This is a genomic window from Nitrosococcus halophilus Nc 4, assembly GCF_000024725.1.
In the GTDB taxonomy this organism is placed as follows: Bacteria; Pseudomonadota; Gammaproteobacteria; order Nitrosococcales; family Nitrosococcaceae; genus Nitrosococcus; species Nitrosococcus halophilus.
Genome location: NC_013960.1, coordinates 1,655,024 through 1,770,366, shown reverse-complemented (window position 1 = coordinate 1,770,366; position 115,343 = coordinate 1,655,024). Strand labels below are relative to the sequence as shown.

General features: G+C 52.4%; 104 protein-coding genes and 2 pseudogenes (2 of these 106 running past the window's edge). 48 read left to right on the top strand and 58 right to left on the bottom strand.

Annotation, left to right across the window (positions count from 1 at the left end; all coding sequences use genetic code 11):
• From NHAL_RS08435 to NHAL_RS08395, 8 genes are all read right to left on the bottom strand, one after another.
• Positions 1–142 carry the 5' portion of a DUF4160 domain-containing protein gene (locus tag NHAL_RS08435; RefSeq protein WP_338040071.1) on the bottom strand. Its footprint begins 86 nt before the window's first position, so 142 of the gene's 228 nt are visible here — the first part of the coding sequence; the start codon lies at positions 140–142; its stop codon lies beyond the left edge, outside the window.
• A gap of 46 nt (positions 143–188) precedes the next feature.
• Positions 189–907 (bottom strand): IS1 family transposase gene (locus NHAL_RS20320; protein WP_420804776.1). Its coding sequence is split into 2 segments (ribosomal slippage): positions 189–637 and positions 637–907, totalling 720 coding nucleotides; the frame shifts between segments, so codons are not numbered across the junction.
• 195 nt (positions 908–1,102) lie between these two features.
• Entirely contained in the window at positions 1,103–1,459 is a 357-nt protein-coding gene (locus NHAL_RS08420) for a DUF5615 family PIN-like protein (protein WP_013032749.1), read from the bottom strand.
• Entirely contained in the window at positions 1,449–1,697 is a 249-nt protein-coding gene (locus NHAL_RS08415; protein WP_013032748.1) for a DUF433 domain-containing protein, read from the bottom strand. The genes NHAL_RS08420 and NHAL_RS08415 overlap by 11 nt, the downstream gene beginning before the upstream one ends.
• 170 nt (positions 1,698–1,867) lie before the next feature.
• The gene (locus tag NHAL_RS08410) at positions 1,868–2,665 is read right to left on the bottom strand and encodes an ABC transporter permease (protein ID WP_203434376.1); all 798 of its coding nucleotides are present in this window, start codon (positions 2,663–2,665) and stop codon (positions 1,868–1,870) included.
• The gene (locus NHAL_RS08405; protein WP_238985479.1) at positions 2,662–3,309 is read right to left on the bottom strand and encodes an ABC transporter ATP-binding protein; all 648 of its coding nucleotides are present in this window, start codon (positions 3,307–3,309) and stop codon (positions 2,662–2,664) included. Before NHAL_RS08405 ends, NHAL_RS08410 begins: the two co-directional genes overlap by 4 nt.
• A 199-nt stretch (positions 3,310–3,508) precedes the next feature.
• Entirely contained in the window at positions 3,509–4,321 is an 813-nt protein-coding gene (locus NHAL_RS08400) for a hypothetical protein (RefSeq protein WP_013032745.1), read from the bottom strand.
• A gap of 351 nt (positions 4,322–4,672) precedes the next feature.
• Complete coding sequence (locus NHAL_RS08395; RefSeq protein WP_013032744.1) at positions 4,673–5,041, bottom strand: HMA2 domain-containing protein; 369 nt, start codon at positions 5,039–5,041, stop codon at positions 4,673–4,675.
• Between the two features lie 122 nt (positions 5,042–5,163).
• On the opposite strand from NHAL_RS08395, the gene NHAL_RS08390 reads away from it, so the two are divergent.
• Entirely contained in the window at positions 5,164–5,817 is a 654-nt protein-coding gene (locus NHAL_RS08390) for an alpha/beta hydrolase family protein (RefSeq protein WP_013032743.1), read from the top strand.
• A 97-nt stretch (positions 5,818–5,914) separates the two neighbouring features.
• Here the strand turns inward: NHAL_RS08390 and NHAL_RS08385 are convergent, their stop codons facing one another.
• Together NHAL_RS08385 and hemP are read right to left on the bottom strand one after the other, a co-directional pair.
• Entirely contained in the window at positions 5,915–8,233 is a 2,319-nt protein-coding gene (locus NHAL_RS08385; protein ID WP_013032742.1) for a TonB-dependent receptor, read from the bottom strand.
• A gap of 215 nt (positions 8,234–8,448) precedes the next feature.
• Positions 8,449–8,631 carry a hemin uptake protein HemP gene (gene hemP, locus NHAL_RS08380; RefSeq protein WP_049780716.1) on the bottom strand — a complete coding sequence of 61 codons (183 nt, stop codon included), beginning with the start codon at positions 8,629–8,631 and terminating at the stop codon, positions 8,449–8,451.
• Positions 8,632–8,849: 218 nt separating this feature from the next.
• Here hemP and NHAL_RS08375 point away from each other — a divergent pair, with 218 nt between their 5' ends.
• Together NHAL_RS08375 and NHAL_RS08370 are read left to right on the top strand one after the other, a co-directional pair.
• A complete protein-coding gene (locus tag NHAL_RS08375; protein WP_013032740.1) occupies positions 8,850–9,284 on the top strand; it encodes a phosphate-starvation-inducible PsiE family protein in 435 nt (144 codons plus the stop codon).
• A gap of 244 nt (positions 9,285–9,528) precedes the next feature.
• Complete coding sequence (locus tag NHAL_RS08370) at positions 9,529–12,012, top strand: caspase family protein (RefSeq protein WP_157862522.1); 2,484 nt, start codon at positions 9,529–9,531, stop codon at positions 12,010–12,012.
• A gap of 252 nt (positions 12,013–12,264) precedes the next feature.
• Here the strand turns inward: NHAL_RS08370 and NHAL_RS08365 are convergent, their stop codons facing one another.
• From NHAL_RS08365 to NHAL_RS08320, 10 genes are all read right to left on the bottom strand, one after another.
• Positions 12,265–12,687, bottom strand: coding sequence for a hypothetical protein (locus tag NHAL_RS08365; protein ID WP_157862521.1), 423 nt, complete (start codon positions 12,685–12,687; stop codon positions 12,265–12,267).
• The gene (locus tag NHAL_RS19770) at positions 12,668–13,522 is read right to left on the bottom strand and encodes a head GIN domain-containing protein (RefSeq protein ID WP_013032737.1); all 855 of its coding nucleotides are present in this window, start codon (positions 13,520–13,522) and stop codon (positions 12,668–12,670) included. The genes NHAL_RS08365 and NHAL_RS19770 overlap by 20 nt, the downstream gene beginning before the upstream one ends.
• Positions 13,523–13,533: 11 nt before the next feature.
• A complete protein-coding gene (locus NHAL_RS08355) occupies positions 13,534–14,064 on the bottom strand; it encodes an OmpA family protein (RefSeq protein ID WP_162010826.1) in 531 nt (176 codons plus the stop codon).
• A gap of 184 nt (positions 14,065–14,248) precedes the next feature.
• Complete coding sequence (locus tag NHAL_RS08350) at positions 14,249–14,548, bottom strand: hypothetical protein (RefSeq protein ID WP_013032735.1); 300 nt, start codon at positions 14,546–14,548, stop codon at positions 14,249–14,251.
• Positions 14,549–14,561: 13 nt separating this feature from the next.
• Complete coding sequence (locus tag NHAL_RS08345) at positions 14,562–15,947, bottom strand: DUF4384 domain-containing protein (RefSeq protein WP_203434375.1); 1,386 nt, start codon at positions 15,945–15,947, stop codon at positions 14,562–14,564.
• A 473-nt stretch (positions 15,948–16,420) separates the two neighbouring features.
• Positions 16,421–16,759 (bottom strand): hypothetical protein, encoded by a 339-nt coding sequence (locus tag NHAL_RS08340; protein ID WP_013032733.1) that lies wholly within the window; start codon positions 16,757–16,759, stop codon positions 16,421–16,423.
• Positions 16,760–16,828: 69 nt separating this feature from the next.
• Positions 16,829–17,143 carry a hemagglutinin gene (locus NHAL_RS08335; protein WP_013032732.1) on the bottom strand — a complete coding sequence of 105 codons (315 nt, stop codon included), beginning with the start codon at positions 17,141–17,143 and terminating at the stop codon, positions 16,829–16,831.
• A gap of 831 nt (positions 17,144–17,974) precedes the next feature.
• A complete protein-coding gene (locus NHAL_RS08330; RefSeq protein ID WP_013032731.1) occupies positions 17,975–18,766 on the bottom strand; it encodes a DUF928 domain-containing protein in 792 nt (263 codons plus the stop codon).
• 15 nt (positions 18,767–18,781) lie between these two features.
• Positions 18,782–20,749, bottom strand: a complete 1,968-nt coding sequence (locus NHAL_RS08325; protein WP_013032730.1) for a CHASE2 domain-containing protein — start codon at positions 20,747–20,749, stop codon at positions 18,782–18,784.
• 36 nt (positions 20,750–20,785) lie between these two features.
• On the bottom strand, positions 20,786–21,919 hold the full coding sequence (locus NHAL_RS08320) for an AI-2E family transporter (RefSeq protein WP_013032729.1): 1,134 nt from the start codon (positions 21,917–21,919) through the stop codon (positions 20,786–20,788).
• 288 nt (positions 21,920–22,207) lie between these two features.
• Here NHAL_RS08320 and NHAL_RS19765 point away from each other — a divergent pair, with 288 nt between their 5' ends.
• From NHAL_RS19765 to NHAL_RS22230, 4 genes are read left to right on the top strand one after another with little or no spacing between them, the layout of a single operon-like run.
• A complete protein-coding gene (locus tag NHAL_RS19765) occupies positions 22,208–22,534 on the top strand; it encodes a hypothetical protein (protein WP_157862520.1) in 327 nt (108 codons plus the stop codon).
• Entirely contained in the window at positions 22,482–23,120 is a 639-nt protein-coding gene (locus NHAL_RS08315) for a helicase-associated domain-containing protein (RefSeq protein WP_083761380.1), read from the top strand. Before NHAL_RS19765 ends, NHAL_RS08315 begins: the two co-directional genes overlap by 53 nt.
• Positions 23,117–23,641 (top strand): DEAD/DEAH box helicase family protein, encoded by a 525-nt coding sequence (locus NHAL_RS08310; RefSeq protein ID WP_049780617.1) that lies wholly within the window; start codon positions 23,117–23,119, stop codon positions 23,639–23,641. The genes NHAL_RS08315 and NHAL_RS08310 overlap by 4 nt, the downstream gene beginning before the upstream one ends.
• Positions 23,642–23,661: 20 nt before the next feature.
• Positions 23,662–23,796 (top strand): P-loop NTPase family protein, encoded by a 135-nt coding sequence (locus NHAL_RS22230; RefSeq protein WP_275261090.1) that lies wholly within the window; start codon positions 23,662–23,664, stop codon positions 23,794–23,796.
• Positions 23,797–23,806: 10 nt separating this feature from the next.
• Here NHAL_RS22230 and NHAL_RS08305 read toward each other — a convergent pair whose 3' ends face one another.
• Positions 23,807–24,379, bottom strand: coding sequence for a carboxymuconolactone decarboxylase family protein (locus tag NHAL_RS08305; RefSeq protein ID WP_013032727.1), 573 nt, complete (start codon positions 24,377–24,379; stop codon positions 23,807–23,809).
• 112 nt (positions 24,380–24,491) lie between these two features.
• Between NHAL_RS08305 and NHAL_RS08300 the strand changes: the two genes are divergently transcribed.
• Positions 24,492–24,917: a cupredoxin domain-containing protein gene (locus NHAL_RS08300; RefSeq protein ID WP_013032726.1), complete on the top strand. Its 426-nt coding sequence runs from the start codon at positions 24,492–24,494 to the stop codon at positions 24,915–24,917.
• 28 nt (positions 24,918–24,945) lie between these two features.
• On the opposite strand, the gene glgP is transcribed toward NHAL_RS08300, so the two are convergent.
• Complete coding sequence (gene glgP, locus NHAL_RS08295; RefSeq protein WP_013032725.1) at positions 24,946–26,640, bottom strand: alpha-glucan family phosphorylase; 1,695 nt, start codon at positions 26,638–26,640, stop codon at positions 24,946–24,948.
• A gap of 136 nt (positions 26,641–26,776) precedes the next feature.
• Here glgP and NHAL_RS08290 point away from each other — a divergent pair, with 136 nt between their 5' ends.
• The 5 genes from NHAL_RS08290 to NHAL_RS08265 all read left to right on the top strand — a co-directional run bounded on the left by NHAL_RS08290 (position 26,777) and on the right by NHAL_RS08265 (position 35,264).
• Complete coding sequence (locus NHAL_RS08290) at positions 26,777–27,367, top strand: hypothetical protein (protein ID WP_013032724.1); 591 nt, start codon at positions 26,777–26,779, stop codon at positions 27,365–27,367.
• A 480-nt stretch (positions 27,368–27,847) separates the two neighbouring features.
• Complete coding sequence (locus NHAL_RS08285; protein ID WP_013032723.1) at positions 27,848–28,915, top strand: calcium/sodium antiporter; 1,068 nt, start codon at positions 27,848–27,850, stop codon at positions 28,913–28,915.
• 84 nt (positions 28,916–28,999) lie between these two features.
• Positions 29,000–31,510 (top strand): copper-transporting P-type ATPase, encoded by a 2,511-nt coding sequence (locus tag NHAL_RS08280; protein ID WP_013032722.1) that lies wholly within the window; start codon positions 29,000–29,002, stop codon positions 31,508–31,510.
• A gap of 926 nt (positions 31,511–32,436) precedes the next feature.
• Positions 32,437–33,720, top strand: a complete 1,284-nt coding sequence (iscB, locus tag NHAL_RS08270) for an RNA-guided endonuclease IscB (RefSeq protein ID WP_013032720.1) — start codon at positions 32,437–32,439, stop codon at positions 33,718–33,720.
• 383 nt (positions 33,721–34,103) lie between these two features.
• Positions 34,104–35,264, top strand: a complete 1,161-nt coding sequence (locus NHAL_RS08265; RefSeq protein ID WP_013032718.1) for a PAS domain-containing sensor histidine kinase — start codon at positions 34,104–34,106, stop codon at positions 35,262–35,264.
• Between the two features lie 36 nt (positions 35,265–35,300).
• Here NHAL_RS08265 and NHAL_RS08260 read toward each other — a convergent pair whose 3' ends face one another.
• The 11 genes from NHAL_RS08260 to NHAL_RS08210 form a co-directional block, all read right to left on the bottom strand.
• Positions 35,301–36,284, bottom strand: coding sequence for a radical SAM protein (locus NHAL_RS08260; RefSeq protein ID WP_013032717.1), 984 nt, complete (start codon positions 36,282–36,284; stop codon positions 35,301–35,303).
• Positions 36,285–36,598: 314 nt separating this feature from the next.
• Complete coding sequence (locus tag NHAL_RS08255; protein WP_013032716.1) at positions 36,599–36,838, bottom strand: SHOCT domain-containing protein; 240 nt, start codon at positions 36,836–36,838, stop codon at positions 36,599–36,601.
• 317 nt (positions 36,839–37,155) lie between these two features.
• Positions 37,156–37,356, bottom strand: coding sequence for an SAP domain-containing protein (locus NHAL_RS08250; protein ID WP_203434374.1), 201 nt, complete (start codon positions 37,354–37,356; stop codon positions 37,156–37,158).
• Between the two features lie 78 nt (positions 37,357–37,434).
• Positions 37,435–38,178, bottom strand: a complete 744-nt coding sequence (locus tag NHAL_RS08245) for an SLOG cluster 4 domain-containing protein (protein WP_013032714.1) — start codon at positions 38,176–38,178, stop codon at positions 37,435–37,437.
• Positions 38,179–38,244: 66 nt separating this feature from the next.
• On the bottom strand, positions 38,245–38,631 hold the full coding sequence (locus NHAL_RS08240; protein ID WP_013032713.1) for a hypothetical protein: 387 nt from the start codon (positions 38,629–38,631) through the stop codon (positions 38,245–38,247).
• Positions 38,632–38,704: 73 nt separating this feature from the next.
• On the bottom strand, positions 38,705–39,922 hold the full coding sequence (locus NHAL_RS08235; RefSeq protein ID WP_013032712.1) for a glycosyltransferase: 1,218 nt from the start codon (positions 39,920–39,922) through the stop codon (positions 38,705–38,707).
• A 35-nt stretch (positions 39,923–39,957) separates the two neighbouring features.
• Complete coding sequence (locus NHAL_RS08230; RefSeq protein WP_013032711.1) at positions 39,958–42,744, bottom strand: copper-translocating P-type ATPase; 2,787 nt, start codon at positions 42,742–42,744, stop codon at positions 39,958–39,960.
• A 93-nt stretch (positions 42,745–42,837) separates the two neighbouring features.
• Positions 42,838–43,188 carry a DUF3147 family protein gene (locus NHAL_RS08225; RefSeq protein ID WP_041354774.1) on the bottom strand — a complete coding sequence of 117 codons (351 nt, stop codon included), beginning with the start codon at positions 43,186–43,188 and terminating at the stop codon, positions 42,838–42,840.
• A gap of 208 nt (positions 43,189–43,396) precedes the next feature.
• Entirely contained in the window at positions 43,397–44,572 is a 1,176-nt protein-coding gene (locus NHAL_RS08220) for a YncE family protein (protein WP_162010825.1), read from the bottom strand.
• 320 nt (positions 44,573–44,892) lie between these two features.
• Positions 44,893–45,396, bottom strand: coding sequence for a hypothetical protein (locus tag NHAL_RS08215; RefSeq protein WP_013032707.1), 504 nt, complete (start codon positions 45,394–45,396; stop codon positions 44,893–44,895).
• 212 nt (positions 45,397–45,608) lie between these two features.
• The gene (locus NHAL_RS08210) at positions 45,609–45,899 is read right to left on the bottom strand and encodes a multicopper oxidase domain-containing protein (RefSeq protein WP_013032706.1); all 291 of its coding nucleotides are present in this window, start codon (positions 45,897–45,899) and stop codon (positions 45,609–45,611) included.
• A gap of 550 nt (positions 45,900–46,449) precedes the next feature.
• Between NHAL_RS08210 and NHAL_RS08205 the strand changes: the two genes are divergently transcribed.
• A complete protein-coding gene (locus tag NHAL_RS08205; RefSeq protein WP_013032705.1) occupies positions 46,450–46,962 on the top strand; it encodes a hypothetical protein in 513 nt (170 codons plus the stop codon).
• Positions 46,963–47,070: 108 nt separating this feature from the next.
• On the opposite strand, the pseudogene NHAL_RS08200 reads toward NHAL_RS08205, so the two are convergent.
• The 7 genes and pseudogenes from NHAL_RS08200 to NHAL_RS08165 form a co-directional block, all read right to left on the bottom strand.
• Positions 47,071–50,260: pseudogene (locus tag NHAL_RS08200) on the bottom strand (efflux RND transporter permease subunit).
• 8 nt (positions 50,261–50,268) lie between these two features.
• Positions 50,269–51,654, bottom strand: coding sequence for an efflux RND transporter periplasmic adaptor subunit (locus NHAL_RS08195; RefSeq protein WP_013032703.1), 1,386 nt, complete (start codon positions 51,652–51,654; stop codon positions 50,269–50,271).
• Positions 51,651–53,117, bottom strand: a complete 1,467-nt coding sequence (locus NHAL_RS08190; protein WP_013032702.1) for a TolC family protein — start codon at positions 53,115–53,117, stop codon at positions 51,651–51,653. Before NHAL_RS08190 ends, NHAL_RS08195 begins: the two co-directional genes overlap by 4 nt.
• Before the next feature lie 1,095 nt (positions 53,118–54,212).
• The gene (locus NHAL_RS08180; protein ID WP_013032700.1) at positions 54,213–54,962 is read right to left on the bottom strand and encodes a cation diffusion facilitator family transporter; all 750 of its coding nucleotides are present in this window, start codon (positions 54,960–54,962) and stop codon (positions 54,213–54,215) included.
• 230 nt (positions 54,963–55,192) lie between these two features.
• A complete protein-coding gene (locus NHAL_RS08175; RefSeq protein ID WP_013032699.1) occupies positions 55,193–58,336 on the bottom strand; it encodes an efflux RND transporter permease subunit in 3,144 nt (1,047 codons plus the stop codon).
• A 16-nt stretch (positions 58,337–58,352) separates the two neighbouring features.
• On the bottom strand, positions 58,353–59,582 hold the full coding sequence (locus NHAL_RS08170; protein ID WP_041354770.1) for an efflux RND transporter periplasmic adaptor subunit: 1,230 nt from the start codon (positions 59,580–59,582) through the stop codon (positions 58,353–58,355).
• A 125-nt stretch (positions 59,583–59,707) separates the two neighbouring features.
• Entirely contained in the window at positions 59,708–60,157 is a 450-nt protein-coding gene (locus NHAL_RS08165; protein ID WP_013032697.1) for a hypothetical protein, read from the bottom strand.
• A gap of 112 nt (positions 60,158–60,269) precedes the next feature.
• On the opposite strand from NHAL_RS08165, the gene NHAL_RS08160 reads away from it, so the two are divergent.
• A complete protein-coding gene (locus NHAL_RS08160) occupies positions 60,270–60,593 on the top strand; it encodes a YnfA family protein (RefSeq protein ID WP_013032696.1) in 324 nt (107 codons plus the stop codon).
• A gap of 150 nt (positions 60,594–60,743) precedes the next feature.
• Here the strand turns inward: NHAL_RS08160 and NHAL_RS08155 are convergent, their stop codons facing one another.
• The gene (locus tag NHAL_RS08155) at positions 60,744–61,232 is read right to left on the bottom strand and encodes a MerR family transcriptional regulator (RefSeq protein WP_013032695.1); all 489 of its coding nucleotides are present in this window, start codon (positions 61,230–61,232) and stop codon (positions 60,744–60,746) included.
• Between the two features lie 77 nt (positions 61,233–61,309).
• Here NHAL_RS08155 and NHAL_RS08150 point away from each other — a divergent pair, with 77 nt between their 5' ends.
• The 9 genes from NHAL_RS08150 (at position 61,310) to NHAL_RS08110 (ending at position 71,655) form a co-directional block, all read left to right on the top strand.
• Entirely contained in the window at positions 61,310–61,714 is a 405-nt protein-coding gene (locus tag NHAL_RS08150; RefSeq protein WP_013032694.1) for a mercuric transporter MerT family protein, read from the top strand.
• Positions 61,715–61,726: 12 nt separating this feature from the next.
• A complete protein-coding gene (gene merP, locus NHAL_RS08145) occupies positions 61,727–62,026 on the top strand; it encodes a mercury resistance system periplasmic binding protein MerP (RefSeq protein ID WP_013032693.1) in 300 nt (99 codons plus the stop codon).
• The gene (merF, locus tag NHAL_RS08140; RefSeq protein ID WP_013032692.1) at positions 62,019–62,270 is read left to right on the top strand and encodes a mercury resistance system transport protein MerF; all 252 of its coding nucleotides are present in this window, start codon (positions 62,019–62,021) and stop codon (positions 62,268–62,270) included. The genes merP and merF overlap by 8 nt, the downstream gene beginning before the upstream one ends.
• Complete coding sequence (gene merA / locus NHAL_RS08135; RefSeq protein WP_013032691.1) at positions 62,267–63,760, top strand: mercury(II) reductase; 1,494 nt, start codon at positions 62,267–62,269, stop codon at positions 63,758–63,760. The genes merF and merA overlap by 4 nt, the downstream gene beginning before the upstream one ends.
• Before the next feature lie 352 nt (positions 63,761–64,112).
• Positions 64,113–64,553, top strand: a complete 441-nt coding sequence (locus tag NHAL_RS08130) for a hypothetical protein (RefSeq protein ID WP_013032690.1) — start codon at positions 64,113–64,115, stop codon at positions 64,551–64,553.
• An 89-nt stretch (positions 64,554–64,642) separates the two neighbouring features.
• Entirely contained in the window at positions 64,643–65,977 is a 1,335-nt protein-coding gene (locus NHAL_RS08125) for a TolC family protein (RefSeq protein WP_013032689.1), read from the top strand.
• Positions 65,974–67,500, top strand: coding sequence for an efflux RND transporter periplasmic adaptor subunit (locus tag NHAL_RS08120; RefSeq protein WP_013032688.1), 1,527 nt, complete (start codon positions 65,974–65,976; stop codon positions 67,498–67,500). The genes NHAL_RS08125 and NHAL_RS08120 overlap by 4 nt, the downstream gene beginning before the upstream one ends.
• Positions 67,494–70,808, top strand: coding sequence for an efflux RND transporter permease subunit (locus NHAL_RS08115; RefSeq protein WP_013032687.1), 3,315 nt, complete (start codon positions 67,494–67,496; stop codon positions 70,806–70,808). The genes NHAL_RS08120 and NHAL_RS08115 overlap by 7 nt, the downstream gene beginning before the upstream one ends.
• Positions 70,795–71,655 (top strand): sterol desaturase family protein, encoded by an 861-nt coding sequence (locus NHAL_RS08110; protein ID WP_013032686.1) that lies wholly within the window; start codon positions 70,795–70,797, stop codon positions 71,653–71,655. Before NHAL_RS08115 ends, NHAL_RS08110 begins: the two co-directional genes overlap by 14 nt.
• 369 nt (positions 71,656–72,024) lie before the next feature.
• On the opposite strand, the gene NHAL_RS08105 is transcribed toward NHAL_RS08110, so the two are convergent.
• A complete protein-coding gene (locus NHAL_RS08105) occupies positions 72,025–72,528 on the bottom strand; it encodes an REP-associated tyrosine transposase (protein ID WP_013032682.1) in 504 nt (167 codons plus the stop codon).
• A gap of 317 nt (positions 72,529–72,845) precedes the next feature.
• Between NHAL_RS08105 and NHAL_RS08100 the strand changes: the two genes are divergently transcribed.
• Positions 72,846–73,373, top strand: a complete 528-nt coding sequence (locus NHAL_RS08100; protein ID WP_162010824.1) for a hypothetical protein — start codon at positions 72,846–72,848, stop codon at positions 73,371–73,373.
• Positions 73,374–73,636: 263 nt separating this feature from the next.
• Here the strand turns inward: NHAL_RS08100 and NHAL_RS08095 are convergent, their stop codons facing one another.
• From NHAL_RS08095 to NHAL_RS08065, 8 genes are all read right to left on the bottom strand, one after another.
• The gene (locus tag NHAL_RS08095) at positions 73,637–74,098 is read right to left on the bottom strand and encodes a hypothetical protein (protein ID WP_013032681.1); all 462 of its coding nucleotides are present in this window, start codon (positions 74,096–74,098) and stop codon (positions 73,637–73,639) included.
• Positions 74,099–74,135: 37 nt separating this feature from the next.
• A complete protein-coding gene (locus NHAL_RS22580) occupies positions 74,136–75,557 on the bottom strand; it encodes a heavy metal translocating P-type ATPase (protein WP_476703503.1) in 1,422 nt (473 codons plus the stop codon).
• A 27-nt stretch (positions 75,558–75,584) separates the two neighbouring features.
• A complete protein-coding gene (locus tag NHAL_RS22575) occupies positions 75,585–76,724 on the bottom strand; it encodes an HAD-IC family P-type ATPase (protein ID WP_203434372.1) in 1,140 nt (379 codons plus the stop codon).
• 46 nt (positions 76,725–76,770) lie between these two features.
• Positions 76,771–77,745 carry an NHL repeat-containing protein gene (locus tag NHAL_RS08085; RefSeq protein WP_013032680.1) on the bottom strand — a complete coding sequence of 325 codons (975 nt, stop codon included), beginning with the start codon at positions 77,743–77,745 and terminating at the stop codon, positions 76,771–76,773.
• A 19-nt stretch (positions 77,746–77,764) separates the two neighbouring features.
• Positions 77,765–78,670, bottom strand: a complete 906-nt coding sequence (locus NHAL_RS08080; protein ID WP_013032679.1) for a transporter — start codon at positions 78,668–78,670, stop codon at positions 77,765–77,767.
• A gap of 31 nt (positions 78,671–78,701) precedes the next feature.
• Positions 78,702–78,998 carry a heavy-metal-associated domain-containing protein gene (locus tag NHAL_RS08075; protein ID WP_013032678.1) on the bottom strand — a complete coding sequence of 99 codons (297 nt, stop codon included), beginning with the start codon at positions 78,996–78,998 and terminating at the stop codon, positions 78,702–78,704.
• 245 nt (positions 78,999–79,243) lie between these two features.
• Positions 79,244–79,684 carry a heavy metal-responsive transcriptional regulator gene (locus NHAL_RS08070; protein ID WP_013032677.1) on the bottom strand — a complete coding sequence of 147 codons (441 nt, stop codon included), beginning with the start codon at positions 79,682–79,684 and terminating at the stop codon, positions 79,244–79,246.
• A gap of 120 nt (positions 79,685–79,804) precedes the next feature.
• Positions 79,805–80,062, bottom strand: coding sequence for a hypothetical protein (locus NHAL_RS08065; protein ID WP_041354765.1), 258 nt, complete (start codon positions 80,060–80,062; stop codon positions 79,805–79,807).
• Between the two features lie 517 nt (positions 80,063–80,579).
• On the opposite strand from NHAL_RS08065, the gene NHAL_RS08060 reads away from it, so the two are divergent.
• From NHAL_RS08060 to NHAL_RS08010, 10 genes are all read left to right on the top strand, one after another.
• On the top strand, positions 80,580–81,095 hold the full coding sequence (locus NHAL_RS08060; RefSeq protein ID WP_041354763.1) for a sirohydrochlorin chelatase: 516 nt from the start codon (positions 80,580–80,582) through the stop codon (positions 81,093–81,095).
• A 77-nt stretch (positions 81,096–81,172) separates the two neighbouring features.
• Positions 81,173–81,667, top strand: a complete 495-nt coding sequence (locus NHAL_RS08055; protein WP_013032675.1) for a hypothetical protein — start codon at positions 81,173–81,175, stop codon at positions 81,665–81,667.
• Positions 81,668–81,905: 238 nt separating this feature from the next.
• Complete coding sequence (locus NHAL_RS08050) at positions 81,906–83,225, top strand: ferredoxin reductase family protein (RefSeq protein WP_013032674.1); 1,320 nt, start codon at positions 81,906–81,908, stop codon at positions 83,223–83,225.
• 8 nt (positions 83,226–83,233) lie between these two features.
• Positions 83,234–83,947, top strand: a complete 714-nt coding sequence (locus NHAL_RS21865; RefSeq protein WP_013032673.1) for a c-type cytochrome — start codon at positions 83,234–83,236, stop codon at positions 83,945–83,947.
• 749 nt (positions 83,948–84,696) lie between these two features.
• Positions 84,697–85,635 (top strand): DmsE family decaheme c-type cytochrome, encoded by a 939-nt coding sequence (locus tag NHAL_RS08035; RefSeq protein WP_013032672.1) that lies wholly within the window; start codon positions 84,697–84,699, stop codon positions 85,633–85,635.
• 53 nt (positions 85,636–85,688) lie between these two features.
• Positions 85,689–87,956: an MtrB/PioB family decaheme-associated outer membrane protein gene (locus NHAL_RS08030; RefSeq protein WP_013032671.1), complete on the top strand. Its 2,268-nt coding sequence runs from the start codon at positions 85,689–85,691 to the stop codon at positions 87,954–87,956.
• 22 nt (positions 87,957–87,978) lie between these two features.
• Complete coding sequence (locus NHAL_RS08025) at positions 87,979–88,479, top strand: hypothetical protein (RefSeq protein WP_013032670.1); 501 nt, start codon at positions 87,979–87,981, stop codon at positions 88,477–88,479.
• 123 nt (positions 88,480–88,602) lie between these two features.
• Positions 88,603–90,000 carry a TolC family protein gene (locus NHAL_RS08020; protein ID WP_013032669.1) on the top strand — a complete coding sequence of 466 codons (1,398 nt, stop codon included), beginning with the start codon at positions 88,603–88,605 and terminating at the stop codon, positions 89,998–90,000.
• A gap of 2 nt (positions 90,001–90,002) precedes the next feature.
• Positions 90,003–91,286: an efflux RND transporter periplasmic adaptor subunit gene (locus NHAL_RS08015; RefSeq protein ID WP_013032668.1), complete on the top strand. Its 1,284-nt coding sequence runs from the start codon at positions 90,003–90,005 to the stop codon at positions 91,284–91,286.
• 29 nt (positions 91,287–91,315) lie between these two features.
• Positions 91,316–94,585, top strand: a complete 3,270-nt coding sequence (locus tag NHAL_RS08010) for an efflux RND transporter permease subunit (protein ID WP_013032667.1) — start codon at positions 91,316–91,318, stop codon at positions 94,583–94,585.
• Here NHAL_RS08010 and NHAL_RS08005 read toward each other — a convergent pair.
• Genes NHAL_RS08005 through NHAL_RS07995 form a run of 3 tightly spaced genes read right to left on the bottom strand, consistent with a single transcriptional unit; the run spans position 94,480 to position 96,791 of the window.
• The gene (locus tag NHAL_RS08005) at positions 94,480–95,115 is read right to left on the bottom strand and encodes a DUF599 domain-containing protein (RefSeq protein WP_013032666.1); all 636 of its coding nucleotides are present in this window, start codon (positions 95,113–95,115) and stop codon (positions 94,480–94,482) included. The genes NHAL_RS08010 and NHAL_RS08005 overlap by 106 nt on opposite strands.
• Positions 95,116–95,140: 25 nt before the next feature.
• Positions 95,141–96,217 carry a magnesium/cobalt transporter CorA gene (gene corA, locus NHAL_RS08000; RefSeq protein WP_013032665.1) on the bottom strand — a complete coding sequence of 359 codons (1,077 nt, stop codon included), beginning with the start codon at positions 96,215–96,217 and terminating at the stop codon, positions 95,141–95,143.
• A gap of 7 nt (positions 96,218–96,224) precedes the next feature.
• On the bottom strand, positions 96,225–96,791 hold the full coding sequence (locus NHAL_RS07995) for an HPF/RaiA family ribosome-associated protein (protein ID WP_013032664.1): 567 nt from the start codon (positions 96,789–96,791) through the stop codon (positions 96,225–96,227).
• Between the two features lie 258 nt (positions 96,792–97,049).
• Here NHAL_RS07995 and NHAL_RS07990 point away from each other — a divergent pair, with 258 nt between their 5' ends.
• Both NHAL_RS07990 and NHAL_RS22440 read left to right on the top strand, forming a co-directional pair.
• Positions 97,050–97,841: a transposase gene (locus NHAL_RS07990; RefSeq protein ID WP_203434371.1), complete on the top strand. Its 792-nt coding sequence runs from the start codon at positions 97,050–97,052 to the stop codon at positions 97,839–97,841.
• A 43-nt stretch (positions 97,842–97,884) separates the two neighbouring features.
• Positions 97,885–98,154 (top strand): zinc ribbon domain-containing protein, encoded by a 270-nt coding sequence (locus NHAL_RS22440; protein ID WP_203434396.1) that lies wholly within the window; start codon positions 97,885–97,887, stop codon positions 98,152–98,154.
• Here NHAL_RS22440 and NHAL_RS07985 read toward each other — a convergent pair.
• Entirely contained in the window at positions 98,135–98,581 is a 447-nt protein-coding gene (locus tag NHAL_RS07985) for a bis(5'-nucleosyl)-tetraphosphatase (protein WP_041354755.1), read from the bottom strand. The two genes, NHAL_RS22440 and NHAL_RS07985, sit on opposite strands and share 20 nt — an antisense overlap.
• Before the next feature lie 99 nt (positions 98,582–98,680).
• Here NHAL_RS07985 and NHAL_RS07980 point away from each other — a divergent pair, with 99 nt between their 5' ends.
• A complete protein-coding gene (locus NHAL_RS07980; protein WP_041355547.1) occupies positions 98,681–99,277 on the top strand; it encodes an RNA ligase partner protein in 597 nt (198 codons plus the stop codon).
• Positions 99,278–99,298: 21 nt separating this feature from the next.
• Here the strand turns inward: NHAL_RS07980 and NHAL_RS07975 are convergent, their stop codons facing one another.
• Positions 99,299–100,414 carry an RNA ligase gene (locus tag NHAL_RS07975; RefSeq protein WP_041354752.1) on the bottom strand — a complete coding sequence of 372 codons (1,116 nt, stop codon included), beginning with the start codon at positions 100,412–100,414 and terminating at the stop codon, positions 99,299–99,301.
• A 111-nt stretch (positions 100,415–100,525) separates the two neighbouring features.
• On the opposite strand from NHAL_RS07975, the gene NHAL_RS07970 reads away from it, so the two are divergent.
• On the top strand, positions 100,526–101,188 hold the full coding sequence (locus NHAL_RS07970; protein WP_013032660.1) for a DUF2959 domain-containing protein: 663 nt from the start codon (positions 100,526–100,528) through the stop codon (positions 101,186–101,188).
• Here the strand turns inward: NHAL_RS07970 and NHAL_RS19760 are convergent.
• Genes NHAL_RS19760 through NHAL_RS07955 form a run of 3 tightly spaced genes read right to left on the bottom strand, consistent with a single transcriptional unit; the run spans position 101,185 to position 105,690 of the window.
• Positions 101,185–101,961: a hypothetical protein gene (locus NHAL_RS19760; protein ID WP_049780613.1), complete on the bottom strand. Its 777-nt coding sequence runs from the start codon at positions 101,959–101,961 to the stop codon at positions 101,185–101,187. The genes NHAL_RS07970 and NHAL_RS19760 overlap by 4 nt on opposite strands.
• Positions 101,951–104,383, bottom strand: a complete 2,433-nt coding sequence (locus NHAL_RS07960; RefSeq protein WP_013032658.1) for a Lon protease family protein — start codon at positions 104,381–104,383, stop codon at positions 101,951–101,953. The genes NHAL_RS19760 and NHAL_RS07960 overlap by 11 nt, the downstream gene beginning before the upstream one ends.
• Positions 104,380–105,690 (bottom strand): glutaredoxin family protein, encoded by a 1,311-nt coding sequence (locus tag NHAL_RS07955; RefSeq protein WP_013032657.1) that lies wholly within the window; start codon positions 105,688–105,690, stop codon positions 104,380–104,382. Before NHAL_RS07955 ends, NHAL_RS07960 begins: the two co-directional genes overlap by 4 nt.
• Before the next feature lie 658 nt (positions 105,691–106,348).
• Here NHAL_RS07955 and NHAL_RS07950 point away from each other — a divergent pair.
• From NHAL_RS07950 to NHAL_RS07915, 9 genes and pseudogenes are all read left to right on the top strand, one after another.
• Positions 106,349–107,692, top strand: coding sequence for a sigma-54 dependent transcriptional regulator (locus NHAL_RS07950; protein ID WP_013032656.1), 1,344 nt, complete (start codon positions 106,349–106,351; stop codon positions 107,690–107,692).
• A gap of 204 nt (positions 107,693–107,896) precedes the next feature.
• Complete coding sequence (locus NHAL_RS07945; protein ID WP_238985477.1) at positions 107,897–110,047, top strand: VTT domain-containing protein; 2,151 nt, start codon at positions 107,897–107,899, stop codon at positions 110,045–110,047.
• 89 nt (positions 110,048–110,136) lie between these two features.
• Entirely contained in the window at positions 110,137–111,402 is a 1,266-nt protein-coding gene (locus NHAL_RS07940) for a hypothetical protein (protein WP_013032654.1), read from the top strand.
• Between the two features lie 9 nt (positions 111,403–111,411).
• Positions 111,412–111,666, top strand: coding sequence for a hypothetical protein (locus NHAL_RS21860; protein WP_238985476.1), 255 nt, complete (start codon positions 111,412–111,414; stop codon positions 111,664–111,666).
• A 23-nt stretch (positions 111,667–111,689) separates the two neighbouring features.
• Positions 111,690–112,244: a mechanosensitive ion channel domain-containing protein gene (locus NHAL_RS07935; RefSeq protein WP_238985475.1), complete on the top strand. Its 555-nt coding sequence runs from the start codon at positions 111,690–111,692 to the stop codon at positions 112,242–112,244.
• Positions 112,245–112,319: 75 nt separating this feature from the next.
• Positions 112,320–113,291, top strand: coding sequence for a patatin-like phospholipase family protein (locus NHAL_RS07930; RefSeq protein ID WP_013032653.1), 972 nt, complete (start codon positions 112,320–112,322; stop codon positions 113,289–113,291).
• 136 nt (positions 113,292–113,427) lie between these two features.
• Positions 113,428–114,633, top strand: coding sequence for a PqqD family peptide modification chaperone (locus NHAL_RS07925; RefSeq protein WP_157862517.1), 1,206 nt, complete (start codon positions 113,428–113,430; stop codon positions 114,631–114,633).
• Between the two features lies 1 nt (position 114,634).
• Positions 114,635–114,985 carry a nucleotidyltransferase family protein gene (locus NHAL_RS22435; RefSeq protein ID WP_013032651.1) on the top strand — a complete coding sequence of 117 codons (351 nt, stop codon included), beginning with the start codon at positions 114,635–114,637 and terminating at the stop codon, positions 114,983–114,985.
• A gap of 61 nt (positions 114,986–115,046) precedes the next feature.
• Positions 115,047–115,343 (top strand): annotated as a pseudogene (locus tag NHAL_RS07915) (IS1 family transposase) (it continues 531 nt past the right edge of the window).

Sequence of the window (115,343 nt, the reverse complement as noted above, 5' to 3'; positions counted from 1 at the left end):
CCCATTCGAGAACGAGCGCCAGCGCACGTCTCGGCAATGTTCCTCGCATCACCGCTAAAGTTCGAATATCGATTAACGCTTCATATTCCCCATAAAGCGCATGAAAGTGAGGCGGCGCATGATCAGCCCAGAACATCTGAATTAGGATTCCATAAAATGCGCTGGTAGTCCTGCATTATGAGTGATAATCAGGATCGGGTTGTTGGGCAAAGGGTCGCATTATAATGGTGGACAAAATACCAAATAGCGCCGACATGGTTTTCTAATTTCTTGGAGAAAGAGAGTGCTTTTCTGACTAAACGCGAAACACGCTGTCTGAGCGTACAATTAAAGCGTTCAATGTGGCTTGTTTGTCCCGTTTCTTTGCCCACGCTGCGATGGCGTGGCCCTGGGAAGATAGCCTCATAGGCTTCCCAAAAATCGGTGTAACTTACGGCCCGCTGCCGATAAACGGCGGGTAAGGACTGCCATAATCCTTGTGCCCCTGTTTGACTCCGATCGCCGATATAAACCCCCACAACTTCTTGGGTGTCCCTATCGAACGCTAACCACACCCATTGTTTATTGCCCTTTCTGGCGACAAACGACCAAAGCTCATCGCACTCAAGGGTTAAACGAGCTCTGGACTTTTTTTTATCTCCACTCGCCGCGGTGTATGCGCATATTTATCGTTCACATAATATTGCAACCAGCGCTCTGAAACGCCCGTGACTCGGACAATCCCTGCCAGCGGAATTCTCTCTAAGAGCAATTTATCAATCAGCTCTTTCGTCTCTTGAGTAATGGAGCAATTCTTGGGGTCCTCCACGAATTGCCGACCGCAGACTTTGCATAAAAATTTGGGTGTCCCGACCCCATTACTCCCATTTTTGACAATATGAGTACCACCGCATCGGGGACAGTTCATGGCTATCTCCTTGAGAAATCTATACATACATAATATAAATATAGCGCATAATCACTCAATATGCAGCACTACCAATGCGCTTATTGTCGGCATATCTATTTCTTACTGCTACTTACAGCGCTCTGCAATCAAATAAAACAATTATTGTCGCGAGACCAAATACCAATGATCAATCTTTTTAGCGATGATCTGGCGTTAAAATCGAACACCCTCTATCCGATCTGGATATACAGTCAGCAACCGGTGAGTAGTATTGAGCACGAGCACTTGGGGCCAGATTTGTTGCAATAGTGAATGGAAATCACGTATCCGTAGATTACCAATCCGAAGGTGTATAACCCGGGGAGGTGGTTCGCTCACCATCGCCCGAGCAGAAAAATCAGCATCCTTCGTAACAAGGGTCAATCCCTCCGCTTTGGCATATTCCCAAATTTCTGAATCGGGCCAGGTATCGTCGAGATCGAAGACATGCCTGTATTCCGGCCCTTGCCACAGTGCAAACCGGTAAAGAAGATTCGCGTCGATGAGAAAACCCGCCATATCAGGCGACATGGGAAACGGTAAATTCCTTCTCGGCCAGAATCGCTGCAAAGCGAAGACAGGCATGAATATCCTCACAATCCAGGCTGGGATACTGGTTTAGAATTTCTTCCTCAGAGTCGCCTGCCGCTAGAAACTCTAAAATAGTCTGCACGGTGATACGTTTACCCCGAATGGTAGGTTTACCATTGCATATATCCGGATCAATCGTGATTCGGCCATCCAACAGTTCGATACGTTCAGTACCCATGATGTTCTCCAGTGGTTGGGCAAAATTTAAAGGATTCGACAAACTTTACAGGTTTTTCTCCTGCTAATCGTGAAAAAAGCCCTTAATTCGGCACAGAAAAAAATATGGAAATACTGGATTTGATTTCTTTGTGCGCTTCGCGCCTTTATAGTGCCGTCCGTTTTGATGCTCTAAGGCTGCCTCAGCCGCTCTAGCCTCAATCTATGCCGAGCGTCCGTTAACCAATAGACAGCCCCCAACACAGCGCTTATCGACCCAAACGCCGTGCCACCGGCAATCAGAAACATGATCAACATTTGGTATTTCACCGCCTCCATGGGCTCGGCGCCGGCCAAAATCTGGCCGGTCATCATCCCCGGCAAGGACACCAAGCCCGTGGCCGCCATAGTGTTGATGATCGGCATCAAGGCACTGCGCAGGGCATTCCGGGTCACGGGAAGAGTCGCCTGCCAGCGGGTGGCCCCCAGGGTCAGTTGGGCCTCAACGGCACTGCGATCCCGCACCAGCCCAGTCAAAAGGCTGTGTAGACCCAAGCTGATCCCGGTCATGGTATTGCCAAGAATCATCCCTAATAAGGGCAGCGCGTAGCGGGGGTCATACCAAGGATCAGGCCGGACCTGAGTGGTCAAGGCAAAAATAGTGACCAAGCTTGCCGCCAGCAGCATACATCCCGTCCCCAGGCCATAGGACCAAAATCCTGTCATCCGGCGTTCCTGGCGGGCCATGATCTCCCGGCCTGCGAAGAGGATCATGATTAAGGCAGCAAACCCTGTCCATCCAGGAGAAGACAGGGCGAAGAGTGTCTTCAACACGAGCCCAATGAGGGCCAACTGCACGATCATGCGAAGAGTCGCAATCAGGAGTTGCCGCTCTAACCCAAGTCCCAGGAAAAAGGACAAAGCGCCATTGAGGATCACCAACACCGAGGCAATGGCCAGATCGAAAGTACCGAGAGAAAGATAATTCAAAGCCATTCCTCATGGACATGACCGTTTTCCAAGAACAAACATCGCTGGGCGACCCGGCGAGCCTGGGCTGGATCATGAGTCACCCAAAGAAGGCCGGTGCCCCTGTTTAAACGTTCCTTGAGGATTTGTTCAACATTGTAGGTGCTTTTATTATCCAGTCCAGAGGTGGGCTCATCCAACAGCAACACCCGTGGATCCAAAACCAGCGCCCGAGCCAACGCCAGACGCTGGCGCTCACCCGTGGATAAGCGTTCCAAGGTCCGGTCCCGAATCGCCGCGGGCAAGTCCAGGGCCTCTACCCAGGGAATCGCTTCCTCCCAAACAGGAAAATGATCGGCCACATAATTGCTCCACCAACCCGGTTCGGAAGGTAAATAAACCACCTGCCGCCGCCATTGGGTCGCTGGTATAGAGTCCCAAGATTTACCGTCAAGGCTGATCTCCCCCTCATGGGGATCTAAATCGGCAAGGGCACGCAACAGCAGACTCTTGCCGGAACCAGAGGAGCCCTGCACGGCCATGCACTCTCCATCGGCTAAAGTGAAAGAGACCGGAGAAAGGCCCGTCCGGCGTAAATGATGAACGGTTAGCATGATAAGAAATTTAGGGTTCTGGTAAGTCAGTATTCCTGCCTCATTTTTCAAGGAAATGCTATATGCTACACTCGGTGGCGTTGAGCGCGGCACGCCCGCAGAGGGCGGGCCAGGGATGGCCTGCAACAAACCCACCATTACCAGAAACAAGAGAGCAGCAAATATGGCCCAATCCCATTGGCTAGGGCTTTAAATAGCCTGAGCATTTCCCCTTAGCACATGACTAAAGGGATAAAGCCATATAACTAGCTCACTGCCCCACCCTCGGATCGCCTTGCAAGTAATAGCCCGTTACCTTTTGAAAAGCCTCCGAAGTCTTTTCCCCGGGCCAACCATCCGGCTTGATATAGATACCAGGGAAAGTATTGAGAAATTCTTGCAGTTCTCGGGCATAAGGCAATGGACCTTGGCTAGAATATCTTACCCAGGATAGTCCCTGCCTCATGTGGCGGGCAACCGATTGCTTCAGCGGAGGCAGCGGTAATTCGACCAGCGCTTTTTCGGCCATCCGGCGCAGCAGAGTCGCCGTACCGCACTGCTTGGATACCGCCGCGTCGGACCAGCGGCCATCTGCGGTGTATTTACCGCCCTTGTAGTGGCTAGAATAACCCCAAAGATAGGGGCTCAAAACATGGGGATGATAAAGCCGATAACCCCAACCATTATAACCTTCCAGCTTGTAAAGCAGCCCCGCCACGCTCCAATCTTGCCACCTATGAAGCCTCTTCAATTTCAACGCATCGATAGCGCTTTCCTCCCAGCTAAAGGGGGGTAAGCCCTTAGGAGGCCTGTTTTGGGGCACATGAACTGTGCGTGCGGAGAGCGGATCCCCATTGTGCAAGTGGCAAGAGAAATCCTGGGAAGATTCCATATTGTGAATGACGGTAATGAAATACCAGGGAATATTCAGCGCCTCAGCAACAGCGAAATAGCGTTCGCGATGATTGCCCAGCTTAGTGATGAGAGCCTCCACCTCGCCGCTCTTGCCGCTATCGATGACGCAGCTATCGAATAGTGTCTGGTATTCCGACCTAAGCCCTTTGGTCAGCGAAACGCTTGGCATGAGCCCCCTTCTTTGGCTAACTGATACCCATTGGAAGAGAAATAACCTCGCTAGATGTTTCCGACTCGGCTATCGGCATTTCCTCCATCACCATGGAGTCCTCGGCCTGTCTTACTTCCAGGGTATCGCGAGGCCGGAGACTCTCTGGGAGAAGATTTCTAAATAGCTCATGCAGATCCTTGCACTATAAATTCACACTTTCTCGATTTGATTTTTCTTTTAGGTGGGACCTATTTGCTCATTAACCCTCTTTAAATAAAAGCGTAATAGGTTAGGATTATTTGTAAAGAGCGGGATTATTGAGGAGGGCACAAGCATATAGCAGGTCTCAACTCTGAGCCCCCTTCCTCCCTATCTCGACTTAAGAGCAGCTAACAAGGAAACCACGGAACGCTCCAGGGCCTTGGCAATAAAGACATCAAATACGGCCTTGCCAAACATTTCACCAGCTTTGACTGCCGCAGCGGAGCGATCACGGCTGGGTAGGGCACTCTCCAAGCACCCGACTTCCTCAAACATCTCCAAGAGGGTATCAGCGGCTAATTCTTGAGCGTGGTAGAGAACGGTAATACTGCGGGCATGGGGGTTGATTTTAACGGATTGGACACCCGGCAAACCGGCGATCCGTCCCTTGAGGACTTCAGCTTGGGTGGGATAATGTTTAATAAAGGGTGAACGGACCCGTAACCTACCCGGTAAACTATGGATATAGTATGCCACTTTACTTACCCCTTTTTGCTTATCTAATAAAAACGATAATTATTATTATTTAATTTACTTTAATGTTTTTTTCCAAGCAATAGGCTAATAACCTTTTTTAAAGAGAAATTTGAGTCCTTCCCATGGAAACATCAAAATTACTCTGGACAGGCCCCAAGGAAGCTGCCTGGACCCTCCTATTGGCCCATGGTGCCGGTGTGGGCATGGACTCCCCTTTTATGGTGGCCTTCGCCGAGGATCTGGCGGCCCAAGGCAAAAGTATCGGTGGCCTACGGGTGGCGCGCTTTGAATTTCCTTATATGCAGGCACGGCACCAAGGCAAGAAAAAACCGCCAGACCGGGAACCGGTATTGCTAGAGACCTGGCGGTGTATGATCACATCCATGGTGGATGGGGGCTGTCCGCGGCAGCGGCTTCTCATTGGTGGCAAATCCCTAGGGGGGCGCATGGCCAGCCTAATTGCCGATGAACAAGGGGTGGCTGGGCTTATCTGTCTCGGTTATCCCTTTCATCCGCCAGGAAAACCCCAGCAGTTAAGGACGCCCCATCTCCAAGCCCTGAAAACCCCTACCCTGATCTGCCAAGGGACCCGGGATCCCTTTGGAAAAGCCACGGAAGTGACCCATTATGGGCTATCCGAAGCCATTCAGATCTACTGGGTGGATGACGGTGACCACAGTTTTAAACCCCGTAAAGCCTCAGGGCGCACGGAAACAGAAAATTGGGAAGCGGCAATGGCAGCCATCATCGATTTTATCGCCAAACGCTCCTCCTGATGGGCCGAGCGCTCCGTGGCAAAATAGCGCCCGTCCCGGAATGCACCAACACCCGTCAATTATCGGGGCCTTCCATTCGCCAGGCAAGACATGGGCATTACCACCTCAAGGTGTAAGACACCCGCGCGGTCGCACCACGGGCGGCGATATTACTCGTGTTCCGCCCGTTACGTAGCAACTGGCCAAATACGGTCTGATATTGGTTGTTCAGCAGGTTCTCAATACCAATTCGCAAAGTGCCGGGACCCGCATCGAAGCTACTATACAAATCAACGACGGTATAGTCCTCCACCTCTCGACCACCGAAACCAACCCCATCTTCTGCGGCATCATCACGGTTGCCGGAATAGAGCACCTGCAGCCGAGCGTTCCACCAGTAGAAGGGGCTGTACTCTGCATAGCCAGTCAACTTCAAGGGTGAGATGCGGAAACCGTTCAGAGCGATATCTTCACCCGTAGCCGGATCCTCCCGCTCCCCTTCCTGCCAGGTAAAAGTGCCACCGATTTTTAGCCGATCGCTAAAGGCATAATCCAAACTGCCCTCAGCGCCATAGATATGCTCGGGTGTACGCTCCTGCACCAGCGAGAAATTCTCGACGAACACCCGACCCAAATCAGACTCGCTGTAGAACCCTGCGGCAGAGACTCTCAGGCCACCAAAGCGCCCCCGCACCCCTACCTCAAAGTTGTCTGTGATCCGGGGTTCTAGGTTGGAATCGCTGACATCGAAGCCTTCAGGCGCAAAGCGCAGCTGCAGGCCAATATCTGGAAGTTCAAAGGATTGGGAAAAGTTGAAATAAAGATCGAGAGGAGAGACAGGAGTATAAACCACACCCGCGTTAAAGGTGGTTTCGGAATAATGAATCTCACCGCCTTCGATCTCATTGCGCTGTCCCAGGGTAACAAAACCATCAAAGCTGACGTCTACCCATTCATGGCGAATCCCCCCCCGCAGGATCACCTGGTCCAGCGGTATTACTTCGAGTTGGCCGAAAACCCCATAGGACTCCGTTGTCGTCTCCGGCACGAAAGTTCGCTCCTTGTCGGTCACCTCGAAAACCCTGCCCCCCGAGGCATCAAAGACGTCACCATTGAAAATGGTGGCCGGCTGTTCCGTCTCTTCATGATTGAGGTCAGCACCCCAGAGCAGGAAGGCATCCACACCTTCCAACGGCGAGAAAGGCGTGTCGATGGTCAGACGTCCCCCGCTAACTTGCGAATCCAGAAAAGTCTGCGCTAAAGCATTCCAGCCGCTGAATGGGCGCCCATCAAAAGGAAAAAAGCGACTGTGGTAATCACGATAGTAGGCTTGGGCTTGAATCTTACTCCCTAAGAGATCCTTTTTGGTATAGCCCAAATTAAGGAAAAGATTTTCATTCGCCGTCTGCTCGTCGAGCTGTAGCCCTTTCACTGCCCGTGCCTTCACGCTCCCCGGTGGAAAATCATTTACTGCCGGATCGGAAATAAAATCCGTATCCTGTTCCTGGTCGAAATAACTAGCGGTCAGTTCAAGCCGTTGATCGGCACCAAATTCATAACCGAGTTTGCCTAGTACATCCAACGTGCCCGTGTCCGAAAGGTCGCCCTGGCTAGGTTCTGGCGGAATACGGTCACCTTCCGCATCGAAGAAGCCCTGCGTCTGTTCGCCACTAAAGGAAAAGGTGTAATCCACCGGTCCCGTTTTGCCCAAGACCTTTTGTGTCAATCGGCCGCTGAGGGCTTCATCATCAAGCTCGGTCAAGCTGCTACTGCCACCCAAAACGGTTTCAAACTCCACACCCTCCGTTCGTCGCCCCTGCAAGGTGTTGATATGAATGATGCCGCCAGCTGCACCGCCGCCATAAACGGAGCTACCACCATTAACGACTTCGATGCTTTCGATCGCCGACGCTTTAATATTAAACAGGTCTCGGGAGATATTCCGGTTGGTATTCATGGGAACACCATCAATCAGTACCAGGACGTCGCGGCCGCGCAAGGTCTGATTAAAGTTGGTAAAGGTCTGGCTTGCAGGCGCCATCCCCGGTACCATTCTACCCAGAATTTCTGCGACGCTCTGGGTCGTTTCCTGCTGCTTCTCAATTTCCTCCCGCGTGATCCGAGTGACGTTGCGGGAGAGGGTATCGAGGGCACCCCCTTGACGTACCGCCCTTACTTCAATACCGGGTAGCTTAAGATTATCCTCCCCTGTTTCAGCGGCCATCGTCTGTCCCTGCACACCCAACAGTATGCCTAGAACGCCTAAGGTGAAGGAGCAATGGACAAGCCACCGCACCGTAGCGTATGACTGAAGACTAGTTCTCCCCCTGGTGGCCGAGAATGCATTACCTTCACGGATGGTTTTGTAAGAGAGCGGTGAGATAGCCGCCAAACCCAAAAAACATTCCCCGCTGTACCAACCTTGAATCCGCCACATTGCTCAATTTTCCCTCCGACCAAAAAATTTCTGGGGTAAAAAACCATGGCTGGCTGTCTTTTGATGGAGGACATCAGAGAACAAAAGATGGCTGGCTAGGTATCCTAATCTCTATTTTTTCTTTTAACTGAAGGAACTCCGCCCTAACGGGAACGTAGCTCTGCTGAAATTGATGGGTGAAAGAGTATTTTGGAACCGCTAGCTACGGTTTTAAATTATTTAGTCAGTATTAACTTTCCCTTACTGGTGATGCGCAAGCGGTATTCTTCCCCCTCATGTTCGATAATCACTTCGCGGTTGTGGGTAAACAAAGTGGTGCTATGTAAGCGCAGACGGGCCTTGTCCCCTGGAGAGGGGGAAACACTTGCCCCTTTTTTTTCAGGCAAAGAAGTATTCACTTTATTAACGCCATCCCTCATTATTCCAACCTGCATAATTCTCGAATGCGAATTATTATCATAATAAATACTATCTGTGTCAATTTTTATCATTAGTTTTTTACATAGAAAAACATCGCCCCTCAAAAAACTAATTTTTTTCTTATACTTATAAATTCAACAGCTATTCTTGATGCTTGCAGAACCTATGGCAACAACACTCGAGTTAGAGAAAATCCATGAGAGATTTCCTGAAAGTATTTGAGCAGATCATTGTCCTTGCTCTCATTGTGATGATGGCTTTTGTTCTACTCATGACGACCATTGACCTGGGCTGGCTCATCGTAAAAGACCTTATCGCGCCGCCTGTACTGCTGCTCGATGTGGATCAGTTGCTGGATATCTTCGGCTTTTTTCTACTGGTACTGATCGGGATTGAACTTCTGGAAACCATTAAGGTGTATTTCGATGAAAAAGTTCTCCATGTGCAGGTGGTGTTAGAGGTGGCGATGATCGCCATCGCCCGTAAGATCATCATCTTAGACGTGAAGGAATTATCTAGCTTGACCCTAATTGGGATTGCCGCCATCGTGATTGCGCTTGCAGTAGCTTTCTACCTGATTAAACGGATATTTCCACTCCATTCCAGGTCCCCCCCTAAAAGAAAGGAGTAATAAAGTGCCTCCCACTGATTTATAGCGGTTCCCATTTAGATGGAACCGCTATAGGATCTGCCCTGAATTAATGATTTGATTTTTCTATGGTAGAGTCCCATAAAACAAAATCACAAACAAAGCAACTCAATTAGACGATGGTGTTGTACCCAATATTCTTCGGTGAAATTAATCCCCACCTTCAAATTCAAGATCAGCAAAGAAGAGCCGTTCTTTAAAGCAATCCGCTGCTCCAGAGCGGAAAGTGACAAAACATATGCGTGTGGACAAGGGGAGTTTTTTGTACACCGGCAACAATAACCTGGCTGTAGTAATTCGAGTTTTGGCGCTGGTAACCCTATGGTTGCTGTTGAATTCTTGTGCTTCTAAGCGCCCCCTCGAAGCTGAACAATTGAATGCCCCATCTGGCATCAACGAAGTCGACCAAATGCAGGTGGTCGACTGTTTGCTGCCTCCCCAAGTCAGGAGATTGGGAACCCGTTTCACCTATATGACAGCCCGGCGTCCCCTTCGCACCACCGCCAAAGATTGCGCCGTGAGAGGCGGCGAATATGTCGCTTATGACCGCGCTAACTATGCCACTGCCCTCAAGGTCTGGCTGCCCCAGGCAAAACAGGGTGATCCTGAGGCCCAAACCTATGTGGGGGAAATTTTTGAAAAAGGCTTGGGACTGCCACCAGATTACCAAGCAGCCGCCAAATGGTATCGCCTAGCAGCCCAACAGGGCTATGAGCCAGCACAAATCAATTTAGGTTTCTTATATGAGAAAGGTCTGGGAGTCAAACAGAACCTCGTTGAAGCCCTGAACTGGTACCGTAAAGCATCAGGGCTAGAGGAAAAGCAGATCGCTTTTGCATCCTCCGTGGAAGGGATCAGCCAGCAACTGGAACAGCTCAGAAAAGACGCGACCCATTACAAACGAGAAGCCGATTCTCTTAGACTGAAACTCCAAAAGGCACGGCACAAACTTGAGCAAACACAAACAGAACTACAGCGCCGCCAGAGTGGAGTCAACCGTAGCCAACAGGAGCTGAACACCCTACAGGAACAACTCGCTCAGAAGAAAGCGGCACTGGCAGATAGCGGTAGATCCAGCGAAATTTTGCGCCTCGAGGCCCAATTGCGGGAGCAGAAGGCGAAACTCTACCGTAAGCAGCAACTCATCGTCCGGTTGGAAGAGACCGCAGTACAACAGCGGCAGACTTTGAAACACCTGAAACAAGGAGCGGCCCGCTTTGCCACAGACACTACCGAGGAAATCAAGACGCTCAAAGCGGAACTAGGCCACCGCAATGAGGACATAACCGCACTGCGCCAACAACTGACGGCAACTCAGGAACAGTTGCAGAAAGCAAGAACCGATCTAGAACAGCAGGATAAAAAATCAAGCGCCAAACTGGCCCAGTTTAAGCAACAGCAGCTACTTGAGCTGGAGCGAATAAATCAAAAGCAGTCGGAAAGTCTGGAGCAACAGAAAGCTCGGATCAAAGAACTTGAAACCCTGTTAGCAACCGAAAGTAGAGAGAAGGCACTTGCCCAAGGACAAGGAGCCAGCAAAAAACTGGCTGCGGTTGCACCCACCATCGAAGTCATTGAACCGCCACTCGTTATTAGCCGGGGGACTCCCGCCGCCCATACCCGCTCTGGACTTGAAGCTCGGCCAGTAGTGGGTAAAATCGTGGCACCCGGGGGACTGCTGTCACTCACTGTCAACGAGCAGGAACAAAGGGTGGATGATCAGGGCTTGTTCAAGGCTAACGTGCCCCTCCGGGGAGAGAAAACCCTGGTCAGCATCGTTGCTGTGGACCGTAATGGCAAGCGGTCGGCGATCGAATTCACATTGGTACCAGAACGTTCGCCAGCCAGCGACCTGGTCGCGCTGCCACTACCTCAAGACGACACTCCACCTAAACATTTGTTACCTCCATCCCTGTTTGGGGAGTATTACGCCCTAGTTATCGGCAACAATAAGTACCAGCATCTTCCTCACTTGGATACAGCCATGCGCGACGCTGAGGTTCTCGGCGATATCCTGAAAAATAAATATGGGTTCAAAACCCAGGTGCTGCTAAACGCCACCCGTTACGAAATCATGAAGGCACTCAATGACTATCGGAAGAACCTATCGGAAGATGACAACTTGCTGATTTACTATGCAGGCCATGGAACTTTGGATAAAGTAAACGATCGTGGCCATTGGCTACCGGTTGACGCCGAACCTGACAGCAACGCAAACTGGATTTCCGTACAGAACGTAACGGACCTATTAAAGATTATGGCAAGCCGACATCTTCTTGTGATCTCGGACTCTTGCTACTCTGGTGCTTTGACCCGCAGCTCCGTGGCACGTTTAGAAGCAGGAATGACCGCGGAAAAACGAGCCGAATGGGTAAAACAACTGCTGAAGAAACGCTCTCGGGAAGCATTGAGTTCAGGAGGACTCCAACCGGTCCTTGATGGGGGTGGCGGTGGCCACTCAATCTTTGCTAGGGCGCTGATTAACACCTTGCAACGTAACTCTGAAATCCTAGAAGGACAGCGGCTTTACCGCCAGGTCTCGGCACTCGTCACCGATGCAGCTCAGGCTCAGGATTTCGACCAAGTTCCCGAATTTGCCCCCATTCGACACGCGGGCCACTCCGGTGGACAATTTTTCTTCGTGCCTGTCTCTTTTGAATCACAAGCAGCCGTTTGGGATTCGATGCTTAGCCAAGTTTGGGCGAACTGACGCCTACAGGGATATTGTCATTGCGTTCGTAGGTAACAGGCTTTATGAATATAGCGGTTCCCATATCGCTGCTTGTTAATTCTCCTAAAATAAAATATTTAGCCGCAAATTAATGCCTATGAACGCAAATATTTCAATAGCTTAGAGACAGGCAAAAGTTGGCCTGCCAGAAAATCATTTAAGGCAAATTTTTATAAGCGTTTATTCGCGTGCATTGGCGGCTAAAAACCAAATCTAGGTTATTCAACGTCTCTATTTTCCTTTGGTCTCTCTCAGACGGTAAATGACACCCGCGGTATCGCGTACTAAAAATCTTTTCGATCCCACAATTTCCCCCACGACGTATATTTGCCGACTAGCATTTTGATACAGATAGCCGGCCACCTCCCCTCTGCCGAGAATCTGGAGCTGACCATAAACATAGCGAGAATCCCCATAACCCGCCACCTCCACCCAATATCCCCTTTGTGTTTTTTTTTCCTGCTCTATGGAATAGGGTTGAGGAGAAAGTTTCTTTGACTCTTTAGCAGGCGCTGATTCTTCCATTGATACTGTGGCAGGAATCAATCCCGCTTTAAGTCGACTAGATTCAAGCGGCGAAAAAGCAAAAGACGGCCCCATTACTCCCCCTAATAGCCCTGCTAATAATATCCCTTTACTCGGCTGCTTCCACATCACCCGCACCCGAGATATTTTTTTCCACCCGTGCAGGGCGACCATAGTAGAGAACATCACCCGCGCCGGTAACATTAACCTTCAGTGATTTTTCTGCATAAACGATCACATCGGCCGCCCCTTCTGCGAAAACCTTGGCATGAGTCGCATGCAGGTCCCTCAAATCCAACGTTCCACTGCCTTCTACGATAACCTCCAACAGATCTACCTGGCCCTGGGCGCTTACATCACCGCTACCCGCCACCCGTATCACCAACGAAGGGACATGGAGATCTCTCAACACCGCATCTGCCGCAGATAGAATATCGATGCGGTTTAAACCTGGGCTCCTCGCCTCCACTTGTACCGGGCCCTCGGTTTGGAAGGAACGCCGCGACGCAACGTTTAATATATCCCCGCCCACATCGGTCTCGATGATTGGATGAAGGTTAGAATCAGCATCAAGGGTTGCACTACAATTGTCGCCGGGCTGGTAAACAAGATCCACTCCTGCCTGTACTGTAATTTGGTCAAAGCATGGTAAGGGGCGGTGAACTACCGAGCGCTGGTGATTGCCCCTTACCACACTTCCGCCTCCATAGACATTACCGTCAATCACAATTTTTCCGGTGACAGCTTCTGCCTTTACTGGCTCCACACCAAAAAAACCTAGCGCTATCCCTGCCAAGACTCCATAGTATTTAAGTACCCCAGCGAAAGTTTTGTGGGGTTGGTTTTCCTGGCCTCTATCCCAGCCGGCACACTTTTCTTTATGCGCACAGCGCACCCTAGTTGTCGACTTGTAGAAGCAGCCGATTGTGTTCTTCTCAAAATTTTTGCCGAGGTACTTGGTCATCGTTGATGGCCTTAATTTGCTGACTCCTCTAACCGATGGAGTTCCACCCGACGGTTGAGACCGTTGTTAGGGTTCAGATCAGGCAGAGGCTCTCGTTCCCCTCGTCCTACAACCATCAAACGCTCAGGATCGACCCTAAAACTGGACACTAGATAATTTTTAACGGATTTGGCTCGCTCTTGGGAAAGCCAGTTATTATAATTCTCCGAACCCTGGGCATCGGTATGACCTTCGATGATGATACGCTCCTCTTTAAACTGCTCCATATTTAACAAACGCCCCACTTCATCTAAATATGGCCGGGTCTCGTCCAAAATTTCAAATGAATTCAAGGCAAATTGGATCGGCAATGCAATACCCACGGATTTTTTCTTTTCCTCTACTGGCTGAGGGGTTGCCGACGGTGCAGGTGTCATCACAAGCGAACGGGTTTTAAATTGCGGCTTTGGAGATACCTTCTCTTTTTCAGGGAAAAGGAGTGCTCCCATTTCATCTGCTGAAGGGGGCTTAGTAAACAGTTTGACCTCTTCGGCGGCTGCCATTCTCAAACTCAAAGCGGCCATGACTATAAGGGGAAATACGCCCCAGAATGCCAATTTAAAAAACATTTTTTTAGTCATTACTTTTCTCCTCGTATAGCCATTTGATATTTTAAGTTCAAATTTGCACTAAATACTCCATAGCAAATACTTTTGAAGATAATAGAAATTAAACACAGTAGAGTTTTTATTTAGGACCCCACCGTATTACTAAGCCTTCAGTGTTAAAAAAAACCACTTGGGTACGATACTCCCACGACTCGCCCCATTCCCATTTTCGGGTCCCCTGACAGGTATTACAAGGCTCCCCCCACGCAGCGCGCACTTGTTCCTTGGTCATTCCTTTCGCAATCATACCAGCGCGAATCACTTCTACCATTTGAGGATCCCAATCAGGATGCTTAGCAGCAAAATCCTCCCGCCGCACCGTCGGAGTTTCACAAGCGACTATCAAACTGATCACTACAATGATCATCAAGTATTTCATCGCTTAACATCCCTCAATTCATGGCTTTTTCGAGAGCATTATCTACGACTTCGAATTCTGCTCCTGCAAAAGCAAAATGTTCCTTTTTATTCTGATCAAACTCACCCTCCTCAGTTAAAGGCAAAGAGGAAGCGGGTATCGATTGAGTTGCAGCAATAGCACGAATCTTGTCCAAGCCGGCCGGTGCAGCAACCGACAAAGTGAAAGGCGCATCAACTGGAGGAATACGATAGACCTCGCCAGGTAAGGTATAATTATCGCTTTGGTGAGGGTTTGGAAACAGCGTGGCCATTTGACCCGCAGCATTGATACTCACGATACGCACAAACATGGGTTTAGTAACCTCAAAAAAAACTTCTAAATGCTCCCCAATCTGGAATTCGCTTTTATTGAGCCACACTTTGAGGGTTCCCAATTCAGATTGAACCTCAGGAGGCTCAGAGACTTCACGCGGGGCTTCTGCCACAGTCTCAACCGTTTCCTGTAATGCTAAGTCCCGGAGATTTTGCTGGTAATTTTCGATCATTGCGTTTGCCTGGCGTCGACGTGCTTGAGTTTGGGGCTCAATAGGAATATTTTCAAACAATGCTAAATAAACTTTTTCACTAACGGCAGTAGCATTCCCCAGAGCGTGCTTAGACTTAAAGGCTTGAAGGGCATCTAGAGTGCTCTTATCCAAACGTCCGGTTACTTTCACCGGCTTACCATATAGGTAGAGATATTCCTGAATCTTGGCAATTCGATCAGCTTCCTCAAGGCTGTAAAATTCTTCACGCACCGCATCAAGCACGATGGAATCCGGTTCTGCATCAGGAAGTAAACGCCAGTAAGGCAACTTTTGGTACTTACCTACTACTTGGAGCACACTAAGCTGGACTAGAAGTCGCACCGCTGCATGCCGACCCTGGATTTTTTTGATATTGCCACGCAACCCCAGGGTTTGCCCGTAAACTGTAAAGCCCAATTGATCCTCACCGACTCCTTTATGCACTTTGATATTATTGACTGCCTGCATAAAAGGAATACCAGTAAAAGTTCTGAAATCCACCATGTTGAAATCTAGAGTGATGCTAGCCAAAGAGTTTTTTCGGATATCCCCGAACTCCAGCGCTATAGGCAAATCCAACTCTTCTAGAGTACCACCAAGATCCAGGGCCTTTTCCTTAGTGACCAGCCCCCGATCAAACTCAGTGATACCCCCTACTAGCACCACATTAGGTAAGAGCTTCTCTCCCCACTCCGAATAGCCGGTCTGGGCGGTGTTCAACATAAATTCCGGATCGTAGGGAACATACAATATCCCCCCGCCAATGGAGTTGAGGGTGCTTTTTACCATCTCCGTAATATCGCGGGGAATCTCACCACTCGTGGGTAGGGATGTGCCGGTATTGTCAGTCATCGGCTTAGACATGATTTTGAGCGGGCCGCGGCCATAAATCCTATTAGCTCGCCCTAACCCCCTCACCGCACGACTGAATATAGTCGTTTTAACTTCAGGCAGCGTTTTGTTTAAATCAATATTTACGTTCTGAGGATTAAGGCTACAAGCAGAAAGAAGTGCAGCAGTAGCACTCGCCACGAGGATTTTGTATATTATAAATTGAAACGTGGTTTTCATTTCACTGCCTCTGTCACCATATAGGACAAAACATAAAACTTACCTCACACAGATTTTCATTCAATCTGATTAGGTCATAACAAGAGGCGTAGTATAGCGCTATAAGGCGCCATACTGGTATTCTCCTCCACGGACAATATACCGTAATCTATTTTGAAAATAGATTTTAAAAGATTATCCTATATATACTATAAGGCATTGTTGCTGCCTGTCTTGGAATGGCACATTAGCAGTCAAATAAGAACATGGCTGGTTTATTTTGCTACCGCCGTTGCCCCTCTATTATCAGAGTTATTAATGATAACGGCTCCGGGGCCCAATTTTGCTCCAGGCCCTAAAATAATATTTCCTTGACCAACAGCATTGGCATCCTTATCGGTAATCAGCGTGTTACTCTTGTTTCTTTTAGCGCTTAACTCCCGCCCCTTTGCTTTCATAAGCACATAAGGAATGTTAACCCCTGTCTTTAATGAGTCATCCACTGGAGTATCCAAGGGTATACCATCATCAAGGTCAGAACTCATTCCCGCTAGGGGGTACATTAACACTAGTGAAAAAAATATCCCCTGCAATTTTCTTTCTTTTCGATACACGGTATTACTCCTTATTTTAGCGTTATCAAGAAATAGCCATCCCTGGCCTTTCCTTATCCATACTTTTGATTACTCGACAACAACAGAACCTTGATTGGCCTTTGCCCCACCTAAAAGCCCACCAACCGCTATGTTGTCTGAATTTTTAACGTCAGCCTTATTGGAAATGGTCGAACCTTTAACCTTAGAGCCCTTAATTTTCACTGTCCCTTGATTGGCTTCAGCACTCCCCAAAAGTCCACCAACCGCTACGTTGGAAGAATTTTTAATGTTGGCCTTATTAGTGATAGTCGAGCCTTTAATCTTCGATCCTTCAGCTAGCACCCCCGTTGCCATGCTCATGCCCGCCACCAATGCTACTAATACCATCATCTTTTTCATCATTTTGCACCTCATAAATTAAGTTTATTATTAATCAACAGGTTGTATAATTCTTACCCCCATCAATGAACTCCCATGACCGGGGTCATAAAATGCAAGTCAGAACTGCTATCCCCTTGCACTGAAAAAATTATAATCCGTTAGTTGAACTCACTCCTGTTAAAATTATCGCGCTAATAATGTTAAAAAAATCACAAAACTCTCATTTTTTCCTCCTTTGCTTGGAAACTGCCTTCACAATGAATCTTTAACTGTCGTAAAATTACCGCTATCAATTAACTGGGGGGTACCAGCTACAAACCGCCCGTTCATTGCCACATTGCGGGCGCTTTCAATAGTGACCGGACCCAGGGAACCGGCAGTACTTACTCCATGGCTAAAGATAATCTCTCCGTCTCCTTAACCTCAGCTATTACCGGGTCCTCGAATACAATATTGGCGTCCCCTATAGAACCTTTAGTTGTGATATCCAATGTCACATCTGCCCCAAGAAACACTCCACCGTCAATCAAATTGGTAAACGGCTGCTAACTCTTTTTTGGTGTAAATTACCGCCCCCTCAATAGCGAAGTCCTGTTTTGATTTTTCTCCATGGCTCACTTATGGAGCTATTCCCTTAGCCAGAACAAACTCTGAGATTAGGGGTTACTTTTAGCCCCTTTTATAACATAAGCTCAAGTTTTACAGAACCATTTATAATAATAATTTATAGCTGACGTGGGCTATCCACTTCCATGACTTTACCAACAAAAAAGGCGTGAAATAGCTCCTCGACAACCCCTGCCGTAAGCCGGCAACGGCTCCTCTAGCAGCCTCCAACTATTTATCTAGAATTTAAAGTATGGGCCACAAACCAACTTGTTCGAGCAGTTGAGTGCGCGCCTGCCGAAGCGTCCGTTGCGTGGCCATTTCGAATAACTGAAGACGCCCCTGGTGAAGCGTTTGCTGCCTAGCAATACTGGCAAGCTCTTCCGATAATACGGCCAGGGCATCGTACCAGACCCCAGCCTTGGCATAGGCACGGGCGCGGCTTAAGGGGTCAGCGGTGGTGGTCGCCTGAAGAGCAGCGATCGGAGGTGTACGCATGATGAATCTTCTGGCAATCCGATGGTTGGAAAAAGACGCTTGGGGATTTTTCTCCAGGCTCACCGACCACTCATAGGCCTTTCCCAGCTCCAGGCGGGCGCCATGTGCGGAAAGCTTAAGAGCATGAATGCCGCTTGGCACTGGACCCGGAATGGATAACTTAAGAAGTGGCTTCGCAGCATTTTGGGGAATCAAGGTATGCACAACGGACTTCTCTATCGCTTCAGGAAGGTGCCAATAGAGGGTCGGCTGGGCCTTGACTGTCAGCGCCACATGTTCAGGAGCCAAAAGGGTCACGGTGGGAACCACAGCTTGCACCCCTCGGGTAGCGCCGCTTGCCACCCGAACCACCGGTGTGAGACGCTCCGGTGCAGGAGGAATATAGGGGATCTGGGAAATAGACAACGCTGGAGAATTCTCCGAGCGTTTTTCGGTGGCCGCTGCCTCTTTATCGCTTCGGTCTTCCCCTGCTAGGACAATCAAGGAGATTAGCATACCCAAGCTAAGAAGCATCAGATAACCGAAAGGTTGTTTTGTCATATCTCGTTTTCCTCCTTAGGGGGCTGTTTCCTTTGCCCCATGGCTATAAATCCGGTAGATGGTAAGAGGATGGTCCCTGCCTCGGAGAGGATGGGTACCAATACACTTTGCGCCATACCCTGGACCGAGCCGTTGCCAGGTCGATTCGCTCACTAGGATCCGAAACCCAGAGTTCAGTTCACCTTGAAATCCCTTTTTATCAAAGCTCTCAAGACGGGCGGCAATATTCACCGTATCGCCCACGGTAGTGTAAGTCATCCGCTGGGAGCTCCCCACGCTACCTGCAATGGCAGGACCTGTACAGATTCCGATACGGCAACGATCGATAGGCAATCCCTGGGCCCTTAAACTAGCATTTACCCGGACCAATTCCTCCCCCATAGCCAGGGCGCAATTCACAGCCTGTCGAGCTTCAAGACTAATCGCTTCGGAGTGGGTTCTTGGCACCGGGACTCCAAAACTTGCCTTCAGCCCATCTCCTGCATAATCCTCGACAATGCCGCCATGAGCCTCCACGATCTGGGCCATGGTGCCCATATAGCGGTTGATCCAATCCATGACAAATGCAGGATCCATTTTTTCTAGGGCGGAAGTGTAGCCCATCAGATCACTCATCAGCACGGTGATAGTCAGCTCCTGGGGGCGTAATCTCCCCGCTTCCATGAATTCCTCTCGCTGCCTCCAAAGCGTTGCTGCGACCTCGCGGGAGACATAGTAACCAAATAGATCCATGATCTGTTTGCGCTCTCGGTGCTCCCGCAGGAACAAAGCAAAGATAGCCGCAGCAAAGGCACTCCCCCCGGCAAGCGTTAAAGCTGCCACGGGAAGCCACCAACCTTGAAGAAAAAATAAATAGCCCCCCCCTACGGGTAAAATGACGCCGCCAAGGGCAGCAAAAGTGAGGCGCACCGAGGACCGAGTGGCAAACCCCAACGCGCTACCCATTACAATTGCAAGTAAAATTCCTATTAGTTCCTGTTGCTCGCTCAATACCTTGAGGGGAGTATCCCCGGAGAGAGCTACTCTGATGAGTTGATCCGCAGCATGGGCGTGCAATTCAACACCATACAAAGGATCGAAGCCCAAGCTGCTAAAGGGGGTTTCATACCGATCAGGCACACTAGGCGAGGTAGTGCCAATGATTACAACCCGTCCTCGGATAGCCTCAGGATCCCATTCTCCGTCCAGCACCGCTGATAAAGAGACGGCGGTAAAGGGCAAGGGACCCCGCCCATAATCCATCAGATACTGATAACCGCCATCATCTGCCCCATGATAGCCCCCATCATGGGCTCGAAAGCGGGGCAAGGTAGTCTCGCCAAGGCCCACCAAAGCCGGATTCCTAGGATCTGGAGTGAGGGTGATCCCCTCCTCTTGCAGATATCTGAGAGCCAGTTGTAGGGAGAAGGCCAAATAGGCTTGGGCTGGGTTTTCGGGATTCCAGAGAATTAGAAGTCCCCGACGGATGATCCCGCCCTGATCTTGTTTGAGGTCGGCAAAGCCTACTTGATCTCTGTTTTCAAGAAATGCCGGGGCGGATACAGACTGACCAAGACGCTTGTCAACCATCACGATACGGGGGTCTTTGTTAACAATTTCAGCCAGGCGCTCATGTCCTCTGCTGGCCAGATCGCGAAATAAATCAACGCCGATGGCCCGAGGAGCGTGAGGCAAAAGCTTTTCTAGAGTTTGCGCAAGCAGACCATCGGAGAGGGGATAACCGAAACGCTGGATATCGGCCTCCTGGATTCGGATCAAGACAATGGGCGGTGCCGGTCCTCTTCGATCAGGACTGAATCCAAGGAACCGATCATAGATGCTTAACTCCAGTCCCTGGAACAAACCCACGTGGCGAGCGCCGGCAATTCCAGCAAACACAGCAATAGCAATACCCAAGGACAAAAAAAGCTTGGAATGAAAAAAATGAAAAACATGACGCAAAAAATTCCGGCGCACTTTCATCACTAACGAATATTCTGCCATCAGTGTCAAATACTTTGGTGTTAATGCCCTGCCCCCTCATGGGTCACGATGCTCTGCTCGCGCTCTAGCTTCAGGGGAATCATTACCCATTAACTCAGCATCTGAATCCGCCGCTGGCGAGAAGTCCAGATAATAATGGCTTGCCACATACTGCTTGATTGCAAACCGCGTCAGCACTCCTACCACCGCAGCCACCGGAACAGCCAATAATATGCCTAAAAAACCAAACAATGCCCCGCCCGCCAATAGGGCGAAAATGACCATCACCGGATGCAATCCCACTCGAGTACCCACCAAGCGGGGCGTGAGAAAATTGCCTTCGAGAATCTGCCCAACCACAAATACTCCCGCCACTAGAGCAATCGGGGTCCATTCAGAAAACTGCACGAATGCCAAACCGATCCCTGCAATAAAGCCTATGATGGTGCCCACATAAGGGATAAACGAGAGCAATCCCGCACTCATCCCTACCATTAACCCAAAATCCAACCCGATCAGTGTTAACCCCACTGCATAAAAAGTCCCCAGCAACAGGCACACACTGGCCTGACCCCGTATAAAACCCGATAAAACCCTATCGATGAGCTTGACCTGCTCACGAATGACAGGAGCATATTTTCGCGGCAATAAATCATCGACTCGAGCAACTAAATTATTCCAATCACGTAGTAGATAGAATGCCACCACTGGCGTAATGAAAATCAGCGACAAAAGATTAGCCAAGGCAAGACCACTGCTTAGCAGCTTACCTAGTGCTTGTACTATCCAACTAACCACTGTACCTGCCTGTTCTCTGGCAGTCGTCTCCAGCTGGGAGATATCAACTGACCAGCGTTCTTGAAGCGTTTGCAACCAGGGCCAAGTTGAATCCTGCACCCGCGCAATCAAGGAAGGCAGCACTTCTATCAAATGCATGATCTGGTTACGCAGTAGCGGAACCAGCAGTAACAATACGACGATGACAGCCAAGATAAATCCCACGGTTACCAGGCTGGTAGCGACCGTGCGCGACCATCCCTTGTCCTCGAGCCTATCACATAGGGGATCAATCAGATAAGCAACCGCTATCCCCGCCACAAATGGCAACAGAATTTCCCGAAGCAAATAAACTAAGAGAAGAAAGAGCAGAAAGCCAGTTAACCAAAATCTAAGTTGCCGCCTCGCACTCACTAGTAAAAACCTCTCACGTTGACATAGATACTTTACCCTCGGTATAAGTTCCTCGACAAAAGTTTTGAGGTATTGGAGCGAGGGGTGGTGTGGAGCCAGAGGACAGGAAAGTCCCCACACCGATTCGCCAGAAGCGAACATGAGCACGTTCAATAAAGGCTGTAATTACATCACGGAAGTGGCATTGAAAGACAGGTTTGGCCTGAATAAAGACAAAGCGAAATTGGAGGGCGCGCCTCCTTCCCCTCTAAGCTTCGCTTTAGAAGGGGTAGCTGCGTGAAAAAAACGATGACAAACAAGACTTCTTGGCAACCTATTCCCACTCTCTCTCAGGCCCTACAGGGTGAAACTGTTGACACTCTAAAAAAGCTGGCCAAGGCGATACGTAAAGCTGACCTGGTAGAAGCCATTTCCACCCAATTGCATGGCGAAGGATTGCGGACTGTGTGGAAACAGCTTGATGAACTCCAGCAGGCTGCCGTAGCAGAAGCCGTGTATTCCACAGAACCTCGCTTCAAGGCTAAGTTTTTCCAGGCCAAGTACGGAAAAGAACCCCGTTGGTATGAAGGTGGACGTGGCCTACATTCCCCCTGCCGGGGTGCGGCGGGATTATGAGGAGATGTGGGGAACCGATGACATGGCGTTTTTTAGCCGCTATGATGGGCTTTTGTTCTTCCGCATTACTCCTTTGGGCGCTTTTTGCTTGGGACTCCAAGAGCGCTACACGCCCGCCCCTCGAAAATCAGCTTTACAACTGGAAGTGCTGCCTAACCTAGAACTGGTCGTAATGGGACATTCTCTCCCGCCGGCAGAGGCGTTTTTTCTAGACACTTATGCAGATCGGCGTTCCGAAGCTGTCTGGAAATTAAATCAGGCAAAATTGTTGGCAGTGACGGAGCAAGGCCGAAACGTCGGCGCCTTACGTCAATTCCTGGAGAACCACAGCATAAAGTCCTTGCCGGAAACAGTGGACCGCTTCCTTGCCGATGTAGAAGAGCGCACCCACCGTCTCAGAGATCAAGGGATGGCCCGGCTCATTGAATGTGCCGACCCGGCCCTGGCTGCGCTGATTGCTAATGATACCCGTACCCGAAAGCTGTGCCTGCTCGCCGGCCACCACCATCTGGTCGTGCCGGCAGAGGCTGAAACCCGCTTTCGTACCGCTTTGCGCAAGCTCGGCTATAGCCTACCCAAAAAATGATAGAGCAGCTTTCCCGGGACAGCCGGGTCGCGCCCCTGTTAAGTCAACGGCTCACAAAATTGTCTTTCCGCGTAGAGATTGAGTGGCGGGGCTTGCTGAAACAAACCTTAGTGGCGGTGGGTTATCCAGCCGAAGACCTGGCCGGCTATGTGGCCGGGGAACCCTTGCCTATTCAACTCCAGGAGATAAGCCCAGACGGCTCTCCCTTCGTCTTACGCGAATATCAACAGCAAGCTGCTGCCGCCTTTTACCAAGGAGGTAGCGACCAAGGAGGTAGCGGGGTGATTGTGTTACCTTGTGGGGCCGGTAAGACCATCGTGGGTTTAGCGGCCATGGCCGCAGTGGGTGAAAATACCCTGGTGCTTACCACCAGCATGACCTCAGTGCAGCAATGGCGCCGAGAACTGCTGGACAAAACAGACTTACCTAACGAGGCCATCGCCGAATACAGCGGGGAGAGAAAAGCGGTTGGCCCCGTGACTCTGTCGACTTATCAGCTGAATGCAATGAATTGCGAATAGCCCAGTCCTCGGAACAGGAGATGGAATATGCCTTAGCACCCCGGCGGCAACAGTTTCGAGTCGCTGCAGAAAATCCTCGCAAAGCAGAAATCCTCCAGAAAGTGCTAGAACGGGAGGCGGGCCGACGCATTCTCATCATCAGTGTGCTGTTTTAAACCTGAATGGCTAATTGCCTTTAATCCGCTTCTCCTGGGCTGGAATAACGCAGAATCCCTGGGACTCAACACCCAAGGCGGTATTAAACTTACTGGACATGTTCTGAAAAGCAATTAAGCCGGTGAGTTCAATAATAGTCTCCTCATCAAAATGGCGGCGCAGTTGCTCGAAATGATCCCCAGTGGGCTGCCGCTCCTGGTAAGTCATCGCCTCTGCATAGGCCAATACCGTTTTTTCCCGATCGTTAAACAAGGAGCTTGCCTTAAATTCGGAAAGGGCCATCAGCTTGTCCGGTTCAAGGCCACGCTGGAGCACCATGGCAGAATTGAGATCAACGCAAAAAGCACAATGGTTGATTTGGGAAACACGCACCATCACCAAGGAGCGTAATTGAGGATCGATAGGGGAAGAGCGGCGGTCGATGGCTCGATACAGAAGTACAAAAGGCACAAACACTTTAGGGATACGCCCCCACAGACGCGCCCCTTCAAATACAGCCCCATAACGGCGTTTTTGAATCCAAAATAACAGCCGTATATACCAGGGAAACCGATATTCGGGTGGGGTTGAAATAACAGGCATGGCTGAACTCCTTAGCTATACTCAATTTTAGAAAGTAATGCTCCTTTTCATTGCCTCTTCCTTAGCAAAGAAAGGCAAGGGGGAGTAAATGGTATTTACTAGGATGACCGCGATGTTCCCTATGATACGCTTTGCCCTCATCGTGCTCTTAGCTCTCTCAGCTAATGGTGATGCTATTGAGCCACCCCAATCACTTCCAGAATCCATGAAAGCCACAGTAGATGAACAGGGTGTACAGCATATTTCCATTATTGCTGGCAGCTATTTCTTCCGGCCTAAGCATGTCATTGTGGAAGTCAATAAACCGGTAAAGCTTTCCGTGGCAAAAGAACCTGGCCTTATCCCTCATAGTTTTGTTATCCAAGCGCCAGAAGCGGGTATCTCCATCAATATCTCTTTAGATACAGAGCCTAAAGTAGTGACTTTTACTCCCTTCAGGACAGGCCGATTTACCTTTTATTGTGATAATCAATTTCTCTTCTTCGAAAGTCACCGGGAAAAAGGGATGACCGGCGTTCTGGAGGTGTCCACAGAGTAGCCCCCCCTAAAATAGGGTGGAATGTTTTTTAACGAAGATAGGCCTCAGCCGCATAACGCCGCATCATTCGGTGGCTGTTAAAAAAGGAGGCGTTTTTAGAAATCGCCCCTTTCATCACCGCAATCCAACCGCTTCGATCCTTCCGATAAAGGGGCAAGACGACTTGCTCCAACTTTTGATATAGCAAAGCCGATTCCTCTTCTCCTTCCCTGCCATCCCCAATGGCCCAACCGGTGATTCCCTCAATACACCCTTCAATCCACCAGCCATCAAGCACACTCAAACTGGGAACGGCATTAAGGGCGGCTTTCATCCCGCTGGTTCCCGAAGCCTCCAAGGGGGGCAAGGGGGTATTAAGCCAGACGTCGACCCCAGCCACCATCGTCAGTGCCAAATCCATACCATAATTGGGAAGAAAAGCAATGGGAATGCTATCCGCCAACTCCCGCTGATGGGCATGGAGGAGTTCAATCAAACGCTTACCCCCTTCATCCTTAGGATGGGCTTTGCCAGCCAATACGATTTGGAAGGGTTGCTGCCGGGCTATGGCCCGTAATCGTTCTATGTCGGTAAACAACAAGTCCGGACGCTTGTAGGTAGTCATTCGCCGGGCAAAACCTAGAATAGGGAGCGCCGGATCGAAGGCTAGCTGGGTATTCTCTTTAACAGTTTCAATAAGCTGTTGTTTAGCTTCTTTATGGGCATTCCAAATGGCCTCATCAGAGATGCAGCATTCCGCCCGAACCAGAAGCTCCGGTTCATGGCACCAACCTGGCAGATAGGTGTCATAGAGTTTGGCAAAACTCGGATGGGTCCAGGTGAAAGGGTGAACTCCGTTGGTGACGGACTTGACCTGATAGCCGGGAAACATCTTTCGGGACAATTCCGCATGGCGCTTAGCCACTCCGTTGACGTATTCGCTCAGATTAAGCGCCAAGCGAGTCATGTTAAGGTTTTCTTTCCCTGCTAAGAGTTTTAAAGTGGCCAAATCAATAAAATCACCCAGGACCTGTTGGACCAGATTGTAGGGAAATTTGTCATGCCCCGCCTCCACCGGCGTATGGGTAGTGAAATTACACAGATCCCTCACCCGGGGAAGGTTATAGGGAGACTCCCCGGGGCGGATCTCCTCCTTTGGATAGGCATAGCGCCGGAGCAACTCCAGTGCCAGCAACGCCGCATGGCCCTCGTTCAAATGATACTCTCGGATTTGGAAACCCAACGCTTGCAATATCCGGACCCCACCAATACCTAAAATGATTTCTTGCTTGAGCCGGTAGGCACTATCCCCCCCATAAAGTGTGTGGGTAAGCCGCTGATCCTCAGCGCTATTTTCATCCAGGTCCGTGTCGAGCAGGATTACCGGCTGCCGTCCATTCATATGCCCTTTCAGCACATACAGCCAGGCCCCGATCCATACCATTTTGCCCTCTAGGGGCACTGCAATCTTAGCATCGAGCGGTGTAGCCCAATCCTCTGGTTTCCAAGGATCGGGATACTCTACTTGCTGCCCCTTAGAGTTAATCTCCTGCCGGCAATAACCCGCCCGGCTGACCAGGCTGACGGTCACCAGAGGCAATTCTAGGTCGGCTGCCGAACGGACCGTGTCCCCCGCTAAAACCCCTAAGCCGCCGCTGTAAATAGGGATCTCATTACGCAGGGCAATTTCCATAGAAAAATAGGCAATGCGCTCTTCATCCACAAACTCATCCAAAATATGCATAATGACTTTCCTCTCTTCATTTAATGTCTAATGTCTAGTCCCATGGGCTAAACCCTGAATTTATCGCTGCCTTGAACAATAGTAGAATCAGACGGGGTCATGATCTCAATACTCAATCTAAAGGAGGGTGGATTCCATGGGATCGCAACAGCAAACCAACACCACTGAGCTTACCTCCAACCGAGAAAAATTCATGGGGTGGATGGTGATTGGGTGGGTCATGGCGGGGGCGATTGGCATTGTCCTCAGTTGGGCCTTTGGCGATAGCCTCATCGGGGACGCCATGGGCTGGGTCATTGGCGGAGCCATCGGTGGTTTGATGACAGGGTATGCCTTAACGCTGCTCAAAACCCCTATTCAGAGCAAGCAAGTGACCGTACTGGCCCTAGGCTGGGCCATTAACCTAGCCTTCTTCGAAGCCATTGTTGGCGCCATTGGGGAGACCCTAAACATTGCGCTTAGCTGGACCCTGGGCTGGGCTATAGCTGGCACCATCGGTGGATGGGTGACCGGCTATGCATTAACCTTGAAGCAGCCCCAGCTCCAGAAAAAACAGCTCGCCCTGATGACTCTGGGCATTGCCATGGGCTGGGCCATCGGCGGAACGATTGCCGGGACCATGGGGGATGCCCTCAGTTGGACCATCGGCTGGGCTATCGTTGGAGCTACCCACGGCAGCATGCTACTTTGGTGTTTCAATCAACCCAAATTCAATTTCAGAGCGTAATCTCACATCCCCGGGCTTTCAAGGGCGGTAACACTCGTCTTTGTTTACCTCAGCGATAATCCGGATTGGTAGTCGAAACGGCAACCGGCCTCCCATTGAGAGTGTTGATTACCATGAGCCGGGACACCGCCCGCGTCTTTCAACAGGCGCGCAGTAGGCATCAAGTTCCAAGTCATGAAAGTGGTATTCGGAAAAATCTAATCCATGTCCCTTGCAAGGGATTTTTGCTTTTCATTCAAAATCCTATCTAATTTCCTTCCCACTACTATATTTGCCCTTCCCTGCCCGGATTCAGAGCGTTAGTTATCCTAGGGCATTGTGCTCCAGAGTTATTCTCTCTAACCTTATGTCCTCCACGGCCGTTCTGGAACCGATCATGAAAAATATAGCGCATATTTGGAGTTATTCCTGGTGGCTCGCTAAACTAGAGCTTCCTCTTGCTTTAACTCCTCCTTTTCCTCATCAGCGCCACCCCCCCTCATGAGTTCCATTACTGTTCTGCTGTTAGTTCTGGGATTTATCCTTTTGATGGAAGGAGCAGAATGGCTGGTACGAGGCGCTGCCCGGCTAGGGGCTAACAGTGGCATTTCACCCTTGGCCATCGGCTTAACGGTGGTGGCCCTCGGAACCAGTGCTCCAGAACTAGCGGTGAATCTGCAGTCGGCCCTGGGCGGTCACCCGGATATTGCCGTTGGCAACGTGATCGGCAGTAATATCCTGAATGTGCTGTTTATTTTGGGTATCTCCGCATTGATCACCCCCCTTTCCGTGTCCGCGCCCTTGATCCGCTTAGATGTGGCGCTGATGCTCGCCACCTCCAGTTTAGTTTATCTACTTGCCTTAGACGGTCAGTTCAGCAGGTTGGACGGAGGATTGTTGTTCATTGGCATGATCATCTATCTCGTATTCTCCACCATTAAATGCCGCCGGGAGAATATGGAGGTCCCCCATGAGTATACCGAGGAATATGGCCTCCAAAAAAAAGGAATTCTTAAAAGCTTAGGGTTGATCCTATTGGGCCTGCTTCTGTTAGCGCTGGGTGCCCGCTGGCTAGTGGCCGGCGCGGTCGAAATGGCTCGATTTTTTGGCGTCAGTGAATTAATTGTAGGATTGACTCTCATCGCCATCGGGACCTCCCTGCCAGAGGCAGCAGCCTCCGTTGTGGCTAGTCTAAGGGGCGAACGCGATATAGCCGTGGGCAACGTGGTGGGCAGTAACCTTTTTAATCTCCTTGCCGTACTGGGACTGACCAGTTTAGCCACCCCGGCAGGAATCCCCATCTCACCGGCGGCGCTGAACTTCGACATCCCGGTGATGCTAGCGGCCTCTATTGCTTGCTTGCCTATTTTATTTACCAGCCATCTTATTGCCCGATGGGAAGGGATACTATTTCTAGGCTACTATCTGGCCTATACCGCCTACCTGCTTCTGTATCCTCTGCAACACCATGACCTGGAAACCTATAATTCTACTATGCTTGGCTTTGTGATACCCCTTACCGCCATCACTTTGCTGGTACTGGTGATAAGGGCTCGACGGAAGCCCTGAGGAGGTAAACCAACGACCTTCCCCATCGCTGAACGGCAGGGAGGCAACAATGGCAGGTAGAGCAAAAACCCACAGGAGAATGGTATGGATGAAACAACCACGCAACCCCAAACAGACCCTCCCTCAATGTCCAGCCACCCCGATACTTTTACCTGTCCCATGCACCCAGAAGTCCAGGAAGAAGCCCCAGGAGCCTGCCCTAAGTGCGGCATGGGACTGGAGCGGGAGAACCCAACAGGCACCAAACCGCGAACCGAATATACCTGCCCCATGCATCCGGAGGTGGTGCAGAACGAGCCGGGGGAATGCCCCACCTGTGGGATGGCCCTGGAACCACGCACCATCACTCTAGAGGAGGAACGTAATCCGGAACTGGAAGACATGTCCCGGCGTTTTTGGATCAGCGCAGCACTGGCGGTGCCGCTGGTCATCATTGCCATGGGAGATGTCATCCCTGGAGAGTTTCCTGAAAATCTGGCCACACCACGAACGCTAAACTTTATTGAATTACTGCTGGCGACCCCCATTGTGCTCTGGGGTGGCTGGCCCTTTCTGACCCGAGGTTGGCACTCGGTATTCAACCCTAACCTTAGTCTGTCCACCTTACTACTCCGCCTTGGCCTATGGGTTTGCATACTGCTCGCTGTGCCGCTGGTCATTATGGCTCTCGGGGATGTAGTTCCCGGGCCTTTTCCCGAAAATCTGATCGCTTCCCCCTACCTCATGCCGATCGAATTAGCTCTCGCCACCGCTATTGTACTCTGGAGCAGTTGGCCCCCCCTGGTCCGCAGTTGGCAAGCCGCGTTCGACTTAAACCTTAATATGTTTACCCTGATCAGCCTGGGGGTGGTTGTTGCCTATTCCTATAGCCTTGTGGCCACCCTATTCCCAGGCTTATTCCCCCCCTCCTTTCAGGACGAAAGTGGCCAAGTCAATGTCTATTTTGAGGCGGCTGGAGTCATTGTGACCCTGGTGTTGGTAGGCCAGGTATTGGAGCTCAAGGCGCGGAGCCGGACCAGAAATGCAATTAAGTCTTTGTTAGGATTAGCCCCTAAAACTGCCCGGCGAATTCGAGACGATGGCAGTGAAGAAGATGTTCCCCTGGATCAAATCCATCCTGGAGATCGCCTTCGGGTTCGCCCTGGAGAAAAAATACCGGTTGACGGGATCGTTGTGGAGGGCTCAAGTTCCATAGATGAATCTATGATTACGGGTGAGCCTATTCCCGTCGAAAAAACCCCCGGTGATCAGGTCATTGGTGCGACCGTCAACGGCACCGGGGGGCTCGAGATCGAAGCCCAACGGGTGGGGGGCGAAACTATGCTGGCGCAAATTGTGCAAATGGTGAGCGAGGCCCAACGCAGCCGGGCCCCTATCCAAAGACTTGCCGATCAGGTCGCGGCCTATTTTGTCCCAGCGGTGGTGGGAATCGCCCTCCTCACCTTCATTATCTGGGGCTTTATCGGCCCAGAGCCCAAAATGGCCTATGCCTTGGTCAATAGCGTTGCCGTGCTCATCATCGCTTGTCCCTGTGCCCTAGGATTGGCGACCCCCATGTCCATCATGGTCGCCATGGGGAAAGGGGCCACTTCCGGGGTATTATTCAAAAATGCCGAGGCCATTGAGGTCATGCGCAAGGTCGATACCCTGGTCATAGATAAAACAGGGACCTTAACCGAGGGTAAGCCGAAAGTCAGCCAAGTCGTTCCCGCAGAAGGATTTGAAGAAACGGATATTCTGCGCCTAGGGGCCAGCCTAGAGCGGGCTAGCGAGCATCCACTGGCGGCCGCTATCGTCAGTCACGCCGAAGAAAAAGGACTCACATTGGCCTCGACCCACCATTTCCAGTCATCCACTGGCAAGGGGGTCACCGGCGAAGTGGAAGACCGCCAAGTGGCCATTGGCAATCTCAAGCTACTGGAAGAATTGGAGCTGGATCCGGGGCCTCTCTCTGAACGGGCTGAGGCCCTGCGGGCAGAAGGCCAAACGGTGATGTTTGTCGCCATTGATCAGAAACCCGCTGGCCTCATTGGGGTGGCTGATCCCATCAAAGAAACCACGTCAGAGGCAATCCGCGCTCTTCACAATGAAGGCGTCCAAGTGGTCATGGTCACTGGCGATAATCAAACAACCGCAGAGGCAGTGGCTCGGAAGCTCGGAATCCATCGGGTAGAAGCCGAAATTCTACCGGATCGAAAAGTGGCAATGGTTAAAGAGCTTCAAGAAGAAGGCCGGATCGTCGCCATGGCTGGGGACGGGATTAATGATGCCCCGGCCCTCGCCCAGGCCCATATTGGCATCGCCATGGGAACCGGCACGGATGTTGCTATGGAAAGCGCCGGAGTAACCCTGGTAAAAGGGGATCTAGGCGGGATCATCCGAGCACGGCGCTTAAGCGAAGGGACCATGCGAAATATCAAGCAGAATCTATTCTTTGCCTTTGTTTATAATTCTCTGGGGGTCCCTATTGCCGCTGGTGTGTTGTATCCTTTCTTTGGATTGTTGCTATCGCCTATTATTGCCGCCACCGCCATGAGCTTTAGCTCAGTTTCAGTGATAAGCAACGCCTTACGCTTACGCACTGTTCAACTATAAAATAATGGGTTAGATTTAGGAGAGACCAACAAAAATGAAATTGTCACTTAAAATAAAAATTCGATATTCATTCATGCTCTTGCTGCTCATGCTAGCGGTAGGATCTCCTTCCTCTTATGCCGCCAGTAAGATGTATTGTTCTACATATACGAAAACTGCCGTTGCCCAGAACGCGCAAAACATCGAAAATAACTGTGGCTATACTGGGCCCCGATGGAGTTCTGACCCTGAGCATCACAATGAATGGTGCCTGAATGCATCAGGCCAAACTGCACAAAGGGAAAATCTCGCACGCATAAACCAACTGGCTAAATGCCCAGGAGTTCAATTTCCCGCGGGGGCTGATAAACGCTGCAACATATACAGCATCGTCTCTATAGGGCAGAACAAAGCCAACCTTTCTACTGGGTGCGAGCTATCTGGTCCCACCTGGAGCTCCAACTACGGCCACCATTACAGCTGGTGCCTCACCGCCTCGCAAGAGCTCACCAACGCCCAAATAACGGCACGGCAACGGGAACTGGACAAATGCGCTCAATAAATCTAATAAAAATATTACCGTCCGGGTTAGTCCAGTATTTCGGCTAGTCAGCTCGGTAACTGTTTCTTGGATAGATTGTAGCTTATTAGAAAATATCGCTATCGGTTCCCAAAATAAGAGAACCTCCATGTTGAGTCGTCGCCTAACTCATTCTCCAAGTTCGTCCTGAACTTTCCGAATGAGTTGGTTGGCTCAACCAGCCTCAGCCCTTCGGGGCTACGTTTGAAGTTGAAGCGAAAGCGACTCACCCTGGGGTGCATTTCTCAGCCCCAGGCACTGAGGTCAAAGGCAATGAACTACGGAGCGACACAGGAGCGAATGCCGAGACTGAACGACCCTTCAAACATTGGCGAGAGAACCCTAACTTTTAGAGTAGCGAAAGCTAATGAATAGAGTTTTTGTATTAGACACTGATAGAAAACCGTTGATGCCATGCAGCCCAGCAAGGGCAAGACGGCTGTTGCGAGACGGGAAGGCCGCGGTTTATCGGATGCAGCCATTTACGATCATCCTGAAATATAGGGTTGATCCCAACCCGCAGCCGGTTGAATTTAAGGTTGATCCGGGCAGCAAAATAACCGGGCTGGCTTTAGTTGGGAATTTTCCTCAACAGGGGCGCGTGGTGTTATGGGCCGCCAATCTTACCCATCGCGGGTACGCCATCCGTGAGCGGCTGGCTAGTCGTCGTAGTTTGCGCCGAGGTCGTAGAGGCAGAAAGACCCGCTATCGTGCGCCACGATTTCTAAACAGAACAAAACCGAAGGGTTGGCTGCCGCCATCGCTAAACTCGCGGGTTGAAAACGTTTCGAGCTGGTTTAATCGTCTGCTAGATAGAGTTCCCATTTCAGAATGTCATATCGAAACTGTGCGCTTTGATACTCAAAAAATTCAGAACCCTGAAATTAACGGCGTTGAGTATCAGCAGGGCGAGTTGATGGGGTATGAGGTGCGCGAATATCTGCTAGAGAAGTGGGACAGGAAGTGCGCTTATTGCAATAAGAAAGATATCCCGCTAGAGGTTGAGCATATTATACCGAGATCGAGGGGGGGTAGTAATCGGGTATCTAATTTAACCCTGGCCCGCGCGCCCTGCAACAAAAAAAAGAACAGCAAAACGGCGGCCGAGTTTGGATATACCCAGATCCAGTCCAAATCCAAGCTGCCTCTAAAAGATGCAGCGGCGGTCAATGCTACCCGCTACGCCATCGGGTGCACTATTCAGTCAGTGGGATTGCCGACTTCTTTTTGGTCTGGTGGGCGCACCAAGAAAAACAGGATCAGCCAAGGCTATACCAAAGACCATTGGATAGACGCGGCATGTGTTGGCGAAAGCGCTGGGCAAGTGACAATAACTGAAGGTTATCGGGCGCTACATATCAAAGCCACGGGGCGCGGAACAAGGCAAGTCGTCAGAACCGACAAATATGGCTTTCCTCGCGGCAAGGCGGGGCGGTGTAGGCGAGTAAAGGGATTTCAAACGGGTGATCTCGTCAGGCCCTCGCAACCCCAAGGCAAGTACGCTGGCGATCATGTTGGGATACTGGCCAGCATTCGGGCTAGCGGCACCTTTGATGTGAAAGCCAAGGCCGGGAAGATCTCGGCCAACTGGAAAAATTTCAAACTAATACAGAGGGGAGATGGTTATGACTACAGTCTTTCGGCTGTCTGAACCAAATACGGCGACGACAGCAAGTAATGCGGCCCTCGCGCTCGATGCTCCGCTGCGCTGCGCACTCTCGCTAGGGGGGCGTCGCACTTCCTTGTACTCCTTCGGGGATAGGTGAGCTACCTTGATCTTACGGTAAAATAGCCTAGGCTCAATACAAGGCTAACCTGGAAGGCAGGATAAGGGTGTCTCAAGGAAAAAGGCCAGATCCTCATCTGAAACTGACTTTCGCTCATGCAAGCCATGGTATAGTAGGTAAACCCGTCACCCATACACCACGGCATCGATGCCGGCGTTATCGAGACCAGTCAAAGCGCAATTCCACAAATCGGAAACGCCTAGCAAGGATATCAACCTTCAATGGTTCGCAGTAGAGAACACCAAGGATGTTGCACTCACCATCCGGTATAGGGGAGCAACTTCAACAACCTGGAACAGCAGAGTTCCAGCACTTGCTGGAGAAGCTACCAGCAGGTGCCTACATGTGCGACCCTAATGGTCTGATCACTTACTTCAACCAGCGTGCAGTTGAACTTTGGGGTCGGGCGCCGAAACTAAACGATGCCGAAGACCGGTTCTGCGGCTCCTTTAAGCTATTTTCCCCTGACGGCTCACCGATTCATCACAACCAGTGCTGGATGGCATTGGCACTCTACACGGAGAGGGAATATAACGGACGCGAGATTATCATCGAGCGCCCAAACGGTCACCGCCTCACCGTCGAAGCCCACGCCAACCCGATTTACGACGAGGTAGGGACACTCCTCGGGGCGGTGAACGTTCTCGTGGACATCACTGCTCGGAAGCAAGCCGAAGAAAAGCAGCGCCAGATGCAAGCGAAACTAGCGCACATGGAGCGGCTCAGTCTTGCGGGAGGGATGGCCGCGGGATTGGCCCATGAACTCAATCAACCCTTGGCTGCCATTGTCTCTTATAGCGAAGCCTGCCTTAATCTGCTGCACTCGGGAAAAGCAGGGACCCCCAAACTCATCAAAATCATGGAGCGAATAGTAGAACAAGGGCAGCGGGCCGGGAAAATCACCCACCGTTTAAAGGATCTTACGGGCAAAACGACGCGGCAACGGATACCCGTGAACCTCAATGTGCTTATTGGCGAAACAATAAACCTTATAGAGGCCAAGATACGGGAGCGTAAAGTTAAGCTACGACTTGATTTAGCGGATTGGCTACCACCCGTTGAAGCCAACCCCCTACAACTCCAACAAGTCTTGGTCAACTTGATCCAAAATAGCCTTGAAGCCATGAGCGACATTGAAGCCCATCAACGGAGGTTATTCATTGGAACCGCTCATACCGCAAGCGGTGCCATCGAAGTGGCCGTGCGTGACAGTGGCCCGGGGCTTACTAGGGAAATCCTGGAGCAGCTATTTCAACCCTTCGTCACTACCAAGCCCTACGGTATGGGTCTAGGACTGTCAATCAGCAAGTCCATCATCGAAGCCCACGGAGGCCAATTATGGATAATTTCCAATCCTGGGAAAGGCGGTACGTTCCACTTTACCTTGCCCCGACAGCCCTTCACCTAGCCAACTAAACCCCCCGTCCAGTCTTCGCTGGAAATATCACCACCGTTCATCAAACCGGTACAAACCCCCATTACGTGCCGAAGCATAGGCTGCTTTAATTTCACGGGAAAATGGCCTGCGTTCAATATCAGAGTAGTTCCCCTTCGCACTTTTAACCCCAATCTGATAGGCGGGATAATACTGATCCATGATGTTTACATAAGTATCTGGGGAAACCTCATGGGCTAACCACTCAAAGATCGCTTCGGCCTCCTCTTCCTGACCAGGCATGACCAAATGCCGCATCAGCAGGCCGCGGCGGGCTAGGCCATCAGGACCAAAACGGAGAGGACCTACTTGCCGCTGCATTTCCAGAATCGCCTCACGGGCCCGTTCCGGATAATCCTTGGCTTTAGCTAACCGCCGCGCACTTTCTCGGCTCCAGAACTTAAAGTCAGGCATATAAATATCCACCAGACCTTCAAGCAACCGTAACGAGGCCAAGCCATCATAAGCACTGGTGTTGTAGACAATCGGCAAGCGCAACCCTCGGGGAACCGCTAGGGCAATGGCTTCCACCACCTGGGGAGCCACATGTTCGGGGGTCACAAAATTGATGTTGTGGCACCCCCGTGCCTGAAGCGTCAACATGTGGTCTGCGATTTTCTCCGGCGTACACTCCCGCCCCTCTCTTTGCTGGGAAATATCCCAGTTTTGACAGAACACGCAACGCAAATTGCACAACCCAAAAAAGAGGGTCCCAGAGCCCTTCCAACCCCGCAGGCAATCCTCTTCGCCAAAGTGGGGAAATACGGTTGAAACCACCGCGTACCGCCTGGTATGGCAAACTCGAGCCTGGTTTTCAAGCCGATTCACATGACAATTACGGGGGCAAACACAGCAGTCTTCAAGTTCCTTTAGGGCAGCCTCTACCCGGGATTGAAGTTCACCCCGTCGATAAAGCCCCATATAGGCAGGCTCAAAATCCTCGATAAGAAACTTTGGATCTGTGGCGGGAGGCGTTCTTTGAATGGCAACCATGGCAAACTTCCTCAACTTAAGCATTCCTTTTAGGCCATCACTCACGACGGAAAGTTTCCCCAGCCGGAATCTTATGGTGCTGCCCGCGGCAGCACGCTCCCAGAATCCACTGAGTAGCGTTTATTTGCGTGCATTCGCGGCTAAAAGCAGAATCTAGGTTGTTCCCCGTATCTATTTTCCTTTGCCCCTGTCGGTAGGTTCTAACGTGGAGCCGTAGGGGGAAACGCAGTGGAACCCACTGCTATCCGCCAAGGTTTTCCAACTGCTTCTTAAATTAATCGAGGATCCTCCAGCTAGTACCCATCTGCCAGCATTTAACCTTGGAGATCACGCTTTTTCTGCTCGAATTCCTCCCGGTCAATCTCACCTCGCGCATAGCGCTCTTTCAAGATCTCCAAGGCAGTCTTTCCAACACGCCGGTCCCGGTTTGAAGAAGTGCTCACCAGCCACTTTACCAAAGCGATTACCCCTAGAATGACCAAAATCCAGAACAACAGCATGAACAACCAACCGAAACCCATCCCCCAACCGAAATGGTCCATATCTCCCATCATTAGGTGTCTCCCCTACGACCCCTGAAAAAGTAACCAGAGAACTCAAAACTTATTAGCAATCCTAGTCACGCCTAACGTCCGGTAGAACTGAATCCGGGCAACGTTAATCACTCGGCACATCTGGGCCAACGCGAGAAACTCCGCTGCAGAGGCGCGGGCTTGAAACTTTTCACGGCTGAGGCGCAGCTTTCCTGGCGGATAAAGCCCCCTTGAAACTCGCCTACCGTGCCTTTCACACCGATTAGCTCACCGAGGTAGCCGATAATGGGATTGGGATACAGCCCTGCCTGCAGCGCCTTGGCGTGCTCGGATTTGATCTAGGCACCTCCACCTGACCTGGACAGGGGCAAACACTCTTCCCGCCACAGGCAACCATACTGATGGCAGTCACCTTCCCGCGCCCTGGCAAAACAATCGATATTGCCCTCCGCACGCTGAATGCACCGGACAAGTTCGACCTTATTGAGTCCGGGATTAGGTATACTGAGCAGGCGAGCAATGCTAAGTATTGCATTCATATCCATCTTCATTCTCCTCCAGGGCGTTTTTCTAACTCAATTCAAGCCTAAATTCGCCTAACCAGTGAACAGCCCCTGCTATCCCCCAGCCGGCACAAATTCCCCACAAAAACAGGAGGGCCGTTTGAAATGGTGGGTGGTATAGACTTCTGAAAGCTGTTGCACTAGGGTTTTCGGATTAGAGTCATAAATTAACCGAGCCCCTGTGTCTTTGTCGCCCATACTGGCCACGATGTAGGGAAGTTGCTCGGTAATGCCGCCACTGCCTTCAAGCACGCCGATTAATTTGCCCTCATCATAGGCAATAGCAAACTCCCCCAGGGTACCGGAGCGGCCGCCCAGGATAATCACCACGTCACTAGAGCGGATATTGGTCACCTCGCGGCCCATAAGACCACTGCCCGTGTAGATCAGCACATCAAAGGCATCAGAAGGGGAATAATATTTGTGCACATGTTCATCCAGGCTGAGGGCTGGCGAAATGCCTACCGAAAGCCCACCATAGTCATGGACGCCCCGCGCACAGGCATAGGGAAGCCCCGGACAAGCACCCGTCATTAGGATAAAACCCTGGGCGGCAACAGCCTGTCCCAGGGCATAGGCTTTTTCTTCCAGGGGAAGGGGCACTTCAGAGGTGGCCGAACCCATTACTCCCACCGTCATGCGCATCCCAGGGGCTTTATTTACAAATAATGCCGGATCGGCTAGAAATTTATCCCGACAATTTGAGGAGCAAAAATAATAAGTCCGACCTCGGTATTCCGTAGCTGAATGAGCATTTCGGGGATCTAAAGCCATCAAACAAACGGGATCACGGACCATAAGCTGCCACTTCTAAAGATAAATGCCATAGACCATTCCTCATAAACGCTGGGATAGGGTATCGGACTAATCCTCTTGTTCTACTTCTGCTGCCAACTCGTGATGCAGCTTCGCCAGTGCCCGGTTGTCTTCTGCCGCTTCCTTATAGCGGCGAGCTAAGGCTTTGCAATGCTGAGCCATATAGCTCCGTTTAGGGTAAACACCGGTGACTTTTTCATAGGCCTTGGCCAATTTTTGATGTTCTTCCGACTTCTTTCCTAAATGCTTGGCTTCCCCTTCGTAATGGGCCGCTAACCGTTCATGGTCAGCTTTGGTTCGAGCGTTGGCAACTGCCTGTTCGATGTCCTCAATCCCAGGTCCCTGGCTGTGCGTGAGCATAGGTACAAAGATAAAGGCCATTACCAGCACCATTCCCAGTACCAGCCCCGTGTAGGTTGGTCTCTTTCTTTTCATCACATTATCTCCTTTAATAAGCTCCTATTTGAGCTGTTGCCTGAAAACCATGCCCTATTCATCGGTTTCCACCTTAATCTTTCAATAAAAAGCTGGCTTTAAAGGCGCCTAATAGATCCAGATACTGTTCCACCAGACGGGTAAGCAGGAATTGCTCACGCACCGTCTCCCGTGCTTTTTCGCCTAGACGCTGCTGCAACGCTTCATCTTTGACCAGTTGCACCATGCGCTGAGCTGCCTCTTCCACAGAGGAGACCAGAAAACCGTTGACCCCATCCTGGATCTGATAACGGATCCCCCCCACCTTACCCCCAATGACCGCTGCCCCCTTCCACATGGCTTCGGTCACAGTCAACCCAAAGCCTTCGCGGATAGATTTTTGCAACACCACCGCGGCCCGTCTTTGCAGCGCATTCACCAGTGCTGAGTCCTGACAAGAGAGAATAAAAATGCGGTCATCGCCGCATCGGCACAGGGATTCGAAGATCTCTTTACCTTCCGGATCATCGGTGGCCACATTACCAATCAGCACCAGCGTGCAGGCGACTTCCTTACGCGCGAGACGAAAAGCATCAATCACCCCTTGGGGGTCCTTCCAGCGGTCAAAGCGGGACACTTGGACCACCAAAGGCAGGTCGGTCGGGATATCGTAATGATCTAACCGTTCCTGGGCCTCTTCCTCCATCAATTCCCGATTGGTGGAGGAAAAGGGATCAATGGCCGGCATGAAAAACCGCTGTGGCACAGACAATGCCTGAGCATAGTCTTCAAGACTCAAAACCGCAGCATCATAGCGTTCAATAAACGAAGCCAGGTAGCGCCAAAGTTCCGGGTCCGGATGGGAGAGATCCACATGGCAGCGCCAAATCCAAGGACACTTCTTGCGGAAATGTTGAATCAGGGGTAAAGGCTGGGGGTCGTGCACAATAACCATGTCATGATCCAAATGCATGCGCAGGGCATTTTCGTAAATCACTTCCTGGTAGATTTTCTTCTTCTGTTCAGTAAGGTTGATTTCACCCCCTTGCAGGGCATTGTGCATTTTTTTAGTGATACTAAAAAAATCCGGCCGTCCTTGAATCACTCGCCAGCCAGTTTTGATCCCCAGTTGGTTCAGCAGTAGAGTCTGAGAGGAGAGAATTTGCGCTACCCCACCGCCGTAATAGGTGGAGTTGACATTCACCACATGGAGGTCCCGCAATCGCTCTGCCTTCCTGACAATTCGTTCTACCGCTTCAGAACCAATATAAGGTGCATAATCTTCAATTTGGGTCACCTGGAAATCTGCCATAATGTCCGCCTATTTAAGCCCCTAAAGAACTTCTTTTATTCATTACTGGAGGGAGGCAGGGTAAGTTTCATCCCCACTCTTATCTGATCAGGGTTCTCGAGCTGGTCCCGATTGGCGTCATAGATAAGACGCCACTGCATGGGATCGCCGTAGATGCGCTCTGCAATCCGAGAGAGGGTATCTCCCGATTGGACGGTTACGGTCTTCGGCGTCGCCGGGGCCACTTCGACCTTCTCTGGTTTTTCTTTGGCTGCCGGTGTGGAAGGAGGTGCTGGTGCGACTTCTTCGACCTTTTTACGGGGACGTTCCGAGGGCGGAGTCACCGGGGTTTTCTCTACTGGGGCTTCAGGTTTCTCAGGCGCCTTCTCTGGTAGTGTGGGAGGCTGAGCCACTTCTGCAGGCTTTTTCGGTGGGGGCGCCACCTCCTCACTAGGGGGCGCCCTGGCGATGCTCGTTTCACCACTGGGTAGCGGTTCGGTAGGCTGGGGAGCTGCTGGTGTCTCTTTCTCCGCCTCTGCCACGGTGGGGGTTTCCTCTTTTATTTTCCCGCCCAGTTGCACCCATAAAATACCCCCGACCAACACGGCAGCCATCAAAAAAATGACTGTCGCGGGCACTACCCATTGATATTTGGACTCCCTTGCGGGCGCCGGCGCCGGTTTGACTGCGGTGGGCGGGGCTTCCTCCTCTTTTTCCTCCCCCATCTTGGCTCGGTAACGTTCCAGGAGCTTGGCATTGATGGCCACAATGACCGTGCTCACCGACATGAGCGCTGCCCCTACCGCCGGCGAGAGCACCAACCCAATAGGATAGGCAACGCCAGCAGCCAGCGGAATAGCCACTGTGTTGTAGCCGGTGGCCCAGAGCAAGTTCTGAATCATCTTGCCGTAAGTGGCGCGAGATAAACCCAATGTGGCGGACACATCCCGGGGGTCGTTACGGACCAGGACAATGTCCGCGGACTCGATGGCCACGTCAGTCCCCGCGCCAATGGCAATTCCTAAATCAGCCTCTACCAAGGCCGGGGCATCATTCACCCCATCCCCCACCATGGCCACCACCAATCCTCGGGACTTTACCTCGCGAATTTTGGCCGCCTTTTCATGGGGCAGCACTTCGGCAAAATAATCATCTAATCCCAGCTCCTTGGCCACATGGGTAGCCACGGCGCGGCTATCTCCCGTCAGCATCATGCACTGAATGCCCATTTCCTTGAGATGGGCAATGGCCTCAAAGGATTCCTCGCGGATAATATCCGCCAGCGCAATAGCCCCCAGGATTTTCCCCTCGCCGAGGACATAAACCACGGTCTTGCCTTGGGCCGCCACTTCGCTCAGGCGCTCATCCTGGACTTCCAGTTCCTGCTCTTTGAGATAACCGGGACTGACCACCTTGATTTGCTGTTTCTCAATCACGGCCTGGGCGCCACGCCCCGGCAAATTCTGAAACGCCTTGATTTTGCTAAGTGAGATGCCTTTTTCTTGAGCCGCCTCTACAATTCCTTGGGCAATGGGGTGCTCCGACTGTTGCTCTAGGGAGGCGGCCAAGTGTAATAGGGCTTTTTCATCTAAATCCGCCAGAGGGATGACATCGGAAACCCCAAAGCGACCCTCGGTGAGGGTCCCGGTCTTATCAAAGACAATGGCCTGCAGATTCCGGGCTCGTTCAAAGGAGGCCCGGTTGCGGATTAATAGGCCATTGAGCGCAGCCAGGGAAGTGCTCACCGCCACCACCAAGGGCACCGCCAATCCCAACGCATGGGGGCAGGTGATGACCATCACCGTCACCATCCGCTCTAAGGCAAATTCAAAGGATTCCCCCAGGAGAAACCAGGCCAGGAGCGTCAGCCCACCCACCGAGAGGGCAATATAGGTCAGCCATTGGGCGGCGCGGTTGGCTAAATCCTGGGTGCGGGAACGAGAACCTTGGGCCTGGCGGACCATTTCGATAACTTGGGAGAGGTAGGTTTCAGCTCCCGTCTTTTGGATCTCCAGCACCAGCGCCCCTTCCCCATTAAGCGCGCCGCCGATGGCCTCTTCCCCTTCACTGCGGGTGACCGGCTTGGATTCCCCAGTCAACATCGCTTCGTTCAAGCTGGAGGTGCCCTCAACGATAAGACCATCTGTGGGGACTTTCTCTCCCGGCTTGACCACCACCCGATCGCCCGGTTTAAGCTCCGTGACCGGGACCTCCTCGGTGGTGTTATCGCCCTTTAAGCGGTGGGCTTCCGTAGGCATTAACCGCACTAACGCTTCCAGCGCACCCGAGGCCCCCATCACCGATTTCATCTCGATCCAGTGACCGAGCAACATGACATCAATCAGGGTGGCCAGTTCCCAGAAAAAGATCTTGCCCGACAGCCCAAAGACCACCGCGCTCGAATAGAAATAGGCCACCATGATCGCCAGGGAGATTAAGGTCATCATCCCGGGCTGGCGCTGCTTCAGCTCATTAAACAGTCCTTTGATAAAAGGCCAACCCCCATAAAAGAAGACCCCACTGGCCAACCCAAATAAGAGGTATAAGGATCCGGGAAAGGCGAGCATCTGCTTTAGGTTCAGCGCCTCTTGGATCATGGGCGAGAGGGCCAGAATAGGGAATGTCAGGATTAAGGAAATCCAAAACCGGCGGCGAAAATCCGCGACCATGGTCGCGTGGTCGTGGCCTTGAGGCGCGCCCTCCCTGGCGCGACCCCTTCGGGCCTCCTGCGGAGGTCCCGATTCGCTCCCGGCGAATCGGTCGTGATGGGCTTTATGCTCCTCCGGGGTCTGCTTTTTGGGACGCTGTGCTTCCTGGGATGAGCGGTGTGCGGTGTGCGGCATGGCCGTCCTCTTCCTTACCTTCTTTAACCTTCGCGATCTCCCTCCCTTAACGATTGAGGGGATGACTAAAAATATAGTGCATGGATATAGCTTCTACAGTCCAATTCCAAATTTGCTCAGAACAAATACTGTGAGAAAGTAGCCGCCGACCGTAAGCCCTATGGACACAGCAAGGCTCAAGAAAAAGTTGACGCCGTGCTGCAAAAGAAAGGGAAGGCTTACAAACAGGATCAGTGAGGGGAGCGTCAACCAAAAGATGCTGCTGGCCAACTCTGCCACCTTCTTAGCATTATGAGTATCAATGTATAGCCAAATCATCCCCAGGACTGATACGAGAGGAATCGATGCCAGCACTGCCCCAAAAAGAGAACTGCGCTTGCCGATCTCTGCAATCGCTACCACAAGAAGGCTGGTAATCATCAGTTTTATGAGGGAATATAGCAATGAAGTGTCTACCGGAAGGTATTTGCTTGCAAAAGACGGATTGCTGGAGAGTTTTTTTAAAACGTATTGGGAAAAAAATCACGCCTGCTCTGGAAACAACCTCAGATGGTCCTCAGCGCAAACAAGGAGAAACTGACCTGTATTTTTGCTTAGGATTGTAATGGCCCTCCCTGGCCTTGAGCTCTCTTCCTTTTCTGTCTAGAGAAGACTAGCGCGTACTACCGGCGATAAAACCACCATGGGGAACATCCAGTCCATCTCCCGGGCCGAAAACTTTCACCACTTCGTCGGTCATAGTATCGATCTTGATGATGTAGTGGGAAACATAGCTCGTCACATACACAGAATCTTCTCCCGGGGTCACCCCAATTCCATGGGCAACTGTAAAGTCATCAGGTAAGCCTTCCACCGGATCCAATCCCGGCTTAAAGCGTTTTATAAATTTTGGTTCATGGATATCGCTGATATCGAACACGGAGACAGAACCACCATCAAGGCTGCCGAAAGAGCCATCCAAGGAATCTTCTTCGGCTAAATAAAGCTTGCCGCCGGCAACCCCTAAATCCGATGGGGAAAGAAAGACGCCCGCTTCATCAGCGGAAAACGCCGTGTCAATAATTTGCTTGGCAGTGCCTTCCCACACATCCAAAAGCCATACACTCGGTCCAATGATCTCAGCGCCCGGTGGGGTCAGGGAAGTGGGCCACAACTGCATACTCGCCGTAAGCGCATAGCGATTGTCTAACCAAACCGTATAATGGGTAAAGGCGGCATGGGCAAACTTATCGCCTAATTGAATGGACCCCCGATGGCGAAGATTGCCCGTCTCCTTGTTGGCTTCATAAACATCGATTTTATCGTTATCATAAAAATAGCCTGTGCCAAGACCTATAGTTCCCGAAGGATTGAAATTCACCCCATGAGTCTGGCGACTAACTTGTCCGAAGTTTTGGAAATCGGTCGCGGCAAACTCATGGGTTTGAGTATTCATCACCCATATCCGCTGGTCGGTCCATTGAGTAATATAAGTATAATTAGAATGGGGCAGGAACGTGGGACCATGGGCCTGCGTAAAGTCTGCTAGTACCCAGCCGGCAATCGGCTGACTGGGGTCCACCTCTCTCACAGGGGGAAAAACTGCCGGGCGGCGCGGCGGCGCCAAAGTCAACGTATTAATAATCTCCACATCAGCCCAAAGCATGTCCCAATCAATATCTTTCACTTCAAGAACAACCACGGAGGCGGGTACAGGTGGGTTAGCGGATGGGTCAGCATCAATACTGAGATAGACAGTCTTGCCATCGGGAGAAACCCAAGTATGCTCACAATGGCCGCCAGGATAACCTTCAAGATTTTCCAAGGGAACCAGGACAAGCCTATCCATCTTGGTGTGAATCAAACCTAATTTTACATCTCCAATATTGCAAAACGTAAAAAGATTGGCAAGCTTTTCGGCCGCCATCGTACTTGATGCCACCGTCATACCAGCGATCAGTATGAATAGTGAAAGCCATTTACTTTTACTTAATAATCTCTCTTGGTTGGCGTTCTCTTTCTGGTCGTATCCTCGATGCTTATTCAATGTTATTAATGGCATATGTTGCCTCTCCTCTTGGGATCTCAATCAATTTTTGAATATGCCTATGGTAGGCCTACAACGAGCCAATAATATTTTTACCGCTAGAGGTTTATCTCGGCTTTATCTTATTGAGTGTCATCATGGTGGTGTTGGTCTTCGTCATTTTCTTCTACGGTAGCCGAAACCGTGATGGTATTAAAACCACTCAGAGGCGCAGGGCTGTTATTGATTACCACAATGTCCGTGATTTCTGATGGAATGCTATCTTTGCCTGCCTCGATGCTAAGATGAAACACACACTGTTTTATATCACCAATTCCTGTATTTTCTAAGGTTGGTGCAACTAGCTCTCCGCCAGCGACGCCTACTAGCAAGGAGATATTGTCTGGTTGAGTTCCACCCTGCCCACATACAGCAGTTGAATCAGTTAATGCAATATGCGCACGGACTATTTTATTAGGCGTAGTATCAATATAAGGAAAAAGTGCTCCTCCTCTCAGACCCTTCAATATCGTGGTTTCAGAAATTAAAATTTTTTCTTTTTCATGGGCTAATACAGGTGTGTTAAATATTCCAAAAAGAAGAAATAAAGCTGCCGTAAAAATTCCTAAATGCGTTTTGTTATCCATAAGCCCTCCTTAATTAGTTATTGTCGATTATCGTAATTTAAATAGATATCCACGGATAAACCCGTGGTCATATGAGTTCGCCGCTACCTCGCAGCGATTACAACTCCTCACGGAATTGACCTAAATCCCAGCATCTCTGCTGTTTTATGTAACATTTAATTGCATTCATCCACGGGTAAGCCCGTGGTGTTTTGTCTTACGACCCCATAAATTCACAAATTGAGTGTGTCGCCCACATTGGCCTCGATCCGTGGTCCAGGCACTTGGCCGTTATAAGCCCAGACGGTGGTCATTACGCCAGGCAGAACTTCTACCTCCGTCTCTTGCGCTGTGAGATAGACCTCAACAATGTTCGGATCCGGATTTACATCCGTGGCCGCTTCCACCCTGAGCCGTTGGTCCCAACCCACGGGGTTTTCGTTGTTAACACCAGCGCTGGAAACAGTACTAGTAAAACTAAACATGCCTATCCACAATATCCCCCTCAGGAAGCGTTCTTTCATCTCTTTTTTTTCCTCCCTTGCCTGGGCACACTCCTGCTTATTTGTTTTATCCAAAATTTTTTCATTTTTAAAAAATTTTTATACTTTTGGTTAGTTTAAACCCAGATAAAAGCATAGTGATTCCACCAAAACTTAAATAGTAAATTTTCTTCGCGGTGTCGAGGTTTTTATATAGAGAAACAAAAAATATTTTGACTTTGTTTCATGGATTTAACATATAGCGAATATAGGTTTATGTATTCAATGATAACGAAGTGAGGCTATGGAGATTTGAAGGCTTGAATATCCCAAATTCTTTTAATTAGGCATATCACTCGACTTCAATAGATAATTAGATAATTTTGTTTACTTTAATGCGTTAGAGCTAATCTTTTTTGGCACTAAAGAAAATCGATCTTATCTTTAATATAGTTTCAAACCAAAGCAATTAACTTTCGCCTGAACTTCTAGAGTAATATTTTCTTGAACTTCTTTTTAATCTCTTCTATACAAGTTTTAATAACAATTATATTTCAATAAATATAAAAATTTTGTCGAGATATTTAAAAGCATGACTAAATTAGTAAAATCAATAACTCGCTTATGGAGTGGGACCCAAGCGATCACAGTTGCCATTTTACTAACAACTTTTTCAGTGCCAGGCTTGGCGCAAGCCACTGGACAAGAAGGGAATACTGCACCGCAGGTTGTAGAGAATGTGGAATCACTTCTGGATGAAGCCGCTCGCTACCACGGTCAAACCGTCACCGTAGCAGGTAAAATCAAAAAAAGCCTTGCTTCCCAGACCCCACGCACCTTTACGCTGGAAAGCGGTGGCTTTTTCAATGATGAGATCGTCGTCGTGATCCCGACGAGTTTAATTGAAAGCGGTCTCACGGTAGAGACTGAGTCTGAAGTGGCGGTTACCGGAACAGTTTACCCCATTAACCTGGAGGCTATTCAACGTAAATATAGCAAGGACCTGGATATCGGTACGGAAGTTAAACTCGAAATCATGGATGCCTTTCTTATCGCCGACCATATCGAGCGCAGAAAAGCAGCATCAACAACTAGCGATCCCTGAGGTTTAAACTCAATCCATTACACAAGCAGGGAATAAACCTCAGAGTGCAAAATACTAAAGCACTTCTAAACAATGCTCGGAGACTAGTTTTTTTCCAAAATCCACTTTTCACCTTCCGCGAAACCTTTCCTGAACCTGCAAGATCACCCCATAAAACACCGGCAATACCAACAGGTTCATGATCATGACGCTGACCAAGCCACCCACCATGGGGGGCGGCAATTCGTTGCATGGTCTCGGCTCCGGTGCCCGAGCTCCACATGATAGGCAAGAGACCGGCGATGGTGGAAAAATCAGCCATGAAGACAGGACGTACCCGGCCCATCGTCCCCGCATAAGCCGCCGACATGATCTCCTTGGACGACAAGCGCAGAACCTTGGAGGAAGGAGGCGCATTTTCTCCCTCCTGGCGCTTTTTTAGCTTGGCTTGACGGCGCTGGGCCAGTTCCTGGTCGATAAAGGTCAATTTTAGCACCGCCGTTTCAGCCCCCATACCCGCCAAGGCAATGAATCCCACCGCTACCGCTACAGACAGATTGAAATCTAGCCAATACAGCAACCAGAAACCACCGATGAGGTTGAAGGGAATAAAGCCCATCACGAGCAGCGGTTCAGTAATACTGCGGAAGTTAAGGTACAGCAGCAAAAAAATTATCAACAGGGTCAACGGCACCACAATCTGCAACCGCTCGGCCGCCCGCGCCATGTACTCATACTGACCCGACCAACTCAAAGTGTAGCCGGGTGGGATATCAACTTCCCGCTGCACCACCTCCTTGGCTTTAGCCACATAGCCCCCCACATCCGAGGATTTGATATCCACATACACCCAGGCATTAGGCCGGGAGTTCTCGCTCTTGATCACAGGCGGACCTCGATGTAACCGGAGATCAGCCACTTGAGACAAAGGGATTTGGGTGCCGGTGGGGGTGGGGATCAAAGTTCGTTTCAGTTGGGTCAGATTGTCGCGCAGCTCCCGGGGATAGCGCAGATTCACCGGATAACGTTCCAGCCCCTCTACGGTTTCCGTCACCTTCATGCCACCAATGGCGGTCTGGATCACATCTTGTACATCCCCCATAGTCAGCCCATAGCGGGCCGCCTCCTCGCGAGAAATCTCGAAATCCAAGTAGTAGCCCCCGGCGGCTTTATCCCCGAAAGCGGATAAGGTCTCCGGAAGCCCCTTCAGCGTCCGCTCGATGTCGCCGGCCACCTGTTCCAACACCGCCAGATCCGGTCCGTTCACCTTGATCCCCACAGGGGTTTTGATCCCCGTAGACAGCATATCAATCCGGGTTTTGATGGGCATGGTCCAGGCGTTGGTAATCCCTGGAAACTGGATAGCGGCATCCATTTCATCCATCAATTCTTTGGTCGTTTTGCTGGGATCCGGCCATTCTTCCTTGGGCTTGAGCTGCACTGTGGTCTCAAACATGGAAAGGGGCGCCGGATCGGTGGCGGTCTCCGCCCGCCCCGCTTTGCCGAAGACACGATGGACCTCGGGAAAAGTGCTCAAGATCTTATCAGTCTGCTGCAACACCTCCTTGGCTTTGGTGATGGAGATGCCCGGATAGGCGCTAGGCATGTAAAGAATATCCCCTTCATCCAGGGGCGGCATGAACTCACTGCCGGTTTTAGCTACTGGATAAAGGGTCGCTCCAAGTAAAATAAAAGCAATAACCAGTGTAGTTTTGTGAAAACGCAAAGCCTGACGGACTGCCGGCGCAAACAGGAAATGCAGGAGACGATTAGCCGGGTTTTTTTTCTCCGGCAGGATCTTGCCCCGAATGAAATACCCCATCAGCAAGGGAACCAAAGTAATGGCAAGAACTGCCCCGGCCGCCATGGTATAAGTCGCGGTGAAGGCCAGGGGCTTAAACATCCTGCCTTCCTGAGCTTCGAGGGTGAAGATGGCCAAATAAGACACGGTCATGATGGCCAGGGAGAAAAATAGCGCCGGCCCCACCTCTTTGGCGGCGACCTCTACTGTCGCCCAGCGCTCATGGCGGGTCAGGGGGCTACCTTTGTCCCGGGCGGCGCGCTCCAGATGCTTATGGGCATTTTCAATCATCACGACAGCGGCATCCACCATGGCCCCGATGGTAATGGCAATGCCCCCCAAAGACATGATGTTAGCGTTGAGTCCCTGCCCTTTCATGATAATAAAGGCGATGAGGACCGCCATAGGCAAAGCCAAAATGGCCACCAAAGAAGAACGGAGATGGAATAGAAAGAGCCCAAGGACGAGGCTGACGATGATCACCTCCTGAAGGAGGGTCTCCTGGAGACTGTCCACCGCCCGCTCGATAAGCGCACCCCGATCGTACACGGGTACGATTTCCACCCCTTCCGGCAACGCCTGCTTTAATTGCTCCAGCTTGGCCCGCACCCGCTGGATAGTGGCCAGGGCATTTTCCCCATAACGCATGACCACCACCCCACCGGCCACTTCCCCTTCCCCATTGAGTTCGGCCAGGCCGCGGCGCAACTCAGGCCCTAAGTGGACATGGGCCACATCTGCGATACGGATAGGCGTGCCTTGCCTATCCACCCCCACCGGGATGTTGTTGATATCTTCAATGGACTGGATATAGCCTAGACCGCGAACCATATATTCGGTCTCAGCCATTTCCACTAGGCGTCCGCCCACATCCTTATTGGAGCGTTGGATGGCCTGCTTCACCTTGGAGAGGGGGATGTGGTAAGCCAGCAAGGCGTTAGGGTCCACCTCCACCTGATACTGCTTGACAAATCCCCCGATGGAGGCCACTTCAGCCACGCCTGGGACCGTCTGTAGCGGATAGCGCAGATACCAGTCCTGGATGGTGCGCAATTGGGCCAGATCGTGTTTTCCACTCCGATCCACCAAAGCATACTCGTAGACCCAGCCTACCCCCGTGGCATCGGGCCCTAAAGAAGGATTGATTCCCGCCGGGAGCCTGCCGCGGACATAGTTGAGGTACTCCAGCACCCGGGAACGGGCCCAGTACATGTCGGTGCCATCTTCGAAGATGATGTAGACAAAAGAAAGGCCGAAGAAGGAATACCCCCGCACCACCTTGGCATAGGGCACCGCCAACATGGCGGTAGTCAGGGGATACGTGACCTGATCTTCCACCACCTGGGGCGCCTGCCCCGGATATTCGGTAAACACAATCACCTGGACATCGGAAAGGTCCGGGATCGCATCCAGGGGGGTGTTTTTTAGGGTCCAGAGACCCACGGCCACCAGCAGCAGCGCGGCAATCAGCACCAGAAACTTATTCCGGAAGGAGGCATCGATAATAAACTTAATCATCTTACCTCCTAGGGGGCTGAATGGGTCTGGGGGGTATGCTTATCCCTGGCAGGTCCTTCCTTTATCCCGGGGTCATTTTTGTCGGCGCTCTGTTCCTGCTTTTCGGCGGTTATCGCCCCTAATTTGGGTTCTTTCATTTTGGCGGTAGCCTCCCGCAGCTTGGACTCGGAGTCGATGAGAAACTGACTGGAGGTCACCACCTCCTCACCGGGTTTGAGTCCCTCCAAAATTTCGGTGAAACCCTCGGCGGAGACCCCAATCTTCACCTCCCGGGGTTCAAATTTGCCGGGCCCACGCACGACGAACACCTGCTCCCGGGTGCCGGAGCGGACAATGGCCGCCTCCGGCACCACCACTGCATCCACCTGCTTGCTGGCATGAATGGTCACATTGGCAAACATCTCCGGCTTCAGCAGTAGATCAGAATTATCAAATTCCAGACGCAATTGGACAGTGCGGGTTTGTTTCTCTAGGTAGGGATAAATATAAGCGACCGTACCGTGAAAAATTCGACCGGGAACGGCAGCGACACGCATCTCGGCCTCATCCCCCACCTTGACCCAAGGCAATTCATATTCATAAACATCCACATAAACCCACACCTGGCAAAGATCGGCTAGTACATAGAGCTCCGTTTGGGGCGTCACATATTGGCCTTCACGGGCGCCAATGTTGAGCACCACTCCATGGAAAGGGGAATGGATGTGCAGATTTTTTTGGATCTTTTCAACCTGTTCCAGCTCGCGGATCTGATGTTCCGGCACATCCAATAATTGGAGCCGTTCCCGGGCGCTCTGGACCAATTCCTCCGCCCCTTGACGAATATCCGGGTAAGGACTCGCCTTAAGGGTCTCCAAATTACGCAGGGCGAGGAGATATTCCTGCTGGGTGGCCACCAGTTGCGGCGAATAGAGGCTGAGCAACCGCTCATTTTTTTGTACCTTGGCGCCTGTTTCGTCAACAAACAGTTTCTCGATCCAGCCCTCGGTTTTAGGATGGGGCCGTGCCAGGAGTTCTTCATCGTAATCGACCCGCCCGACCGCCCGTATGATACGGGTTAGGGTGCGGCGCTCCGCAGTGGCGGTCCGCACCCCAATATTCTGCACGGTGACCGGGTCGATCTTCACCATGCCCGCAGGCCCTTTGCCGCGCTCTTCTTCGTCTGGGTAAACGGGGACGTAATCCATTCCCATGGTATCCTTGGCCGGAACCGGTGAGGTAATTTCCGGATTCATCGGATGGCGGTAAAAGAGCGGTTGTTTAGCTGGTTTCTCCGAGGCCGGCACTGCCCTCTTCAGCGCCCACTGGGTAGCGACCCAATAACCGCCGCCCGCCCCCACCGCCAGAGCGATTAAGGAGACCAGTGCGATAATCATCGCCGTCTGTTTACTCATCTAATCTGTTCCTCACCAATGGCGGCGCTTAAAGCCGCTAGGGCCTGGTAAGCCTCAGCTAACACCTTCCAGTACTCGGTTTCGAAGTTGTAGAGGGTGATCTGGGCACTGACCAAATTCAAAAAATCCACCTTGTTCACCTGGAACCCGGCCAGCATGGAGGCCACTGTTTGCCGCGCCTGGGGGATAATCCCCGTTTTGAACAGGAGAAACTGCTCCCGGGCTTGCCGGTAGTCGGCCAGGGCGGTAGAGATTTCCCGGCGTACTTGCTGCCGCCTATCTTGAAAGGCGAAGATTTGTTGGAGCACTTCACTTGAACGCTGGTCCACGGCCTTGGCTTGCTTGCGGCCGAAATAAAGAGGCACCTTCATGCTGAGCATGAAGGTGGCAAAATCGGCACGGGGCTCTCGGCGCAAAGGGTCATCTCCGCTGCGAAAGCCATAGGCCGCGCCCAGCTTAAAGTCGGGGAAATAATCTTTTTGGGCTAAATCCAAACGTTCACGGGCGGCTTCAACCCGCTGTTCCTCAGCCGCGAGCAAAGGCCGATTTTTCTCTGCCTGGCGTTGCCAGGTTTCCTCCGGCGCAAGGGGTTGTAATTCGGTTTCCACCCCCCGAGGAAGACGCAGCTTACTATCTGTCGGCCAGTTCAAGAGGGCATTCAGACGCGCTTCCCCGGTACGGCGCAAGGCCGTGAGCCGCACTTCCAGATCCAAGAGTTTGGACAATTCCACCTGGGCCAGCAGGACATCCTGTTGCAGACCCTGCCCCACCCGATACTTGGTTTGAGCAATTTCCACAAACTGGCGCATTAATTCCTGGTTACGCTTCACTGTTTCCAAGGCTTGGTCCAAATAGAACAAATTCCACCAGGTCTGCTTCACATCACGCGTAAGCAGCAACCGCATCTCACGCACATCATGGCGGGCAGCCGCAGCTTCATATTCCGCCGCACTCTGCCGCAACCCAAGCTTACCGGGGAAGGGAAACTCCTGGCTGATCCCAACTTGCAACTGGGTCATGGCCTCCTGACTGCGATCGAAGGTATCAACCGGGAGATTCAAGGCATTGAAACTGATGACCGGATCAGGCAGGGTCCCCACCTGGGAGGGAATGGCGGCCATGGCCTCAGCCCGGGTCCGCATCTCTGCAAGGCCTGGATTGTCCTGGAGTGCCGTCTCTATGGCGGTTTGCAAACCCAACTCCCTCTCCGCTCCCTCCCTCCCAAGGACTGCAGCGGGTTCTTCACTCATGCGCTGGGAGGGACTCGGGATATCCGAAGAATGCCCGCCGGAGGCATGCCAAGGAGGAGGCGTATCCTCCATCCCTTTGAAGGCGGGTAAATTTGATTCTGCTAAAGCTACTATTGAAAAGGCCCACAACCCACCTGCCCCGGCATATAGAAACACCCACTTACTGAATGTATTTGCCATTAAATAGGCTAAAAATTTTTTAATCTTAAACATCTCCTTATTTCCTGGAAGTGCACTGATCCTATACGGATATTGGCCCACCCGACTGATTCGCCGGGAGCGAATCGGGACCTCCGGAGGAGGCCCTCAGGGGGCGTGCCAGGGAAGGCGCGCATCAATGTGGCAGCAGATGGGCCAGCACACATTCAGGCTAGAGCTCCTAGGACCCCGTATTCTCAAAACTTTAACGGTTCACCGCAGGGGTGGGTAAGGCCTCACCCTTTACGCCCCGGTAGGAATCAATTTCTCAAGCAAAAATAGGGGGTCTGAAGGGGGGAAACGGCTGGAATTGGGAGAAGAGGACTCCGGGAGGCAGCGCCCATGGGGTGATCACCCTCTTGGAGGACACCATAAAACCTTGAGGAAGAGACCATAGGGGATGGTTACATTGGAAGTGATGACTAAGACACCTCACACTTTCCTTACAGGACCCCTTCCCTAAGGGCATTTTGTTAGGACAAAAGGATTTTTCGCTGACTAAAGTAGCTTGCTGAATCCCATCAATAAAAGGGCTGTTTGCTCCCCCTTGCGGAGTCTCATTGGCACAAATAGCAGACGAAACTCCTGCTGGCACAAGGGCCATATAAATCGCCAGCAGAATGAAGGGAAATTGGGCGATGCGGTATGGCATGCCTTCTCTATTCAGTAATCAGCTAAAAATATCGAAGGGATAAACCCGGCCATCAAATTAAGCGTTCCTGCACCATTATAGCTCATTAGGGCTTTCCGAACCGTCAAAAATGGGGGCCCGAAGGCCCCCGTTGTAGTCCTGTTCGGTGGTTGGAACAGGCATTTTCTCAATTGACTGAGCCTCTTAGGCTCAATGACTCTTGTGCACTTACCATACCAGCTTTGGATAGGATTTCTGCTAAGGATTTTAACTTCTTGATTCAAATATTAAAGATATTTTAACTAGCCCCCTGTAGGCTTTAGGGCTTGGACGGCTTGATAAAACGGAAATGTAGGCAAACACCAACATGGCCATACCTCTTGTTGGCCTCTAGGGAACAAGCCCTACCCAAACCACACGGGCTACCGGATTATTAAGATCGAGCCGAATTGCTTCAGGCCTCTTTTCCGACCTCACCATCAAATCTTGCGCTCTAACTCATCGAAACCCGTCTCCGCTGGCGGATGTTCCTCTGCCCAAGCTATTGCCTCATCAAGATCAGCCTTTGCCTGCGACGTGTGCAACCACGGGATTACCTCTTGAGCAGATAAATCAGGCGGCATGCGCAGTACTCGAATGGATTGCCGCAAAACACTGAGGGAGGAACTGAGGAACAGAACGGCAATCATCCCGCCGACGATAATATCCGGCCAGCGTGAGGCAAGCAAGAAACTGCCGCCAGCGGCCGCCAATACTCCGATATTGGCAATCAAGTCATTTCGCGAGCACAGCCAAGTGGAACTCATGTTGAGATTATCATCCCGATGGCGGTAGAGCAGGGAAAAACAAACAAGATTTGCCGCAAGCGCCATCGCACCGACGATGCCCATCGTCTCCACGCCCGGCATGATCGGATGAAACACCTTATAGAAGGCTTCGACCAACACGCCAAGGCCAAAAGCAAGCATGAAGATTCCCTTCACCAAAGCCGCACTCGCCTGCCAGCGTGCCGAGCGAGCCACGACAAACAGACTGAACCCGTACACCAGCGCATCGCCCAGCATGTCTAGGGCATCGGCAAGCAATGACGTGGAGTGAGCAATAAGACCCGCCGTACCTTCGATAAGAAACATGACCGCATTAATAATGAGCACGACCCACAGCACACGTCCGTGACGTTCGCGCATAACGGTGATCTCACAGCTTTTATCTTCACAGCAATTTGCCATGGAATACTCCTCTGTTGTCCAGGTATACCTTCAGCCTTAATATGTCAGCCATGAACACCCTATCTCTCATAAGTTTCTCGACAAAAGTTTTGAGGTATTAGAGCGAGGGGATGGTGTGGAGCCAGGGGACAGGGATGTCCCTACAAACCCTTTTTTCAGGGAGGAAAAACGGGTTTGCAAAGCACTACCCCCTCGCTCCTAAACATCCCCCATATTTTATTCATAGATACTTAATCCTTCTTATGGAATAGCCGGTAAAGCACCGGCAGCACCAGGAGAGTCAACAGAGTAGAGGAAATAATCCCCCCGATTACCACCGTAGCCAAGGGCCGTTGCACTTCCGCGCCCGTGCTGGTGGCCAGGGCCATGGGCACAAAGCCCAGGGCATCCGTCACAGCGGTCATGAACACGGGGCGTAGGCGGGTGAGGGCCCCTTGGCGAATGGCCTCTTCCAGGGCCAAGCCCTGACCGCGCAACAAACGGATGAATGTGATCATCACCAAGCCATTGAGCACCGCTATCCCGGAGAGGGCAATAAACCCTACCCCAGCAGAGATGGACAGAGGGATTTCCCGCAACCACAGGCCCAACACTCCACCAGTGAGGGCAAAGGGCACGCCGGTAAAGACCAGCAAGCCATCTTTGAGGTTACCGAAGGTGCTATAGAGAAAAATAAAGATGAGCAACAGGGCGATGGGGACCACCAGGGAAAGGCGCTCCGCCGCCTCCCTCATCAGTTCGAATTGCCCTCCCCAATCCAACCAATAGCCCGGAGGGATTTTGACCTGGACCTGGATTTTAGCCTGGGCTTCCGCCACCACAGAACCCAGGTCCCGACCACGGACATTGAAGGTAGTCGTCACCCGGCGCTTGCTATCCTCCCGGCTAATTTGGTTAGGACCCGGACGAACTTGCACCTCAGCGACCGTACTCAGGGGAATATAAGAGGGCGCCGCAGCCTGGGCGGCGACAACCCTACCCTCATGGTCTGGGGGAAGCAGGATAGGCAAACGCCTTAAGGCCTCCACATCCACCCGATATTGCTCCGGCAGGCGCACCACCAAATCGAAGCGGCGATCCCCTTGGTAGACTTTGCCGGTGGCCACCCCCCCCATGGCCGCCTCCACAATTCTCTGAATATCGGCCACATTGAGCCCATAGCGAGCCAACTCCGGTCGTTTTATGTTCACGGTGAGCACTGGCAGGCCCGTGACCTGCTCTACCCGCACATCGGTGGCTCCCGGCACGGTTCTGAGGACAGTCGCGATCTGTTCCGCCGTCTCCAGCAAAACCGACCTATCATCGCCAAAGACCTTGACCGCCACATCGGCTTTGACCCCGGAAAGCAACTCATTAAAACGGAGCTCAATGGGCTGAGTAAACTCATAATTGGCGCCGGGAAGCCGGGCGATCCGCTGGGACATGGCCTCGATGAGATCTTCCTTGGGCCGGTCCGGGTCGGGCCATTCCTCCTGGGGCTTAAGCATAATATAGGTATCGCTGATATTGGGGCCCATGACATCCGTGGCCACCTCCGCCGTCCCAATCCGGGCCGCGACCGTTTCTACTTCTGGAAAAGTGTTGAGGGCCTGTTCCACCTCCTTTTGCATGGCAATGGACTGATTGAGGCCAGTGCCTGGAGTGCGCAAAACCTGGAGAGCGATATCCCCTTCATCCAGGCTGGGCACAAACTCCGTGCCCAAGCGGGTCGCCAGCAATCCGCTCAAGGCTACGATGACCACGGCAGAGGTCACCATCAAGGTGCGGTGATGCAAAGCAAAGTTAAGGATGGGGAGATAGGCTTTTCTAGCCCATCTCATAAAGAGATTTTCCTTTTCCGAAACCCGCCTGCCGATAAACAAAGCTACAGCGGCTGGGACGAAAGTAATGGAAAGAATCATGGCGCCGAGCAGCGCCATAATGACCGTTTGAGCCATGGGGTGGAACATTTTGCCCTCTACCCCGGAGAGGGCGAAAATGGGAACGTAGACCACCATAATGATCATCTGCCCGAACAGAATGGCCCGGCGGGCTTCTTCGGAAGATTCATAGACCACCTTGAGGCGCTCAGCCAGAGTCAAGGGGCGCTGCAATCGCCTTTGAGCCTCCGCCAGATGGCGCACGCTATTCTCCACAATGACTACTGCGCCATCCACGATGATGCCAAAATCGATGGCTCCTAAGCTCAGCAGGTTGGCGCTCACGCCCGTCTCTACCATCCCGGTAATGGCAAACAGCATAGACAGGGGAATCACCATGGCGGTGATGAGGGCCGCTCGGATATTGCCTAGTAGGAAAAACAGCACGGCGATGACCAGGGCGGCCCCTTCCACTAGATTGTTTCGTACCGTGACGATAGCCTTGTCCACCAAGTTGGTTCGGTCGTAGAAGGGCTTGGCTTCCACCCCTTCCGGCAGGGAACGGTTGGCCTCATGTAGCTTCTCCCCTACTGCCTGGGCCACGCTGCGACTGTTTTCTCCCATGAGCATAAAAGCAGTACCCAGCACGGTTTCCTGGCCATCTTTGGTGGCCCCGCCCGTGCGCAGCTCTTTGCCCAATAAAACCTTCGCTACGTCATTGACGATAATGGGGACTCCCTGATGGGTCCCCACGCGAATGTTGCGGATTTCTTCCAGCGTATAGACCCGACCCGGGACCCGGACCAGCAACTGCTCCCCGTGGCGCTCGATGTAGCCAGCGCCCTTCATTTGGTTATTTTCCACCAGGGCCGTAATGAGATCTTGAAAGCTCAACCCATAGGCCATCAGCTTTTCGGGACTCGGGGTGACATGGTATTGCTTCTTGTAACCGCCAATGCTGTTGACTTCCGTCACCCCAGGGAGCGTGAGAAGTTGGGGACGAATGACCCAATCCAACAAAGTGCGCAAATAAGTACTGGTCACGGGGGTGCCGTCCGGCTGGCGCGCCTCGGGTTCAGCTTCCATGGTCCAGAGCACAATTTCCCCCAGCCCTGTGGCCACAGGCCCCATCTGGGGTTCAATTCCTGAGGGAAGCTCACCCTTGACCTGCTGGATACGCTCGCTGATCTGCTGGCGAGCAAAATAGATATCCGTGCCTTCCTCGAAGATCACGGTCACCTGGGAGAGCCCGTATTTGGAAATCGAACGGGTCTCCTTGAGCTGGGGAGCCCCCAACATGGCCAACTCTACCGGAAAGGTGATCAGCTGCTCCGTCTCCAGGGGCGAGTAGCCGGGCGCGGCGGTATTGATCTGGACCTGGATATTGGTGATATCGGGGACCGCATCGATGGGAAGGCGTTGGAAGTTGTAAACCCCCAGCAGGATCAAACCCAAAGTAGCCAGCATCACCAATCGGCGATGTTCAATAGAAAATCTTAATAAACGTTCAAACACGGCTTCCCTTCCTGAATTAATGCTGATGGGTGGCGGCGGATTTACCGAGCTCGGATTTGAGCACGAAGCTGTTGCTGGCGACGTAGCGCTCGCCCGCCGAGAGTCCCTGGCGCACCTCCACCCATTGGCCCTTTCCTCTGCCTAGTACCACCGACCGGGGTTCGAAAAAATTTCCGTGCTGGACGAAGACTACCGGGCGATCCTGATAGGTTTGGACCGCCTCGGCAATCACCGCCACCGGAACCTTGTTTTCCTCCAACACCACCTCCACGGTGATGAACATCCCCGGACGCCAGCGCCCTTGGGGGTTGGGAATCTCCACATAGGCTTTGGCCGAACGGGTCTGCTGCCCCACTAACGGTCCCATATAAAACACCTTGCCCTCTGTGGAAAGCGCCATATCGGTCGCTTTCAACGTTACTTCCTGGCCTGGCTGAATCTGGTTTAAGTCTTTGCTATAGACGGTAATCTCACCCCAGACAGTCGCCAGATCGGCGATGGTATAGACTTTCGCCTCGGCGGTAACGGCCTCCCCCAGCGCCAGGTGTTTTTCCACCACCTCCCCGGCGAAGGGAGCCTCCAATTCATAACGGCTGAAAAGGGCTGCAGACTCCGAACCCATGGCCTGTAAATCCGCCTTGGAGAAGCTCAGAGCATGGAGCTTTTGAGCGGCGGCATCCACCAGAACCTGGGCCTCGGCCAGATTTTTCTTAGCCACGAGGTAGTCCTGCTCGGCGGAGACCTTTTCTTTCCACAGGCGTTCCTCCCGCACAAAGATCTCCTGAGCCAGCTCCAGCCCCTTAAGGGCAATCAAGTACTGGCTTTTCAAATCTGCCAACTCCCGGCTTTCCAGCACCGCCAGGATATCGCCATCCTTCACCTTGTCGCCCAGAAACCTACGTACCTCAATGACTACTCCTTTAACTCGAGGCACTACATGGGCTACCCGCCGAGGGTTGTACTGAATTTCGCCAGGAAAGGACAGGGTCGTTTTAATAAAAGCGGGACCGGCCACTTTGATACCGATCCCCGCCTCTTCAATGGCTCCCGGCTTCAGCTCGATTCTCTCTTCCTTTCCCTCTCTCTCATGACCCCCATGTTTTTCATGCTCAGCTTTATGATCTCCATGGACTTCCTGTTCAGCATGCCCATTAGGTAATTCTTCTTTCTCATGGAGGATAAGCCAGGCCAGAACAAGCCCGACCAAAACCACACTAAGTGCAGTAAATATACTTTTACTTTTCATCGTCCAAAGCTTAAATGTTGAAAAATCTTCATCGCTTATGAAACGTCCACAGATAGCGGACACAAGACAGCGCCTCAACGCACCCCCTTTAGGCGAGTGCGGCGCAAGAAAACAGCGATAAGGATTTAATTCAGAAGGACGACGCTACGAAGGGCAATCAGTCTAGAATCAACAATCGGGGGAGCAGGGGGAAAAACCGGGGTGGCTATCGCTTTAGGGAAGAGAATAATAGCGATGACTAGTATCGCCACCGCAAGCCCTTCATCGAGCAAAGGCTTTTGCGGCCCGCTCAATGGCTTGTGGGCGCCATGATCCCCGTTAACCACGGGCAGATCGAGGCAAGGACGTTCCTCTAATTTTAGCCCATGAGTATGAGCACCCCCTTTCGTGGGGGATACCTCATTGGGATGGGGCAAGGCATGTTCATGATCAGCAGGCTCCACCGCCACATGGCCGTCTGCCCCAAAACAAAGCACAAAAGCAGAGGCCTCATGGTGGCTTAAACCGAAATGTCCCAGCACCGCGACGATAAGCCACAGGCTAAGCCATCCTTTTAAGCGGCGGAAACGATACATTGATTTTGCTTAAGGAATATTATCTCGAATTGCCGATAGAGATTAGCCACGCCAGTGTAGTAAAGTCCGAAAACAACCGTCAACGGGCATCTACCTGATAAAATTTAACGGCATGACCTCTATCGCCTACTATGTAGCAGCAGCCCTTGCTGAAATCGGCGGTTGCTTTGCTTTCTGGGCCTGGCTCCGACTCGGAAAATCGGTGGGATGGCTGGTTCCCGGCATGGGTAGCCTGGCCCTATTTGCCTTCCTGTTGACCCGCATTGACAGCGATTTTGCTGGCCGTGCCTACGCAGCGTATGGGGGTGTCTATATTGCCGCCTCGCTGGCATGGCTCTGGGTCATCGAGAAGCAACAGCCGGATCAGTGGGATCTCCTAGGGGCCATGATCTGCCTCATCGGCGCCGCCCTTATCCTCTGGGGGCCGCGCGGCTAATTAAAGAATCTCGGCAAAAATTGTGAGGAAAGCGCGGTTGGTTTCGCGTGGCTCAACCGCCCCTTTGAGCCGACAAGTAGCGTGCGCTGTGCGCACGAAGAGGCCAGAAAAATCAACCCCTCAAAACTTTCGCCGGGGAACTAATAAATCTCACGAATCCTCATTGGACAGCGCTTCGATAATGGGACAATTCGGCACTGTTCCTCCCTCGCACCGGGAGGAGATTTCCTTTAACGTTCTTTCCAGCTTCCCCAGATCGGCGATTTTCTTTCGCACCTCGGCCAAATGCCCCTCGGTCAACGCCTTAACCTCACCGCAGGTGTAGATGCGCGCCCCCCCTGGCGCGCCCCCTTCGGGCCTCCTTTGGAGGTCCCGATTCGCTCCCGGCGAATCGGGACCTCCACCCTCAACCAGCCCCAACAGCGCCCGGATTTCCTCCAAGGAAAAACCCAATTCCCGGCTGCGCCGGATGAAGAACAGCCGTTTCCGATGCTCCTGACGGTAAAGCCGATGTCCGCCTTCGCTGCGGGGCGGTTCCGGCATGAGACCGCTGCGCTCGTAATAGCGGATGGTCTCGATATTGACGCCGGTCTGCCGGGACAAGCTCCCAATGGTCAACTCTTCCTGCTTTCCGCCCATTTTGAAAAAATCCCTTGAACCTGTAGTCGCTACAGGTATTAGCATGATTATAGGCTAAAACTCAAAGAGGTGAAAAAATGAGTACGAAATCCCTGCCGAAAATTCTGGGGAATGAGACTCCGGCTCCGGAGCAAACTAAGAGGCAAAACAGATTACTGGTCACCGGTAGCTTGGTCGGCGCAGTGCTGGCCTCCTCCTGCTGCATTCTGCCCCTGCTGCTCCTGACCCTGGGGGTCAGCGGTGCCTGGATCAGTCATCTCACGGTGCTTGCACCCTATCAGCCCTTCTTTCTGGTGGCCACCTTTGGCTTTTTGGGAGCCGGATTCTGGAAGGTGTACTGGAAGCCTAAAGTTCGCTGTGAGGAAGGGTCTTACTGCGCTAGCCCCACTTCTGACCGGGTGCTGAAAACCGCGCTATGGATAGCTACGGCGCTGGTGCTGACAACGCTGGGCATCAATTTTCTTGGGCCCTTATTCCTGTAAGGAGGGAAAACAATGAAACACGGGGTTATTGTGCTGGTTTTTATGGTCGGTTTGCTGAGTACTGCCGGGGCCTGGGCGGGTGAAAAGACCGTCACCCTTGAGGTAGAGAACATGACCTGCGCCCTCTGCCCGGTCACGGTTCGCAAGGCCCTAGAAGCCCTAGACGGGGTGCAGAAGGTGGAAATCTCCCTTGCTAATAAAACCGCGAGGGTGACATTCGAGGACGAAAAGACGACTCTTTCCGCCCTGACGGCGGCAACCACCCATGCAGGCTATCCGTCTCGTCTTTCCCGGGAGAAAGCCCATGAATAACCGGCAACTCCTGCGTACCGGAATCATCGGCTCAATCATTGCGGCTATTTGCTGCTTTACGCCGGTGCTGGTGCTGCTGCTCGGAGCGCTGGGCCTCGCAGCCTGGGTAGGCTGGCTTGATTATGTCCTGTTTCCGGCGCTGGCTTTCTTTCTTGGGCTTACGGCCTACGCCTTTTGGCGGCAGCGGCGGAGCGCCGCGGAGTGCTGTGAACCCGAGAACTCTACTCCAAGGAAATCCCCATGACCGATACGCCGGGAGCGAATCGGGACCTCCGAAGGAGGCCCCCAGGGGGCGCGCCAGGGCAGGCGCGCATCAATAATTGCTGCGAGAAAAAGGAAGGCAATGATATCGCGGTGGTGGGTAGCGGTGGGGCGGCCATGGCTGGGACACTCAAGGCCGTCGAACGGGGGGCGCGGGTCACACTGATCGAGCGCGGCGTCATGGGCGGCACCTGCGTCAATGTGGGCTGCGTGCCGTCCAAGATCATGATTCGCGCGGCTCACATCGCCCAGCTACGCCGGCAAAGCCCGTTTGACGACGGTATCCCGGCAGCACCGCCGGCGATCCTGCGCGAACGGCTGCTGGCCCAGCAGCAGGGGCGCGTAGAGGAATTGCGGCAGGCCAAGTACGAAAGCATTTTAGATGACAACCCGGCCATTACCGTGCTGCACGGCGAAGCTCGATTCAAGAATGATCGTCGTCTCACTGTGCGTCTAAATGACGGCGGCGAGCGCGAGGTGACCTTCGACCGCTGCCTGATCGCCACTGGGGCGAGCCCCACCATCCCGCCCATTCCCGGCCTGAAAGACACGCCCTACTGGACCTCTACCGAGGCCCTCGCAAGCGACAGAATACCGGAGCGCCTAACCGTGATCGGCTCCTCGGTGGTCGCCGCGGAGCTGGCCCAAGCCTTCGCCCGGCTGGGCAGCCGAGTGACGATCCTGGCGCGCAGCACCTTATTTTTCCGCGAAGACCCGGCCATCGGGGAAGCGCTCACGGCGGCTCTCCGTGCCGAAGGCATCGAAGTGCTGGAGCACACCCAGGCCAGTCAGGTGACCCAAGGGGACGGAGAACTCCTGCTCACCACCAGGCACGGCTCGCTGGGCGCCGACAAACTGTTGGTCGCCACTGGCCGGGCGCCCAATACGGGCGACTTGGGACTGGAAACCGCGGGTGTGGCCGTCAATGGGCAGGGCGCCATCGTCGTTGACGCCGGGATGCGCACCAGCAACCCACATATCTACGCTGCCGGTGACTGCACCGACCAGCCGCAATTCGTCTATGTGGCGGCGGCGGCCGGCACCCGCGCGGCGGTTAACATGACCGGCGGTGAAGCCGCCCTCGATCTGACCGCCATGCCGGCGGTGGTGTTCACCGATCCGCAGGTCGCCACCGTAGGCTACAGCGAAGCGGAAGCACACCACGATGGCATTGAGACCGACAGCCGCCTGCTTACGCTAGACAACGTGCCGCGGGCGCTCGTTAACTTCGATACCCGTGGCTTCATCAAGCTGGTCATCGAGGAAGGCAGCCGGCGGCTGATTGGCGTGCAGGCCGTGACTCCAGAAGCAGGCGAACTCATCCAGGCAGCGGCACTGGCCATCCGGACGCGGATGACTGTGGAGGAACTGGCCGACCAGTTGTTTCCCTACCTGACCATGGTCGAGGGGTTGAAGCTTGCGGCGCAAACTTTCACCAAGGACGTGAAGCAACTGTCCTGCTGCGCCGGGTGAGGCAAAGGAGGTATTCGATGGCTGCCGCCGCACATCCTTGCGCTGAGGAGAAAACTCAGATAGATTTGCGGCAGAAAGTAACCGGGCACTTGCGAAGTTACATCACGAGTTGGCAGTGGAAATTGAGCAAAAGGATTAATCCAGCAACAGGGAAGCACTCAGTTTAGGCAGATTGCCGTGGATTACCTTTTACCGCAGTAGTGACCGCCAGACCCTGGTCTTAGTGATCTTGGATCTCCACATGGCCCCTCGCGGCTCATGCAGTCCAGCATCGATCCCCGATTGGGTCAGATCTCAGTACTGGGAATCATCGGCGCTTGCTCGGGATCATGATTACCCATAGACTTAGCGCATGAGTTCATTTCGCAGCCTTCTATTGCGCCGGCTGGTGGCAGCGATCTTCCTGCTCATGGGCTTAATCACCCAATCCCAGGAAATCTTTGCCTGCCCGTTCATGGACGACAAGCCCCGCTTTGTCTGTTGCTGCGGTCAGCCAGTGGCGGATGGCTGCGAAATGAAAGGCGGATGCGGCGCCTCCGAGAGCCACACCGGGACGGATTGTTGCCAGGTCAGCGTGGCCCAATTAGCAGGCCTCCACGCCCCCTCGCCCGCCTCCTCCCAGCTACTCGTAATGCTGTTGGACGGCCCTCAACCTCCCCCTGGCATTCTTCCCCCCGCCGCAATTGTGGTGGCTTTACCTAGGCTGCTTCTCACTGCGCCCCCTATCCCCCCTTTCTCTTCCGGGTTCCCTGGGACTCGCACTTACCTTTTCACCCGCCGTTTGCGTAATTAAAAAACTCCGGTCCCTTATTTAGCTAGGCGCAGAATCGTGCCGATGCAGGCTGCGCCTGTCTTCATTTCTTTGAATACCGGAGATATTCCATGTTTCAGAATGCCCTGGTGTCCTATGGGCTCGGTTTGATGACGGCAGTGACCATGGCGGGAACTCAGGCGTTTGCGGCCGAACCTGATCCTTTCGCAGAACGGCCACAAATCACAGTGGCACAATTGGTGGAGTCGGTACTCGCCCGCCATCCGGGCCTCAAAGCACGGCAGGCCGCCCTTGAAGCCGCTGAGTACCGCATCGCCCCTGCCGGCGCCCTGGACGATCCCGCACTGAGCTACTCCACCGCACCCGATACACTCGACGGTCCCCGGGGGCTCAACCAGCGGCTGGAACTCAGCCAACCCCTACCTTGGCCGGGCAAGCTGGCGCTGCGCAAGCAAGCAGCCCAGGAGACAGCCCGAGCCGTTTCCGAGGATGAAAAAAACTTACGCCTTCAAGTCGCGGCAGCCGCCAAGACCCTCTTCGCCGAATGGTTCTACGTCCACCGGGCGTTGGCCATCAATCGGGACCACCAGACGCTGCTAGAGGAACTTCGGCGCATTGCCGAGATCCAGTATGCGGCCGGGCGCGCGGGACAACAGGATGCCTTGCAGGCTGAAGTGGCCCGGGCCCGGCTTGAGACCGAGGCGGTGACCCTCGAGCGCCGTCGACGCGAAGTCCAGGCCCGTATCAACGCCCTGCTCAACCGTCCACCCCAAACCCCCGTGCCGCTGCCCGCCGGGTTTCCCGAACTGAGCCCGCTCCCCCGGCTAGAACAACTCCAAATAACCGCGCTGCGCGCGCACCCTGAACTGGCCCGTATTCGCGCCCGCATCGCTGGAGCGAAGGCCCAGGCCGGACTGGCCGAGAAGGACTTCTACCCGGATTTTCGCCTCATGGCCGGTTACAACAGCTTCTGGGATGAGCCGGACAAGCGTTGGACCCTCGGCTTCTCAATCAATCTTCCCTTTGATTACGGCCACAAGCGGTCAGCGGCCCTGGATGCCGCTCGCGCCAATCTTCGCCAGGCCCGTTGGCGGCTCACCGACCGGGAGGCGCAGCTCCTCAGTGAGCTGGAGGCCAGCCGCGCCGCGGTTGAGGAGACCGAAGCGGTGATCAAAGTCTATCTCCGCCGCCTGGCGCCCCTCGCCCAGGATAACCTGGACGCCGCCCGTGCCGACTACCGGGCCGGCGCCGGTCCATTTATTAATGTCATTGATGCCGAGCGCCAGCAGCTACGCACAGAGGAGGGGTTGGCCCGGGCACGGGCCGATTACTTACGCCAGCTTGCCGAGCTGGAGCGTTGGATCGGCGCTCCCTTCGACCAGCTGAGCGACCCCCTTTCAGCTCCCGCTGTACACTCTCAGCCCAGCAAGGAGCTCACCCCATGACCCGCTTTATCCTTCTATTCATCGCTGGAGCGGCATTGCTAGCCCTAGGCATAGTCATCGGATGGCAACTCCCGCCTTCCCCACCGCCCGACGCGACCCCACCAGAACGGACGGGCTCGGATGTCCCGATTCGCTCCCGGGGAATCGGTCAGCCCACCTACCGCTCAGGCCCGTTCCGAGTTGGCGTGGCAGTAGAACCAGCGGCGCCCCAGGTGGGAGAAAACCGGCTTAAAGTGGTGCTTGAAGATAGGAAAGGCAACCCTGTCAGCGGCGCCCAAATCCGCGCCGTAGCCGAAATGCCCGCCATGGGCGCCATGCCCGCCATGCAGGCCCCGGCGGAGATGCAGGAAATCGAGCCGGGCTTGTACCAGGGCACTTTCGACCTGCCCATGGAGGGGAGCTGGCCGCTTACGCTGGCCATTAGCGCTTCAGGTATGGCGGATCGTCAGATCAGCTTTGATATGGCGACCGGGCGTGCTGGCCTCCAGCTCACCTCCGGCGCGACGCGAATCGATGGTAGTGGCGAGGCGACGCTGGAAGAGGCGCCACCCGGCACCGTAACCCTAGATGCTCGACGCCGCCAACTCATCGGGGTGGAAACCGCGGAAGCTAAGCTCGTGGAGATGGTGCGCACTATCCGCGCCGTGGGGCGGGTGATTTATGATGAAACACGGCTCACTGATGTCAGTCTCAAGTTCGACGCCTGGATTGGCAAGCTGTACGTGAACTACTTGGGCGCCAAGGTCCAAAAAGGTCAACCCTTGTTCACGGTCTATGGGCCCGAACTGCTCGCCGCCCAGCAGGAATACCTAGAGATCAAGCGCCGCGCCGGGCGCAGCGACGTCACCCAAGCGCTGCTGGAGGCGGCACGCAAGCGCCTCTCCCTGTGGGACATGACTCCCGGCGAGATTGCGGCCTTGGAACGACGCGACGTTCCCTATGACTATGTGCCTATTCATGCGCCACGCAGCGGTACGGTAGTGGCAAAGAACGTAGTGGAAGGGACGGCGCAACAAGCAGGCGCCACCCTGCTGCGCATCGCGGATCTGTCCCGGGTCTGGGTGGAGGCCGAAGTTTACGAGGCGGAGTTGCCTTTAGTGGGGGAAGGCATGAAGGCCGAGATCCATCTTCCCTACCTGCCGGATCAGCGGTTCCAAGGAGTGGTGGACTATGTCTACCCCTACCTGGAGGGCCAGAGCCGGACCGGGCGCATCCGGATCACCCTGGCCAACCCCAATGGCGTGCTCAAACCCGACATGTATGCCGAAGTCAAGCTCAAGGCCGAGCTCGGCCAACGGCTTACCGTGCCGGAAGAAGCGGTCATCATTGCCGGTGAGACTCGGGTGGTGTTCGAGGATCTGGGCGGAGGACGGCTGGCCCCGCGCCTGGTGCAAACCGGCCAACAGGCGAATGGGCTCATGGAGATACTTAGCGGCCTCGAGTCCGGCGACCGGGTGGTGACTTCCGGTAACTTCCTCATCGCTGCCGAAAGCCGGCTGAAAGCGGGGATCCAACAATGGTAAATGAACACCAGGGGGCGGGGCCTCCCTCCCCAGAAGGCGCAGGTCTTAGCGGGCTGCAACGCTTGATCGGTTATTGCGCTCGTAGGCCGCTGTTGATCCTGGTCACCATAACCGCATTGGCTTTTGGAGGCTACCGAGCGCTTACTCAGGCGCCGTTAGACGCCATTCCCGATCTGTCCGACGTGCAAGTGATCGTGTTCACCGAATGGCCCGGGCGCAGCCCGGACCTGGTGGAGGACCAGATCACCTATCCGCTCACCACCACCCTGCTAGCCGCGCCGGGCGTGAACTACGTGCGCGGGCAAAGCTTCTTCGGGCTGTCCTTCGTCTATGTCATCTTTGATGAGGGCGTGGATATGTACTGGGCCCGCTCCCGAGTGCTGGAATACTTAAACACGGCGACGGCGGATCTTCCTGAAGGGGTCGCGCCGACTTTAGGCCCGGACGCCACCGGGGTCGGCTGGGTCTATCAGTACGCCCTGCGGGATACAGGCAGCCGACACAGCCTGGATAAATTGCGCTCCCTACAAGACTTCAACCTGCGTTACGCCCTGGAAGCGGTCGAGGGGGTAGCGGAAGTCGCGGCGGTGGGCGGCTACCAGCGGGAATACCAAATCAGCCTGGACCCCAACAAGCTCGCCTCCTTGGGCATTCCCCTCAAGCGGGTAGTGGAGGCAGTGCGCGACTCTAACAATGATGTGGGCGGTCGCATCCTAGAGGTGGCGGGCCACGAGCAGTTCATCCGCGGCCGCGGCTATGTCCAATCGACCGCGGACCTGGAAAAGGTGGTGCTCAAAACCACCAAGGACGGCGTACCGATCACTATTGCAGAAGTCGGTACGGTGGCCTTAGGGCCGGCCTTGCAACGGGGCCAAGCCGAATTGGACGGGGCAGGGATCACCGTGGGAGGCATCGTGGTGATGCGCTACGGCGAGAATGCCCTGGCGGTGATTGAGCGGGTGAAACAACGCCTGGCCGAGATCCAGCCTGGCCTGCCCGAGGGCGTGGAAATCGTACCGGTGTATGACCGCGCCACCCTCATCAAGCAGGCCATCGACACGCTGCAAAAGACCTTGATCGAGGAGATGCTCATTGTCTCCCTGGTGATTGTCGTTTTCCTGCGCCATGTGCGTTCCACCTTAGTGGCCGTTGTCACCCTGCCGGTGGCGGTGCTGCTGGCCTTCATTCCCATGTCCTATCAGGGGCTCACCGCCAACATCATGTCCCTAGGGGGCATCGCCGTGGCCATCGGCGCCATGGTGGATGCGGCCATCGTGATGATTGAAAATACTCACAAGCGCTTGCACCGCTGGCAGGAAGAGGATGCCCCCCCGGAGGAAAGGGCCAAGTCACGGATACAAGTGATCATCGAAGCCATGCAGGAGGTGGGGCCAAGCATCTTCTTTTCGCTACTCATTATCACCGTGTCCTTCCTGCCCGTGTTCGCCTTGGAGGGTACGGAAGGGCGGCTGTTCAAGCCCCTGGCGTTTACGAAGACCTATTCCATGGCTTTCGCCGCGCTGCTGTCGGTGACTCTAGTGCCGGCCCTTGCCGTGTGGCTCATCCGCGGGCGTATCCAGGCCGACCGCAGCCAGCTCAACCAGTGGCTCGTGGCCGCCTACCGGCCGATAGTCAGACTTGCAGTGCGGTGGCGCTGGGCCGTCGTCGGTATTGCGGTGGTGATACTGGTAGGGACGGTGCCGATATTTCGCTCCCTGGGTCACGAATTTATGCCGCCCCTCAATGAAGGTTCTATCCTTTATATGCCCACGGCCCTGCCCGGGATGTCCATTACCGAGGCGACCCAGACCCTACAAACCATGGACCGGATCATCAAGGCATTCCCGGAGGTCGACCATGTTTTCGGCAAGATCGGCCGCTCCACCAGCCCTACCGATCCGGCCCCCTTGTCCATGGTGGAGACAGTCATCACCCTGAAGCCTAAAGACCAGTGGCGCAAAGGCTTGACTTGGGAGGGTTTGATCCAGGAAATGGACGCACAACTGCGCTTTCCCGGGATGCCCAATATCTTCTGGATGCCTATCCAGACCCGCACCGAGATGCTGGCGACCGGAATCCGCTCCGCCCTGGGGATTAAAGTTTTTGGGCCGGATCTAAAGACTATCGAGAAAACGGCGGTTGCCATCGAAAAGGCCCTGCAACAAGACCCGCGCACCCGACCCTATACCCGCAGCGCTTTTGCCGAGCGCACCACGGGGGGCTATTTCTTGGACTTCACCATCAACCGGGAAGCGGCGGCCCGATTTGGCCTCAACGTGGGCGATGTGGAACGGGTATTGATGGTTGCCGCAGGCGGCATCGTGGTTTCCCAGACGGTGGAAGGCCGCGAACGCTACAATATTTTGGTGCGCTATGCCCGCGACTACCGCGACAACCTCACGGCCCTGGAACGGGTGCTGGTGCCGACATCTACCGGGACCCAGGTACCCATCACGCAAGTGGCCGACATCGCCTTCCGCACTGGGCCACCCTCGATCCGTAGCGAAGATGGACAACTGGTAGGATTCGTGTTCGTGGATGTGAAAGGGGACATGGGCATTGCCGACTATGTGGCGTTGGCCAAACAGGTAGTCGCAGAGCAGGTCGATATCCCGGCCGGCTACCGGTTGGCCTGGGCGGGCCAGTTCAAATACTTCGAGCGAGCCAAGGCCAAGCTCGCCATACTGGTGCCAGCGACGGTATTTTTGATCTTTTTCATGTTATTCCTGCACCGGGGCTCCCTCACCGAAACGCTGATCATCCTGTTCAGCGTGCCTTTTTCCCTGGTAGGGGCCCTCTGGTTGCTGTGGTGGCTCGATTACAAACTGAGCGTGGCGGTAGGTGTGGGCCTGATCGCTGTGGCGGGGCTGGCGGTGGAGCTGGGTCTGCTGATGATGGTCTATCTCGACCTTACCTATCGTGAGGGGAAAGCCCAAGGTCAACTCAAAACCCGGGCTGACTTGAACGCCGCCATCCAAGAAGGTGCCGGAAGGCGTATCCGCCCAGTGCTGATGACAGGTATAACGACATTTATGGGGTTGGCTCCCATTCTATTCAGCACCGGCGCCGGTGCGGATGTGATGAAGCGTCTCGCCGCCCCCATGATCGGGGGGGTGATTTCGGCGCTAGCCATGGTATTGGTGGTATTCCCAGCGGTGTATGCCATTTGGAAGGGTAGGCGGCTTGACCGATTCGCCGGGAGCGAATCGGAACACTCCAAAAATGCCCCTAGGGAGGGCGCGCATCACCACCAGCGAGCTTCCCCTTCCGACTTTTCAAAACAGGATAATGAAGATGGATTTAACTGAGTTTGTCCTCTCAAACGAAATACTGCTTCGGCTGGGATTTTTCTTCGGTGTCTTCGGCACCATGGCCCTGTGGGAACGGGTGGCTCCCCGGCGCAAGCTCTCCGTATCCAGACCGGTGCGGTGGTTGAACAACCTGGGACTGACGTTCTTTAACGCCCTCCTTTTGCGATGGCTATTCCCCGCCGCCGCGGTAGGCATGGCAGTGTTTGCCATTGAGCAGGGTTGGGGACTGTTTAATTACTATTCTCCCCCCTTCTGGCTGGCTGTAGCTGCTTCGGTGCTGATATTGGACTTCATCATTTGGCTCCAGCACGTCATGTTCCATGCCGTACCCACCTTATGGCGGCTCCACCGCGTACATCACGCCGATCTCGACTTTGACATCACCACTGGAGTCCGTTTCCATCCCCTGGAAATGGTACTTTCCATGCTAATCAAGTTCGCTGCTATCGGGGTGCTCGGTTCCCCTGTGGTGGCCGTCATCCTCTTTGAAATTTTGCTTAATGCCACTTCCATGTTTAATCATAGCAATGTGCGCCTCCCCGCCCGGCTGGACCAAATACTACGCTGGTTCCTGGTGACCCCCGACATGCACCGCGTGCATCACTCCGTGGAAGACGATGAAACCAACTCTAACTTCGGCTTCAACCTGCCCTGGTGGGATCGTCTGCTCGGCACCTACCGCGACCAGCCCCGTGCGGGCCATGAAACCATGGGCATCGGCATCCATACTTTTCGCGACCTCCGCCATTGCGCCTGGTTGCCGGGAATGCTGTGGTTGCCCTTTATAGGCCGAATAGCCGACTATGCCATCAATCGCCGTCAATGGAATAATAATAATGATTAAGAACTGGGCTTTTACTGAAGTCTGGGCAATTGATCTTCTAGAGAAATTCCTGGATAGTTACCCTTCAGCCACAGCAGTTCTCTTCCCCGCCTTTTGCCTGGATTGGCGGACATCGCAACATTTTTTCAATCCTTTAGATATTAACCTTCATGAATCGTCTTCTTGAAATCGGCTTTGAGCCTGCTGGACACTGGCTCCTTGACAATGGCTTTTTAACTTTTGAATTGTCCCGTTATGGTAATCAAAAAGATATCCTTATATGCCTTCGTCTGTGATGGCCAAGTCAAGTTTTCTCCAACAACGATTCGGCTGAGTACAAATGAAGATTAGTTCCTGTAGGGTGGATAAGCGTAGCGCATCCACCATTGGTCACTCTAAATCCATATTGGCGATTTGCAGGGGCTCATCACGTCCCCATCCTTTTTCCACACATTTAAGAAATGATGACCAAGGCCACTCTGGCGGTGACGAGGCCAAACCATGTTTTACCGGGTTAAAGTGGATGTAATCCATATGCCGCCGCCAATCCTGCTCATCTCGAATGGCATGCTCCCAGAAACGTCGTTGCCAAATAGTTTTTTCATTACGAAGATTGCGAGAATCAGGGAAGCGCCGGGAGACATGTTTTTTAATTTCGCGCCAGCGGCTAGAGAAATCGCTGTCGCCTTTCGGTAAAAGCCAAAGACAGTGTAGATGATCGGGTAGAACCACGATCCCATCCACAGTGAAAGGTCTTTCCGTCATCACTTTACGAAAGGCCGAACGTAGCAACGCCACGGTTTCAGGGTAAGCAAATAGCGGGCGGCGGCGGCAGGTAACAACAGTAAAGAAATAGCAGCCGCCTTCAATATAAGTACGGCGATAACGACTCATTGGATCTCCGACAAAAAAAACCAGCTAGTCACACGCGGATGCGCTATGCTTATCCGCCCTACAGGAAACTGCGCTGACTATATCAGTAGCTTGACCTTTGCTCGTGATACGCATGCTTTGTCTTTTCTTACTCGATAAAGTAATACTATTATATTCCTACGCCGGCACCAGCACAAAAACCCCGTAACATCGACGAGCAAGCGGGGCGTCACTTAATAGCTGCTGGTGGCGGAGAACTCACGCACACGGTAATGGGCTTCCAGCAGAATTGGCGGCTTCCTATAATTCTTGTTAAACAGGGAAGAGGTATTTCTAAGGTGTTTAAAAGGGGCTCTAAAGCCCCATCAAGCGAGCCGCTTTACCTAGCCCTTTTTTCAAAAGGAGAAAGAAAATCGCTGATAGCGGCTTTGATCAGCGTGCTGCTCGAGGGGTGTGCGGCCCACGTGATCCCGCCGAAATCGCTGGAAGAAGAACGCCGAGTCTTTTTGCTGGATCATGGGCGGCATTCGAGCCTGGTTCTCAGCCATGCGGACGGCCGCTTGGTGCGTTATGCCTATGGCGACTGGGATTATTACGCGCGGGGAAAGACTGGTTTCCTACAGGGAGCCGCCGCCCTATTGAAACCGACCCCCGCCGCACTTGGACGGCGGGAGCTCCCCGGTCCCCCTACCACACAGGCAATCTGGCGCCAAGTCAAGGAAGGTATCGAGCAGATCTTGCTAATCCCGGTGGAGGCCAAAGCCGTCGAACAATTGCAAGCGGCATTGGAAACCCTCTATTCGGAAAACCTAAATTCCCTTGTTTATAATCCAGATTTTGATATGAAATTTGTCATACCAATTTAGTTAAAGAATGCAATTTATTGAGGCTTCAAGTGATTGTTTAGACTAAATCTATAGAATGCAAAATTACATGAAATTGGTATCAAACATCCCCAACCCTATACGTTGGTCCATAATTCCAACCGGGTTATGGCCGATTGGCTGGAAGAATTGGGCTGCGAGGTTCGAGGATGGGCCCTTTTATCCTACTGGCAGTTGGAACTACCCGGGATGAACAACTCTCATCCGGCCTGTGAAGGAGAGAGTGTTTTTATTCATTTAGACAGTTAGTAACCACATTGCCTAGGAGTGATGATGATTTCACCGATGAGTTGATCATCCTCCTCTCTAAAATCATAGTGAGCACGGACTCCGTGGGTAAAAAAGATAGCCATTCCTTGATCCTTGCAAGCCCGCCTGAGCACGAGGGGACGCAAATCTTCAATAAATTGGTTCCTATCGAACGACTCTGAAGAGGGGATTGCTTTAATGTAATGATAGATTAATTCCCCCTGCACTCCTTCGACGCTTCGAAGCTCCATTCCCCTACCTACCTTTATGGGAAGCGCCTGATTCATCTGCTCTGCCACCACACTTAGCACTTCTGATGAGGGTAATTCTTCCGGATTGACTTTTTCACCGGTAGGAAGAAACACCTGATTTGTCCCTAGCCAATTCATTCTTACTGCAACCATTCCTACCACCATCAAAAAGAGAAAAAGCCCGAGATATTTCAAAACTTTTTTCATCTTCAGTCTTCCATAGTGGGGTTAAATAGCAGTTATATTAGCCTGCGGGAAAACCAACTTCATCGATAACCCGTCGAATCCGATCCGGTGCGGCATGATCTTCCTGATAGCGAATGGAGACGATTTTCTTTTTTAAATCGCCTTGGACCTCTAGCACTTCCGGGAATTGAGTCACAGCCTGGGTAATAGCGTTTAGGCAACTTTCACAATGCATCGACGGAATGTGGAGTTCCAGCGTGTGCACCTCAGATTGCTCGCACTGGGCTTCCCTCGGCTTAGGAAGTAACCGGCCTAGGAAAGAATTGAGCAGGATCGTAGAGACACTGGCCACCATGGCGATCATGGCCCACACAGGATGCACCCAACCGGTGGTGGCTACCGGCACTCCGACCCCGTTGAAGGCAAAAGCCAACATTAAGTTCTGGGCAGTTTTTCGGTAGGCGCTACGCCCAATATGAAAGACCTCGACCACCGCTGTCAACCGTTCACCAACCAAGATGACATCTGAGGATTCGATGGCGATATCGGTACCGGCACCGATGGCGATACCCACATCGGCCTGCATCAGAGCCGGGGCATCGTTGATCCCGTCCCCCACCATCGCCACCCGGGTGCCCTGAGCTTGCAGCTTTCGTACCGCTTGGGCCTTTTGATCCGGCAACACCTCAGCCTGCACCGTGTCGATCCCCAATTCCGCTGCCACCGCCTGAGCCGTACGCCAATTATCGCCCGTGATCATTACCGGTTCTATCCCTATCTCTTTTAGTTGGCGAACCGCGACCTTTGCGTCCGGTTTGATCCGATCCGCGATGGCAATAAGGCCCATGAGATCCCCCCTTGTAGCGATACCCACTACCGTCTTCCCAGCTTCCTCCAGGGCTTTAGCTTGGTCCCAACCCGCCTGGATCACCACCCCTTCCTCCTCCAAAAAACGTAAATTACCCACATAGCTCAGACGGCCATCCACTAAAGCCCGAGCTCCCTTGCCAGGAGTGGCCTGGAAGTCTCGGACCTCGGGAAACTTGAGTTGTTCTTCCTCGGCTCGCTCCACAATAGCCCGGGCCAACGGATGCTCAGAGGATTTTTCCACCGCTGCACCTAGGCGGAGCAGAGTCTGTCCATCCTGATCACCAAGGGGCACGAGATCGACAACTTGGGGTTCCCCTACCATGAGGGTACCGGTCTTGTCGAAAACAATTTTCTGGATGTCTTTGAGGATTTGAAAGGCCTCCCCCGAACGCATGAGGATCCCCTTCTCGGCGGCCTCCCCCCCACCGCGGATCAGGGCCAGCGGAGTAGCCATCCCCAAAGCACAGGGATAGCCCATCACAAAGACTGCCAGGGTGGCAAAGAGGGCCCGTGCCATGTTCATCTCGCCAGTCATCCCCCAGGCGCCTGCAGTCCAAATAAGGAAGGCCAGCCAGCCAAAAGCCACTACCCCAGGGACATAATATTTGATACCAATTTAATCAAAGAGTGCAATCTATTAAGGCTTCAAGCAATTGTTTAGACTGAACTTATACAATGCAAAATTACATGAAATTGGTATGAGCACCACATCCACCAACTGCAGCAGGCCCGGCTTCATGGCCCGGGCCTCTTCAATATAATGGGCCACCTGTTGCAGAAAGCTCTCCGCACCCACCCGCGTAACCTGGATGACTAAGGTTCCCGTTTGATTAATCGCTCCCCCGATAACTTCTTCGCCGACTGTCTTTTCCACGGGGAGGGATTCGCCGGTGACGATGCTCTCATCAATGCCGGAGGCGCCCTCCACGATCTGGCCATCAACAGGAATACTTTCTCCCGGTCGCACTCGAACCCGATCTCCAGGCTGGATCTCCTCTACGGAAACCTCGATCTCTTCGCCGTCCCGGATTAACCAGGCGGTAGCGGGTTGCAGCGCTAATAACTTACGCACGCTTAGGGAGGCGCGGGCCTTGACCCGCTTGGCGGTGTAACTGGAAAGAATATGGTAAGTGGTGACGAAGGTCGCCACCCCAAAAAAATCCGGAATGGGGAACCCTTCAAAGGCAGGCACCTGGAGCAAGAAGCCGATTAGCCCTAAAAATCCTCCGGCCAAACCCGCAAAGGCAGCCAATTCAAGCAAAACATGTTGGTTGAGAATGCCCCGCCGCAAGGCATGGTAGGCCATCTTCAGGATATACCTCCCCGGTCCGAAGACGGTGCCTAGTGCCAAGGCCAACATGAGCCATTTAAACCAGAACTGGGGGTACCCTAACCACATGAGGACCATGATCACGGCCGCTATGCCGGTAAAACTCCCGGCCCAACTCAGCCGCCGGCGCTCCTGGCGCAGTTCTTCTTCCTGCTCCTCGTAGGCGCGCAATTTGTCCGGATCCCGGACTGTGTAGCCCAAACTACGCAAGGTATTACGTAGCTCAGCCGGAGACTGCTTTGCCGGATCGTACCGGATGAGCGCTTCTTCGTGAGACAGGCCTATATGAACTTTTTCTACCCCTTCCAGTTGGAGAAAGGCTTTGCGGATAGTCTCAGTACAAAAGGAACAAGACATCCCCCCAATTTTGATTTGGAGGGTCTCAAGATCTTTCGCCTGGGGTGAATTTCCAGCCAACGCTGTCTGTGTCGAGGTATTTGTGTTCATCGCTCATCGATCTATCAGGAGGAAACGGAGAAAACTAATTGGCCTTTCAATCTCGCGGACGCCATTTCTGGACCCGGTTATTGGCGAAATCAGCCACAAATACCGTCCCCTTGGGGGCTACCACCACCGCGATGGCTGTGCCTGGCCGGTGGCGAGGAGTATCTTTAAGGCCAAAACCGGTCAGAAATTTTCCCCCTGAGGTGAACTTTTGAATCCGGTTATTGTAGAAATCGGCCACATAAACCTGGCCTTGGGGTCCGACAGTAAGGGAAGTGACGGTGGTGAACCAACCGTTGAAGGGACCAAATAGATTAATAGCCAACGGCCCACCCCACTTATGGGAAAATGTCCCATCCGGAGCAAATACCTGGATCCGGTCGGCATAACCGTCGGCCACATAGAGGGTTCCCTTTGGAGAGAGGGCCACATCCGTAGGGTAGATGAACTGACCGGCTCGCCAGCCTGGATTACTCGTTTCACCCCACTGCTGAATAAAACTTCCATCAGCACGCAGCTGCTGAATCCGTTGGTTATAGAAATCGGCCACATAAAGATCACCGTCGGGGGCAATGGCCACTCCCCCAGGGGCATTGAACTCCCCGGGTCCAGAACCGCTGTGGCCGATGACGCGCTGGGGCGTGCCATCCAATCCGAATACCTGGATCCGATCATTCCAGTAATCAGCCACATAAAGCTCATCACCCGCAATAACCAGATTCATAGGGCGACCCAGCTGTCCTGGACCTTCGCCGCGGCCACCCAATTGGCGTTTGAAGTGGCCGCCATAGTCGAAGACCTGGATTCGGGCATTACGGCTATCGGCGACAAACACCTCGGTCTCGGTAACCGCAATCCCAGTCGGCTCATTGAACTGGCCCGGACCTGTTCCCTTTTCGCCCCAAACGGCGACCAACCGATAGGGCGGTTCCTGGGGGGCGGGAATCCATAGCCACCAGCCGACCCCCACCAGTACCAGAAATAAGAGTACAAAGCCAAAGAATAATCGGCGGAGCATACGCATTACGTTTTCCTTTCCCTACTCAGAAATTCATGCGGAAGCTGAGAATAACATTAAAGTCCGTTTCTAAGGCTTGGCCATTAAGATCCTGCACCACGGGGATTTGTACCGCCATCTCCACCACAAAGCGCCGGGTGATATATTGCAGCCCCGGAGCTAAAAACCAAGTCAGCCCGCCTGAATTGGGGTCATTCCGGCCGACGATCTGGCTGCGATCCTGCCAAATCAGGTTACTTTCTAGCCCAGCATAAAGAAAATGGGGCACACCTCCTTGCCAATGAAACGATCCCACTCGCCGCTGATACAACATATCCAAACGCGCCACATCCCCGAACTCGAACTCATTGGCCTCTGTGTTAGCTTGATAGGAAACCGAAGCGTCAAACTCCCACTCTAATGTTTGCCAGGTCAGCACCCCCCCAGCCAAGGGATCCCAGGAGCCAGAACCGAGCTGCAGCGGCTGGGGCAGGCGCCCCAGCGCATCCCGCTCGTCATCTTCTCCGATAGGGGCCTCCAGGCCAACAAAGGGCGCAATGCGGAAGGTCTCCCCCGGTGCATCCCACCAGTAGACGATGTAACGGGCTAGAAAGGTGCTGTCGCCCAGGCCACTCACCTCACGGGTTTGACGGCCCAAAGGAGTATTCACCTCAAGCTCCTTATCCAAAAGGGGAAAGATACCAAACAGGGCTAATCGCGGCGTCAGGCCATAAACCCCCACCAGAGGAAAAACCAGAACTTCAAGCTCCCGGTCAAGAGGACCAGGATCCTCGCTAGCCCGCAAAAACTGCGTTTGCGCCCGTAGCAGTACTTCTCCCTGGCTGACGGGCAAGGCGGTATTGAAGGTGGTCGGGGCAGCAGCGACCGGCGGTACGAGGCTACTTAATCCCCCTAACGCGGCGGAGAACAGGCTAAGTTTCGCTTTATCCATCGCAGCGTCTTTTCTGTTTTCCAGAGGGAGGCTAGGGCTTAGGGACCTTTTTAAATCCTCGCAGCGTAAATCCAGTCTTGACGACCACTTTGCGGGCTGTAGCTTCATCCAGGCTTTTACCCTCTTCCATGGTGACTACCACCACCCCCTTCTCCAAATCCGTTTGAGCAATTTTGATGCCCTCAAGCTGAGAAAACGCCTTCTCAATCCCATAGGCGCAAAAGGGACAGCTGATGCCATCGACCTTAAGGTGATAGGTCGTTTCACTGGCCAAAGCCCCTGCTCCCAGCAGAAATACCCCTAAAAAAATAAGGACTGCTTGTTTCATAGGTGATACCTGTTTCTCCTATCCAAAGACCCACTTTTCCGAACTTTGGCCTAATCTAGACCTTATATCTAGGTATAGGGTCAAGGATGATTTCTTTACGCAGGGATTTGGAAACGGATTTATAGATTTATATGTTTAGCCGCGAATAAACGCGAATTAGAGAATCAAGTGGGAGGAGGGTTAGTTTCGGTGAGGGGGGGTAGCGCATCAAGTGAAATTCCATTGATGCGGGGGATCAGGAGTTTTTAGCTTTTAGGCTTCTCTGCCCTCTCATCAGAAGATTCGATGAGAGTACACACCACTTCGTCCGACGCCTTGTCCGGCGTCCTGTCCCAATGTCTGATCAATCCAGCTAAGGTTTGACGATAGGTAAACAATTCTTTAAGTTTTTGGTCTACTTCCCACAATTTTGCTTTAGCAAATTGGCGTACCTGAGGACAAGGGCATTGGCCTGTAGTGGACAGCGCCAATATTGTCTTGATTTCAGCCAGTGAAAAACCTAAAGCTTGCGCCTGCTTGATAAACCGCAAGCGGTTTAATGCCTTTTCGTTATAAACGCGATAGCCATTTTTCGTGCGCGTGGGTGGAGGCAACAAACCTATTCGTTCATAGTAACGTATCGTTTGCACATTGACTTCAACGAGTTGTGCTAGCTTACCGATAAACATAAGATTGAGATTTTTCATTGTAGAGGTCGCGATTTGAGTGAGTTAATAGTAATCTCTGGGTTTCCAGTAAGGATAAGGACGGTTCGGCGAGCCAAAATAGCCCTTTGAGGTATTTGAACTATCCATTCGGGCGTTGCTTCATGGGCCGCAGCAGTTCCGGCAATCGTTGCCCCATTGAGGAGAGCGGCGGCGAAGAGAGCGGGTGATGTGGACCGTGGTGGTTTGATCCCCCACCCAGGTTACTTTGATTTTGGGATGGCCTTCTTCGATGACCATGCCGGACCAAACCGAACTGTGGGCATAGTCATTTGCCCGGACTCGTTCTACCCCAGCGCTGGCTAACAAATATGATTCTAACGCCGCTCCCTTGCAGTGAGGCATGCTCAACTGGGGCACGCGAAAGCGTATCCTTTTGGGAAGCCCATGGACATGAAGGGACTTTGAGCCACATCAGAAGGATCTCTGTTGAAGAAATTTTGATACCAATCTTTACTCTTTGGAGTCCCTCTTAACAGCGTAGTATTGATTGGACTTTCCGTCCAAATGAATCAAGCGCAAAGCTGTCCCTTTTTGTAAATGCTGCTAGAAGTTCTTCTCATTTGCACTTAACTTAATAACTAAGGAGGTTCCATTTTGGGGCAGATTCAGAAGATTGTCAGTAGACACACCTGTTTAATTTTGGTTACCTAGGCTCTCCCTTGTCGGCCATCGGCCGCCAGCTCTTGAGGCTCTGGGTGGATCATTCTGGACCTGAAGACAAAACATGATACAGAAAACAATACATTGTTGGCTTTTTCTGGTTCTTCTGTTCTGCAGTGCTGCAACGCCTGCGCAAGAACACGGGGGACTTCTGCTCCTCGCCCATGGCGTAGAACCCGAACCCAGTCAGCGGAGCACTCTGTGGAATAAGAACGTGGCACGGTTGGCCGAGCAACTCAATGAAAAATTTCCCACTGAAGTGGCCTTCGGCAAAGCCATGGATGATCACCCACTCGTTAGCGAAATCCTCTTAGAGCGGGCCTTGGCGATGGGGACATCACCCGAAAAGACCACGGTCATTCTGATCGCCCATGGCCCTAATACCGAGGAAGAGAACCGTCGTTGGCTCGAAGACCTTGCTACCCATGCCCATTACCTTCATCGCCAGGGGAGGTTCCACGAGGTGCGTTACCTCACCCATAGAACCGATGCCCCGGAGGCGATCAGGGCTAGAGCCCGGGAAGCTTTCCGCACCGCTGCTCAGGAGGCGAGCTACCATGGCAAAGCCGTAGTCATTCCTGTGTTGCTTTCTGCAGGGGGAATCGAGGGGGCAATCCGAAACGATCTTAAGGGGCTGACTTTCCACTTTGGCCAGCCGCCGCTCCCTCATCCTAATGTGCAACGCTGGGTTGAAGCCCAGTATTACCAACTTACAGGACAATCCTTCTAGAGAAAGGGGGCAGACAGGAAGAACAGCGGACCTGCACCACTTCGACTGAGCATTGCAGAGGAGAGGGAGGAATACCTATGCGTTTTTTTGCCCCTAGAGACCACCGCCGCCGTGCCCTATTAAATACCCTTATCCTGCTTTTCCTGGGCTACATTGCTCTCCTTTGGGTCAGCAATGGATTGATGTATTTCCACCAAATGGGTTTAACGCCTAGCTCTGTAGTGGATTATTACTTGGGCTCGGAAGAAGACTTCACCCGACCCATTAGCTACCAAAGCTTGCTAGAGGTGTCCCACTTCCATCTTTTTTCCATGGGTATTCTGGTGCTCACCTTAGCTCATCTGATGCTGTTTACGGAACTTCCCGCTTCTCTCAAAATTTGGCTCTCCGGCCTGACCTTTTTTGCCGCAGTGGCTAATGAAGCCGGCGGTTGGCTAGTGCGCTTCGTCCACCCGGCATTTGCCTATTTCAAGATTAGCGCCTTCTTATTACTCGAGCTCACCCTAGCCGCCCTGCTTATTTCAGTGAGCGTTTCGCTTATCTTGGCCAGGCGGCGTTTGCGAACCAGTTAACCCAGCAATGCTGGACTTTGTACTGACATTTTTCTGAAGAAATTGTAAGAATTTGCGCGGGAGAGATGAATGAATACGGCGCCTGTAGAAAAGTACCGTCTCACGGTTGAAAGTTACCACCGGCCAGGTATAGAAAAAATCTGGCAGCAGACCTAAACATAGCTGTAGTTCCGCTTCAGCCACAATAGATCATGTCCCTGACTTTCACAAGGCGTGTCATCTTAGCGATCCCATTCTTATGAAAACCCTTGCCCGCGCTCTCCTGTGGATTGGTATCTACCTAGTTCTCGTTTCCGCCCCCTTACCGCTCCTGCTAATCGGGCCGGTGCCGCCTGGCGCCGGATTGTGGTGGGATTTTTCCATGGCGCTCGGGTTCGGCGGCATGGCAATCATGGGTATACAATTTGCCCTCACTGCCCGCTTTCGGCGGACGACTGCGCCTTTTGGAATAGACATTATTTACTACTTCCACCGTCTAGTGGCGATCATCGGCATGGGTTTTCTCCTCCTCCACTTCGCCATCTTGTGGGTTGCCTATCCTGCGGCGCTAGGAGTACTCAATCCGCTTCAGGCGCCCGGTTACATGACCGCCGGACGAACCGCCTTCGTGCTCTTTATCGTGGTAATCGTGACCTCCCTATGGCGTAAGCCATTGGGGATCAATTACAAGTATTGGCGCATTCTGCATGCGCTACTGGCCACATTGGCCTTTATTTTGGCTGTCGTGCACATCGCCGGCGTAGGCTATTATACTCGGGCACCTTGGAAACAATGGTTGTGGATAGCATACACCTTGTTCTGGGTAGGGCTGGTCGGCTACGTACGGGTGCTCAAGCCTTGGTTGCTATCAAGGGCACCTTACCGGGTCATAGCAGTCCGGCCCGAACGGGGGCAGGCTTGGACCGTCGCGCTCGAACCGGAAAGCCACCCTGGTATGAATTTCCAACCAGGACAGTTCGCCTGGCTCACCCTTGGGAGATCCCCCTTTCGCTTCGAGGAGCATCCTTTCTCGTTCTCTTCCAGCGCCAAACGAAGCAAGCGGTTAGAGTTCACCATCAAGGCGCGGGGAGATTTCACGCGCACCATCCCCCAGGTTACAGCAGGGGAGATTGCCTATGTGGATGGTCCCTATGGTGTATTCAGCGTGGACAGGTACCCCCAGGCAGTAGGCTTTGCGTTCATTGCGGGAGGCATAGGCATTACCCCGATAATGAGCATGCTGAGAACGCTCGCGGACCGAGGGGACTCCCGTCCCTTACACCTTATCTATGCCAACCTCTACTGGGAGAACGTCATCTTCCGAGATGAATTGGAACATCTAAGGGAGCGCCTCAATATCTCAGTGGTACATGTGATCGAGAAGCCGCCGCCGGAGTGGACCGGCGAACGGGGGCGAATTACCGACGCCCTCTTGCAACGAAGGCTGCCGCAAAACCATCGTGAGTTGCACTATTTTTTGTGCGGACCCAAACCCATGAGCGAAGCGGTCCAACGCACCCTGTATAGAAGCGGAGTGCCCCTTGCCCAGGTGCATTTTGAGCTATTTGAGCTAGTGTAGAAAAAGGTATGCGCGAGCAACTAGCACATTGGATCGCTGCCCTGGTGGCAGCATTTGTCCTCCTGCTAGCCTTCACCTTCGCGTGGATTCAGAACCCATCCGCGCCTGTACCTGCACCCACGACAACACCTACCTCCACCAATACCCTGGCTAAGCGCATCGCTCGCGGCAAAGCTGTTTACGAGGCTCAGGGCTGCGCCTTCTGTCACAGCATTGCTGGTATCGGTAATCCACGCGCACCACTAGACAATGTAGGTGCACACCGATCCGGGGACGAGATCCGCAAGTGGATCATCGGTGCAAAAGAAGTAGCGAAACGGCTACCGGAAGGCGTTCGCGAGAGAAAACAGCGCTATCGCGAACTCAAGCCGGAAGACCTGGACACACTGGTAGTCTACCTTCAAATCTTGCATCCCTGGGCTCCGGTGGCAACAACACCTCCTGATGGGGAGCCGGTGCCTGCCCCCAAGCAGCCTGAGGTAGCCGCTACACCACGAGTGGAGAAAGGAGAGGAAGAACTGAAACAGGCTGAAGTATCTCCAGCAGCCAAGACAGTGATTGTCCAGCAGGATGATACCTTATCTCTCATCGCTGAGCGGGCCTACGGTGATCCCACTCAATGGCCTCTTATCTATGAAGCCAACCGGGACAAGATTAAGGACCCTAACATCATAAGCGTAGGAATGGAGCTAACTCTTCCTCCTGCGCCCAAGAACTCATAAACGCTTACTTTGCTATCTGAAGGGGTTCAGAGCGATAAGCTGCATCGAGACTGATCTGCATATGCGTATAAAACCGGGTTTCTATAACCCAGGTTCTTATTTCCTCACCATAGGGATGGCTGCCTAATGTTAATTGAACTGCCTTTGGATGTCGCGTTGATTGCATTGAGGCTTGCATATTTAACTCAGTGGTTAATAATTGCTTTTCCAAAACCGTGAATGTTTTGACGTTACGCTCCTTTCGAGGACCAGGCCTAGGAATTTTGATGGAGAGCTCAAGGATCTTTTTTCCACTCTCAACCAATCTGCAAGTACGCCATGTTGCTGTTTCCTTTCTCCCAAGCAGAAACCAGTAATTCCGGTCGCAGCGAATGCCAAGATTGCTTCCTCCAATGAACTCAAAGGCTGTGGTCCATGCTGGCTCGTATAAGCCAAAGGTCCTCCATTATCAAATCAAAGGATCTCGTTCTTCTATTTCCAAATCACTACCGTTAATGCTCTGGTGCTCTAGGAATTAATCCTTCCCCCATCAAAACTTGAGTCGCCTCACGGGCCTTTTTGATTGAGAAGACCGGCCAGGAGTACCGTTGCTGTTCTCTGCTGATCATCATGCCACAATCCTTAATTGTTAATTTGGCAGCTTGATTAGAAGCTCATCAGCGACTAGATATAAATTAACCAATCCCCAATAACAAAAAATAAAAATTTTTTTGATTGTCCCAGGGCAATCCTGCTGGAGAAAATACCCCATGCACTTACTTTCCGTGGCTACCAGCGTATTGCGAGCATTACTAGTTAGTTTAATAATTGCTCAAATCGCTATAGCGGAAGAAGCGCCGAGCGCCAACCTCCCCAAGGCCCAGTATACCGAGCGCGGCGTAGAGTCCTGTACCGGCTGCCACCAAAATCCGTCGGTGACTGTGATTTTGCAAACGCCCCATGCACAACAAGCCGATCCACGAACCCCTTTTGCTGCCCATGGCTGTGAAAGCTGCCATGGACCCGGCACTGAACACCTTAAAAGCCCTCGGAAGGAAACGATTCCAGTCCGATTTGGCCCCCACTCGCCAACCTCAGTCGCCGAGCAGAACCAAGTTTGCCTCAACTGCCATGAGGGAGGAGAAAGAATAAACTGGCAGGGAAGCTCGCATCAATTTGCCGATGTGGCCTGCGCCGCCTGCCACCAGATACACGCTTGGCAGGACAAGGTGCAGATTAAGGCGTCCCAGCCAGAAGTTTGTTATGACTGCCACGGCCCCCAAAGGGCTCAGGTCCGTCGCTTTTCACACCACCCCATCGAGGAAGGCAAGGTGGCCTGTAGCGACTGCCATAATCCCCATGGTTCCTTTGGACCCAAACTATTGCTCAAGGCGACGGTCAATGAAACCTGCTACCTCTGCCATCCTGAAAAGCGGGGACCTTTTCTATGGGAGCATGCCCCAGTGCGAGAAGATTGTCGCCACTGCCATGCCCCCCATGGCACTACTCAGCCCAGGTTACTCAAGGTCAGAACCCCTTGGCTCTGCCAGCAATGTCATATGGAAGCCTTTCATCCCAGCACCCTTTATAGTGGCACGGGCGTCCCACCAAGGGGAGTGGCGGATCGGCTCTTGTTGAAGGGGTGCTTGAACTGCCACGCCCAGGTCCATGGTTCAAACCATCCTTCCGGGGTTCGGTTAATGCGCTAGCCTATAGGGGAGAGGCAGCTTCGTTTTGAGGTTTGAAGACAGAGGGCACTCCAGTGAAGCGTAGAAAAAGTCTGGTGTACTTGGCCCTATGGACCCCCTACTTGTTCATGATGGAAACGGCTGCCCAAGAGGAAGGATTTGCGCTAGAGAAATTCAAAGAGAAAACACCGGCTCTCCTTTATAGGGGCGAAGTGGAAGTGGGAATTGGCTATAACAGCGAAAATTCCTTCAAGTTCGGTGAGTATACAGGGCTGGTAGAAGAAGGACCCTTTGCCATCGCCAATTTCAGGCTCCAAGGACGGGATGCTTACGACAGTGGCCGTGCTCACTACTTCGAGGTATCAGGTCTGAACCTGGGCCTTGACTATCGATCCCTCTCTCTAGCTTACGGAGACCAGGGTCGCTACGAACTGTTTTTGGATTATGACCAGATTCCCCACTTCCAAGCTGGATTTCCCTCTGATAAAGCCCAAACGCCTTACAACGGGATTGGCAGTGGGCAATTGACTCTATCAGAGGGGTGGGTCGGCGCTCCCACGACCCAGGGCATGACTGCCTTAGGGGAAAGTTTGAAATTCTTGGAGATAGAAACCGAACGGCAAAAATTTGGCGGGGGACTGACCTGGCACCTGGCCAAAGACTGGGCCTTAAAGGCCGACTTTCACCATGAGCGTAAGGATGGCCTAGACACGATTGCTGGCGCTTTCGGCATTAACGGGGGTAACCCTTCGGCGGTCATCCTCCCGGAACCCATTGACTATCAAACCAATAGTTTGAACCTCTCCCTCGAATACCTGGGTAAAAAAGCCCAATTCCAACTCACTTATGCCCTCTCCCTATTCCATAACGACGAAGCGGCTCTGAATTTTCAAAACCCCTACTCAGAAGCGGGCCGGGGGGCGCCCTGGACACCTGCGACCGGCTTTCCTTCCGGCTTTGGGCAGTTCGCCCTGCCTCCCGATAATCAGGCTCACCAGGTGACTTTTTCGGCGGGTTATAATTTGGGGTTAACCACGCGAATAAGAACCAACCTCGCCTATAGCCGAATGACCCAGGATGAGAACTTTCTGCCTTTTTCAGCCATGCCGGCCCTGAATGCTACGGTCACCACTCCCTTGCCAAGAAACTCCCTAGAGGGGCGCATCGACACCTTTCTTATCGACCTGGGGATTGCCTCCCGTCCCTTACCCAAGCTGGATTTCAAAGCCAATTACCGTTTTGAGGAACGGGATAACAAAACCCCGCGGGATATTTATGTCCGGATTGCCGGTGACGCCCAGCCTCAACCCACAGGGATTGCCAATGCTAACGCTAGGCTCAACCTGCCCTATAGCTTTGAGCAACACCAGGTCTCCCTAGATGCAGGCTACCGTCTCCTCCCTCGCACCAAGCTCATGCTGGGGTATGATTTCGAGCAACAAGAGCGGGATTTTCAGGAAAAAAATAAGGTACAGGAACATACCATACGCACCAAAGTGCAGGCTACACCTTTTGATTTCGTCAATGGCTGGCTCCAATATGCCCATGCCTTCCGCGATGGCTCGGACTACGCGGACAATGCTGCATTTTTGAGTAGCCACACGCCTGCTTTCCTGGCCACATTGCCCCCTGAGGAGCGGTTTGGGAACCATCCCAGCTTGAGAAAATTTCATCTTGCGGAGCGAGAACGGAACTGGGTCCGCGGGGTGGTCACTTTTCTCCCTCACGACCAGATCACCCTCGGCCTCGACGGCAACTACATCCAAGATGACTATAAAAAGACTGTGTTCGGTCTCAAACACAGCCGGATCGCGAGCGCCACCGTAGACGCCTCTTACAGCCCACGGCCAGGCATTATGGGGTATGCGTTCTTTACCTATGAAAACCTGCGCTACGAACAAAGGGGACATGAGCACAATCCTGTCAGGCTACCCTCTTTGACCAATCTGGCCCAGCGGTGGTCAATGGATACCGAGGATGAAGTGCTGACCAGCGGTATCGGCTTGGACTGGACCCTCATCGAAGATAAACTGGAGTTAGGAATAGACTATACCTTCTCCCTAGCTGATACCCACCTCAAGCCCACCGGGGGATCTGCTTTGACTGCTGCGCCCTTGCCCGAATTGGAGACCCGGTTGCATCGAATTATGGTGGGCTTAGACTACCAACTCAGGAATAATCTCTCCGCACGCTTTAGCTACCGCTTTGAAACCCTAGAGACGGAAGACTTCGCCCGGGACGATATTGATTTAGACACAATGCCCTTTGTGCTTACCCTCGGTTCCACCAGTCCCGATTATGTCGCCCATATCTTCGGCGTCTCACTCGCCTATCAGTTCTGATTATGATAATCTCCATAGTGTTATGAATAAACGACGGCTTATCGGTTGTTTCTGCCTGCTGCTCTACCTGCTGACTTGGGTAGGCAGTGCCCAGGCTATTCCCCTATTGCTTGCAAGCGTTGGCCACGCCCATAAAATATTCTTGACCTACCACGGCGATAAGATCCAAATCGCCCTCCACCATCCTGGTTATGTAGACCAACACGAACCCGTAGCTACGACTTCTTTGGAGGCCTATCAGCATGACCTGCTTGATAAGGCCCTATCGGCTTTGGATGTCCGGGCGGACCATGACTATTCCGACCATGTGATTCAACTTCCCCAGGATGAGCACCCCACCCTCACGACCAGTAAAAAAATCGATAGCAAAGAAACTAAAGCCTCCCCGGCTTTCTCTTTTCTAACGACTGCTCCCCCATTTCCTGCTTTGGCAGAGCTCGCACGCCCACACCATTTAGGCCAGCCGCCACCCGAGATCCCCGCTATCCCCCTTCACTTACGCACGACTGTCCTTCTGAATTAAGCCCCCAAGAAAGGGCTGTGCCCCCCTGTGGGCCCCATTTTCCTCCCCCAGGAGGTTTCTCTATTTAATTGACTTTATTCTGACGACTGCCGTGTCTTCACGGAAAAGGATGGAAACCCTGGCATGCTTTCCAAACCCCTTTCAACAATCTTATTGTTGGCAATCCTACTTGTACTCGCGGTGGGATGCCGCGCTTATTCTCCTGCTGCTGCGGAGTCAGATTCCGCCCCCTTAGATCAAATTTCGGTGACCCAGTCCTTGGCACAAACTCCACTGCTCCGCAAATATAAAGAGACTTCCCCGCCCCTCCCGGCTGAAAACAACGAACCCAGCGGGGATATCAAATTGCAAAAGGTGGCAGCCCTGGCTCTACTCCAAAATCCACAGTTAGCCGCTTTTTCCCAAGAGATCCGGGCGCGGGAAGCAGCGGTACTCCAAGCCGGCTTGTTACCCAACCCTCAACTCAACATCCAAGGCTCCAATCTGGGCAATTCCAGGCTCAAAAGTTTCGATGGCCCCTCAACCACGGTGCAACTCAGCCAACTCATTCTTCTAGGTGGCAAAATTGAGAAAAGAGTTAAAACCGCCCAGCTTACCCAGGAGTTAGCTGGCTGGGATTACGAGGCCAAGCGAGTCGATGTGCTCACCCAAGTCACGCAATCCTTTGTCGCAGTATTGAGTGCCCAAGAAAAACTGGCTCTAGCGCAACAACTGGTGCGCCTTGCTGAGCAAGTGGCAACCACAGTCTCTAAACGGGTCCAGGCCGGCAGAACCTCGCCCGTGGAAGAAACCAAAGCCCAAGTGGCCCTTTCTTCGGTTCGCATTGAGCTTACCCGTGCTGAGCGGGATCTCGAAGCCGCTAGAAAACAACTAGCTGCTACCTGGGGAAGTATCACACCCGGCTTTCAGAAAGCCGTCGGCCAGCTGAGTGAGGTCTCCCCTATCCCCTCCTTGGAACAGCTAGCCCAACTGATCAATCAAAATCCTGACCTTGCCCGGTGGGCGACCGAAATTGCTCAGCGCCAAGCCCTCATTGATTTGGAAAAAAGCAAGGCCATTCCTGATCTTACGGTGAGCTTTGGAGGAACTGAATATGCCGACACGGGGGATTATACCCTTGTGGCCGGCATTTCTATTCCCTTGATGCTATTCGACCGGAACCAGGGCAACATCCTAGCGGCAGAGCGCCAACTGACCAAAGCAGCGGAAAATCGACGGGCTACGCAGGTGCGGGTAGCCACGGCCTTGAATAACGCCTACCAGCGCTTGGCTACAGCCCATGCCGAGGCCACAGCCCTTAAAACCCAGGTCCTTCCGGGGGCGCAAAGCGCCTTTGATGCGGTTAATAAAGGTTTTCGCTTGGGCAAGTTCGATTTTTTGAGCGTCTTAGATGCACAACGAACTTTATTTGATTCCAAATCCCAATACCTGCGCGCCCTGACGGATTACCACCAGGCCGTGGCCGAGGTAGAGCGGCTCATTGGAGATCGGCTTGAGGCTGCCAAGAACATTGAGGGATGAAAATGAAAGGCAAAACTTTATTCACTGTCCTGACCATTATTGGGGTAGGGGTTGTGCTCGGCTGGTTCATTTTACAAGCAGAACCCCCTACAGTCAGCAATGACAGCGCCAAGACCACCGCGAAATCTGACCGATTCGCCGGGAGCGAATCGGGACATCCGGAGGATACCCTAAGGGGGCGCACTAGGGAGGGCGCGTATCCACCGCGAAAGGAAATCCAAGTTGAGGACCCCTCCCCCGGCTATATTGAGCTGTCTCCCGAAGCGCTGCAAAGTGCGGGTATTAAGGTGAAAGTGGCCGGGCCGGCAGAAATTAAAACGGCCTTAGAACTCCCTGGTGAGATCCAGTTTAATGAAAACCGCCTGGCCCATGTGGTCCCACGGGTGGAGGGTGTCGTCGCCGCGGTTTACAAACATTTGGGGGCACCTGTCAAAAAGGGGGAACTCATTGCCGTCTTGGAAAGCCGGGAACTGGCGGATTTAAAAAGCCAGTACTACACCGCTATTAAGCGGCGGGAGCTGGCTCAACTCACCTTTGAACGGGAAGAGCGTTTATGGAAGGAGAGAGTCTCTGCCGAGCAAGATTACCTGGCAGCAAAAACGGCGCTGGCTGAAGCCAAGATCGCTGTCACTGCTGCTGCTCAACGCTTGTTTGCTTTAGGTCTTTCCCAACAAGAACTGGATGCCATTGCCACAGAAAGCCGGTCAAAACTGAGCCGCTATTCAATACGGGCCCCTTTTGATGGCCGGGTAGTGCGCAAACATATTGTGCGTGGCGAAGCGGTCAAGGCCGATGCCGAACTTTTTGTCATTGCTGATTTATCGACCGTCTGGGGAGTAATTACCGTCTATGCGGAGGATCTCAATCGAGTCCACCTAGGACAACAGGTTACAGTATGGTCCGAAGGACTGGGCATGGAGGCTACTGGCATCATCTCTTATCTAGGGTATGTCGTGGGTGCACAGACCCGCTCTGTAGACGCCCATGTGGATATACCCAATCCTGATGAACGTTGGCGTCCCGGTCTTTTCGTAACCGTGGAAGTGGCTGAAGAAGAAGTCACCGTCCCTGTTGCCGTGGTAAATGAAGCTATCCAGACTTATCAGAATAAACCTGTGGTGTTCGTCCAGGAGGAAAATGGCTTTAAGGTACGTGAAGTGACCCTAGGGCGCCGCAGCGAACAGTGGATAGAAGTGGTGACCGGCCTCTCCGCCGGCGAGCATTATGCTGCCGACAACAGCTTTGTGCTCAAATCCGAACTCGACAAAGCGATGGCCTCAGAATAGCTTCGTTTCCTTCATCTGCGGATAAAATCATGTTTGCACGCATTCTAAAATTTTCTGTCCAGCAACGCTGGCTGGTTCTTTTAGTGACCTTCGGCGTGGCCGCGCTAGGAATTTACAATTATCAGCGCCTGCCCATCGATGCAGTCCCGGATATCACCAACATACAGGTCCAGATCAATACCGAAGCGCCAGGTTACTCGCCACTAGAAGCGGAGCAGCGCATTACTTTTCCCCTTGAGATTACCCTGCAAGGCCTTCCTCAGTTAGAGGAGACCCGTTCCCTTTCCCGTTACGGGCTTTCCCAAGTGACCGTCATATTTGAGGACGGCACCGATATCTACTTTGCCCGCCAGCTGGTTAATCAGCGCATCCAGGAAGCCAAAGGCAGCCTCCCGCCAGGTATCGAGCCCAAAATGGGCCCTATCGCCACGGGGCTTGGGGAAATCTTTCTATGGACCATGGAGGCAGAGCCCGGAGCCCTCCAGCCTAATGGCACCCCCTATAGCCCCACTGATCTTCGAACTCTGCAGGATTGGGTGATCAAACCTCAGCTGATCACCGTCCCGGGGGTGACCGAAATCAACAGCATGGGGGGCTACATCAAGCAATACCATGTGACCCCTTACCCCAAAAAACTCATTGCCTACGGCCTCTCCTTCCCGGATTTACTCGCCGCTCTTGCCCGCAATAATGCCAATGTGGGGGCCGGCTATATCGAACACCATGGCGAACAATATCTGATTCGGGCTCCAGGACAAGTCCAAAATCTAGAGGAAATACGCAATATCATCGTCGGCACCCATCAGGGTGTCCCGGTGTACATCAAAGATGTGGCCGAGGTAGTGCTGGGAAAGGAGTTGCGCACCGGGGCGGCCACCCGAGAAGGCGAAGAAACCGTACTGGGCACCGCCTTCCTGCTCATGGGGGAAAATAGCCAAACGGTAGCCCGTGCGGTTGCGGACCGGCTAGAGGAAATCAATCGGACCCTTCCCGAGGGGGTAGAGGCCAAAACTGCCTATGACCGCACTACCCTGGTGGATAAGACCATCGCCACCGTGAGAAATAACCTGCTGGAAGGAGCCACGCTGGTCATCGTCGTGCTCTTTCTCTTTTTGGGGAATTTCCGCGCCGCTTTGATCACCGCCATGGTGATCCCCCTGTCCATGTTGTTCACCATTACCGGCATGGTCACCGAGAAGGTCAGTGCCAACCTCATGAGCCTAGGGGCGCTAGATTTTGGAATTATTGTGGATGGGGCGGTAGTCATCGTCGAAAACAGTATCCGGCATTTGGCGGAAGAACAGCAACGGCGAGGGCGCACCCTGACTCTTGCTGAACGCTTGGAGGTCGTCTTCAACTCCTCCGAGGAAGCCCGTCGGGCAATCCTCTTTGGGCAAACCATTATCATGGTCGTTTATCTTCCCATCTTTACCCTGACCGGAGTGGAGGGGAAGATGTTCCATCCCATGGCCTTTACGGTCGTCTCCGCTCTACTCGGAGCGATGCTTCTCTCGATAACTTTTATCCCAGCGGCGGTGGCTATCTTCGTGAGTGGCCGTATCACGGAAAAAGAAAATCCTGCCCTGCGGCTGGCTAAAAAAGCTTATCTGCCAGCGCTAAATTTTGCCCTCAACAACAAAACGGTGGTAATCACCATTGCAGCAGTAATCGTGGTCTTGAGCGGACTGCTAGCAACCCGCATGGGGACTGAATTTGTGCCTACCCTGGATGAAGGGGATATTGCCGTGCAAGCCATTCGGGCTACTGGAACCGGCCTGTCCCAATCGGTAGAGATGCAGCGTACTCTGGAGAAAAAGATCATGGATTTCCCGGAGGTGAAAACGGTCGTCGCCCGGATTGGAACGGCAGAAATTGCCAACGATCCTATGCCTCCCAATGTCTCCGATACCCTTATCATGCTCAAACCCAGGGCGGAATGGCCAGATCCGGAACGCCCCAAGATCGACTTGCTCCGGGCGATGGAAGCCAGCATTACCCAGCTTCCGGGTCACAAATACGAATTTACCCAACCTATTGAATTGCGTTTCAATGAACTTATTTCTGGCGTTCGGGCGGATATTGCAGTCAAAGTCTTTGGCGATGATATGGATATCTTGCTCACCACCGGTGAGCGCATTGCGGCAGTGCTAAGAACCGTGCCCGGGGCGGCAGATGTCCGGGTTGAACCGGTAACGGGCTTGCCGGTCGTCACCGTAAAAATGAAACGGGAAGCCATGGCCCGCTATGGACTCAATGTGGCTAACGTCCAAGAAGTAGTCACTGTGGCGTTGGGAGGAAAAAGCCCTGTCGGGGAGGGCAGTACCGGAATGATCTATGAAGGGGATCGCCGTTTTCCCCTAGTGGTTCGCCTTCCCGAACACCTGCGCGGTGATCTTGAGACCTTAAACCGTCTCCCGATCCCCCTTCCCTCCGGGGGATCGGCACCACCACAATTTACCTTACAGGACACTACCAAACCACCACCACGCCCCAGTTATATTCCCCTCAGTACCGTGGCAACCTTGGAAATTACCCCAGGGCCCAACCAAATTAGCCGAGAGAACGGCAAACGCCGTCTAGCCGTGACCGCTAACGTCCGCGGCCGCGATCTGGGTTCCTTTGTGACTGAAGCCCAGGCTAAAATTCAGGACCAGGTGGCAATCCCTGCGGGCTACTGGACCACTTGGGGCGGTCAATTCGAACAAATGATCGCTGCGGCCCAGCGCCTTGAGATTGTGGTTCCCCTTGCCCTACTGCTTATTTTCATCCTCCTGTATAGCACCTTTGGCACCATTAAGGATGGCCTGCTGGTCTTTACCGGCGTTCCCTTCGCTTTGACCGGCGGAATATTGGCCCTTTGGCTGCGGGATATCCCCCTTTCCATCTCTGCGGGAGTAGGTTTCATTGCCCTTTCCGGGGTGGCAGTGCTCAACGGCTTGGTGATGATCTCGTTTATTAAGAAACTGCGTGCCGATGGCTTGCCTTTAGATAAGGCCGTTCGGCAAGGGGCGCTGACCCGGCTCCGTCCGGTGCTGATGACTGCCCTGGTGGCGTCTTTAGGTTTTGTCCCCATGGCCCTGGCCACTAGCACCGGAGCAGAGGTGCAACGCCCACTTGCCACCGTAGTCATCGGCGGCATCCTCTCTTCTACGCTGCTCACCCTGCTGGTCCTGCCTGCCCTCTATGGCGGGGTCTATACCAACCGATCCAAGCGATATAGCACCACCACCAAGAGCAATGCCCCCCCGAGTAGCCATAGAGAACCGAATAGCCATAAAGACAAGGGGATTGCCAGATAATAGCCCCGCATCCCCAAGGTATAATGGTTGGCACCCCGTTGCAGTATCTCCGTGACCGCTTCGGCGCTCACACCGGCTTCCTGGCACTCGGAAACATTAATCATAAAACCAACATGATTGTAGTAGCGAATCGCCAAAGTAAAATTAAAAAAAGCAAAAAAGAAATTCCCACTCAATATCACGAGCTTCAGCAACCACAATAACTCACTATCGTGGCCCAGGTAATTGAGCAACTTGGACAGAGGAGGTTGTTGTTCGGTGGTAAAAACCACATTGAGCATACCAAGACCAAGCAAAATGGCAGTGGAAGCCAGAAGGGTCGCCGCCATGGTCCAATTACGCAAGGTTTGGACAGCCAGAATGTCCCGTCCTTCTTGCATGACCTTTTCTACCCACAGCCTGCGGATGCGTTGAGACAAACCCACCGCCGTTGATAAAGGCTGCCTGCGTATTAGCCGACGCAGCCGAAGATGATAAGCTCCTAACAGAATGAAGGCTAACAGCGTGAGCCCATATTCCCAGTACGGCATGCCTAAAAACAAGGACCGCCCCGCATTAAAACCACTTTCGGCGCTTGAAAAAGATTAGCAGCAAGGCGGCCACCCCAATCATCACCAGCCATATCAAGGGATAACCGTAATACCAGTTAAGCTCTGGCATTGCCCAAGGGCTATTAGAGTTATTGCCAAAATTCATGCCGTAAACACCCGCGATAAAGGTCAAGGGAATAAAAATAGTGGCGATAATGGTCAATATCCGCATGATTTCATTGGTATGATGACTGACACTGGAGAGATAAACATCCAACATACTACTGGTCATCTCCCGATAGGTTTCCAGTAGTTCCATGATCTGGATGCTGTGATCATAGCAGTCCCGTAAATATATTCTGGTTCCCTCGCTAATGGGGCTGTGGTCCTCTCGCAGCAGCCCATTGACCACTTCACGCTGGGGCCAAAATATCCGGCGTAGCAATAATAATTCCCGCTTAATCCGGTGAATCCAGGCCAAGGTATCCCGCGTTGGACACCGTAAAAGCTCCACCTCGAGATCTTCAAGCTCCTCGCCAAAACTCTCCAGTACAGGAAATCCCCCATCAATCACGACATCAATCAAAGTGTAAAACAAATAATCTATGGGACGGGATTGAAAGCGCTTACCGTTTTTTTGCAGTCTTTTTCTGACTGGCCCAAAGGGATCACGATTACCGTTGCAAAAACTCACGATATAGTGTTCACCTAAAAACAGGCTGACCTGCCTTGTCTTTATGATTGAATCGTCAGTGGTAGCTAGGCCCAAAATGACAAACAACTGCTCATCATAGCTTTCCATCTTGGGACGCTGCCCTATATTAAAGACATCCTCCATCGCCAAGGGATGAAGATTAAACAATTCCCCAAGATGGCGCAGAACGGCAGGCTCTGCATAGCCTTGAATATGGATCCAGGTATTGCTAGGTCCCTGAAGGTAAGGTTGGCACTCACCGGCATTGGCCAACTCCTGCTCTCTGAGTTCAGCAGCAGTATAGTCAATAAGGCGGATTGAAAGCGGCGCCTCCGCGCCGCCTTCTACTGCCACTAAAGTACCAGGCGGGGTACCCGGGGGATGATAACTTTTGCTGAAGTAATCCACTATCTGCCTATTCAGCGATATGATGTTTCCCTACCAACTTTACAGTACTGGCCTGGGGACCCTTCTCTCCTTGCTCTTGATGGAAGCGGACCTCATTGCCTACTTCCAATTGCTCAAAATCCCCATCCAAAACGCTATTTCTATGGAAATAAATTTCTTCTCCATTAGAAGCTTCAATGATTCCGTAGCCTTCAGCAGGAAATAAGGCGGCAATACGCCCATGGGGGGGAGCTTCGTGGTGTTTTTCCTGGCGCCGCTGACGTTGGGCATATTCTTTAAGCTGACGGTGCATGGTACGGAAGGCATCTCGAACCGCCACATAAACATCTTCATAGGCCTGGTGCTTTTCAGGCTCGCGGCTGACGACCAATTCTTTACCGGGCACGGTCAAGTCTATTCGGACATGGTAAAGATTGCCTTGACGGTGGTGTTTATGGTCCTGCTCCACCACCACTCGACAGCTCATAATTCGGTCATAGAATTGATCTAATTTCCCAGCATGCTCGCGGACATTGGCTTCTAACGCCTCCGAGGGCTCCATATTGCGAAAAGTAATTTCCAAGGGTAGTTTCATAAGCTAAACCTCCACCTGCATACGCATTAGTTAAGCACAGCTACACTATAAAAACAGGGGCCCTCCTCTTCGCTGACCGCACCGATTCGCCGGGAGCGAATCGGGACCTCCGAAGGAGACCCAGAGAGGGCGCGCATCACCCAATTAACCCTCCAAAGCTGGCACAGGCGCGGAGGCCCCGGACTTTAGGGCGGGGAGGAAGCACCCTATATAAGAACTAAGTTGACTAGTGTTATCTTTGTGATATATTTCATCAATATGAAGACGACGCTCCAAATCAAATTGCTCCCTGATGAAGCTCAGCGCTCGGCATTGAAAGAGACCATGCAGGTCTTTAATGACGCCTGCAACGCCATTGCCGAGATTGCATTTAAGGAAAAATGCGCCTCTAAGTTTGCGCTTCAGAAGCTTGTTTATGAGGATGTCAGAAAGCAGTTTGGTTTGTCGGCCCAGTTGACTATTCGCGCCATTGCCAAAGTCGTTGAAGCTTACAAGCGGGATAAATCCAAGCCGTGCTTCTTTAAACCGACCGGCGCAGTGGTGTATGACCAGCGAATACTGAGCTTTAAGGGTTTGGATAAAGCCAGCCTTGTGACGATGCAAGGGCGCTTGTCTATTCCTATACAAATGGGGCAATACCAGCGGGTGCAGTGGCATCGCGCCAAAGGACAAGCCGATCTGGTGCAGGTAAATGGCACTTTCTTTTTGTTGGTCGTAATCGACACACCAGAAGCGCCGCCCATAGACCCGTCTAGTTTCATCGGCGTTGATCTGGGGATTGCCAAGGTGGCTACCGATTCGGATGGCGAGTCGTTCTGCGGTTCTACCGTCGAGCGTGTGCGCCAGCGATTGCAATCCAGGGGCACCCGCTCGGCCAAGCGGCATTTGAAGAGAATTCGCCGCAAGGAAGCCCAGTTCAGAAGAAACCAAAATCATGTTATTTCCAAGCGCCTTGTCGAGAAAGCCAAAGACACCGGACGCGGAATGGCTTTGGAAGAGCTTAAGCATATCCGCGAGCGGACAACGGTAAACGGTACGGAAATCCGATAGGGCTAAACATAGCGGTTGGTCGTTCTTTCAACTTCAATCCTTTATCGAATACAAAGCGAAGCTTGCTGGAATATGGGTTCAATACATTGGCCCCTGGTATACCTCGCACACCTGTAGTGCTTGCGGACATGCCGATAAAGCCAATCGCAAAACCCAATCCCACTTTCAATGTGTCTCTTGTGGACACATTGCGAATGCGGATACCAACGCGGCGATCAATATCGCCGCAAGGGCTGAAGTCATGCAGCCTATTGTGATGCGTGCGATGACGGCAACGGATGGCCCGAGCACAGCTACAAGCCTCGTCCTTTAGGGCGAGGTTCATGACAGCCACTGATCTGCCGAGCCCAATCAAGCACCTCCCGTAGCCGACTCCCTAAAAGTTGAGACCCTTCTTGGTAAGTTACCCAACGAAACTCATGGTGTTCAGGCCGACCAAGTTCAGGACTGACCGGCAGGGAGACCTTCCCCTTTGGAGCTAAGGCGAGGTAATAATGAGCTACTTTACCACGACCATAGGGAGGCGTTTCATAGTGCTCATACCCCCAACAAAACTCAAGTTGAGTAAGACCCGTCTCCTCTTCCACTTCACGGCAGGCGGCCGTCAAAGGTTCCTCTCCCGGCTGCACCAACCCCTTAGGGAAGTCCCAGTAATGATAGGCACGCAGCAATAGGTAGCGACAACCCCCATCGGTCTTTCTAATGACCACCACACCTGCCGAGTGCTGTTTGATTTTCATTGCTTTTTCCCTGAAGGTCTTAGAGAATTAAAGCTAAGAGCCAATATCTCTTCCCCCAGCCCGCTCATTCTCCACCCGAGCACTTTGGATAAGTTAATGATGGAACGCTTTATTCTTGATACCAGCGTATTTACTAACCCGGATACCTTCAAACAATTTGCCCAAGATGCAGTCGAAGCAACCCGGGTATTCCTGCAACTGGCTAGACAGGCAGATGCGGAATTTTTTATCCCCGGTTCCGTATACGAAGAGTTCCGGCTTATGAAGGATCTTGATTCCCTCGGTGGTGACTTTGAAAGCGTGATCAGGATTCGCTCCCCAAGACGATACAGCCTGACCATTCCCAGTGAGTTTCTCTATGAATTCATCCATGAGGTTCGCTATCGTATTGACCGTGGCCTGCGTATTGCTGAGGAGCATGCCCGCATGGCCGCCAAACCCGGTACCGTCGCTGATCAGGGGGCCTTGATTACCCGCCTGCGGGAACGTTACCGGGAAACTTTGCGCAGAGGAATCCTCGATAGCAGGGAAGATATCGACGTCCTCCTGCTTGCCTATGAATTAGACGGTGTACTGCTATCAGCAGATGAAGGGCTGCGCAAGTGGGCCGACAAAGTGGGAGTAAAAATAATACTTCCTCAGCATCTGCGGCGGGTGTTAGAAAACCTGACTCGTGACAACGGGCCTCCAAAATGAAGGGCTTAGGGGAGAAGTTCATCAGTCATAAACAACCCCGCCTGAAAGAAGTTCCCCTAGCAACCCCGTGGTACGCTGAAAAACCTTATCAAATTCCAACACATAAAATTCTCCTTCTTGCTCCAGCCGATGCTCGACGATTTGGAGATGCCCATCTCCTCTCCCCAAATGGGCCAGCAGCTGCCTCCCATTAGAACGATTTCGCAAGCGGCAACGAAAACGGTGATAGACCCGATTCTCCCGCTGGCATTGCTCAATGGCCTTGAACACCCCTTCCACAAAAGCGGCCCCTAGCTGGGTTTTGAGCTCACGGGTATTGCCGATTCCCTCTTCATCGAGAAACATCACTAACCGCAAAATACGGCCTATGAAATATTCGGGCGGCAAATCCTGCAAGTAACGGGTCATTGCCTCGATATCGCTCAGACTGGCTTCGCTGGTCACATATTTCGACTGCTTGCCCCCCGGAATATCCTCCTTGAAAACCAGGCCCTCACGACCTTCGTTATTCAGTCTTATCATCAACTGCTTAATGGCAGAAAGGTCTTCAGCCTTAAAACAGCCAAAGTTCTGTACCGAGGGTAGGTGATAATGCTCAATGAGCTGACGCTTTTCTGTCTGGGATAAATAGTCGAGCTCGCCCTTACGCTGGCCATCAAAGACAAAAAGTTGAATATCCTCCTGGATAAAAGGGGGGGAACCTACGAGGTAAGGGTTTTCAGGACCCGCTATCTCAGCGCAAAGGGTGAGTTCCGGGTGCTCCGAAAATATTCGCCTATCAATCAGATCCGGCAATCGATCCACTGTAAACGGACACAGAAAGCCCCCCCGGGTCACCCCCAGCAAACGCTCTCCTAGCAAAAAGATGCGGACGTTATAGCCATCCACCTTCTCTTCCGCCCAGAAGGAGCCCCTAAACTGCTCTTTAAGTCCTTTATCCAGGCGCATCACCCGACCAATCTGGGGATACCCCGGAATAAGGGTGCCATCTTCAAAGATAACCGTACCCCTGGTCAGGGGACGGCTATCGTCAGCGAGTCGATGGTAAACCAGATCGCCAAAGCGTTCACGCCGTAACCGGCCTTTGGCTTTTGCCTGGTGAAGGGAATTTTTTAGAGTTCGATCGAGTTTTTGCATCACCAAACGTTCCACTCCAACCACGAAGACTCATGGACCACCCAGAGTCCCATTCTTGCCTTAGATTCTGTTACTATTTTCAATCTTAGCCTAAAAATGGAAGTCATCTGCATGCTGAATATCTCCTCCGATTTCATTATCCGAGCTTTTTTGGCCAGCTTCTCCCTCCTATTGCTTGCCGGTTGCCAGACCACCTATTACAAAACCATGGAGCAATTTGGCTATCACAAACGGGATATCTTGGCGGATAGGGTCGAGGGGGTACGAGATGCGCAAGTGGAAGCCAAGGAACAATTTCAATCAGCGCTGGAACAGTTTTCTTCGGTAGTTAACTTCGAAGGTGGCGACCTAGAAGCGGTTTATAATCAACTCAATGACGAGTTCCAGGAGAGTGAGGCCAAAGCGGAAGCGGTTCATAACCACATCGCCTCCGTTGAAAATGTGGCCACAGCCTTATTTGAGGAGTGGGAAGAGGAACTCGGTCAATATAACAACCCCTCCTTGCGGCGCAGCAGCGAACAGAAACTTACCCAGACCCGCTCACATTACGACAAGCTGATCCGCGCCATGAAGCGCGCCGAAGCAAAAATCGAACCCGTGCTAGCCACCTTTCGGGATCAAGTCTTGTTTTTGAAGCATAATCTAAATGCCCGCGCCATTGCTGCATTGCAGGGCGAACTCAATACCATCGAGGCCGATGTGAACCGGCTCATCCAAGAAATGGAAGCGGCCATCAATGAAGCCAACGCCTTCATTAAAACCCTGGAAAGCTAACGCACTAACACTAAGGGGCAACGCACTTTATCTAGCAAACTTTGAAACCAAACCGGATCTTGCACTTCGGGCATATCGGCAGGAAGGATAATAGCCTCCCCCCCGCTTTGTTTGCAAAGATTTTCCACCCCCATAGGGAAGGCCATCTCCCGCACCGAGGCTTGCGGTTGAAGCTCTGCGAGTCTTCCAGCCGCCCGCACCGCCAATGAAGTTTGGCCCTTGCCCTCTTGAGGAACAAGCACCACTAACTGCCTGCCCTTCTGACGCGCCAGGACTAGGGCGGTAATCAAAGCATGCTCAGCCGAAGGGGTATCGGTATAAACCAGGTAAATCACCCCCCTAGAAGCTGAGAGTTGATCTCCGCTCTCGGGGCGCCATCTCTTTTGGCGGGGGCGGGCGACAATGAGCACATCAGAAGTGGCACCAACTTCTAGGAGCAAGGGGATCCGGCGACCACGAACGGTCTCAAATGACCAGGATAAACGGGCCCCTTCCGCGACCCTCGCCAACTCCATTTGCACCCGTTTAGCGACAATTTTAAGGGAACGATCCAAAGCCCCCCCCTCAAAACGCCGCTCCTGGGCTGAAAAAAGCACGACTTCGCGAGTAAAGGGAAGCGCTGCAACCTGGAGTAAATCCGCATCCTCGACGAACAAACCCTGTAACTTGGCCTCCAACTCCACGGCTAGAAAAGCGGCAAACTCTAGCGTCTCCAGGGTGGAATTGGCGGCATCAAGCGCCAGTAAGACCCGGCGCCTGTGCTTATTGTTCACGTGTGACTCCACCATCACCTTCATTTCGAGAAAGGGGTTTCCCGAACTGCTGGCGCAAGTGACTGAACTCTTTCAGCCGTGCTTGCACCCGCCCATTCACCGTACCCTCCGGATAATGGCCTTGACTATCCGGGATACCTGCGTCCATACCCGTGAGTAACTCTAAGACCTCATCCACGGTGTCAACAGGATAAACACGAAACTGGCCCTTTTCCGCCGCCGCTACGACATCATGCCGCAACATTAAATGTTTGACATTAGCCCGTGGAATAATGACCCCTTGTTCCCCATCTAATCCCCGCGCCCGACAGACGTCAAAGAAACCTTCGATCTTTTCGTTCACACCGCCGATGGCCTGCACTACTCCCCGTTGATTTACCGAACCGGTCACCGCCAATGACTGGCGGATAGGGACCTTCGCCAACGCCGAGAGCAGAGCGCAAAGTTCTGCTACCGAAGCGCTATCCCCCTCCACCATCCCGTAGGATTGTTCAAAAACGAGACTAGCTGACAGGAACAATGGACAATCTTGAGCATAACGATGGGCCAGATAAGAGGAAAGGATCAAAACCCCCTTAGAATGGATTGGCCCGCCAAGCTCCGTTTCTCGCTCAATATCCACAACCTGCCCTTCGCCCAAAAACGCAGTAGCCGTGATCCGCGAGGGCCTTCCAAAGGCGAAATCCCCCAGTTGCAATACTGAAAGCCCATTGACCTGGGCGACTTCTGTGCCCTCTGTATCAATAAGCAAAGTTTCACGCAAGATTTCCTGGTATACTCGTTCCCTTAATTGATCGGACCGCCGTATTTTGGCATCAATGGCCTGCTGTACATGGTCAATGCCAATGGTATTGCTGGCAGCCTTTCCGGCAAAATAATCTGCTTCCTGCAGCAGGTTTTTGAGCCCTTCCATGTGCAGAGAAAGTTTTTCTCCATCTCCCACCACCCGGGCGCTATGCTCGATTACCCGAACCACGCCTTGCCGGTCCAAAGGACGGAGCTTTCCCTGACGAGCCATATTTCCAATAAAATGGGCATAGCGCTGGGCACCCTCGGGGCTTCGATCAAAATCTTCGGAAAAATCGGCAGTCACCTTAAACAATAAGTTAAATTCGGGATCGTATTCTTTCAATAAATAATACAGTACCCGCTCACCCGTCAGCACCACCTTAACATCCAAGGGAATGGGCGCCGGTTCCAGGGAAATAGTACTCGCCAGACTCAACATCTGCTCTAAAGACTCTAGCCGTATTTCTTGGGACTGGAGGACGCGCTTGAGGCCTTCCCAAGCGAAGGGGCGAGTGAGCACCTTGCGCGCATCCAAAATTAGGTAACCCCCGTTGGCGCGATGGAGAGCGCCCGGCTTAATTAGGGTAAAATCGGTTTGGAGAGTGCCTAAACGGGCAATGTGCTCTAGCCGGCCTACCAGGTTCTGATAGGTGGGGTTATCTTCGTAAATAACTGGGGCACCTCGACAATCACTGTTGTCCACCAGAACATTGACTTGATAACGGCGAAACTTTCCTGAGCGTTTTTCTTGGCGAGTTTCGGCAAAGGGGGCTTCGCTTTGTTCCGTGGAAACAAAATCATTAACATTTTCAACCATATCCTGCTTAACTGCCTGTAGATAATCCATGACCTGGGGCAGATTGCTGTATTTCTGCTGGAGCTCTTCAAAGGGCTGTTCGACCGTCGCTTGGGTGACTTCCTCCTCCAGGGCTTTGAAACGGGCCCGGCTTTCTCTCCTCCAAGTAGGGATTTTTCGAACAGTTTCCTTCAGTTTTTCACTGAATTTTTCCACCAATTCCTGAATGCGCTTCTTTTCCCCCTCGGAGAGTTCCTCAAAGTCCTCCGGCCCCATGGGCTGACTATCTTTTGCCGGGGCCAAGGTATAACCCGCAGGCGTACGCAGCAAAAGAATGCCTTCTTTCTGGGCTTGCTCAGCAAGTTCGGATAGGGCTTCCTCTCCCTGGGCTTCGAACTCATCACTAATTTCTTGGGCCCGAGCCCGATACTCCTCACTCTGGAAAGCCGCCCGGAGAGCACTGACTAAATCTTCCACCAACTGCGCCATATCCTGCTGCAGATGTTGCCCATGACCGGGAGGCAATTGTAGGGTTTGGGGTCGGTAGGGGTGTTCGAAGTTATTGACGTAGCACCAGTCAGAAGGTACGGGTTCAGTCACCACCCGCTTATCCAGCACTTGTCGCACAGCGGTATATTTCCCCAATCCGTGGGAACCGGCTAGATAAAGGTTATACCCTTTGTGTTGAATCCCAATGCCGAAATCGATGGCTTCAAGAGCGCGGCTCTGGCCCACGATTTCAGCCCGATCTTCCAATTCCTCAGTAGAGGTAAAGGTGAACTGGCTTTCATCACAGTCATGATAAAGCTGCTCTGGAGCAAGTGGTTGATATTTCATGTTATTCTTCGATGCTTTAACCAGGTTCGCTTTAATGCTACAAAAATCCCAGTCAATAGCAAAGCGGCCCCTATCAGACTGGCAGCAATAATGAGATTATCTAAAGCATAGGGGGCGATAACCAGTACCAAGCCTAGCAACAGCATCATTAGACCTGATAGCAATTTCAGAATCCGGCCTTGCTCCTCAGTCAGTTTTCGCGACCCTAAAGTCAAGGTAAAAGTGAGCACGATAAGCACCAGTGGAATAATGTAAACTATATTGTAGAGGACTAAAAATAGGTAATAAGTCCCCGCAGGCAATTCTTTTAGTGTTAGTATTCGCGTAAACACCATTGGAAACCCCGAGGTACATAGCAACTCGTAGCTATTGGCCACCACCGCCAGCACTACGGTGCCCGCAAGCAGGGCAGGAATACTGCTGCCTGCACGCACCAACTGCCCCATACGCTGAAACAAGCTCGGCTTAGCCCCTTGGGGTATTGACAAGGAGGGTCCCCTACCCCAGAAAAAGAAGTCCTTGATATTCAGCAATGCCACCAAAACAGCAATAAGGCCAGCGATTAAGGTCACCCATTGAAGTTCACCGATAAGTAAAAAAATATTTAGCCAGGTTGCCATCAACAGAAAATAAACCAATCCTGAAAAAAATACGAAAATACCCCCTACCAAGGCCATGCGCGCCCGGCTTCGGACGTGCACCAAAAGGCTAAGCAGAAATAACAAAACAAAAAATGCGCAAGGGTTGAAGGCATCAATGCTGGCAATAAGGAGGGTCAGCAAAGGTAAGGAAACCGTCACCGGATCGATTTTCCCAACGATGGGAATAACCAGGCTAGGCATATGGGGGTTGGCATTTTCATTGGCGGGGATCCATAGTTGGGACTCCAGAGCCCGCTGGTAACACTGGAAACTTCGCTCCCGTAGGTACTCCCCCGTAGTCTCTTCCCTATCATAGCCAACGATCATCTCCCCGCAGATAAACACTGCAGGGATTGACCTGGCACGCCCCCCCATGGGCAGGGACATCTCTAAGAAGAGCTGGCCGTATTGGGGATGCTGGCTTAACTCCAGAGAATGGACGATTAGCCAAGGATAAATCTCCCCTAGCTTCTCTATGAAAGGCTGAGCCTGGCGGCAGTGGGGACACTGCAGCGACCAAAAAAAATACAAATGGACTTGGGGACTCCCATCCGCGTCTTCGCTGATCCAAGCTGGCGGCTCAGGGGAGAAATAAGACTCCGAATCAGTGGCAGCATAAACCGTACTCCCAACGGCAAAGGCACCCATTAGGAGAATAGTAAACATGGTAATTCCCCACCAAGTCCCTAATCGATACTGAAGCCACATCTATTTTGTCTTATCTCTTTTGTCACCTCAGACAAGGGGATGGATACCCACCCTAGAGTTTCCCCGCTATCTAGCAGGAAGATAAAGGATTCCCCCAGAGATAGGTCATCGAAAGCATTATTTCAAAATCCAGAGGAAAGTGTCACAGAAAACTCTGAGCCCGTCTACAACTGGTTTCAAGCAGCGCTAGGAGCATCAGGCCCCCTAATACCTGGGCGGATATAAGATGTAGAACAAAAACTACCGCTTACCCATGGGACGGAATAAAAATCAGGCCCTTACCCACCCGAAAGGGTTGACGAAATCACTTAATCAAGCTAACGAGGAAGCCGTCAAAACCGCCATCGCTCGTGGCGAAACCGTTGTTTTCCTCCCAGGAGAAAGCAACCTTCGTAAACCTGAGACAACGTGCTCAAGAACTAGGAGAACGCCTAGCTGAGTTGGACCACCATTATGCTCGTGAGTCCCTGGCACGAAACTCTTTGCCACGCGTCACTCCAGGGCTACTAAAAAAAATGGCCAATTCTCAGCTACCGGCCCAGGCAATCCTATTAATTACATAGAATTCGTCTATCCTTCATTAAAAAAAATCTATATGGAGTAAATAATAATCATCATGGATATGAGAAAACTTCTCTATTTTCAACCGGGAAGTCCTCCCCAAATTCAACAAGAGGCCTTTAAGGCAGCCGGGTGGGAAATCCATGTTGCCGCAGAGATTTCTCATGCCCAGCGATTATGCGAGAAACATGGGTTCCGGGTAGGACTAATGGGCTTGTCTCCCGGAGTGGAAGAGAAACTGCAACAGGGTATCGATAAGTTGATTTCCCCAGCCACTCATATCGAGTGGGTGGCCCTGCTCTCGACACCGCAGATGCGAAATGAAATGGTTCGCTACTTAATTACTTCTTATTGCTATGACTACCATACCCTTCCCATAGACTATCCCCGCCTATTGACCACCATGGGCCATGCTTATGGCATGGTAAGTATGGCCTGTCAGCAAACCAACCAGAGCATCGAAGAGCTGGGACCAAACCACATGGTGGGGGTAAGTCCCGCCATGCAACAGGTCTACCGCAGCATTCGGAAAATTGCCAGCGTGGACATGCCCATCTTGATCACTGGGGAAAGCGGCACCGGCAAGGAATTAGCGGCGCTCGCCATCCATGAGCGTTCAGTACGGGCTAACGGCCCCTTTATGGCCGTCAACTGCGGAGCGCTACCACCGGAATTGATCCAGTCCGAACTGTTCGGACATGAAAAGGGAGCCTTTACCGGTGCCATCAAGCAAAAACTGGGGCAAATTGAATTAGCGGCCGGCGGTACGATTTTTTTGGATGAGATAGGCGATTTACCCCTTAACCTCCAGGTCAATCTACTCCGGTTCCTACAAGAAGGCACCTTTAAACGGGTCGGTGGAAACCAAGAGATTACCATTGATGCCCGAGTCATGGCCGCGACTCATGTAAATTTGGAAAAGGCGGTCAGTGAGGGCCGCTTCCGGGAAGATCTTTATTATCGGCTAAACGTCTTGAATCTGCGCATGCCCTCCCTAGCCGAACGGGAAAACGATATTGAAGTCTTGGCTAGGTATTTCTTTAAAAAGTTTTCCGATCAAACGACAACGCGTATCAAGGGATTTAGCCAAGAAGCCTTACGTAGGCTCCACCGCCATGCTTGGCCAGGGAATGTGCGGGAACTGATTAATCGTATCCGACGCGCCATAGTCATGTGTGAAGGCCGCTTGATTACCCCCATTGATCTAGGACTAGAACGCCGCCTCTCCAACCGCCGAACAATGACCTTGGCAGAAGCCCGTGCTCACGCCGAAAAAGAAACTATTCTCCGTACCCTGCGACAGGCCAAAGGTAATGTTTCCCAAGCGGCTGTACAACTGGGGATTTCTCGTCCTACGCTATACCGCTTAATGGAGAAATATAAAATATCAATTAATTAGCTCCCTTACGCTTGGGAAATCGCCCCCCGTGGCGGGAGAGAGTCCCATCAACTAATCTTAACCCAAGGTACTTTTAACCTAACTTTGCGGTTACAGAGACTCGAAAGGTAACTGGCAAGATTAAGGGGTAATCTCCATACTTATGGATATACCAATAATAAATTCCCCTCCTCATTCCTCAATAGCATGATTGGAGGTCTATTCTTGAACGATGACACCCCCCCTTCTCCAATTCTCAAACCAGGCAACAATTGCTGGCGCCTTGAACAAGCCAGGCGGGCCGCCTTTCTAATTGATGGGGCAGCCTACTTCAAAGCCTTCCGCAGCGCTATCGAGCAAGCTGAACATTCGATCCTGATCTTAGGCTGGGATATCCATAGCCAACTTAAGCTGCTACGGGACGAATCGTCAGACTCGCTGCCCGAAACACTAGCCGATTTTCTTAATGCTGTCGTCTCTCGCCGACGGGGACTGCAAGCCTACGTGCTCTGTTGGGACTTCGCTATGATTTATGCCCTAGAGCGGGAATGGCTACCCATTTATCAATTGGGTTGGCGAACCCATCGTCGACTGCACTTTGAGATGGACGATCAGCATCCTGTCGGTGCCTCCCATCACCAAAAGGTGGTGGTCATCGATGATACCGTGGCCTTTGCTGGCGGCCTGGATCTAAGTAAATGGCGCTGGGATACGCCGGAACATCGACCAAATGACGAGCGACGTATTGATTCAGAAGGCAATCCTTATCCTCCTTTTCATGATGTGCAGGTAGTAGTTGAAGGTCCTGCGGCGGCCGCCCTTGGAGATTTGGCCCGTGAGCGCTGGTATCGTGCCACTGGCCACCGCCCTTCCCCTCCGAGCATCTCCAACCACAGTATTCCCTGGCCAAGAGGAGTCATGCCCGATCTGGAGAACATCTCTATTGGGATTGCCCGCACCGAGCCGGAATTCAAAAATTATCCCGAGGTACAGGAGGTGGAACGCCTCTATCTGGATGCCATTGCCGCGGCCCAACACTTTATCTACATTGAAAATCAATATTTCACCACCCCCCAAATTAGAGAGGCGTTAGCAACCCGGCTACAAGAACCTAAAGGCCCGGAAATCGTTCTGGTCCTCCCCCTAAAAACCGGTGGTTGGCTAGAGCAAAATACCATGGACGTCCTGCGAGGGCGAATCCTTAAAAGCTTACATAAAGCCGACAAGCATGACCGATTACGGGTGTATTATCCTGATACTCCTGGGCTCCGCAACCAGTGCATTATGGTGCATGCCAAGGTATTGGTCGTGGATGATAAGCTGGTTCGTGTGGGCTCCTCTAATCTCAGCAATCGCTCCATGGGGCTAGATACTGAATGCGACCTAGCCTTGGAAGCAAGCGGCAACCATTCCGTCGCCGCTACCATCGCCCAATTCCGCAATCGGCTCCTGGGCGAGCACCTAGACGTAGAACCGCAACAGGTGGCGCAAACCATAACCCAGGAAGGTTCCTTGATTGCCGCCATTGAAAAGCTACGTGGTGGGGATCGAACCCTAAAGATACTTGAGGCACAGGTTCCACCCGAAGTGGATAAGTTGCTACCCGAGACTAGAATCATCGACCCGGAGCACCCCATTGATCCAGACCGATTGGCCGATGAACTCATTCCTCCGGAACAGCGCCAACCCGCCAGTCGACAGGTGCTTTTCAGGGCTTCCATGCTGGTCATCCCCTTGGCCCTTGCTGCCGCCTGGCGCTGGACCCCCCTCGGAGAATGGCTCGACTTGCAAACCCTCGTTAATGCCACCAGAACCTTTAAGGAATCGGCGGGGGCGCCCTTTCTGGTGCTCGGGGTCTATCTGCTCGCAGGCCTCATCGCAGTTCCCTTGGTCCTGCTCATCGTGGTCACGATACTAGCGTTTGGTTCCCTCACCGGCTTTGCCTATGCCCTGACAGGCGCCACCTTGAGCGCCATCCTGACCTACAGCTTAGGCCGCTTACTTGGACGCCGTACGGTAAGACGACTTGGGGGCAAACGCCTTAATTGGCTTAGCCGCCGCTTAGCCCAGCGAGGAATCCTCACCATGCTGGCTGTTCGCCTCATCCCGGTGGCCCCTTTTACGGTGGTTAACATGGTGGCGGGAGCGTCTCATATTCGTTTTCGCGATTTTACCGTGGGTACTTTTCTGGGCATGATACCGGGAACCCTGGGAATAGCCCTATTTATTGATCGCGTAGCAGCCACAATGCGCGATCCCACACCCCTTACCTTTGGCATTTTAGGGGCGGTGTTGATGATCATTGGCCTAGGGGTACTGGGGATTCGCTGGTGGTTGGGTAAACGCGATGAAACTGATAAAAGCAATCAGAGGTGAGTTTTGCCGTACACCATTCATCCTAGTAAAGAATTTTCCAACGGCTTCGAAGTATGCACCACGAACTGTACTCCATTGACTGAGCTATTGTGTACCCCCCCCCAGAAACAATACCGATCTGGCATTATATTCGCCTAGACGAATTTGCCTGCCCTAGTCCCTCAGCTAAAGAGACAGTACGCAAGGGAGTGGCGGGGTTTTGGGATAAGTTTAGGCGAAGACCTGAACCCGAAGCGCCTATCATTACCCAGGAGGAATTAAAGCGGCTATCCGACGAACTCTATGTCCAGATTGCACCTGAACCTGACTGGGCAGCACCGGTAACTGCCCTCAATGAGGCTTTAGAAGAAGGATTAGCCACAGGAGTTTCCCGAGTCCATGTCTTAGTAGGCGCCCCCTTCAGCGGCATTGCTGAAGTCCTGGGAAACTGGGCTGAGCGCCGAGGAATAAAAGTTATTCAGTCCCCTGAGCCTGAGGCAGTCCTGAGCCAAAACCAAGAATGGCTGCAGTGTCTTGAGGATGAAGGAAGCACTCGGCCCTTAGCCATCCCCCATTTAGAACGCTGCTACCTCCGCCACCATCACGGTCTGATGTTAATTCGTCGATTACTGTCATGGCTTTTAAACCGGCCCGGTTACTGTGTCCTTTGCTGTTCCAGTTGGGCTTGGGTGTATTTGTGCAAGGCCCTACAAATAGAAAAACTTTTTCCCACTCCTTGGACTCTCGAAGCACTCAACCAAGAACACCTTCAGCAATGGTTCGCTCATCTGAGTACCCTTCAAGGAAAGGAGACTTTCCTTTTCCGCCAGCGGGATAACGGCACCTTTGTAATCCCCCCTTTGGAGGACAACATGCCCTTTGCAGAAAAAACGGCGAGACAAAGAATTGCCCACACGATCGCACGTCCTGAGATTTCTGCTTTTCTAACCGACTTGGCGGCTTACAGCCGGGGTAATCCTGGGGTTGCTTGGGCCCTCTGGCGGCAGAGTTTACAAATAGCCCCGGAAAAGGAAAATAATCATCAAGCACAGTCACCTGATGTGGATGAAACAACCTACGGCCATACTATCTGGGTCAAACCCTGGTCCCAGCTCTTGCTCCCAGATTTACCCGAAGCGACCGATCGAAACATGCTCCAGGTTTTACATACCCTGTTGCTCCATGAGCGCCTATCGGCCTCCTTACTCACAGAATTGCTGCCCTTTTCTTTTTTTGAGATCAGGCAAATACTCACCCACCTAGAGCATTGCGGTTTGCTGATGTCAGCCAAGGAGCAGTGGCGCCTCACGCCACTAGGTTATCCGGCAGTACGGCAAGCCCTACGAGCGGAAGGGTATCTGGTGGACTCGTTATAGGAAACCCTCATGACCCAAGAAAACATTGCCAGTCTCCTTCAGGACCCCAATCAAATCCGACTGCTACAAATTTTTCTTATTATCGCCCTTGCCTGGCTACTGAACCGTCTGATTAATTGGCTGATCCCTTGGCTTGCCGAACGGATGGCGGGACGCACCCGCCTGTACCTCCTGCCTTCTATGCCGGTCTTTAAGCTTATCACCCTGATTATCGCCACCATCCTTATTATCCCCCTGGTCATCGAGCCCACTTTACAAACCTAATCACCATCCTAGGCGCCGCTGGCTTGGCACTCGGATTTGCGTTTAAGGACTATGTCAGCAGTATTGTTGCGGGCATCGTGGCCATTTATGAACGCACCTACCGTCCTGGCGATTGGGTCAAAATTGATGAAGCTTACGGCGAAGTACGCTCAGTCAGCTTGCGAGCACTCAAAATCCTCACTCCCGATGATACCGTCGTCACCATTCCCCACGCTAAGTTATGGGATACCAATATTTATAATGACAATAGCGGAGCGCGGGATCTACTCTGTGTCGCGGACTTTTACCTAGACCCCCGCCATGATGCCCGCTTAGTACGGGAAGCCCTTTATGATGTGGCTTTAACAAGCGCCTTTATCGAACTTGATCACCCCATTGTGGTTATCGTGGTGGAAAAACCCTGGGGGACTCATTATCGCCTTAAAGCCTATCCCATGGATGGGCGGGACCAATTTCTTTTTACCAGCGATTTGACCGTACGAGGTAAAGCAGCGCTGACAACATTGGGAGCGCAGCCAGTCCAGGGGTGGCTTGGCGCTCAAAGCCTCAACGGTGACGACACCAAAGGCTCTGAATAAAGCTATACTGTCTTGAAAACAAGTTTTCTGGGTATAAAAAAATACTCTTCATTGCTAGCCTTGATTAACAAATCCATGCTTAAGAAACAGATCTCAAAACGCACTTTTCTCGGACTTTTAGCCTCCCTTGCCGGCTCTCTTCCATTGGCCTCCCGCAATTGGTTTGCACTGGCTGCCGAGACTCCCCTATCCAGCCCCCCTCCTGCATCCTCATCCAATAGCAAAATAGGGCTTGCTTTAGGAGCAGGGGGAGCCAACGGTCTTGCCCACATTTTAATGCTGGAAGCTTTTGATGAATTGGGAATTAAACCCCATCGAATCGCCGGTAGCAGCATTGGCGCGGTGATAGGAGCCCTCTATGCTTCTGGGATATCAGCCAAGGAGCTCAAAGAAATTGTCAATGGGCTAGTGGCTGGGGATAAAGGGACCTGGATAGAAAAACTGGCCGATAAAAATGTGCTTAAATGGATCGATTTGATTGATCTGGAATTGGGAAGCGGGGGGCTGGTGAGCAGTGAAGGTTTTTTGCTCTTTCTCCTTAAGAAAATAAAGCGTTCAAACTTTGATGAGCTTGAAATCCCTCTTAAAGTGGTCGCGACAGACTTTTGGAGGCGTGAAGAAGTTATTATTAAAACCGGGAAATTACTCCCGGCCATCCAGGCTAGCACCTCAATCCCTGGGGTATTCACACCGGTTTTATTCCAGGACAAGGCCCTGATCGACGGCGGTGCGGTCAATCCCCTTCCCTACGATTTACTCTTAGATGAGTGTGAGGTCACGGTCGCCATTGAGGTCACGGGAAAAGATTCCCCTGGCGACAAAAAGGTCCCCTCTTTTTTTGATGCTATTTTTAATACTTTTCAAATTATGCAGCAGGCCATCACTCACGAAAAAATGGAGTATCGGCCTCCGGATATTTATATCGAGACGGAGATTGTGAATATCCGGACACTAGAATTCTATAGAGCAGAAGAAGTCTATAAGCAAGCCCAACCGGCTAAAGAAAAATTAAAACGACAACTCGACCAATGGCTGACTCAATCTTAATCTCGGCACTTAATTATGAGGTAATTCTTTGTTTTTATGATTTTGTGCGGAGCCACCAGATATTGCTGTTCCCTTTTGTCCGAATATACTAAGATTAATGTATGTAACCGACTTTCCGCCCCTCATCTTTGAGAACATGAAACCAAAGAATCAACCTAGATCTTATGTTGGCATACACGAGTTTTTTCTGGATCAAGAGTTACTCTTATTTTCTGACCTAAACGGCAGCCTGTACCGCCTCAATACCAGTGCTGCTTTTATTTGGTGCCACCAGGCCGAGGGGTTTTCTATCCAAGATACCATCCGTGCTATGGTCGATACCTTTGGGGTTTCAGCCGAAAAGGCTCAATCTGATGTACAAGCAAGCTTGTCTGAATGGCGCCACCTTGGACTACTAGGTGCCCTCAATACCGTTCCAGCGACGGAAAATTCTCTTCCCAAGACGGAGAACTCCAAGTCGGCTGATGCCAAATACCATCCACAACGACTTACACTAGCCTACCCTTATGAATACTGCTACCGTCTTGGAAGCGGATGTTTCCAGGTTCGTTTTTCGACTTTAGAGGCCCAACAAGCTGTACATCCTATAATCGCCCACTTAGAAATTGCTCCCAATACCCGCTGTAATAGCATTTTTGATATTACCAAAGACTCGGAAGGTTATTTGTTATCCCGTGACTTTACCCCCTTAGCTACCTGCCAGAACCTACGGGAACTTGGCCCGTTAGTCCATGGCGAGTTACTTGTAGCGGCTTGCAAATCTTCTGAATGCCTAGCTATTATCCATGCAGCTGCAATGGCGAAAGGCAATTATGCCGTCTTATTGCCAGGAGATTCAGGGAGTGGTAAATCAACATTGGCAGCAGGTATGCTTGCAACCGGCTATGGGTATCTCAGCGATGAAATCGTGCTACTGACTTCTTGCCCATACCGTGTTTTCCCTTTGCCACTGAGTATTGGCCTCAAGGAAGGCGCTTGGCCTGTGCTCTCTCCCGTGTATCCCATCCTAGAAGAATTGCCTATTTATCAACGGCAAGATGGTAAAAAAATACGTTACCTTGCTCCGCATGACATCTCAAACCAAGCAACAATGGGCTACTCAGTCAGGCAGATAATATTTCCCTCCTACGTTGCTGGAATAACAACCCACGTACAGCCTATCGGTCGCGCTGAAGCGTTTAACCGAATTGCAGAAGGGGGCTATGACGTTAACCGCCGTTTAAATTCAACGACTATTGCAGAACTCGTAAATTGGATTTCTAATATTGAGTGCTGGGAATTATGTTACTCCTCCCTAGCCGAATCTATCGACCATATAGGAGAGCTAACTAGAGTCTATTAAAATGAATCATCGGATAGCGGCACTGGAATTTATAAGCCAAAGTATAAGTCCCAATTACTCGCCTAAAACGATCGAAAGCCTCCTATCATTCATAGATTCAAAATGGGCACATTGGGAATATGTGGCTTTTTTAGCAAATACCCATCTTGTAACCCCTGCCCTATGGGCGGGTCTAAATCATAAAAATTTATGTAATCAATTGCCGAAGGATTTCCGCACCTACTTAGCGGAACTTCATCGACAAAACACCGTCAGAAATAGCCACCTCATGAGGCAGTTGCTTGAGGTGCTGCAGAAACTTAACCAGAACAATATTAAGTGGTGCTCAAAAAGTAATGCTTTGAGTTTGTGAAAACAGAGCGACTCCGTTGTAATAGGAAGCGACCAAACTTTCTTCACAAGGAGTCGCTCTGATGAACAACTTGCGTTGCCCACGTTGCGAATTATCGCACATTAAGAAAAACGGTCGCACCCACTACAGTAAACAAAATCACGCCTGTCTGAACTGCGGGCGGCAGTTTGTGGCCGACGCCCATCGTATTGACGAGACCACGCGCGCCTTGGTTATACCAATTTAACAAAAGAATGCAATTTATTAAGGTTGTAAGTGTTTGTTTAAATTAGACCTATACAGTGCAAAATTACATGAAATTGGTATTAAAAAATTGCTGCTAGAGCGGCTGTCGTTGCGAGGCATTTGTCGGGTACTG

What these genes read in the sequence shown, in the direction of transcription:
- NHAL_RS22575 (WP_203434372.1), bottom strand. Translation starts at nt 76,724, where the DNA reads ATGAACACAAATACCTCGACACAGACAGCGTTGGCTGGAAATTCACCC.
- NHAL_RS08150 (WP_013032694.1), top strand. Translation starts at nt 61,310, where the DNA reads ATGAGTACGAAATCCCTGCCGAAAATTCTGGGGAATGAGACTCCGGCT.
- NHAL_RS08260 (WP_013032717.1), bottom strand. Translation starts at nt 36,284, where the DNA reads ATGGTTGCCATTCAAAGAACGCCTCCCGCCACAGATCCAAAGTTTCTT.
- NHAL_RS22435 (WP_013032651.1), top strand. Translation starts at nt 114,635, where the DNA reads ATGAATCATCGGATAGCGGCACTGGAATTTATAAGCCAAAGTATAAGT.
- NHAL_RS08155 (WP_013032695.1), bottom strand. Translation starts at nt 61,232, where the DNA reads ATGGGCGGAAAGCAGGAAGAGTTGACCATTGGGAGCTTGTCCCGGCAG.
- NHAL_RS08235 (WP_013032712.1), bottom strand. Translation starts at nt 39,922, where the DNA reads ATGGCAGATTTCCAGGTGACCCAAATTGAAGATTATGCACCTTATATT.
- NHAL_RS08180 (WP_013032700.1), bottom strand. Translation starts at nt 54,962, where the DNA reads ATGGCAAATTGCTGTGAAGATAAAAGCTGTGAGATCACCGTTATGCGC.
- NHAL_RS08300 (WP_013032726.1), top strand. Translation starts at nt 24,492, where the DNA reads ATGTTCCCTATGATACGCTTTGCCCTCATCGTGCTCTTAGCTCTCTCA.
- NHAL_RS08125 (WP_013032689.1), top strand. Translation starts at nt 64,643, where the DNA reads ATGTTTCAGAATGCCCTGGTGTCCTATGGGCTCGGTTTGATGACGGCA.
- NHAL_RS08280 (WP_013032722.1), top strand. Translation starts at nt 29,000, where the DNA reads ATGGATGAAACAACCACGCAACCCCAAACAGACCCTCCCTCAATGTCC.
- NHAL_RS08325 (WP_013032730.1), bottom strand. Translation starts at nt 20,749, where the DNA reads ATGGCAGAATATTCGTTAGTGATGAAAGTGCGCCGGAATTTTTTGCGT.
- NHAL_RS08050 (WP_013032674.1), top strand. Translation starts at nt 81,906, where the DNA reads ATGAAAACCCTTGCCCGCGCTCTCCTGTGGATTGGTATCTACCTAGTT.
- NHAL_RS07925 (WP_157862517.1), top strand. Translation starts at nt 113,428, where the DNA reads ATGAAACCAAAGAATCAACCTAGATCTTATGTTGGCATACACGAGTTT.
- NHAL_RS08315 (WP_083761380.1), top strand. Translation starts at nt 22,482, where the DNA reads ATGAAGGTGGACGTGGCCTACATTCCCCCTGCCGGGGTGCGGCGGGAT.
- NHAL_RS08420 (WP_013032749.1), bottom strand. Translation starts at nt 1,459, where the DNA reads ATGTCGCCTGATATGGCGGGTTTTCTCATCGACGCGAATCTTCTTTAC.
- NHAL_RS21860 (WP_238985476.1), top strand. Translation starts at nt 111,412, where the DNA reads ATGACCCAAGAAAACATTGCCAGTCTCCTTCAGGACCCCAATCAAATC.
- NHAL_RS07960 (WP_013032658.1), bottom strand. Translation starts at nt 104,383, where the DNA reads ATGAAATATCAACCACTTGCTCCAGAGCAGCTTTATCATGACTGTGAT.
- NHAL_RS08170 (WP_041354770.1), bottom strand. Translation starts at nt 59,582, where the DNA reads ATGAAAAGTAAAAGTATATTTACTGCACTTAGTGTGGTTTTGGTCGGG.
- NHAL_RS07980 (WP_041355547.1), top strand. Translation starts at nt 98,681, where the DNA reads ATGGAACGCTTTATTCTTGATACCAGCGTATTTACTAACCCGGATACC.
- NHAL_RS19770 (WP_013032737.1), bottom strand. Translation starts at nt 13,522, where the DNA reads ATGACCAAGTACCTCGGCAAAAATTTTGAGAAGAACACAATCGGCTGC.
- NHAL_RS08310 (WP_049780617.1), top strand. Translation starts at nt 23,117, where the DNA reads ATGATAGAGCAGCTTTCCCGGGACAGCCGGGTCGCGCCCCTGTTAAGT.
- merA (WP_013032691.1), top strand. Translation starts at nt 62,267, where the DNA reads ATGACCGATACGCCGGGAGCGAATCGGGACCTCCGAAGGAGGCCCCCA.
- NHAL_RS08250 (WP_203434374.1), bottom strand. Translation starts at nt 37,356, where the DNA reads ATGAATGCAATACTTAGCATTGCTCGCCTGCTCAGTATACCTAATCCC.
- NHAL_RS07930 (WP_013032653.1), top strand. Translation starts at nt 112,320, where the DNA reads ATGCTTAAGAAACAGATCTCAAAACGCACTTTTCTCGGACTTTTAGCC.
- NHAL_RS08110 (WP_013032686.1), top strand. Translation starts at nt 70,795, where the DNA reads ATGGATTTAACTGAGTTTGTCCTCTCAAACGAAATACTGCTTCGGCTG.
- NHAL_RS08245 (WP_013032714.1), bottom strand. Translation starts at nt 38,178, where the DNA reads ATGGTCCGTGATCCCGTTTGTTTGATGGCTTTAGATCCCCGAAATGCT.
- merF (WP_013032692.1), top strand. Translation starts at nt 62,019, where the DNA reads ATGAATAACCGGCAACTCCTGCGTACCGGAATCATCGGCTCAATCATT.
- NHAL_RS08335 (WP_013032732.1), bottom strand. Translation starts at nt 17,143, where the DNA reads ATGATGAAAAAGATGATGGTATTAGTAGCATTGGTGGCGGGCATGAGC.
- NHAL_RS08375 (WP_013032740.1), top strand. Translation starts at nt 8,850, where the DNA reads ATGAGAGATTTCCTGAAAGTATTTGAGCAGATCATTGTCCTTGCTCTC.
- NHAL_RS08130 (WP_013032690.1), top strand. Translation starts at nt 64,113, where the DNA reads ATGAGTTCATTTCGCAGCCTTCTATTGCGCCGGCTGGTGGCAGCGATC.
- NHAL_RS07950 (WP_013032656.1), top strand. Translation starts at nt 106,349, where the DNA reads ATGGATATGAGAAAACTTCTCTATTTTCAACCGGGAAGTCCTCCCCAA.
- NHAL_RS07985 (WP_041354755.1), bottom strand. Translation starts at nt 98,581, where the DNA reads ATGAAAATCAAACAGCACTCGGCAGGTGTGGTGGTCATTAGAAAGACC.
- NHAL_RS08400 (WP_013032745.1), bottom strand. Translation starts at nt 4,321, where the DNA reads ATGCCAAGCGTTTCGCTGACCAAAGGGCTTAGGTCGGAATACCAGACA.
- NHAL_RS08010 (WP_013032667.1), top strand. Translation starts at nt 91,316, where the DNA reads ATGTTTGCACGCATTCTAAAATTTTCTGTCCAGCAACGCTGGCTGGTT.
- NHAL_RS08390 (WP_013032743.1), top strand. Translation starts at nt 5,164, where the DNA reads ATGGAAACATCAAAATTACTCTGGACAGGCCCCAAGGAAGCTGCCTGG.
- NHAL_RS08070 (WP_013032677.1), bottom strand. Translation starts at nt 79,684, where the DNA reads ATGAAAAATCTCAATCTTATGTTTATCGGTAAGCTAGCACAACTCGTT.
- NHAL_RS08215 (WP_013032707.1), bottom strand. Translation starts at nt 45,396, where the DNA reads ATGGATAACAAAACGCATTTAGGAATTTTTACGGCAGCTTTATTTCTT.
- NHAL_RS08195 (WP_013032703.1), bottom strand. Translation starts at nt 51,654, where the DNA reads ATGAGTAAACAGACGGCGATGATTATCGCACTGGTCTCCTTAATCGCT.
- NHAL_RS08105 (WP_013032682.1), bottom strand. Translation starts at nt 72,528, where the DNA reads ATGAGTCGTTATCGCCGTACTTATATTGAAGGCGGCTGCTATTTCTTT.
- NHAL_RS19765 (WP_157862520.1), top strand. Translation starts at nt 22,208, where the DNA reads ATGACAAACAAGACTTCTTGGCAACCTATTCCCACTCTCTCTCAGGCC.
- NHAL_RS08075 (WP_013032678.1), bottom strand. Translation starts at nt 78,998, where the DNA reads ATGAAACAAGCAGTCCTTATTTTTTTAGGGGTATTTCTGCTGGGAGCA.
- NHAL_RS07975 (WP_041354752.1), bottom strand. Translation starts at nt 100,414, where the DNA reads ATGCAAAAACTCGATCGAACTCTAAAAAATTCCCTTCACCAGGCAAAA.
- NHAL_RS07955 (WP_013032657.1), bottom strand. Translation starts at nt 105,690, where the DNA reads ATGTTTACTATTCTCCTAATGGGTGCCTTTGCCGTTGGGAGTACGGTT.
- NHAL_RS08080 (WP_013032679.1), bottom strand. Translation starts at nt 78,670, where the DNA reads ATGGATAAAGCGAAACTTAGCCTGTTCTCCGCCGCGTTAGGGGGATTA.
- NHAL_RS08355 (WP_162010826.1), bottom strand. Translation starts at nt 14,064, where the DNA reads ATGGCAGCCGCCGAAGAGGTCAAACTGTTTACTAAGCCCCCTTCAGCA.
- NHAL_RS08265 (WP_013032718.1), top strand. Translation starts at nt 34,104, where the DNA reads ATGTTGCACTCACCATCCGGTATAGGGGAGCAACTTCAACAACCTGGA.
- NHAL_RS08035 (WP_013032672.1), top strand. Translation starts at nt 84,697, where the DNA reads ATGCACTTACTTTCCGTGGCTACCAGCGTATTGCGAGCATTACTAGTT.
- NHAL_RS08005 (WP_013032666.1), bottom strand. Translation starts at nt 95,115, where the DNA reads ATGCCGTACTGGGAATATGGGCTCACGCTGTTAGCCTTCATTCTGTTA.
- NHAL_RS07995 (WP_013032664.1), bottom strand. Translation starts at nt 96,791, where the DNA reads ATGAAACTACCCTTGGAAATTACTTTTCGCAATATGGAGCCCTCGGAG.
- NHAL_RS22230 (WP_275261090.1), top strand. Translation starts at nt 23,662, where the DNA reads ATGGAATATGCCTTAGCACCCCGGCGGCAACAGTTTCGAGTCGCTGCA.
- NHAL_RS08190 (WP_013032702.1), bottom strand. Translation starts at nt 53,117, where the DNA reads ATGTTTAAGATTAAAAAATTTTTAGCCTATTTAATGGCAAATACATTC.
- NHAL_RS08055 (WP_013032675.1), top strand. Translation starts at nt 81,173, where the DNA reads ATGCGTTTTTTTGCCCCTAGAGACCACCGCCGCCGTGCCCTATTAAAT.
- NHAL_RS08205 (WP_013032705.1), top strand. Translation starts at nt 46,450, where the DNA reads ATGACTAAATTAGTAAAATCAATAACTCGCTTATGGAGTGGGACCCAA.
- NHAL_RS07970 (WP_013032660.1), top strand. Translation starts at nt 100,526, where the DNA reads ATGCTGAATATCTCCTCCGATTTCATTATCCGAGCTTTTTTGGCCAGC.
- NHAL_RS08020 (WP_013032669.1), top strand. Translation starts at nt 88,603, where the DNA reads ATGCTTTCCAAACCCCTTTCAACAATCTTATTGTTGGCAATCCTACTT.
- NHAL_RS08210 (WP_013032706.1), bottom strand. Translation starts at nt 45,899, where the DNA reads ATGAAAGAACGCTTCCTGAGGGGGATATTGTGGATAGGCATGTTTAGT.
- NHAL_RS08255 (WP_013032716.1), bottom strand. Translation starts at nt 36,838, where the DNA reads ATGATGGGAGATATGGACCATTTCGGTTGGGGGATGGGTTTCGGTTGG.
- NHAL_RS08240 (WP_013032713.1), bottom strand. Translation starts at nt 38,631, where the DNA reads ATGAAAAGAAAGAGACCAACCTACACGGGGCTGGTACTGGGAATGGTG.
- NHAL_RS08330 (WP_013032731.1), bottom strand. Translation starts at nt 18,766, where the DNA reads ATGACAAAACAACCTTTCGGTTATCTGATGCTTCTTAGCTTGGGTATG.
- NHAL_RS08120 (WP_013032688.1), top strand. Translation starts at nt 65,974, where the DNA reads ATGACCCGCTTTATCCTTCTATTCATCGCTGGAGCGGCATTGCTAGCC.
- NHAL_RS08115 (WP_013032687.1), top strand. Translation starts at nt 67,494, where the DNA reads ATGGTAAATGAACACCAGGGGGCGGGGCCTCCCTCCCCAGAAGGCGCA.
- NHAL_RS08305 (WP_013032727.1), bottom strand. Translation starts at nt 24,379, where the DNA reads ATGCCTGTTATTTCAACCCCACCCGAATATCGGTTTCCCTGGTATATA.
- NHAL_RS08385 (WP_013032742.1), bottom strand. Translation starts at nt 8,233, where the DNA reads ATGTGGCGGATTCAAGGTTGGTACAGCGGGGAATGTTTTTTGGGTTTG.
- NHAL_RS08230 (WP_013032711.1), bottom strand. Translation starts at nt 42,744, where the DNA reads ATGCCGCACACCGCACACCGCTCATCCCAGGAAGCACAGCGTCCCAAA.
- NHAL_RS08095 (WP_013032681.1), bottom strand. Translation starts at nt 74,098, where the DNA reads ATGAAAAAAGTTTTGAAATATCTCGGGCTTTTTCTCTTTTTGATGGTG.
- NHAL_RS08025 (WP_013032670.1), top strand. Translation starts at nt 87,979, where the DNA reads ATGAATAAACGACGGCTTATCGGTTGTTTCTGCCTGCTGCTCTACCTG.
- NHAL_RS08160 (WP_013032696.1), top strand. Translation starts at nt 60,270, where the DNA reads ATGACCTCTATCGCCTACTATGTAGCAGCAGCCCTTGCTGAAATCGGC.
- NHAL_RS08290 (WP_013032724.1), top strand. Translation starts at nt 26,777, where the DNA reads ATGGGATCGCAACAGCAAACCAACACCACTGAGCTTACCTCCAACCGA.
- NHAL_RS08165 (WP_013032697.1), bottom strand. Translation starts at nt 60,157, where the DNA reads ATGTATCGTTTCCGCCGCTTAAAAGGATGGCTTAGCCTGTGGCTTATC.
- NHAL_RS21865 (WP_013032673.1), top strand. Translation starts at nt 83,234, where the DNA reads ATGCGCGAGCAACTAGCACATTGGATCGCTGCCCTGGTGGCAGCATTT.
- NHAL_RS08365 (WP_157862521.1), bottom strand. Translation starts at nt 12,687, where the DNA reads ATGTGGAAGCAGCCGAGTAAAGGGATATTATTAGCAGGGCTATTAGGG.
- NHAL_RS08285 (WP_013032723.1), top strand. Translation starts at nt 27,848, where the DNA reads ATGAGTTCCATTACTGTTCTGCTGTTAGTTCTGGGATTTATCCTTTTG.
- NHAL_RS08415 (WP_013032748.1), bottom strand. Translation starts at nt 1,697, where the DNA reads ATGGGTACTGAACGTATCGAACTGTTGGATGGCCGAATCACGATTGAT.
- iscB (WP_013032720.1), top strand. Translation starts at nt 32,437, where the DNA reads ATGAATAGAGTTTTTGTATTAGACACTGATAGAAAACCGTTGATGCCA.
- NHAL_RS07990 (WP_203434371.1), top strand. Translation starts at nt 97,050, where the DNA reads ATGAAGACGACGCTCCAAATCAAATTGCTCCCTGATGAAGCTCAGCGC.
- glgP (WP_013032725.1), bottom strand. Translation starts at nt 26,640, where the DNA reads ATGCATATTTTGGATGAGTTTGTGGATGAAGAGCGCATTGCCTATTTT.
- NHAL_RS08015 (WP_013032668.1), top strand. Translation starts at nt 90,003, where the DNA reads ATGAAAGGCAAAACTTTATTCACTGTCCTGACCATTATTGGGGTAGGG.
- merP (WP_013032693.1), top strand. Translation starts at nt 61,727, where the DNA reads ATGAAACACGGGGTTATTGTGCTGGTTTTTATGGTCGGTTTGCTGAGT.
- NHAL_RS08220 (WP_162010825.1), bottom strand. Translation starts at nt 44,572, where the DNA reads ATGGATAGGCTTGTCCTGGTTCCCTTGGAAAATCTTGAAGGTTATCCT.
- NHAL_RS08350 (WP_013032735.1), bottom strand. Translation starts at nt 14,548, where the DNA reads ATGAAATACTTGATGATCATTGTAGTGATCAGTTTGATAGTCGCTTGT.
- NHAL_RS08085 (WP_013032680.1), bottom strand. Translation starts at nt 77,745, where the DNA reads ATGCGTATGCTCCGCCGATTATTCTTTGGCTTTGTACTCTTATTTCTG.
- NHAL_RS08345 (WP_203434375.1), bottom strand. Translation starts at nt 15,947, where the DNA reads ATGACTGACAATACCGGCACATCCCTACCCACGAGTGGTGAGATTCCC.